This window comes from Pseudomonas flavescens (genome assembly GCF_013408425.1).
Taxonomy (GTDB): Bacteria; Pseudomonadota; Gammaproteobacteria; order Pseudomonadales; family Pseudomonadaceae; genus Aquipseudomonas; species Aquipseudomonas fulva_A.
In genome coordinates this window covers 3,779,374-3,890,548 of sequence record NZ_JACBYV010000001.1, presented here as the reverse complement: position 1 = coordinate 3,890,548, position 111,175 = coordinate 3,779,374, and the positions used below count along the sequence as shown (strand labels likewise).

At 61.7% G+C, this 111,175-nt stretch carries 117 protein-coding genes, 4 tRNA genes and 1 riboswitch (1 of these 122 cut by a window edge); of the genes, 98 read left to right on the top strand and 23 right to left on the bottom strand.

Going from position 1 to position 111,175, the window contains the following annotated elements; all coding sequences use genetic code 11:
- Positions 1 to 510 precede the first annotated feature (510 nt).
- From birA to bfr, 50 genes are all read left to right on the top strand, one after another.
- Entirely contained in the window at positions 511 to 1,464 is a 954-nt protein-coding gene (birA, locus tag FHR27_RS17490) for a bifunctional biotin--[acetyl-CoA-carboxylase] ligase/biotin operon repressor BirA (RefSeq protein ID WP_179540113.1), read from the top strand.
- Positions 1,454 to 2,212, top strand: a complete 759-nt coding sequence (locus FHR27_RS17485) for a pantothenate kinase (RefSeq protein ID WP_179539154.1) — start codon at positions 1,454 to 1,456, stop codon at positions 2,210 to 2,212. Before birA ends, FHR27_RS17485 begins: the two co-directional genes overlap by 11 nt.
- Before the next feature lie 3 nt (positions 2,213 to 2,215).
- Entirely contained in the window at positions 2,216 to 2,896 is a 681-nt protein-coding gene (locus tag FHR27_RS17480; protein WP_179539153.1) for an SPOR domain-containing protein, read from the top strand.
- Between the two features lie 146 nt (positions 2,897 to 3,042).
- Positions 3,043 to 3,127, top strand: a tRNA-Tyr gene (locus tag FHR27_RS17475).
- A 25-nt stretch (positions 3,128 to 3,152) separates the two neighbouring features.
- A tRNA-Gly gene (locus FHR27_RS17470) sits at positions 3,153 to 3,226 on the top strand.
- Positions 3,227 to 3,251: 25 nt separating this feature from the next.
- A tRNA-Thr gene (locus FHR27_RS17465) sits at positions 3,252 to 3,327 on the top strand.
- Between the two features lie 84 nt (positions 3,328 to 3,411).
- Positions 3,412 to 4,605: an elongation factor Tu gene (gene tuf / locus FHR27_RS17460; protein ID WP_084307122.1), complete on the top strand. Its 1,194-nt coding sequence runs from the start codon at positions 3,412 to 3,414 to the stop codon at positions 4,603 to 4,605.
- A 51-nt stretch (positions 4,606 to 4,656) separates the two neighbouring features.
- A tRNA-Trp gene (locus tag FHR27_RS17455) sits at positions 4,657 to 4,732 on the top strand.
- 44 nt (positions 4,733 to 4,776) lie between these two features.
- The gene (gene secE, locus FHR27_RS17450; protein ID WP_042553192.1) at positions 4,777 to 5,145 is read left to right on the top strand and encodes a preprotein translocase subunit SecE; all 369 of its coding nucleotides are present in this window, start codon (positions 4,777 to 4,779) and stop codon (positions 5,143 to 5,145) included.
- A gap of 13 nt (positions 5,146 to 5,158) precedes the next feature.
- The gene (nusG, locus tag FHR27_RS17445) at positions 5,159 to 5,692 is read left to right on the top strand and encodes a transcription termination/antitermination protein NusG (RefSeq protein WP_042553193.1); all 534 of its coding nucleotides are present in this window, start codon (positions 5,159 to 5,161) and stop codon (positions 5,690 to 5,692) included.
- A gap of 116 nt (positions 5,693 to 5,808) precedes the next feature.
- Complete coding sequence (gene rplK, locus FHR27_RS17440; protein WP_025167734.1) at positions 5,809 to 6,240, top strand: 50S ribosomal protein L11; 432 nt, start codon at positions 5,809 to 5,811, stop codon at positions 6,238 to 6,240.
- Complete coding sequence (rplA, locus tag FHR27_RS17435) at positions 6,240 to 6,935, top strand: 50S ribosomal protein L1 (RefSeq protein WP_042553194.1); 696 nt, start codon at positions 6,240 to 6,242, stop codon at positions 6,933 to 6,935. The genes rplK and rplA overlap by 1 nt, the downstream gene beginning before the upstream one ends.
- Positions 6,936 to 7,147: 212 nt before the next feature.
- A complete protein-coding gene (gene rplJ / locus FHR27_RS17430; RefSeq protein WP_042553195.1) occupies positions 7,148 to 7,648 on the top strand; it encodes a 50S ribosomal protein L10 in 501 nt (166 codons plus the stop codon).
- Positions 7,649 to 7,723: 75 nt separating this feature from the next.
- Positions 7,724 to 8,089 carry a 50S ribosomal protein L7/L12 gene (rplL, locus tag FHR27_RS17425; protein ID WP_042553196.1) on the top strand — a complete coding sequence of 122 codons (366 nt, stop codon included), beginning with the start codon at positions 7,724 to 7,726 and terminating at the stop codon, positions 8,087 to 8,089.
- A gap of 220 nt (positions 8,090 to 8,309) precedes the next feature.
- The gene (gene rpoB, locus FHR27_RS17420; RefSeq protein ID WP_042553197.1) at positions 8,310 to 12,383 is read left to right on the top strand and encodes a DNA-directed RNA polymerase subunit beta; all 4,074 of its coding nucleotides are present in this window, start codon (positions 8,310 to 8,312) and stop codon (positions 12,381 to 12,383) included.
- Between the two features lie 61 nt (positions 12,384 to 12,444).
- Positions 12,445 to 16,644, top strand: a complete 4,200-nt coding sequence (gene rpoC / locus FHR27_RS17415; RefSeq protein ID WP_042553198.1) for a DNA-directed RNA polymerase subunit beta' — start codon at positions 12,445 to 12,447, stop codon at positions 16,642 to 16,644.
- Positions 16,645 to 16,802: 158 nt separating this feature from the next.
- Complete coding sequence (gene rpsL, locus FHR27_RS17410; protein ID WP_003186084.1) at positions 16,803 to 17,174, top strand: 30S ribosomal protein S12; 372 nt, start codon at positions 16,803 to 16,805, stop codon at positions 17,172 to 17,174.
- Between the two features lie 117 nt (positions 17,175 to 17,291).
- Entirely contained in the window at positions 17,292 to 17,762 is a 471-nt protein-coding gene (gene rpsG, locus FHR27_RS17405; protein ID WP_010490886.1) for a 30S ribosomal protein S7, read from the top strand.
- 30 nt (positions 17,763 to 17,792) lie between these two features.
- A complete protein-coding gene (fusA, locus tag FHR27_RS17400; protein ID WP_042553199.1) occupies positions 17,793 to 19,898 on the top strand; it encodes an elongation factor G in 2,106 nt (701 codons plus the stop codon).
- A gap of 31 nt (positions 19,899 to 19,929) precedes the next feature.
- Entirely contained in the window at positions 19,930 to 21,123 is a 1,194-nt protein-coding gene (gene tuf / locus FHR27_RS17395; protein WP_084307122.1) for an elongation factor Tu, read from the top strand.
- A gap of 181 nt (positions 21,124 to 21,304) precedes the next feature.
- Positions 21,305 to 21,616 (top strand): 30S ribosomal protein S10, encoded by a 312-nt coding sequence (gene rpsJ / locus FHR27_RS17390; RefSeq protein ID WP_010486970.1) that lies wholly within the window; start codon positions 21,305 to 21,307, stop codon positions 21,614 to 21,616.
- Positions 21,617 to 21,698: 82 nt separating this feature from the next.
- Complete coding sequence (gene rplC, locus FHR27_RS17385) at positions 21,699 to 22,334, top strand: 50S ribosomal protein L3 (RefSeq protein ID WP_013789757.1); 636 nt, start codon at positions 21,699 to 21,701, stop codon at positions 22,332 to 22,334.
- Between the two features lie 12 nt (positions 22,335 to 22,346).
- The gene (rplD, locus tag FHR27_RS17380) at positions 22,347 to 22,949 is read left to right on the top strand and encodes a 50S ribosomal protein L4 (protein WP_042552942.1); all 603 of its coding nucleotides are present in this window, start codon (positions 22,347 to 22,349) and stop codon (positions 22,947 to 22,949) included.
- On the top strand, positions 22,946 to 23,248 hold the full coding sequence (gene rplW / locus FHR27_RS17375; RefSeq protein WP_013789759.1) for a 50S ribosomal protein L23: 303 nt from the start codon (positions 22,946 to 22,948) through the stop codon (positions 23,246 to 23,248). Before rplD ends, rplW begins: the two co-directional genes overlap by 4 nt.
- A 14-nt stretch (positions 23,249 to 23,262) precedes the next feature.
- Positions 23,263 to 24,087 (top strand): 50S ribosomal protein L2, encoded by an 825-nt coding sequence (gene rplB, locus FHR27_RS17370; protein ID WP_042552941.1) that lies wholly within the window; start codon positions 23,263 to 23,265, stop codon positions 24,085 to 24,087.
- A 16-nt stretch (positions 24,088 to 24,103) separates the two neighbouring features.
- Complete coding sequence (gene rpsS, locus FHR27_RS17365; protein ID WP_013789761.1) at positions 24,104 to 24,379, top strand: 30S ribosomal protein S19; 276 nt, start codon at positions 24,104 to 24,106, stop codon at positions 24,377 to 24,379.
- Between the two features lie 11 nt (positions 24,380 to 24,390).
- Positions 24,391 to 24,723, top strand: coding sequence for a 50S ribosomal protein L22 (gene rplV, locus FHR27_RS17360; RefSeq protein WP_003210077.1), 333 nt, complete (start codon positions 24,391 to 24,393; stop codon positions 24,721 to 24,723).
- Positions 24,724 to 24,736: 13 nt separating this feature from the next.
- The gene (gene rpsC / locus FHR27_RS17355) at positions 24,737 to 25,423 is read left to right on the top strand and encodes a 30S ribosomal protein S3 (protein ID WP_042552940.1); all 687 of its coding nucleotides are present in this window, start codon (positions 24,737 to 24,739) and stop codon (positions 25,421 to 25,423) included.
- Positions 25,424 to 25,435: 12 nt separating this feature from the next.
- Complete coding sequence (gene rplP, locus FHR27_RS17350; protein WP_042552939.1) at positions 25,436 to 25,849, top strand: 50S ribosomal protein L16; 414 nt, start codon at positions 25,436 to 25,438, stop codon at positions 25,847 to 25,849.
- Positions 25,849 to 26,040, top strand: coding sequence for a 50S ribosomal protein L29 (rpmC, locus tag FHR27_RS17345; protein ID WP_002555481.1), 192 nt, complete (start codon positions 25,849 to 25,851; stop codon positions 26,038 to 26,040). Before rplP ends, rpmC begins: the two co-directional genes overlap by 1 nt.
- A 2-nt stretch (positions 26,041 to 26,042) precedes the next feature.
- A complete protein-coding gene (rpsQ, locus tag FHR27_RS17340; protein ID WP_023534981.1) occupies positions 26,043 to 26,309 on the top strand; it encodes a 30S ribosomal protein S17 in 267 nt (88 codons plus the stop codon).
- 23 nt (positions 26,310 to 26,332) lie between these two features.
- Positions 26,333 to 26,701, top strand: coding sequence for a 50S ribosomal protein L14 (rplN, locus tag FHR27_RS17335; RefSeq protein WP_002555479.1), 369 nt, complete (start codon positions 26,333 to 26,335; stop codon positions 26,699 to 26,701).
- 11 nt (positions 26,702 to 26,712) lie between these two features.
- A complete protein-coding gene (rplX, locus tag FHR27_RS17330; RefSeq protein WP_042552938.1) occupies positions 26,713 to 27,027 on the top strand; it encodes a 50S ribosomal protein L24 in 315 nt (104 codons plus the stop codon).
- A gap of 19 nt (positions 27,028 to 27,046) precedes the next feature.
- Entirely contained in the window at positions 27,047 to 27,586 is a 540-nt protein-coding gene (rplE, locus tag FHR27_RS17325) for a 50S ribosomal protein L5 (RefSeq protein WP_042552937.1), read from the top strand.
- A gap of 13 nt (positions 27,587 to 27,599) precedes the next feature.
- Positions 27,600 to 27,905 (top strand): 30S ribosomal protein S14, encoded by a 306-nt coding sequence (gene rpsN / locus FHR27_RS17320; RefSeq protein WP_042552936.1) that lies wholly within the window; start codon positions 27,600 to 27,602, stop codon positions 27,903 to 27,905.
- Between the two features lie 184 nt (positions 27,906 to 28,089).
- Positions 28,090 to 28,482, top strand: coding sequence for a 30S ribosomal protein S8 (gene rpsH / locus FHR27_RS17315; RefSeq protein WP_013789766.1), 393 nt, complete (start codon positions 28,090 to 28,092; stop codon positions 28,480 to 28,482).
- A gap of 12 nt (positions 28,483 to 28,494) precedes the next feature.
- A complete protein-coding gene (gene rplF, locus FHR27_RS17310; RefSeq protein ID WP_042552935.1) occupies positions 28,495 to 29,028 on the top strand; it encodes a 50S ribosomal protein L6 in 534 nt (177 codons plus the stop codon).
- Positions 29,029 to 29,039: 11 nt separating this feature from the next.
- The gene (rplR, locus tag FHR27_RS17305; protein WP_042552934.1) at positions 29,040 to 29,390 is read left to right on the top strand and encodes a 50S ribosomal protein L18; all 351 of its coding nucleotides are present in this window, start codon (positions 29,040 to 29,042) and stop codon (positions 29,388 to 29,390) included.
- A 3-nt stretch (positions 29,391 to 29,393) separates the two neighbouring features.
- Complete coding sequence (gene rpsE / locus FHR27_RS17300) at positions 29,394 to 29,894, top strand: 30S ribosomal protein S5 (protein WP_013789768.1); 501 nt, start codon at positions 29,394 to 29,396, stop codon at positions 29,892 to 29,894.
- A 2-nt stretch (positions 29,895 to 29,896) separates the two neighbouring features.
- Positions 29,897 to 30,076 (top strand): 50S ribosomal protein L30, encoded by a 180-nt coding sequence (gene rpmD, locus FHR27_RS17295; protein WP_013789769.1) that lies wholly within the window; start codon positions 29,897 to 29,899, stop codon positions 30,074 to 30,076.
- Positions 30,077 to 30,079: 3 nt separating this feature from the next.
- Positions 30,080 to 30,514, top strand: a complete 435-nt coding sequence (gene rplO, locus FHR27_RS17290; RefSeq protein ID WP_013789770.1) for a 50S ribosomal protein L15 — start codon at positions 30,080 to 30,082, stop codon at positions 30,512 to 30,514.
- A complete protein-coding gene (gene secY, locus FHR27_RS17285) occupies positions 30,515 to 31,843 on the top strand; it encodes a preprotein translocase subunit SecY (protein WP_042552933.1) in 1,329 nt (442 codons plus the stop codon).
- A 28-nt stretch (positions 31,844 to 31,871) separates the two neighbouring features.
- Entirely contained in the window at positions 31,872 to 31,988 is a 117-nt protein-coding gene (gene rpmJ, locus FHR27_RS17280; protein ID WP_002555468.1) for a 50S ribosomal protein L36, read from the top strand.
- Positions 31,989 to 32,119: 131 nt separating this feature from the next.
- Positions 32,120 to 32,476, top strand: a complete 357-nt coding sequence (gene rpsM, locus FHR27_RS17275) for a 30S ribosomal protein S13 (protein ID WP_010487012.1) — start codon at positions 32,120 to 32,122, stop codon at positions 32,474 to 32,476.
- A 30-nt stretch (positions 32,477 to 32,506) separates the two neighbouring features.
- Positions 32,507 to 32,896: a 30S ribosomal protein S11 gene (gene rpsK / locus FHR27_RS17270; RefSeq protein ID WP_013789773.1), complete on the top strand. Its 390-nt coding sequence runs from the start codon at positions 32,507 to 32,509 to the stop codon at positions 32,894 to 32,896.
- A 17-nt stretch (positions 32,897 to 32,913) separates the two neighbouring features.
- The gene (gene rpsD, locus FHR27_RS17265; RefSeq protein WP_042552932.1) at positions 32,914 to 33,534 is read left to right on the top strand and encodes a 30S ribosomal protein S4; all 621 of its coding nucleotides are present in this window, start codon (positions 32,914 to 32,916) and stop codon (positions 33,532 to 33,534) included.
- Between the two features lie 22 nt (positions 33,535 to 33,556).
- Complete coding sequence (locus FHR27_RS17260; protein WP_042552931.1) at positions 33,557 to 34,558, top strand: DNA-directed RNA polymerase subunit alpha; 1,002 nt, start codon at positions 33,557 to 33,559, stop codon at positions 34,556 to 34,558.
- A 43-nt stretch (positions 34,559 to 34,601) separates the two neighbouring features.
- Complete coding sequence (gene rplQ / locus FHR27_RS17255; protein ID WP_042552930.1) at positions 34,602 to 34,988, top strand: 50S ribosomal protein L17; 387 nt, start codon at positions 34,602 to 34,604, stop codon at positions 34,986 to 34,988.
- A 169-nt stretch (positions 34,989 to 35,157) separates the two neighbouring features.
- On the top strand, positions 35,158 to 37,452 hold the full coding sequence (gene katG / locus FHR27_RS17250) for a catalase/peroxidase HPI (RefSeq protein WP_179539152.1): 2,295 nt from the start codon (positions 35,158 to 35,160) through the stop codon (positions 37,450 to 37,452).
- A gap of 144 nt (positions 37,453 to 37,596) precedes the next feature.
- Entirely contained in the window at positions 37,597 to 38,061 is a 465-nt protein-coding gene (gene bfr, locus FHR27_RS17245; RefSeq protein WP_042552928.1) for a bacterioferritin, read from the top strand.
- A gap of 58 nt (positions 38,062 to 38,119) precedes the next feature.
- On the opposite strand, the gene uvrA is transcribed toward bfr, so the two are convergent.
- Positions 38,120 to 40,954 (bottom strand): excinuclease ABC subunit UvrA, encoded by a 2,835-nt coding sequence (uvrA, locus tag FHR27_RS17240; protein ID WP_179539151.1) that lies wholly within the window; start codon positions 40,952 to 40,954, stop codon positions 38,120 to 38,122.
- A gap of 189 nt (positions 40,955 to 41,143) precedes the next feature.
- Here uvrA and FHR27_RS17235 point away from each other — a divergent pair, with 189 nt between their 5' ends.
- Positions 41,144 to 42,532 (top strand): MFS transporter, encoded by a 1,389-nt coding sequence (locus FHR27_RS17235; RefSeq protein ID WP_042553303.1) that lies wholly within the window; start codon positions 41,144 to 41,146, stop codon positions 42,530 to 42,532.
- 15 nt (positions 42,533 to 42,547) lie between these two features.
- Complete coding sequence (locus FHR27_RS17230; protein WP_042553302.1) at positions 42,548 to 43,048, top strand: single-stranded DNA-binding protein; 501 nt, start codon at positions 42,548 to 42,550, stop codon at positions 43,046 to 43,048.
- Between the two features lie 65 nt (positions 43,049 to 43,113).
- Here the strand turns inward: FHR27_RS17230 and FHR27_RS17225 are convergent, their stop codons facing one another.
- Entirely contained in the window at positions 43,114 to 43,461 is a 348-nt protein-coding gene (locus FHR27_RS17225; protein ID WP_156152684.1) for a VanZ family protein, read from the bottom strand.
- Between the two features lie 264 nt (positions 43,462 to 43,725).
- Here FHR27_RS17225 and FHR27_RS17220 point away from each other — a divergent pair, with 264 nt between their 5' ends.
- Entirely contained in the window at positions 43,726 to 44,610 is an 885-nt protein-coding gene (locus FHR27_RS17220) for a sugar nucleotide-binding protein (protein WP_042553300.1), read from the top strand.
- Positions 44,603 to 45,532 carry an NAD-dependent epimerase/dehydratase family protein gene (locus FHR27_RS17215; protein ID WP_042553299.1) on the top strand — a complete coding sequence of 310 codons (930 nt, stop codon included), beginning with the start codon at positions 44,603 to 44,605 and terminating at the stop codon, positions 45,530 to 45,532. Before FHR27_RS17220 ends, FHR27_RS17215 begins: the two co-directional genes overlap by 8 nt.
- A 208-nt stretch (positions 45,533 to 45,740) precedes the next feature.
- Here FHR27_RS17215 and FHR27_RS17210 read toward each other — a convergent pair whose 3' ends face one another.
- From FHR27_RS17210 to FHR27_RS17190, 5 genes are all read right to left on the bottom strand, one after another.
- Positions 45,741 to 46,433, bottom strand: coding sequence for an OmpW/AlkL family protein (locus FHR27_RS17210; protein WP_179539150.1), 693 nt, complete (start codon positions 46,431 to 46,433; stop codon positions 45,741 to 45,743).
- 121 nt (positions 46,434 to 46,554) lie between these two features.
- Positions 46,555 to 47,076 (bottom strand): DUF3299 domain-containing protein, encoded by a 522-nt coding sequence (locus FHR27_RS17205; RefSeq protein ID WP_042553297.1) that lies wholly within the window; start codon positions 47,074 to 47,076, stop codon positions 46,555 to 46,557.
- A 189-nt stretch (positions 47,077 to 47,265) separates the two neighbouring features.
- A complete protein-coding gene (locus FHR27_RS17200) occupies positions 47,266 to 48,528 on the bottom strand; it encodes an ABC transporter permease (RefSeq protein ID WP_179539149.1) in 1,263 nt (420 codons plus the stop codon).
- 1 nt (position 48,529) lies between these two features.
- Entirely contained in the window at positions 48,530 to 49,237 is a 708-nt protein-coding gene (locus tag FHR27_RS17195) for an ABC transporter ATP-binding protein (protein ID WP_179539148.1), read from the bottom strand.
- Positions 49,238 to 49,500: 263 nt separating this feature from the next.
- Positions 49,501 to 50,082 carry a DUF2796 domain-containing protein gene (locus FHR27_RS17190; RefSeq protein WP_179539147.1) on the bottom strand — a complete coding sequence of 194 codons (582 nt, stop codon included), beginning with the start codon at positions 50,080 to 50,082 and terminating at the stop codon, positions 49,501 to 49,503.
- A 121-nt stretch (positions 50,083 to 50,203) separates the two neighbouring features.
- On the opposite strand from FHR27_RS17190, the gene FHR27_RS17185 reads away from it, so the two are divergent.
- Positions 50,204 to 50,554: a hypothetical protein gene (locus FHR27_RS17185; protein ID WP_179539146.1), complete on the top strand. Its 351-nt coding sequence runs from the start codon at positions 50,204 to 50,206 to the stop codon at positions 50,552 to 50,554.
- Between the two features lie 143 nt (positions 50,555 to 50,697).
- On the opposite strand, the gene trxA is transcribed toward FHR27_RS17185, so the two are convergent.
- The 3 genes from trxA to FHR27_RS17170 all read right to left on the bottom strand — a co-directional run bounded on the left by trxA (position 50,698) and on the right by FHR27_RS17170 (position 52,735).
- Positions 50,698 to 51,570 carry a thioredoxin gene (trxA, locus tag FHR27_RS17180; protein ID WP_042553292.1) on the bottom strand — a complete coding sequence of 291 codons (873 nt, stop codon included), beginning with the start codon at positions 51,568 to 51,570 and terminating at the stop codon, positions 50,698 to 50,700.
- A 68-nt stretch (positions 51,571 to 51,638) separates the two neighbouring features.
- A complete protein-coding gene (locus FHR27_RS17175) occupies positions 51,639 to 52,301 on the bottom strand; it encodes a class I SAM-dependent methyltransferase (protein ID WP_042553291.1) in 663 nt (220 codons plus the stop codon).
- Complete coding sequence (locus FHR27_RS17170; protein WP_042553290.1) at positions 52,298 to 52,735, bottom strand: YbaY family lipoprotein; 438 nt, start codon at positions 52,733 to 52,735, stop codon at positions 52,298 to 52,300. The genes FHR27_RS17175 and FHR27_RS17170 overlap by 4 nt, the downstream gene beginning before the upstream one ends.
- A gap of 136 nt (positions 52,736 to 52,871) precedes the next feature.
- On the opposite strand from FHR27_RS17170, the gene nrdR reads away from it, so the two are divergent.
- The 11 genes from nrdR to FHR27_RS17115 all read left to right on the top strand — a co-directional run bounded on the left by nrdR (position 52,872) and on the right by FHR27_RS17115 (position 60,974).
- A complete protein-coding gene (gene nrdR / locus FHR27_RS17165; protein ID WP_042553289.1) occupies positions 52,872 to 53,336 on the top strand; it encodes a transcriptional regulator NrdR in 465 nt (154 codons plus the stop codon).
- Position 53,337: 1 nt separating this feature from the next.
- Positions 53,338 to 54,456, top strand: coding sequence for a bifunctional diaminohydroxyphosphoribosylaminopyrimidine deaminase/5-amino-6-(5-phosphoribosylamino)uracil reductase RibD (gene ribD / locus FHR27_RS17160; RefSeq protein ID WP_179539145.1), 1,119 nt, complete (start codon positions 53,338 to 53,340; stop codon positions 54,454 to 54,456).
- Positions 54,457 to 54,535: 79 nt separating this feature from the next.
- A riboswitch (FMN riboswitch) is annotated at positions 54,536 to 54,692 on the top strand.
- Between the two features lie 91 nt (positions 54,693 to 54,783).
- Positions 54,784 to 55,245, top strand: coding sequence for a 6,7-dimethyl-8-ribityllumazine synthase (locus tag FHR27_RS17155; RefSeq protein ID WP_042553287.1), 462 nt, complete (start codon positions 54,784 to 54,786; stop codon positions 55,243 to 55,245).
- Between the two features lie 12 nt (positions 55,246 to 55,257).
- A complete protein-coding gene (locus FHR27_RS17150; RefSeq protein WP_042553286.1) occupies positions 55,258 to 55,920 on the top strand; it encodes a riboflavin synthase in 663 nt (220 codons plus the stop codon).
- 13 nt (positions 55,921 to 55,933) lie between these two features.
- Positions 55,934 to 57,022, top strand: coding sequence for a bifunctional 3,4-dihydroxy-2-butanone-4-phosphate synthase/GTP cyclohydrolase II (gene ribBA, locus FHR27_RS17145; protein WP_042553285.1), 1,089 nt, complete (start codon positions 55,934 to 55,936; stop codon positions 57,020 to 57,022).
- Between the two features lie 100 nt (positions 57,023 to 57,122).
- Positions 57,123 to 57,599, top strand: coding sequence for a 6,7-dimethyl-8-ribityllumazine synthase (gene ribH / locus FHR27_RS17140; RefSeq protein ID WP_042553284.1), 477 nt, complete (start codon positions 57,123 to 57,125; stop codon positions 57,597 to 57,599).
- Positions 57,596 to 58,078, top strand: coding sequence for a transcription antitermination factor NusB (nusB, locus tag FHR27_RS17135; protein WP_042553283.1), 483 nt, complete (start codon positions 57,596 to 57,598; stop codon positions 58,076 to 58,078). The genes ribH and nusB overlap by 4 nt, the downstream gene beginning before the upstream one ends.
- Before the next feature lie 5 nt (positions 58,079 to 58,083).
- Complete coding sequence (gene thiL / locus FHR27_RS17130; protein ID WP_179540112.1) at positions 58,084 to 59,049, top strand: thiamine-phosphate kinase; 966 nt, start codon at positions 58,084 to 58,086, stop codon at positions 59,047 to 59,049.
- Entirely contained in the window at positions 59,042 to 59,575 is a 534-nt protein-coding gene (locus tag FHR27_RS17125; RefSeq protein ID WP_042553282.1) for a phosphatidylglycerophosphatase A family protein, read from the top strand. Before thiL ends, FHR27_RS17125 begins: the two co-directional genes overlap by 8 nt.
- A gap of 13 nt (positions 59,576 to 59,588) precedes the next feature.
- Positions 59,589 to 60,314 (top strand): ABC transporter substrate-binding protein, encoded by a 726-nt coding sequence (locus FHR27_RS17120; RefSeq protein WP_179539144.1) that lies wholly within the window; start codon positions 59,589 to 59,591, stop codon positions 60,312 to 60,314.
- Between the two features lie 15 nt (positions 60,315 to 60,329).
- Positions 60,330 to 60,974, top strand: coding sequence for a retropepsin-like aspartic protease family protein (locus FHR27_RS17115; protein ID WP_042553280.1), 645 nt, complete (start codon positions 60,330 to 60,332; stop codon positions 60,972 to 60,974).
- A gap of 38 nt (positions 60,975 to 61,012) precedes the next feature.
- Here the strand turns inward: FHR27_RS17115 and FHR27_RS17110 are convergent, their stop codons facing one another.
- Positions 61,013 to 62,287 (bottom strand): cation:proton antiporter, encoded by a 1,275-nt coding sequence (locus tag FHR27_RS17110; RefSeq protein WP_042553279.1) that lies wholly within the window; start codon positions 62,285 to 62,287, stop codon positions 61,013 to 61,015.
- A gap of 306 nt (positions 62,288 to 62,593) precedes the next feature.
- Here FHR27_RS17110 and FHR27_RS17105 point away from each other — a divergent pair, with 306 nt between their 5' ends.
- The 10 genes from FHR27_RS17105 to FHR27_RS17060 all read left to right on the top strand — a co-directional run bounded on the left by FHR27_RS17105 (position 62,594) and on the right by FHR27_RS17060 (position 73,379).
- Positions 62,594 to 63,307 (top strand): ABC transporter permease, encoded by a 714-nt coding sequence (locus FHR27_RS17105; protein ID WP_042553278.1) that lies wholly within the window; start codon positions 62,594 to 62,596, stop codon positions 63,305 to 63,307.
- A gap of 11 nt (positions 63,308 to 63,318) precedes the next feature.
- Entirely contained in the window at positions 63,319 to 64,209 is an 891-nt protein-coding gene (locus tag FHR27_RS17100; protein ID WP_042553277.1) for a glycine betaine ABC transporter substrate-binding protein, read from the top strand.
- A gap of 1 nt (position 64,210) precedes the next feature.
- Complete coding sequence (locus tag FHR27_RS17095) at positions 64,211 to 64,870, top strand: ABC transporter permease (RefSeq protein WP_042553276.1); 660 nt, start codon at positions 64,211 to 64,213, stop codon at positions 64,868 to 64,870.
- Between the two features lie 10 nt (positions 64,871 to 64,880).
- Complete coding sequence (locus FHR27_RS17090) at positions 64,881 to 66,035, top strand: ABC transporter ATP-binding protein (RefSeq protein ID WP_179539143.1); 1,155 nt, start codon at positions 64,881 to 64,883, stop codon at positions 66,033 to 66,035.
- A 319-nt stretch (positions 66,036 to 66,354) separates the two neighbouring features.
- A complete protein-coding gene (locus tag FHR27_RS17085) occupies positions 66,355 to 67,053 on the top strand; it encodes a response regulator transcription factor (RefSeq protein ID WP_042553274.1) in 699 nt (232 codons plus the stop codon).
- Positions 67,050 to 68,390 (top strand): sensor histidine kinase, encoded by a 1,341-nt coding sequence (locus FHR27_RS17080; RefSeq protein ID WP_179539142.1) that lies wholly within the window; start codon positions 67,050 to 67,052, stop codon positions 68,388 to 68,390. Before FHR27_RS17085 ends, FHR27_RS17080 begins: the two co-directional genes overlap by 4 nt.
- A 90-nt stretch (positions 68,391 to 68,480) precedes the next feature.
- Complete coding sequence (locus tag FHR27_RS17075; protein ID WP_179539141.1) at positions 68,481 to 70,436, top strand: TonB-dependent receptor domain-containing protein; 1,956 nt, start codon at positions 68,481 to 68,483, stop codon at positions 70,434 to 70,436.
- Positions 70,436 to 71,566, top strand: coding sequence for an ABC transporter substrate-binding protein (locus FHR27_RS17070; protein WP_257026935.1), 1,131 nt, complete (start codon positions 70,436 to 70,438; stop codon positions 71,564 to 71,566). Before FHR27_RS17075 ends, FHR27_RS17070 begins: the two co-directional genes overlap by 1 nt.
- On the top strand, positions 71,563 to 72,612 hold the full coding sequence (locus tag FHR27_RS17065) for a FecCD family ABC transporter permease (protein WP_264650065.1): 1,050 nt from the start codon (positions 71,563 to 71,565) through the stop codon (positions 72,610 to 72,612). Before FHR27_RS17070 ends, FHR27_RS17065 begins: the two co-directional genes overlap by 4 nt.
- On the top strand, positions 72,609 to 73,379 hold the full coding sequence (locus FHR27_RS17060) for an ABC transporter ATP-binding protein (RefSeq protein WP_042553269.1): 771 nt from the start codon (positions 72,609 to 72,611) through the stop codon (positions 73,377 to 73,379). The genes FHR27_RS17065 and FHR27_RS17060 overlap by 4 nt, the downstream gene beginning before the upstream one ends.
- 23 nt (positions 73,380 to 73,402) lie before the next feature.
- Here the strand turns inward: FHR27_RS17060 and FHR27_RS17055 are convergent, their stop codons facing one another.
- The gene (locus FHR27_RS17055) at positions 73,403 to 73,762 is read right to left on the bottom strand and encodes a cupin domain-containing protein (RefSeq protein WP_042553268.1); all 360 of its coding nucleotides are present in this window, start codon (positions 73,760 to 73,762) and stop codon (positions 73,403 to 73,405) included.
- Positions 73,763 to 74,034: 272 nt separating this feature from the next.
- Between FHR27_RS17055 and FHR27_RS17050 the strand changes: the two genes are divergently transcribed.
- Positions 74,035 to 75,528, top strand: coding sequence for an aldehyde dehydrogenase (locus FHR27_RS17050; RefSeq protein ID WP_179539140.1), 1,494 nt, complete (start codon positions 74,035 to 74,037; stop codon positions 75,526 to 75,528).
- 94 nt (positions 75,529 to 75,622) lie between these two features.
- A complete protein-coding gene (locus FHR27_RS17045) occupies positions 75,623 to 76,774 on the top strand; it encodes an MFS transporter (RefSeq protein WP_179539139.1) in 1,152 nt (383 codons plus the stop codon).
- A gap of 129 nt (positions 76,775 to 76,903) precedes the next feature.
- Here FHR27_RS17045 and FHR27_RS17040 read toward each other — a convergent pair whose 3' ends face one another.
- Positions 76,904 to 78,469: a phospholipase D family protein gene (locus FHR27_RS17040; RefSeq protein ID WP_179539138.1), complete on the bottom strand. Its 1,566-nt coding sequence runs from the start codon at positions 78,467 to 78,469 to the stop codon at positions 76,904 to 76,906.
- Between the two features lie 48 nt (positions 78,470 to 78,517).
- Positions 78,518 to 79,951, bottom strand: coding sequence for an aminotransferase-like domain-containing protein (locus FHR27_RS17035; RefSeq protein ID WP_179539137.1), 1,434 nt, complete (start codon positions 79,949 to 79,951; stop codon positions 78,518 to 78,520).
- Positions 79,952 to 80,129: 178 nt separating this feature from the next.
- Here FHR27_RS17035 and FHR27_RS17030 point away from each other — a divergent pair, with 178 nt between their 5' ends.
- The gene (locus FHR27_RS17030) at positions 80,130 to 80,372 is read left to right on the top strand and encodes a DUF1127 domain-containing protein (RefSeq protein WP_179540109.1); all 243 of its coding nucleotides are present in this window, start codon (positions 80,130 to 80,132) and stop codon (positions 80,370 to 80,372) included.
- 67 nt (positions 80,373 to 80,439) lie between these two features.
- On the opposite strand, the gene FHR27_RS17025 is transcribed toward FHR27_RS17030, so the two are convergent.
- The gene (locus FHR27_RS17025) at positions 80,440 to 81,753 is read right to left on the bottom strand and encodes an NAD(P)/FAD-dependent oxidoreductase (protein WP_179539136.1); all 1,314 of its coding nucleotides are present in this window, start codon (positions 81,751 to 81,753) and stop codon (positions 80,440 to 80,442) included.
- A gap of 163 nt (positions 81,754 to 81,916) precedes the next feature.
- Between FHR27_RS17025 and FHR27_RS17020 the strand changes: the two genes are divergently transcribed.
- Complete coding sequence (locus FHR27_RS17020; protein ID WP_179539135.1) at positions 81,917 to 82,270, top strand: YkgJ family cysteine cluster protein; 354 nt, start codon at positions 81,917 to 81,919, stop codon at positions 82,268 to 82,270.
- A 228-nt stretch (positions 82,271 to 82,498) separates the two neighbouring features.
- Here FHR27_RS17020 and dadR read toward each other — a convergent pair whose 3' ends face one another.
- Complete coding sequence (dadR, locus tag FHR27_RS17015; protein ID WP_013789818.1) at positions 82,499 to 82,987, bottom strand: transcriptional regulator DadR; 489 nt, start codon at positions 82,985 to 82,987, stop codon at positions 82,499 to 82,501.
- Positions 82,988 to 83,142: 155 nt separating this feature from the next.
- Between dadR and dadA the strand changes: the two genes are divergently transcribed.
- From dadA to FHR27_RS16985, 6 genes are all read left to right on the top strand, one after another.
- Positions 83,143 to 84,441 (top strand): D-amino acid dehydrogenase, encoded by a 1,299-nt coding sequence (gene dadA, locus FHR27_RS17010; RefSeq protein ID WP_179539134.1) that lies wholly within the window; start codon positions 83,143 to 83,145, stop codon positions 84,439 to 84,441.
- The gene (locus FHR27_RS17005) at positions 84,416 to 84,766 is read left to right on the top strand and encodes a RidA family protein (RefSeq protein ID WP_042553259.1); all 351 of its coding nucleotides are present in this window, start codon (positions 84,416 to 84,418) and stop codon (positions 84,764 to 84,766) included. Before dadA ends, FHR27_RS17005 begins: the two co-directional genes overlap by 26 nt.
- A 204-nt stretch (positions 84,767 to 84,970) precedes the next feature.
- Entirely contained in the window at positions 84,971 to 86,041 is a 1,071-nt protein-coding gene (alr, locus tag FHR27_RS17000) for an alanine racemase (RefSeq protein WP_179539133.1), read from the top strand.
- Between the two features lie 163 nt (positions 86,042 to 86,204).
- Complete coding sequence (locus FHR27_RS16995) at positions 86,205 to 86,753, top strand: cupin domain-containing protein (RefSeq protein WP_042553257.1); 549 nt, start codon at positions 86,205 to 86,207, stop codon at positions 86,751 to 86,753.
- A 167-nt stretch (positions 86,754 to 86,920) separates the two neighbouring features.
- On the top strand, positions 86,921 to 87,343 hold the full coding sequence (locus FHR27_RS16990; protein WP_179539132.1) for a c-type cytochrome: 423 nt from the start codon (positions 86,921 to 86,923) through the stop codon (positions 87,341 to 87,343).
- A gap of 131 nt (positions 87,344 to 87,474) precedes the next feature.
- Positions 87,475 to 89,613 (top strand): acetyl-CoA hydrolase/transferase family protein, encoded by a 2,139-nt coding sequence (locus tag FHR27_RS16985; protein WP_179539131.1) that lies wholly within the window; start codon positions 87,475 to 87,477, stop codon positions 89,611 to 89,613.
- Here FHR27_RS16985 and FHR27_RS16980 read toward each other — a convergent pair.
- Together FHR27_RS16980 and FHR27_RS16975 are read right to left on the bottom strand one after the other, a co-directional pair.
- A complete protein-coding gene (locus FHR27_RS16980; protein ID WP_042553254.1) occupies positions 89,597 to 90,169 on the bottom strand; it encodes a xanthine phosphoribosyltransferase in 573 nt (190 codons plus the stop codon). The genes FHR27_RS16985 and FHR27_RS16980 overlap by 17 nt on opposite strands.
- 196 nt (positions 90,170 to 90,365) lie before the next feature.
- Positions 90,366 to 91,256, bottom strand: coding sequence for a LysR family transcriptional regulator (locus tag FHR27_RS16975; protein WP_042553253.1), 891 nt, complete (start codon positions 91,254 to 91,256; stop codon positions 90,366 to 90,368).
- Positions 91,257 to 91,349: 93 nt separating this feature from the next.
- Between FHR27_RS16975 and FHR27_RS16970 the strand changes: the two genes are divergently transcribed.
- Positions 91,350 to 92,729 (top strand): MFS transporter, encoded by a 1,380-nt coding sequence (locus FHR27_RS16970; protein ID WP_257026934.1) that lies wholly within the window; start codon positions 91,350 to 91,352, stop codon positions 92,727 to 92,729.
- Positions 92,730 to 92,916: 187 nt separating this feature from the next.
- Here the strand turns inward: FHR27_RS16970 and FHR27_RS16965 are convergent, their stop codons facing one another.
- Both FHR27_RS16965 and rep read right to left on the bottom strand, forming a co-directional pair.
- Positions 92,917 to 93,399, bottom strand: coding sequence for a UPF0158 family protein (locus FHR27_RS16965; RefSeq protein WP_042553251.1), 483 nt, complete (start codon positions 93,397 to 93,399; stop codon positions 92,917 to 92,919).
- A 204-nt stretch (positions 93,400 to 93,603) separates the two neighbouring features.
- Positions 93,604 to 95,613, bottom strand: coding sequence for a DNA helicase Rep (gene rep, locus FHR27_RS16960; RefSeq protein WP_042553250.1), 2,010 nt, complete (start codon positions 95,611 to 95,613; stop codon positions 93,604 to 93,606).
- Between the two features lie 287 nt (positions 95,614 to 95,900).
- Between rep and FHR27_RS16955 the strand changes: the two genes are divergently transcribed.
- Positions 95,901 to 97,571, top strand: a complete 1,671-nt coding sequence (locus FHR27_RS16955) for a putative bifunctional diguanylate cyclase/phosphodiesterase (protein WP_179539130.1) — start codon at positions 95,901 to 95,903, stop codon at positions 97,569 to 97,571.
- A gap of 30 nt (positions 97,572 to 97,601) precedes the next feature.
- Here FHR27_RS16955 and FHR27_RS16950 read toward each other — a convergent pair whose 3' ends face one another.
- Entirely contained in the window at positions 97,602 to 98,978 is a 1,377-nt protein-coding gene (locus FHR27_RS16950) for a NorM family multidrug efflux MATE transporter (RefSeq protein WP_179539129.1), read from the bottom strand.
- A gap of 139 nt (positions 98,979 to 99,117) precedes the next feature.
- Here FHR27_RS16950 and FHR27_RS16945 point away from each other — a divergent pair, with 139 nt between their 5' ends.
- From FHR27_RS16945 to FHR27_RS16910, 8 genes are all read left to right on the top strand, one after another.
- The gene (locus tag FHR27_RS16945; protein WP_179539128.1) at positions 99,118 to 100,038 is read left to right on the top strand and encodes a LysR substrate-binding domain-containing protein; all 921 of its coding nucleotides are present in this window, start codon (positions 99,118 to 99,120) and stop codon (positions 100,036 to 100,038) included.
- 184 nt (positions 100,039 to 100,222) lie between these two features.
- Positions 100,223 to 102,199: a methyl-accepting chemotaxis protein gene (locus FHR27_RS27465; protein ID WP_042553246.1), complete on the top strand. Its 1,977-nt coding sequence runs from the start codon at positions 100,223 to 100,225 to the stop codon at positions 102,197 to 102,199.
- A 527-nt stretch (positions 102,200 to 102,726) separates the two neighbouring features.
- Complete coding sequence (locus tag FHR27_RS16935) at positions 102,727 to 103,890, top strand: type III PLP-dependent enzyme (RefSeq protein ID WP_179539127.1); 1,164 nt, start codon at positions 102,727 to 102,729, stop codon at positions 103,888 to 103,890.
- Positions 103,891 to 104,039: 149 nt separating this feature from the next.
- Entirely contained in the window at positions 104,040 to 106,511 is a 2,472-nt protein-coding gene (locus FHR27_RS16930) for a Lon protease family protein (RefSeq protein ID WP_042556297.1), read from the top strand.
- A gap of 183 nt (positions 106,512 to 106,694) precedes the next feature.
- Positions 106,695 to 107,036, top strand: a complete 342-nt coding sequence (locus tag FHR27_RS16925) for a PA4575 family protein (protein WP_042556298.1) — start codon at positions 106,695 to 106,697, stop codon at positions 107,034 to 107,036.
- Between the two features lie 193 nt (positions 107,037 to 107,229).
- Positions 107,230 to 107,718 carry a TIGR00645 family protein gene (locus tag FHR27_RS16920; RefSeq protein ID WP_042556299.1) on the top strand — a complete coding sequence of 163 codons (489 nt, stop codon included), beginning with the start codon at positions 107,230 to 107,232 and terminating at the stop codon, positions 107,716 to 107,718.
- 112 nt (positions 107,719 to 107,830) lie between these two features.
- Positions 107,831 to 108,136: a DUF6482 family protein gene (locus FHR27_RS16915; protein WP_042556300.1), complete on the top strand. Its 306-nt coding sequence runs from the start codon at positions 107,831 to 107,833 to the stop codon at positions 108,134 to 108,136.
- Between the two features lie 231 nt (positions 108,137 to 108,367).
- A complete protein-coding gene (locus FHR27_RS16910; RefSeq protein WP_042556301.1) occupies positions 108,368 to 108,985 on the top strand; it encodes an FKBP-type peptidyl-prolyl cis-trans isomerase in 618 nt (205 codons plus the stop codon).
- A 126-nt stretch (positions 108,986 to 109,111) separates the two neighbouring features.
- On the opposite strand, the gene FHR27_RS16905 is transcribed toward FHR27_RS16910, so the two are convergent.
- A complete protein-coding gene (locus FHR27_RS16905) occupies positions 109,112 to 109,339 on the bottom strand; it encodes a PA4570 family protein (protein ID WP_042556302.1) in 228 nt (75 codons plus the stop codon).
- Between the two features lie 201 nt (positions 109,340 to 109,540).
- On the bottom strand, positions 109,541 to 110,509 hold the full coding sequence (locus FHR27_RS16900) for a polyprenyl synthetase family protein (protein ID WP_042556303.1): 969 nt from the start codon (positions 110,507 to 110,509) through the stop codon (positions 109,541 to 109,543).
- 301 nt (positions 110,510 to 110,810) lie between these two features.
- Between FHR27_RS16900 and rplU the strand changes: the two genes are divergently transcribed.
- Both rplU and rpmA read left to right on the top strand, forming a co-directional pair.
- Positions 110,811 to 111,122, top strand: coding sequence for a 50S ribosomal protein L21 (gene rplU / locus FHR27_RS16895; RefSeq protein ID WP_042556304.1), 312 nt, complete (start codon positions 110,811 to 110,813; stop codon positions 111,120 to 111,122).
- A 38-nt stretch (positions 111,123 to 111,160) separates the two neighbouring features.
- On the top strand, positions 111,161 to 111,175 hold the beginning of the coding sequence (gene rpmA / locus FHR27_RS16890) for a 50S ribosomal protein L27 (RefSeq protein ID WP_042556305.1). It continues 243 nt past the right edge of the window; only the first 15 of its 258 coding nucleotides appear in the window; it begins with the start codon at positions 111,161 to 111,163; its stop codon lies off the right edge, out of view.

Here is a 111,175-nt window from a genome sequence, read left to right as displayed (position 1 = left end):
AAGGGTGGGGCGTCTTCCATCCTACGGATAGCGCCCCAGGTTTCGCGTCGCCAGCCCAGGCTACGGAGCACGTGTAGGAGCCAGCTTGCTGGCGAGCCGCGATCAAGAGCATCGCCGGCAAGCTGGCTCCTACAGCAGGTCGTCCTGCGCGTGGGGCAGTGGTGGAAGGGTGAAGCGTCTTCCACCCTACGGATAGCGCGCCAGGTTTCGCGTCGCCAGCCCAGGCTACGGAGCACGTGTAGGAGCCAGCTTGCTGGCGAGCCGCGATCAAGAGCATCGCCGGCAAGCCGGCTCCTACAGCAGGCCGTCCTGCGCGTGGGGCGTGGTGGAGGGGTGGCGTCTTACGCCCTGCGCAGGCTTTGTAGCCCGGGGCGGCTTGCGTTCACGGGGCATTCAGCCAACTGCCCGGGCATGACTTGCAAATACGTCGAGGTAATTGCGTTCCGGCCTCGGTAGGCAGCGGCGGAACGCATCGCTATCATGCGCACCTTATTGCACGGCAGGTTCGGCATGCAGCCTTTATTGCGACTTTTACAAGATGGCCAGTTCCATTCGGGCGAAGAGCTTGGCGCCGCCATTGGTGTAAGCCGCGCAGCCATATGGAAGCGGCTGCAGGCGCTCGAGGCTGAGTTCGATCTCAGCATTCACAAGGTCCGCGGCCGCGGCTATCGTCTCGAGATGCCCCTGTCCCTATTGGCCAGCGATGCGCTTACCCCCATAGGCTGGCCGGTGAGGCTTCTGCAGCAGGTCGACTCTACCAATGCGGAGGCGCTGCGCCACCTGGTGTCCGGAGCCATACCGCCTTTTCTGGTCATTGCCGAGCAGCAGACGGCAGGTCGGGGGCGTCGTGGTCGCAACTGGGTCAGCCCGTTCGGTGAGAACCTCTACTACAGCCTGGTGCTGCGTATCACCGGGGGCATGCGTCAGATTGAGGGTCTCAGCCTGGTGGTTGGCCTCGCTTTGCTGCATGCCATCCGCGAGGCGGGTGTTGCCGATGTCGGCCTCAAGTGGCCCAATGATCTGTTGGTGGGGGGGCGCAAGATCGCCGGCATTCTGCTGGAGCTATCTGGCGACCCCGCTGACGTTTGCCATGTGATTATCGGAATTGGCGTGAATATCAATATGCGGGCAGTGCCCGGGGACGCGATCGACCAGCCCTGGACCTCTATCAGGCAAGTTCTTGGAGCGCAAATCGATCGCAACCGGTTCGTAGCTGGCTTGAGTGACCATCTTGCCCGCTATCTGGAGTTGCATCGTCTTCATGGTTTTTCCGCCTTGCGCGAGCAGTGGGAAGCCAGTCACCTGTGGCAGGGGCGAGCGGTTTCGCTTGCGGCGGGTGTGCAGTCCATAGAAGGACGAGTGCTGGGCGTCGACGATACTGGCGCGCTACGCCTCGAGGTTGATGGCGGTGAGCGTGTGTTCAGCGGTGGTGAGCTCAGTTTGAGGTTGCGTGATGATTCTTGAGCTTGATTGCGGCAACAGCTTTATCAAGTGGCGTGTCCTGCCCAGACAGGGGGGCGCTCAGGTGGTCGCTGGTGGTGTAGTCGGCAGCGACGAGGAACTGCTCGTGGCTTTGGCATCTCGCTTTCCCGGCGAGTTGTTCATGTGCAGGCTGGTGAGTGTGCGCAGCGAAGACGAAACACGGCTGCTGGTCGACGCGTTGAAAAATCGTTTCGGCATCGATTGCAGGGTGGCCGCGTCAGCGCAGAGCCTTGCCGGTGTGAGCAATGGCTATGATGAATACCGGCGGCTGGGTCTCGATCGGTGGCTGGCGGTGGTTGGGGCATACAGTCTGGAGCGTCGTGCTTGTCTGATTCTTGATCTGGGGACTGCCATCACTTCCGACTTCATCGATTCTGCCGGGAGCCATCTTGGCGGTTTCATTTGCCCGGGGATGCCGTTGATGCGCAATCAGTTGCGTACTCACACGCGCCGCATCCGTTATGACGACGCTGTCGCTGAGCAGGCGCAGCATAGTCTTGTGCCTGGGCGTTCCACCGCGGAGGCAGTGGAGCGTGGTTGTTTGTTAATGTTGCGCGGGTTCGTCGACACCCAGCTCGAGCTGGCACGCCAGCAATGCGGCGACGATGTCACTGTGTTTCTTACCGGCGGCGACGCCGTGCTGGCCGCGCAGTGGGTGCCTGCCGCCCGGGTGGTGCCGGATTTGGTATTCATCGGTCTGGCGATCGCCTGTCCACTGGCTGGGGAGTAGGGTATGCGCTGGATTTTCATGCTCCTGGTCGTGCTGAATGCCTTTTACTATGTCTGGCATCAGCAACAGACACCCATGCATGCCAAGGAGGTCGCGCCGCTTTCGCTTTACCAGGAGAGTCGCCGCGATATCCAGTTGCTGAGTGAGTCAGAGCCTCAGCAGCGCCGTAGCGCTGCGGTGAAGGAGGCTCCTCCTGAGGAGGAGGCTGTGTGTCTGTTCCTGGGGAGCTTCGAGGATAATGTCGAGGCAGAGCAGGTCGAGCAGCGTCTTCTCAGTCTGGATATTCGCTCGCAGGTGCAGGTGGTCGAGTCCGCCGGTGCTGTCGACTATTGGGTCTACCTGCCACCGCTCGCATCCCGGCAGGCATCTTTGAGGCAGTTGCGTGAATTGCAGGCACGCAAGATCGACAGCTACATCATCAGTCAGGGGGATCTGTCGAATGGCATTTCCCTTGGTATCTTTCCTCGTCATGACTCTGCCGATAGCGTGATCTCGCGTCTGCGCAGAGCCGGCTATGAGCCGCTGCTGCGAGAGTTGCCGCGAGCCAACCGTCGCCACTGGGTGCGTATTGCCCCGGCAAGCCGGCGTTTGGTCGATGATTCTCTGCTCGAACGATTGTCTTTGGACTTCAAAGGCTTACAACATCAATTAATGCCGTGCGAAGGGGTTGCAAGCCCTCGATAGAATGCATAGAATGGCGCCCGCTTCGCAGGGTGGACGCCTTAACCGGTGTGTATGTGAAGCTGCTGTTAGTGTCGCTAAGCTCAGGTTTTTAAATGAGAAAGTGCTTGACAGTAGGGTGGCAGATATTGAGAATGCCGCCTCCTTATGGAGGGATTCCCGAGCGGCCAAAGGGATCAGACTGTAAATCTGACGTCATCGACTTCGAAGGTTCGAATCCTTCTCCCTCCACCAGATTTAAGCGCGAGCTGTGAGCTCCGCGGGCATAGTTCAATGGTAGAACCTCAGCCTTCCAAGCTGATGATGCGGGTTCGATCCCCGCTGCCCGCTCCAGCTTTGCTGGTCGCGCAATATATTTGCTCATGTAGCTCAGTTGGTAGAGCACACCCTTGGTAAGGGTGAGGTCAGCGGTTCGAATCCGCTCATGAGCTCCATTTAATAAAGGCAGATATGAAAGTATCTGCCTTTGTTTTAATGGCGGTATCACTAGCTGAATTCTTCGTTCGGAGACGGTCAAAATGGCTAAAGAAAAGTTTGAACGTAACAAGCCGCACGTCAACGTTGGCACCATTGGCCACGTCGACCACGGTAAAACCACTCTGACCGCTGCTCTGACCCGCGTCTGCTCCGAAGTATTCGGTTCGGCCAAGGTCGACTTCGACAAGATCGACAGCGCGCCGGAAGAGAAAGCTCGTGGTATCACCATCAACACTGCGCACGTTGAGTACGATTCTTCCGTACGTCACTACGCGCACGTTGACTGCCCGGGTCACGCTGACTACGTCAAGAACATGATCACCGGTGCTGCCCAGATGGACGGCGCTATCCTGGTTTGTTCGGCTGCCGATGGTCCGATGCCTCAGACTCGCGAGCACATCCTGCTGTCGCGTCAGGTAGGCGTTCCGTACATCGTCGTGTTCCTGAACAAGGCTGACATGGTTGATGACGCCGAGCTGCTGGAGCTGGTGGAGATGGAAGTGCGCGATCTGCTGAGCACTTACGACTTCCCGGGCGACGACACGCCGATCATCATCGGTTCCGCTCTGATGGCTCTGAACGGCCAGGACGACAACGAGATGGGCACCACTGCCGTCAAGAAACTCGTCGAAACTCTGGACAGCTACATCCCGGAGCCGGTTCGTGCAATCGACCGTCCGTTCCTGATGCCGATCGAAGACGTATTCTCGATCTCCGGCCGCGGCACTGTAGTGACCGGTCGTGTAGAGCGCGGTATCGTCAAGATCCAGGAAGAAATCGAGATCGTTGGTCTGCGTGACACCACCAAGACCACCTGTACCGGTGTTGAGATGTTCCGCAAGCTGCTCGACGAAGGTCGTGCTGGTGAGAACTGCGGCGTTCTGCTGCGTGGCACCAAGCGTGATGACGTAGAGCGTGGTCAGGTACTGGCCAAGCCGGGCACCATCAAGCCGCACACCAAGTTCGAAGCTGAAGTGTACGTTCTGTCCAAAGAAGAAGGTGGTCGTCACACCCCGTTCTTCAAAGGCTACCGTCCTCAGTTCTACTTCCGTACCACTGACGTGACCGGTTCGTGCGAACTGCCGGAAGGCGTTGAGATGGTAATGCCGGGCGACAACATCAAAATGGTTGTCACCCTGATCAAGCCGATCGCCATGGAAGACGGCCTGCGCTTCGCAATTCGCGAAGGTGGTCGTACCGTTGGTGCTGGCGTGGTTGCCAAGATCGTCGAATAATCGATTGATCTGTCCCCCTCGGGCCGGCATAATGGTCGGCCTGATTTTTCAGGGTCAGTAGCTCAATTGGCAGAGCGGCGGTCTCCAAAACCGCAGGTTGGGGGTTCGATTCCCTCCTGGCCCGCCATTTTCATAGTGATTTTGGCGTGTCTTCCCACAGGATTCTAGTTCATGAATGCTAAGTCTGAAGCCAAAGACTCTCGCTTCGATCTGCTCAAGTGGATTGCAGCGGCCCTGCTCGTTGTTGCTGGGGTGGTCGGTAATCAGTACTTCTCTGGTGAGCCGATTCTGTACCGTGTCGTCGTGTTGCTGGTGCTCGCGGTGGTTGCCGCTGCCATTGCATTGCAGACGGCAAAGGGTCAGGCCTTCTTTGGTCTGGTGAAAGAAGCTCGCGTCGAGATTCGCAAGGTTGTCTGGCCTACTCGTCAGGAAACCACGCAAACCACGCTGATCGTCGTCTTGGTCGTGCTCGTCATGGCTCTGATGTTGTGGGGGCTTGATTCGCTCCTGGGTTGGCTTGTGTCGTTTATCGTAAGTTGAGATAGGGTGTCCCGTGGCTAAGCGTTGGTACGTTGTGCATGCTTACTCGGGTTACGAGAAGCATGTAATGCGTTCGCTCATCGAGCGCGTAAAATTCGCCGGAATGGAAGATGATTTCGGCGAAATTCTGGTCCCCACCGAAGAAGTGGTGGAAATGCGTAATGGCCAGAAGCGCAAGAGCGAGCGAAAGTTCTTTCCGGGCTATGTGTTGGTCCAGATGGAAATGAACGAGGCGACTTGGCACTTGATCAAGGATACGCCGCGTGTGATGGGCTTCATCGGCGGTACTGCCGACAAGCCTGCACCGATTACCGAGAAAGAGGCTGACGCCATTCTGCGTCGCGTTGCCGATAGCGGTGACAAGCCCAAGCCCAAGACGCTGTTCGAGCCGGGCGAGATGGTTCGTGTCACCGATGGTCCGTTCGCTGATTTCAGTGGCGTAGTCGAAGAAGTGAATTACGAGAAGAGCCGCATCCAGGTAGCGGTGACCATTTTCGGTCGCTCTACCCCGGTCGAGCTGGAGTTCAGTCAGGTCGAGAAGTCGTAACTGACAACCGCATCCCTTACCCCGCAGTCACAGGCTGCGGGGTTTTGTTGTCACTGGGATAAACAGGCAATAGTCGGGGAGCCGCAAGGCGCTAGAACCCGTAACTGGAGTAGCTAATGGCTAAGAAAATCACGGCTTATATCAAGCTGCAAGTAAAGGCCGCTCAGGCCAACCCGTCGCCACCCGTCGGCCCAGCTCTGGGTCAGCACGGCGTGAACATCATGGAATTCTGCAAGGCGTTCAACGCCAAGACTCAGGGCATGGAACCTGGTCTGCCGACTCCAGTGATCATCACTGTATACAGCGACCGTAGCTTCACCTTCGAAACCAAGAGCACCCCGGCCTCCGTGCTGCTGAAGAAAGCAGCCGGTCTGACCAGCGGTTCGGCTCGTCCGAACACCGTCAAGGTCGGCACCGTTACCCGTGCCCAGCTCGAAGAGATCGCCAAGACCAAACAGGCCGATCTGACTGCAGCTGATATGGATGCGGCCGTGCGTACCATCGCCGGTTCCGCTCGTAGCATGGGCCTCAACGTGGAGGGTGTGTAATGGCTAAGCTGACCAAGCGCCAAAAGGCTATCGCGGCCAAGATCGAGCCGGGCAAAGCCTACAGCTTCACCGACGCTGCTGCGTTGCTGGCTGAAATCTCCGCTGTCAAATTCTCCGAGTCCGTTGATATCGCTATCAACCTCGGCGTTGACCCGCGTAAATCCGACCAGGTCGTTCGTGGCGCTACCGTGCTGCCAAACGGCACTGGCAAGACCGTTCGCGTTGCCGTCTTCACCCAGGGCCCGGGCGCTGAAGCCGCTCTGGCTGCCGGTGCTGACCGCGTAGGTATGGACGATCTGGCTGCCGAAATGAAAGGCGGCGATCTGAACTATGACGTGGTCATCGCTTCTCCGGACGCCATGCGCGTCGTCGGCCAGCTGGGTCAGGTTCTCGGCCCGCGCGGTCTGATGCCAAACCCGAAAGTCGGTACCGTGACTCCGGACGTCGCTACTGCGGTCAAGAACGCCAAAGCTGGTCAAGTACGTTTCCGTACCGACAAGAACGGCATCATCCACAGTTCCGTCGGCAAGGTTGGCTTCGACGCCGACAAGCTGAAGCAGAACGTGGAAGCGCTGCTGTCTGATCTGAAGCGCCTGAAGCCTTCGACCTCGAAAGGCATCTACGTCAAGCGCGTGACGCTGAGCACCACCATGGGCCCAGGTCTGCTGATCGACCAAGGTTCGCTGGACGCTTAATGAATGACTGCAGGCGCACCTGGTGCGTCTGCAGCGATAAATTGGGGTCCCTGCCTGGCGGGGGCTATCCAAGACCGTAGGGGACGCAAGTCTCAAACCCGAAGAGCAATCTTCAACCCTACGCAGATGGTGCTCCCGATTCTTACCGAATCAGACACCAAAACGCCGTCCGGCTCAGGTCGGGCGAAACGGTAACATCCAGGAGTAAACCCGTGGCAATTAAGCTCGAAGACAAGAAGGCCATCGTCGCTGAAGTCAACGAGGCTGCCCAAGTAGCTCTGTCCGCTGTCGTGGCTGATGCCCGTGGTGTGACAGTAAGCGCTATGACCGGACTCCGTAAAGAGGCCCGCGAAGCTGGCGTATACGTACGTGTTGTACGTAACACCCTGCTCAAGCGCGCCGTTGAAGGCACCGAGTATTCGGTTCTCAACGACGTGTTCAAAGGCCCGACCCTGATTGCATTCTCCAAGGAACATCCGGGCGCTGCTGCTCGTATTTTCAAAGAGTTCGCCAAGGGTCAGGACAAGTTCGAGATCAAGGCAGCTGCGTTCGAGGGCAAGTTCCTCGCAGCAAACGAGATCGACGTGTTGGCTTCCCTGCCAACTCGCGACGAAGCTATTGCGAAACTGATGAGCGTGATTCAAGGCGCTACCAGCAAGCTGGCTCGTACTCTGGCGGCCATTCGCGACCAAAAAGAAGCCACCGCTGCCTAAGGCATCGTGGTTCCTTTTCAACGTCATTTATTTTGATGGCCGCGTAGGCTGCCATTCACATACAGGATTTAAGTCATGTCTCTGACTAACGAACAAATCATCGAAGCAATTGGCCAGAAAACCGTTCTGGAAGTTGTTGAACTGATCAAGGCAATGGAAGACACCTTCGGCGTTACCGCCGCTGTTGCTGCCGCTGGCCCAGCTGCTGCTGCCGCTGTTGTCGAAGAGCAAACCGAGTTCAACGTCATCCTGACCGAAGCTGGCGAGAAGAAAGTGAACGTCATCAAGGCCGTTCGCGAACTGACCGGCCTGGGTCTGAAAGAAGCTAAAGCAGTTGTTGACGGCGCTCCTGGCGTGGTCAAAGAAGGCGTGTCGAAAGACGAAGCCGAAGCTGCCAAGAAAGCTCTGGAAGAAGCAGGCGCCAAAGTCGAGCTCAAGTAAGCGACGACCTTGCGTCTACAGCCCGCGCGACTCGCATAAGGCTGACGGCTGGTGGCTCTTGCCACCGGCCTTTTTCCGTTCTGACTCGGCTGTTCACTGGCCCAGGCTTGGAACGTGAAAGACCCACCAACGAGGTGGAGCAAACCTAGGGTTTGCACGAGTTTCTGGCTGCTCCCGTCGGAGAAGCCAAATAAGCAGGTGACCAAGCTGGGGAACGCTGATGGCTTACTCATACACTGAGAAAAAACGTATCCGCAAGGACTTTAGCAAGTTGCCGGATGTCATGGATGTGCCTTACCTCCTGGCCATCCAGCTGGATTCGTACCGCGAATTCCTGCAGCAAGGCGCGAGCAAGGAACAGTTCCGCGACATCGGCCTGCATGCGGCCTTCAAATCTGTATTCCCGATCATCAGCTACTCCGGCAACGCTGCTCTGGAATACGTCGGTTATCGCCTGGGCGAGCCGGCGTTCGACGTCAAGGAGTGCGTGCTGCGTGGCGTGACCTTCGCCGTCCCGCTGCGCGTGAAAGTGCGCCTGATCATTTTCGACAAAGAATCGTCGAACAAAGCGATCAAGGACATCAAGGAGCAGGAAGTGTACATGGGCGAAATTCCGCTCATGACCGAGAACGGTACCTTCGTCATCAACGGTACCGAGCGAGTGATCGTTTCCCAGCTGCACCGTTCCCCAGGTGTGTTCTTCGACCACGACCGTGGCAAGACTCACAGCTCGGGCAAGCTGCTGTACTCCGCGCGCATCATCCCTTACCGCGGTTCGTGGTTGGACTTCGAGTTCGATCCGAAGGACGCCGTATTCGTACGTATCGACCGTCGCCGCAAACTGCCGGCCTCGGTACTGCTGCGCGCGCTGGGCTACAGCACTGAAGAAGTGCTCGATGCCTTCTACACCACCAACGTTTTCCACGTGAAAGGCGAAGGCCTGAGCCTGGAGCTCGTACCGCAGCGCCTGCGCGGCGAGATCGCCAGCCAGGACATCCTGGACGGCAACGGCAAGGTGATCGTCGAGCAGGGCCGTCGTATTACCGCTCGCCACATCAATCAGTTGGACAAGGCTGGCATCAAGGAACTGGACGTACCGTTCGACTACCTGATCGGCCGCACCACCGCCAAGGCGATCGTGCACCCGGCTACCGGTGAAATTCTCAGCGAGTGCAACACCGAGCTGTCGGTCGAGCTGCTGGCCAAGATCGCCAAGGCTCAGGTCGTCCGCATCGAGACGCTGTACACCAACGACATCGACTGTGGTCCGTTTATCAGCGACACGCTGAAGATCGACAGCACCACCAATCAGCTCGAAGCGCTGGTCGAAATCTACCGCATGATGCGTCCTGGCGAGCCACCTACCAAGGATGCTGCCGAGACGTTGTTCAACAACCTGTTCTTCAGTGCCGAGCGTTACGACCTGTCCGCCGTAGGCCGCATGAAGTTCAACCGTCGTATCGGTCGTACCGAGATCGAAGGTTCGGGTGTGTTGAGCCGCGAAGACATCGTCGAAGTTCTCAAGACGCTGGTCGACATCCGTAACGGCAAAGGTATCGTCGATGACATCGACCACCTGGGTAACCGCCGTGTACGTTGCGTCGGCGAGATGGCCGAGAACCAGTTCCGCGTTGGCCTGGTGCGCGTCGAGCGTGCGGTCAAGGAACGTCTGTCGATGGCCGAAAGCGAAGGCCTGATGCCGCAGGATCTGATCAACGCCAAGCCGGTCGCGGCTGCGGTGAAGGAGTTCTTCGGTTCCAGCCAGCTGTCGCAGTTCATGGACCAGAACAACCCGCTCTCCGAGATCACCCACAAGCGCCGTGTTTCCGCACTCGGCCCGGGCGGTCTGACCCGTGAGCGCGCAGGCTTCGAAGTCCGTGACGTACACCCGACCCACTACGGCCGTGTGTGCCCGATCGAAACGCCGGAAGGCCCGAACATCGGTCTGATCAACTCCCTGGCAGCCTATGCCCGCACCAACCAGTACGGCTTCCTGGAAAGCCCGTACCGCGTCGTGCAGGAAGGCAAGGTCACCGACGAGATCGTGTTCCTGTCTGCCATCGAAGAGGCCGATCACGTTATCGCCCAGGCATCCGCGACCCTGAACGACAAGGGTCAGCTGATCGACGAGCTGGTGGCCGTGCGTCACCTCAACGAGTTCACCGTGAAGGCGCCGGAAGACGTCACGCTGATGGACGTATCGCCGAAGCAGGTCGTTTCCGTCGCTGCCTCGCTGATCCCGTTCCTCGAGCACGACGATGCCAACCGTGCACTCATGGGCTCGAACATGCAGCGTCAGGCTGTTCCGACCCTGCGTTCGGACAAGCCGCTGGTCGGTACCGGCATGGAGCGCAACGTCGCCCGTGACTCCGGCGTCTGCGTCGTGGCGCGTCGCGGTGGTGTGATCGACTCCGTCGATGCCAGCCGTATCGTGGTCCGCGTTGCCAACGATGAAGTCGAAACCGGTGAAGCCGGTGTGGACATCTACAACCTGACCAAATACACCCGCTCCAACCAGAACACCTGCATCAACCAGCGTCCGCTGGTGCAGAAAGGTGATGTGGTCGCGCGTGGCGACATCATGGCCGACGGCCCGTCCACCGACATGGGTGAGCTGGCACTGGGTCAGAACATGCGCGTCGCGTTCATGCCCTGGAACGGTTACAACTTCGAAGACTCCATCCTGCTCTCCGAGCGCGTGGTTCAGGAAGACCGCTTCACCACGATCCACATCCAGGAACTGACCTGTGTGGCACGTGACACCAAGCTCGGCCCAGAGGAAATCTCTGCGGACATCCCGAACGTGGGTGAAGCTGCACTGAACAAGCTCGACGAAGCCGGTATCGTCTACGTGGGCGCTGAAGTCGGCCCTGGCGACATTCTGGTCGGCAAGGTCACGCCGAAGGGCGAAACCCAGCTGACGCCGGAAGAGAAGCTGCTGCGCGCGATCTTCGGCGAGAAGGCCAGCGACGTTAAGGACACCTCCCTGCGCGTGCCGACCGGTACCAAAGGTACTGTCATCGACGTACAGGTCTTCACCCGTGACGGCGTCGAGCGCGATGCGCGTGCGCTGTCGATCGAGAAGAGCCAGCTGGACGAGATCCGCAAGGACCTGAACGAAGAGTTCCGCATCGTCGAAGGCGCGACCTTCGAGCGTCTGCGTGCCGCTCTGGTTGGCAAGGTCGCCGAAGGCGGCGCCGGCCTGAAGAAAGGTGCTGCGATCACTGACGAAGTGCTCGACGGTCTGGAGCGTGGCCAGTGGTTCAAGCTGCGCATGGCTGAAGACGCACTGAACGAGCAGTTGGAAAAGGCTCAGGCCTACATCTCCGACCGCCGTCAGCTGCTCGACGACAAGTTCGAAGACAAGAAGCGCAAGCTGCAGCAGGGCGATGACCTGGCTCCGGGCGTACTGAAGATCGTCAAGGTCTACCTGGCCATCCGCCGTCGCATCCAGCCGGGTGACAAGATGGCGGGTCGTCACGGTAACAAGGGTGTGGTCTCGGTGATCATGCCGGTCGAAGACATGCCGCATGACGTGCATGGCACGCCGGTCGACATCGTCCTCAACCCGCTCGGCGTACCGTCTCGTATGAACGTCGGTCAGATCCTCGAAACTCACCTCGGCCTCGCGGCCAAGGGCCTGGGCGAGAAGATCAACCTGATGCTCGAAGAGCAGCGCAAGATCGCTGATCTGCGCAAGTTCCTCAACGAGATCTACAACGAGATCGGTGGGCGTCAGGAGAACCTCGACGAGCTGAGCGATCAGGAAGTGCTGGCCCTGGCCAACAACCTGCGCAAAGGCGTGCCGATGGCTACCCCGGTGTTCGACGGTGCCAAGGAAAGCGAAATCAAGGCCATGCTGAAGCTGGCAGATCTGCCGGAAAGCGGCCAGATGCGCCTGATCGACGGCCGTACCGGCAACCAGTTCGAGCGCCCGACCACGGTCGGTTACATGTACATGCTGAAACTGAACCACCTGGTGGACGACAAGATGCACGCTCGTTCTACCGGTTCCTACAGCCTGGTTACCCAGCAGCCGCTGGGTGGTAAGGCGCAGTTCGGTGGTCAGCGCTTCGGGGAGATGGAGGTCTGGGCTCTGGAAGCTTACGGCGCCGCCTACACCCTGCAGGAAATGTTGACCGTCAAGTCGGACGACGTGAACGGCCGTACCAAGATGTACAAGAACATCGTGGATGGCGATCACCGCATGGAGCCGGGCATGCCCGAGTCCTTCAACGTGTTGATCAAAGAGATCCGTTCGCTCGGTATCGATATCGATCTGGAAACCGAATAACACGACGTGAATCGGCAGCGGGGCAATATGCCCGCTGCCTGCTCCGCCAGGAGGAAAGGCCTTGAAAGACCTACTGAATTTGCTGAAAAACCAGGGTCAAGTCGAAGAGTTCGATGCCATTCGCATCGGCCTTGCTTCGCCTGAGATGATCCGTTCGTGGTCGTTCGGTGAAGTTAAAAAGCCGGAAACCATCAACTACCGTACGTTCAAGCCTGAGCGTGACGGCCTGTTCTGCGCCAAGATCTTTGGCCCGGTAAAGGATTACGAGTGCCTGTGCGGTAAGTACAAGCGCCTCAAGCATCGTGGTGTGATCTGCGAGAAGTGCGGTGTTGAAGTCGCTCTGGCCAAGGTTCGTCGTGAGCGCATGGCGCACATCGAACTGGCATCTCCAGTTGCCCACATCTGGTTCCTGAAGTCCCTGCCGAGCCGTATCGGCCTGCTGATGGACATGACCCTGCGTGATATCGAGCGCGTTCTCTATTTCGAGAGCTACGTCGTTATCGATCCGGGCATGACCACCCTCGAGAAGGGGCAGCTGCTCAATGACGAGCAGTACTTCGAAGCGCTGGAAGAGTTCGGTGACGACTTCGACGCCCGTATGGGCGCAGAGGCCGTTCGCGAGCTGCTGCACGCTATCGACCTGGAGCACGAGATCGGCCGCCTGCGCGAAGAAATTCCGCAGACCAACTCGGAAACCAAGATCAAGAAGCTGTCCAAGCGTCTGAAGTTGATGGAAGCCTTCCAGGGTTCCGGCAACCTGCCAGAGTGGATGGTGCTGACCGTTCTGCCGGTTCTGCCGCCAGACCTGCGTCCGCTCGTTCCTCTGGATGGTGGTCGTTTCGCCACCTCCGACCTGAACGACCTGTATCGCCGTGTCATCAACCGTAACAACCGTCTGAAGCGTCTGCTCGACCTCTCGGCTCCCGACATCATCGTGCGCAACGAAAAGCGCATGCTGCAGGAAGCTGTCGACGCACTGCTCGACAACGGTCGTCGCGGTCGCGCCATCACCGGTTCGAACAAGCGTCCTCTGAAATCCCTGGCTGACATGATCAAGGGTAAGCAGGGTCGTTTCCGTCAGAACTTGCTCGGCAAGCGCGTCGACTACTCCGGCCGTTCGGTAATTACCGTTGGCCCGGCACTGCGTCTGCACCAGTGCGGTCTGCCGAAGAAGATGGCCCTTGAGCTGTTCAAGCCGTTCATTTTCGGCAAGCTGGAAATGCGTGGTCTGGCGACCACCATCAAGGCCGCCAAGAAGATGGTCGAGCGCGAGCTGCCAGAGGTGTGGGACGTTCTCGCCGAAGTGATTCGCGAACACCCCGTACTGCTCAACCGTGCACCGACTCTCCACCGTCTGGGCATTCAGGCGTTCGAGCCGGTACTGATCGAAGGTAAGGCCATCCAGCTGCACCCGCTGGTCTGCGCCGCGTACAACGCCGACTTCGACGGTGACCAGATGGCCGTTCACGTGCCGCTGACGCTGGAAGCCCAGCTCGAAGCGCGCGCGCTGATGATGTCGACCAACAACATCCTTTCGCCCGCCAACGGTGAGCCGATCATCGTTCCGTCCCAGGACGTTGTACTGGGTCTGTACTACATGACCCGTGAGGCCATCAACGCCAAAGGCGAAGGTCGCGTGTTCGCCGACCTGCAGGAAGTCGACCGCGTATTCCGCGCCGGCGAAGCGTCCCTGCACGCCCGTGTGAAAGTGCGTATCAACGAAGTCATCAAAGACCGTGACGGCACCATCACCAAGAACACCCGTATCGTCGACACCACTGTCGGCCGTGCGCTGCTGTTCCAGGTTGTGCCTGCTGGCCTGTCGTACGACGTGGTCAACCAGTCGATGAAGAAGAAGGCGATCTCCCGTCTGATCAACCAGTGCTACCGCACCGTTGGTCTGAAGGACACCGTGATCTTCGCTGACCAGCTGATGTACACCGGTTTCGCCTATTCGACCATTTCTGGTGTGTCGATCGGCGTGAACGACTTCGTCATTCCGGACGAGAAGGCGCGCATCATCGACGCCGCTACCGAGGAAGTGAAGGAAATCGAATCGCAGTACGCCTCCGGCCTGGTAACCCAGGGCGAGAAGTACAACAAGGTGATCGACCTCTGGTCGAAGGCCAACGATGAAGTCTCCAAGGCGATGATGTCGAACCTCTCGAAAGAGAAGGTCATCGACCGCGACGGCAACGAAGTCGATCAGGAGTCCTTCAACTCCATGTACATGATGGCCGACTCCGGTGCTCGTGGTTCCGCCGCGCAGATCCGTCAGCTGGCTGGTATGCGTGGTCTGATGGCCAAGCCGGACGGCTCGATCATCGAGACGCCGATCACCGCGAACTTCCGTGAAGGTCTGTCGGTACTGCAGTACTTCATCTCCACTCACGGTGCACGTAAAGGTCTGGCGGATACCGCACTGAAGACCGCGAACTCCGGTTACCTGACTCGTCGTCTCGTCGACGTAGCACAGGATCTGGTAGTGACCGAGATCGATTGCGGCACCGAGCAGGGTCTGTACATGACTCCGCACATCGAAGGCGGCGACGTGGTCGAGCCGCTCGGTGAGCGCGTTCTGGGTCGTGTCATTGCCCGTGACGTGTTCAAGCCTGGCACCGAAGAAGTCATCGTTCCGGCCGGTACCTTGGTCGACGAGCAGTGGGTCGAGTTCATCGAGCTGAACAGCATCGACGAAGTGGTCGTGCGTTCGCCGATCAGCTGTGAAACCCGCTACGGCATCTGCGCCAAGTGCTACGGTCGTGACCTGGCTCGTGGTCATCAGATCAACATCGGTGAAGCCGTCGGCGTCATCGCTGCACAGTCGATCGGTGAGCCGGGTACCCAGCTGACCATGCGTACGTTCCACATCGGTGGTGCGGCAAGCCGGACCTCGGCTGCCGACAGCGTCCAGGTGAAAAACGGCGGTGCGGTTCGTCTGCACAACCTGAAGCACGTCGAGCGTCTGGACGGCAACCTGATCGCGGTATCGCGTTCCGGTGAGCTGGCTATCGCCGACGAGTTCGGTCGTGAGCGCGAGCGCTACAAGCTGCCTTACGGTGCGGTCATCTCCGTCAAGGAAGGTGACAAGGTCGACGCTGGCGCCATCGTCGCCAAGTGGGACCCGCACACCCACCCGATCGTTACCGAGATGAAAGGTACCGTCACCTTCGTGGGTATGGAGGAAGGTATCACCATCAAGCGTCAGACCGACGAACTGACCGGTCTGACCAACATCGAAGTGCTCGATGCCAAGGACCGTCCGGCTGCCGGCAAGGACATCCGTCCGGCCGTTAAACTGGTCGATGCAAGTGGCAAGGATCTGATGCTGCCAGGTACTGACGTGCCGGCGCAGTACTTCCTGCCCGCCAACGCCCTGGTCGGTGTTGCCGACGGTGCGCAGGTTGCGGTCGGTGACGTTATCGCCCGTATCCCGCAGGAAACGTCGAAGACCCGTGACATCACCGGTGGTCTGCCGCGCGTTGCCGACCTGTTCGAAGCGCGTCGTCCGAAAGAAGCCTCGATTCTGGCTGAAATCAGCGGCACCATCGCGTTCGGTAAGGAGACCAAGGGCAAGCGCCGTCTGGTCATCACGCCGACCGATGGCAGCGATCCGTACGAAGAGCTGATCCCGAAATGGCGCCACCTGAACGTGTTCGAAGGTGAGCAGGTCAACAAGGGTGAAGTCATCTCCGACGGTCCGAGCGATCCGCACGACATCCTGCGTCTGCTGGGTGTGAGCGCGCTGGCCAAGTACATCGTCAACGAAATCCAGGACGTTTACCGTCTGCAAGGCGTGAAGATCAACGACAAGCACATCGAAACCATCCTGCGCCAGATGCTGCGCAAGGTCGAGATCGCCGAGTCGGGTGATTCCACCTTCATCAAAGGCGACCAGATGGAACTCACTCAGGTTCTGGGTGAGAACGAGCGCCTGGCCGAAGAAGACAAGTTCATCGCCAAGTACACTCGCGTTCTGCTGGGTATCACCAAGGCGTCGCTGTCCACCGAGTCGTTCATCTCGGCGGCATCCTTCCAGGAAACCACTCGCGTTCTCACCGAGGCAGCGGTTACTGGCAAGCGCGACTTCCTGCGTGGCCTGAAGGAAAACGTGGTCGTGGGTCGTCTGATCCCGGCTGGTACTGGCCTTGCTTACCACAGCGAGCGCAAACGTCGTCGCGAGGCTGACAAGCCTGTGCGTGTGAGCGCGAGCGAAGTGGAAGCAGCGCTGACCGAAGCGTTGAACTCCAGCGAAAATTGAGAACGTGCCCCGGCCGCCTGGCGGTTGGGGCTCGTGTCTTGACTGGGGGGGCTAGTCTCTTTAGACTCATGCACCCCTAAATATGGCAGGGCATAAGCCCTGCCATTTATTTATGGTGTAAATAAATAGCGTCGAAAGACGGACAGTGGAGCTAGTAGATGGCAACTATCAACCAGCTGGTGCGTCAGCCGCGCAAGCGTATCGTCGAGAAATCCGACGTACCTGCGCTGCAGAACTGCCCCCAGCGTCGTGGCGTATGCACTCGCGTGTATACCACCACGCCGAAAAAACCTAACTCGGCACTGCGTAAAGTTTGCCGTGTTCGCCTGACCAACGGTTTCGAGGTTTCCTCGTACATCGGTGGTGAAGGCCACAACCTGCAAGAGCACAGCGTCGTGCTGATCCGTGGCGGTCGTGTAAAAGACTTGCCAGGTGTGCGTTATCACACCGTTCGCGGCTCGCTGGACACCTCGGGTGTCAAAGGCCGTAACCAGGGTCGTTCGAAGTACGGTACCAAGCGTCCGAAGTGATCGGCCGTCGGTACTGAATGCAGTTTCTAATTTTATTGAGTCGATAAGAGTAAGGTCGGGCGTAACCAGATGGTTACAGTTCCGGGCTAACCTGAAGACCGTTTGAGGGCTTATCAAATGCCAAGACGTCGTGTAGCAGCCAAGCGCGAAGTGCTTGACGATCCAAAATACGGAAGCCAAATCCTGGCCAAGTTCATGAACCACGTGATGGAAAGCGGCAAGAAAGCCGTTGCCGAGCGTATCGTTTATGGCGCCCTGGACAAGGTTAAAGAGCGTAAGAACAGCGATCCCCTGGAAATCTTCGAGAAAGCTCTCGACGCCATCGCTCCGCTGGTCGAAGTGAAGTCGCGCCGTGTAGGCGGTGCTACTTACCAGGTTCCGGTCGAAGTTCGTCCGTCCCGTCGTAACGCCCTGGCCATGCGCTGGTTGGTGGATTTCGCCCGTAAGCGCGGCGAGAAATCCATGGCCCTGCGCTTGGCAGGTGAACTGTTGGATGCTGCAGAAGGCAAAGGTGCTGCAGTTAAGAAGCGTGAAGACGTGCACCGTATGGCTGAAGCCAACAAGGCTTTCTCGCACTACCGCTTCTAATTTTAGCGTCACTCAATTTGCGAGGGCTTTATGGCTCGTACTACACCGATTAATCGCTACCGTAACATCGGTATCGTGGCTCACGTGGATGCTGGTAAAACCACTACCACCGAGCGCGTCCTTTTTTACACCGGCAAAAGCCACAAAATGGGCGAGGTGCATGATGGCGCCGCGACCACAGACTGGATGGTGCAGGAGCAGGAGCGTGGTATTACCATCACTTCCGCTGCTATCACCGCCTTCTGGAAAGGCTCCGAGAAGCAGTACAAGGACGAGCACCGTTTCAACGTCATCGACACCCCGGGGCACGTAGACTTCACCATTGAAGTTGAGCGTTCCCTGCGCGTACTCGACGGCGCGGTCGTTGTGTTCTGCGGTACCTCGGGCGTTGAGCCTCAGTCGGAAACCGTATGGCGCCAAGCCAACAAGTACGGCGTTCCGCGTCTTGTTTACGTAAACAAGATGGACCGTGCCGGTGCTGACTTCCTGCGTGTCATCGGTCAGATCAAGCAGCGTCTGGGTCACACTCCGGTGCCGATCCAGCTGGCTATCGGTTCGGAAGACAACTTCCAGGGCCAGATCGACCTGATCAACATGCAAGCTGTGTACTGGAACGATTCCGACAAGGGTATGGTTCCTGTTCGCAAGGAAATCCCTGCCGAGTTGCTGGCAGACGCCGAAAAATGGCGCGGCAACATGGTCGAGGCTGCGGCCGAAGCCAACGAAGAGCTGATGAACAAGTACCTCGAAGGTGAAGAACTCACCAACGACGAAATCAAGCTCGCTCTGCGTCAGCGCACCATCGCTGGTGAGATCGTTCTGGCCGTTTGCGGTTCTTCCTTCAAGAACAAGGGCGTTCCCCTGGTTCTCGACGCCGTCATCGACTTCCTGCCGGCTCCTACCGACATTCCTGCTATCAAGGGCTCCAACCCTGATAACGAGGAAGAGGAAATGGAGCGTCACGCCGATGACAGCGAGCCGTTCTCGGCTCTGGCGTTCAAGATCGCTACCGACCCATTCGTGGGTACTCTGACCTTCGTCCGCGTTTACTCGGGCGTGTTGGCCTCCGGCGACGGCGTGATCAACTCGGTCAAGGGCAAGAAAGAGCGTGTGGGTCGTATGGTGCAGATGCACGCAAACGCCCGCGAAGAGATCAAAGAAGTGCGCGCTGGCGACATCGCTGCTCTGATCGGCATGAAGGACGTCACCACTGGTGAGACTCTGTGCAACGCTGACAAGCCAATCATCCTCGTTCGTATGGACTTCCCGGAGCCGGTTATTTCGGTTGCCGTAGAGCCCAAGACCAAGGACGACCAGGAAAAAATGGGTATCGCTCTGGGCAAGCTCGCTCAGGAAGACCCATCTTTCCGCGTCAAGACCGACGAAGAGACTGGTCAGACGATCATCTCCGGCATGGGCGAGTTGCACCTGGACATCCTGGTCGACCGTATGCGCCGCGAGTTCAACGTCGAAGCCAACATCGGCAAGCCTCAGGTTTCCTATCGTGAGCGCATCACGAAGAATTGCGAAATCGAAGGCAAGTTCGTGCGTCAGTCCGGTGGTCGTGGCCAGTTCGGCCATTGCTGGATCCGTTTTGCTCCTGCTGACGAAGGTCAGGAAGGTCTGCAATTCGTGAACGAGGTTGTGGGTGGTGTGGTTCCGAAGGAATACATCCCGGCTATCCAGAAAGGTATCGAAGAGCAGATGAAGAACGGCGTTGTCGCCGGCTATCCGCTGATCGGCCTGAAGGCTACCGTGTTCGATGGTTCCTACCACGACGTCGACTCCAACGAGATGGCGTTCAAGGTGGCGGCTTCCATGGCGACCAAGCAGCTGGCCCAGAAGGGCGGTGGTGAGTTGCTCGAGCCGATCATGGCGGTAGAAGTTGTTACCCCTGAAGATTACATGGGTGACGTGATGGGCGACCTCAACCGCCGTCGCGGCATGATCCTGGGTATGGAAGACACGATCTCCGGTAAGGTGATCCGTGCTGAAGTTCCGCTGGGTGAGATGTTCGGTTACGCAACCGACGTCCGTTCCATGTCTCAGGGTCGCGCAAGCTACTCCATGGAATTCAAGAAATACAACACAGCTCCGTCGCATATCGTCGAGTCTGTAACCAAAAAACAAGGCTGATTCAGCCCCTTTAAGCTAGGAGTTAATTGTCGTGGCTAAAGAAAAATTCGAACGTAACAAACCGCACGTCAACGTTGGCACCATCGGTCACGTTGACCACGGTAAAACCACTCTGACCGCTGCTCTGACCCGCGTCTGCTCCGAAGTATTCGGTTCGGCCAAGGTCGACTTCGACAAGATCGACAGCGCGCCGGAAGAGAAAGCTCGTGGTATCACCATCAACACTGCGCACGTTGAGTACGATTCCTCCGTACGTCACTACGCGCACGTTGACTGCCCGGGTCACGCTGACTACGTCAAGAACATGATCACCGGTGCTGCCCAGATGGACGGCGCTATCCTGGTTTGTTCGGCTGCCGATGGTCCGATGCCTCAGACTCGCGAGCACATCCTGCTGTCGCGTCAGGTAGGCGTTCCGTACATCGTCGTGTTCCTGAACAAGGCTGACATGGTTGATGACGCCGAGCTGCTGGAGCTGGTGGAAATGGAAGTGCGCGATCTGCTGAGCACTTACGACTTCCCGGGCGACGACACGCCGATCATCATCGGTTCCGCTCTGATGGCTCTGAACGGCCAGGACGACAACGAGATGGGCACCACTGCCGTCAAGAAGCTCGTCGAAACTCTGGACAGCTACATCCCGGAGCCGGTTCGTGCAATCGACCGTCCGTTCCTGATGCCGATCGAAGACGTATTCTCGATCTCCGGCCGTGGCACTGTAGTGACCGGTCGTGTAGAGCGCGGTATCGTCAAGATCCAGGAAGAAATCGAGATCGTTGGTCTGCGTGACACCACCAAGACCACCTGTACCGGTGTTGAGATGTTCCGCAAGCTGCTCGACGAAGGTCGTGCTGGTGAGAACTGCGGCGTTCTGCTGCGTGGCACCAAGCGTGATGACGTAGAGCGTGGTCAGGTACTGGCCAAGCCGGGCACCATCAAGCCGCACACCAAGTTCGAAGCTGAAGTGTACGTTCTGTCCAAAGAAGAAGGTGGCCGTCACACCCCGTTCTTCAAAGGCTACCGTCCTCAGTTCTACTTCCGTACCACTGACGTGACCGGTTCGTGCGAACTGCCGGAAGGCGTTGAGATGGTAATGCCGGGCGACAACATCAAAATGGTTGTCACCCTGATCAAGCCGATCGCCATGGAAGATGGCCTGCGCTTCGCAATTCGCGAAGGTGGTCGTACCGTTGGTGCTGGCGTGGTTGCCAAGATCGTCGAGTAATCGTCTGATCTGATTCAAAAAGAGCCCCCGCAATGCGGGGGCTTTTTTATGGGCGCTATCTTCATTGGTTATTTTCTAACCGGGTTGACACCCTCTAGGGTCGTCTATAGAATCACGCCTCCTTTTAACGGGCGTATTGCGCCCGTTGACAGGGACTCGCAGCTTGGAATCTGAGGTCAAAATGCAAAACCAACAAATCCGTATACGGTTGAAGGCTTTTGACCATCGCCTGATCGATCAATCAACCCAGGAAATCGTGGAAACCGCGAAACGTACTGGTGCTCAGGTGCGTGGTCCGATTCCTCTGCCAACTCGCAAAGAGCGGTTCACCGTTCTGACTTCGCCACACGTCAACAAAGACGCGCGCGATCAGTTCGAAATCCGTACTCATAAGCGCGTACTGGACATCGTCCAGCCAACGGATAAAACCGTTGATGCTCTTATGAAGCTCGATCTTGCGGCTGGCGTGGAAGTGCAGATCAGCCTCGGCTAAAACCTGGCGGTTTTAGTCGTGTAACGCTCTGAAATGGGCGGCCATAGCGGGTGAAAGCCCCGTACACTCATGAGGTTACAACATGACTATTGGTGTAGTCGGTCGTAAATGCGGCATGACCCGTATTTTCACCGAAGAAGGTGTCTCCATTCCGGTTACGGTCATCGAGATCGAACCGAATCGCGTCACCCAGTTTAAAACTGAAGAGTCCGATGGCTATCGCGCAGTGCAAGTCACTGTGGGTGAGCGTCGCGTTTCTCGTGTCAGCAAGGCTCAAGCCGGTCACTTCGCCAAGGCGAACGTCGCGGCAGGTCGTACCGTTCTGGAATTCCGTCTTGAAGAAGGCGACTACCAGGCTGGCGATCTGATCAACGCTGAAATCTTCCAAGCTGGTCAACTGGTCGACGTGACCGGTCAGTCCAAAGGTAAAGGCTTTGCCGGTACCATCAAGCGTTGGAACTTCCGCGGCCAAGACAATACCCACGGTAACTCCGTGTCCCACCGCGTTCCGGGTTCGATTGGCCAGTGCCAGACTCCGGGTCGTGTCTTCAAGGGCAAGAAAATGTCCGGTCACATGGGTGCTGAGCGCGTGACTGTGCAGTCCCTGGAAGTAGTGCGCGTGGATGCTGAACGCAACCTGCTGCTGGTCAAGGGTGCCGTTCCTGGCGCTACTGGCGGCAACCTGGTTGTACGTCCGGCTGCCAAGGCTCGCGGTTAAGGGGAAGCTGACATGCAATTAAATGTAAATGGCGCTCAAGCGATCGAAGTCTCTGATGCGACTTTCGGTGGCGACTACAACGAGACCCTGGTTCACCAAGCAGTCGTAGCCTACATGGCTGGCGGCCGTCAGGGCAGCAAACAGCAGAAGACTCGTTCCGACGTTTCCGGTGGCGGCAAGCGCCCGTGGCGTCAGAAGGGTACTGGCCGTGCGCGTGCTGGTACCACTCGTGGCCCGATCTGGCGTGGCGGTGGTGTGACCTTCGCAGCTCGTCCGCAGAACCATGATCAGAAGCTGAACAAGAAGATGTATCGCGCAGCGATCCGTTCGATTCTTGCTGAGCTGGTCCGTAGCGACCGTCTGGTAGTGGTCGAAGACTTCGCTGTCGAAGCTCCGAAAACCAAAGAACTGCTGGGCAAGCTGAACGACATGGGTCTGACTGACGTTCTGATCGTGTCCGATGCCGTTGATCAAAATCTGTACCTGGCTGCTCGCAACCTGCCACACGTCGACGTTCGTGACGTGCAGGGTTCCGATCCGGTCAGTCTGATCGCGTATGAAAAGGTGCTGGTCACCGTTTCTGCCGTGAAGAAATTCGAGGAGCTGCTGGGATGAACCAGGAACGCGTATTCAAAGTGCTGCTTGGCCCGCACATCTCCGAGAAGGCCACGACTCTGGCAGACAAGAAAAGCCAGTTCGTTTTCAAGGTTGCAACTGACGCAACCAAGCTGGAAATCAAGAAGGCCGTCGAAAGCCTGTTCAGCGTGAAGGTTCAGCATGTCACTACTCAGAACGTTCTGGGTAAGAGCAAGCGCACCGCTCGCGGTCTGGGCAAGCGTAACGACTGGAAGAAGGCGATCATCTCCCTTCAGCCAGGCCAGGATCTCGATTTCGCCACCAGCAGTGCTGAGTAAGGAAGGGGTGCATCATGGCAATCGTTAAATGCAAACCGACTTCCCCGGGCCGCCGTTTTGTGGTCAAGGTGGTCAATCAGGAGCTGCACAAAGGCGCTCCTCATGCTCCACTGCTCGAGAAGAAGTCGAAGACTGGCGGTCGTAACAACAACGGCCGTATCACTACCCGTCATATCGGTGGTGGTCACAAGCAGCACTATCGTCTGGTCGATTTCCGTCGCAACGACAAAGATGGCATTCCAGCCACTGTCGAGCGCGTTGAATATGACCCGAACCGTACCGCGCACATCGCTCTGCTGAAATATGCAGATGGTGAGCGTCGTTACATCATCGCACCGAAAGGTGTGAGCGCCGGCGATCAGCTGGTTGCTGGTTCGATGGCGCCGATCAAGGCTGGTAACAGCCTGCCGCTGCGTAACATTCCGGTTGGTTCGACCGTTCACGGTATCGAGCTGAAGCCGGGCAAAGGTGCTCAAATCGCTCGTTCCGCTGGTGCTTCGGCTCAGCTGATCGCTCGTGAAGGCGTCTACGTCACCCTGCGTCTGCGCAGCGGTGAAATGCGTAAAGTGCTGGCCGAATGCCGCGCGACCCTGGGTGAAGTCTCGAACTCCGAGCACAGCCTGCGTTCGCTGGGTAAAGCTGGTGCCAAACGCTGGCGTGGCGTTCGCCCGACCGTTCGTGGTGTTGCCATGAACCCGGTCGACCACCCACACGGTGGTGGTGAAGGTCGTACCTCTGGTGGTCGTCATCCGGTGTCTCCATGGGGCTTCCCGACTAAGGGCGCGAAGACTCGTGGTAACAAACGCACCGACAACATGATCGTCCGTCGTCGCAAGTAACTAGAGGGATACGACAGTGCCACGTTCTCTGAAAAAAGGTCCTTTTATCGATCTTCACCTACTGAAGAAGGTCGAAGTGGCAGCAGAAAAGAACGATCGCAAGCCGGTGAAAACCTGGTCGCGCCGTTCGATGATTCTGCCGCAGATGGTCGGTCTGACCATCGCCGTGCATAACGGTCGTCAACACGTCCCAGTTCTCGTGAACGAAGACATGGTCGGCCACAAACTGGGCGAATTTGCCGGCACCCGTACCTATCGTGGGCACGTGGCTGACAAGAAAGCCAAGCGTTAAGGGGTAAGGAAATGGAAGTAGCCGCTAAGTTGTCGGGCGCTCGCATCTCCGCCCAGAAAGCCCGCTTGGTCGCCGACCAGATTCGCGGGAAGAAGGTGGGCGAAGCGCTCAACCTGCTGGCTTTCAGCAGTAAGAAAGCCGCTGAAATCATCAAGAAAGTGCTGGAGTCGGCTGTAGCCAACGCCGAGCACAACGAAGGCGCAGACGTTGATGACCTGAAGGTCAGCACCGTTTTCGTCAACGAGGGGCGTTCGCTTAAGCGCATCATGCCGCGTGCCAAAGGCCGCGCTGATCGCATCGTCAAGCGGTCTTGCCATATCACTGTCAAGGTTGCGGACAAGTAACGGAGTCGATCAGATGGGTCAGAAAGTACATCCCACTGGCATACGCCTGGGAATCGTCAAGGAACACACCTCCGTCTGGTATGCAGACGGCCGGACTTATGCGGACTACCTGTTCGCTGATCTGAAGGTGCGTGCATATCTCCTCGACAAACTAAAAAGCGCGTCCGTAAGCCGTGTCGACATCGCTCGCCCGGCCCAAACCGCACGCATCACCATCCACACCGCTCGTCCAGGTATCGTTATCGGGAAGAAAGGTGAGGATGTTGAGAAGCTGCGTCAGGACCTGACCAAGCAAATGGGTGTGCCTGTGCACATCAATATCGAAGAGATCCGTAAACCGGAGCTCGACGGTATGCTGGTTGCGCAGAGCGTAGCTCAGCAGCTGGAGCGTCGTGTGATGTTCCGTCGCGCCATGAAGCGCGCTGTACAGAACGCCATGCGTATTGGTGCCAAGGGCATCAAAATCCAGGTGAGCGGTCGTCTTGGTGGTGCGGAAATCGCACGTACCGAATGGTATCGCGAAGGTCGTGTGCCGTTGCACACCCTGCGTGCCGATATCGACTATGCCACGTACGAAGCGCACACCACTTATGGTGTGATCGGTGTCAAGGTTTGGATCTTCAAAGGTGAGGTCATCGGTGGCCTCAAGGAAGAACTGAAACCGCAAGCACCTGCGCCTCGTAAAAAAGCTGCTAAGTAAGGGGTACGCCACATGTTGCAACCAAAGCGTACGAAGTTCCGCAAGCAGATGACCGGCCACAACCGTGGCTTGGCTCAACGCGGTAGCAAAGTCAGCTTCGGCGAGTTCGCGCTGAAGTCTGTTGCCCGCGGTCGTCTCACCGCCCGTCAGATCGAGTCCGCTCGTCGTGCTCTGACTCGTCACGTCAAGCGTGGCGGGAAGATCTGGATTCGCGTGTTCCCTGACAAGCCTGTTACCAAGAAGCCTCTCGAAGTGCGGATGGGTAAAGGGAAGGGTAGCGTCGAGTATTGGGTAGCCCAGATCCAGCCAGGCAAAGTCCTGTATGAGATCGAAGGCGTTTCCGAAGAGTTGGCGCGTGAGGCTTTCGCCCTGGCTGCTGCAAAGCTGCCGCTCGCCACCACTTTTGTTAAGCGGACGGTGATGTGATGAAAGCGAATGAACTTCGTGAAAAATCAGCACAGCAGCTGAACGAGCAACTGCTCGGCCTGCTGCGCGACCAGTTCAATCTGCGTATGCAGAAAGCAACTGGCCAGTTGGGGCAGTCTCACCTGCTCTCGCAAGTTAAACGCGACATCGCTCGTGTGAAAACTGTGCTCAACCAGCAGGCAGGTAAGTGATCATGGCTGAAGCCGAAAAAACAGTCCGTACGCTGACCGGCCGTGTTGTCAGCGACAAGATGGACAAGACCATCACCGTTCTGATCGAGCGTCGCGTTAAGCACCCGATCTACGGTAAATATGTCAAGCGTTCGACCAAGCTGCACGCTCACGACGAAACCAATCAGTGCAAGATCGGCGACAAAGTTTCGATTACCGAAACGCGTCCGCTGGCCAAGACCAAGTCTTGGGCGCTGGTTGAAGTTCTCGAACGCGCAGTGGAAGTCTAAGGGCTAGGGGTCGGAGAAATTATATGATTCAGACTCAATCCATGCTCGATGTGGCCGACAACAGTGGTGCACGCCGCGTCATGTGCATCAAGGTGCTGGGTGGCTCGCATCGCCGCTACGCTGGCATCGGCGACATCATCAAGGTCACCGTCAAAGAAGCAATTCCGCGCGGTAAAGTGAAGAAAGGTCAGGTCATGACCGCAGTGGTCGTTCGTACCCGTCACGGCGTTCGCCGTGCCGATGGTTCGATCATCCGCTTCGACGGCAACGCTGCTGTTCTGCTGAACAACAAGCAGGAGCCGATCGGTACCCGTATCTTCGGGCCAGTGACCCGTGAACTTCGTACTGAGAAGTTCATGAAGATCGTCTCGCTCGCCCCTGAAGTGCTTTAAGGAGATCCGACATGCAAAAGATTCGTCGTGACGACGAGATCATCGTGATCGCCGGCAAAGACAAAGGTAAGCGCGGTAAGGTGCTCAAGGTTCTCGCTGACGACCGTCTGGTCGTCGGTGGCATCAACCTGGTGAAGCGTCATACCAAGCCGAACCCGATGTCGGGCGTTCAAGGCGGTATCGTCGAGAAAGAAGCGCCACTGCACGCTTCCAACGTTGCCATTTTCAATGGCGAAACCAACAAGGCTGATCGCGTTGGTTTCAAAGTTGAAGACGGCAAGAAAATTCGTGTCTTCAAGTCCACCCAGAAGCCGGTTGGCGCTTGAGAATCATAGGTAAAACACCATGGCACGACTGAAAGAGATTTACCGGAAGGAAATCGCCCCCAAGCTGAAGGATGAACTGAAGCTTGGTAACGTGATGGAAGTTCCGCGCATCACCAAGATCACCCTGAACATGGGCCTGGGCGAAGCGATCGGTGACAAGAAAATCATCGAACACGCAGTTGCCGACCTCGAGAAGATCACCGGTCAGAAAGTCGTCGTGACTTATGCCCGCAAGTCGATCGCTGGTTTCAAGGTTCGTGAAGGCTGGCCGATCGGCGTCAAGGTCACTCTGCGTCGCGAGCGTATGTACGAGTTCCTGGATCGTCTGCTGTCCATCTCCCTGCCGCGCGTGCGTGACTTCCGCGGCCTGAATGCCAAGTCCTTCGATGGCCGTGGCAACTACAGCATGGGCGTGAAAGAGCAGATCATCTTCCCGGAAATCGATTACGACAAGATCGATGCGCTGCGTGGTCTGGACATCACTCTGACCACTACTGCCCGTACGGATGACGAAGGCCGCGCACTGCTGCGTGCTTTCAAATTCCCGTTCCGCAACTGATTGGAGTAGGAACATGGCCAAGACGAGCATGAAAAACCGCGAGCTGAAGCGTCAGCGCACGGTTGCCAAGTACGCCAAAAAGCGTGCTGAGCTGAAAGCTACCATCGTCAATCCGGAAACCTCTCCGGAAGCGCGTTGGGAAGCCCAGGTCGCACTGCAGAAGCAACCCCGTGATGCCAGCGCCTCGCGCCTGCGCAACCGCTGCCGTATCACTGGCCGCCCGCACGGTGTCTTCCGCAAGTTCGGTCTGTCGCGCATCAAGCTGCGTGAAGCAGCCATGCGTGGCGACGTACCAGGTCTGGTCAAGGCCAGCTGGTAAACCGCTGCGGCGAACGCCGGAGTTAGCTCCGGCGTACAAGCAATATGAATCAAGCCCCTTTTGGGGCTTGATTCATTTTTGATCAGTCTCTAGAATGCCCGGCTCGCCCGAGTCCGGATTTCCGTGAGTTCTGGTGATTCTTAGCCGAGAGGCTAATTCTTTTTGTATCAGGAGCGTCTAGCCCATGAGTATGCAGGACCCGTTAGCGGACATGCTAACTCGTATCCGTAATGCCCAGATGGCTGAAAAGTCCGTCGTAAGCATGCCTTCTTCTACCCTGAAGGTGGCTGTAGCCAAAGTTCTGAAAGACGAAGGTTATATTGCGGGTTATCAGATCAGCGGCGAAGCAAAGCCGCAGCTGTCCATCGAGCTGAAGTACTTCGAAGGCCGTCCGGTTATCGAAGAAGTCAAGCGCGTCAGCCGTCCCGGCCTTCGCCAGTACAAATCCGTCGATGATCTGCCGAAAGTTCGCGGCGGTCTCGGTGTTTCCATCGTCTCCACCAACAAAGGTGTGATGACGGACCGCGCTGCGCGCGCTGCCGGTGTCGGCGGCGAAGTGCTTTGCACTGTGTTCTAAGGGGGGATAAGCATGTCTCGCGTTGCTAAGAACCCCGTCAAGCTGCCTGCTGGTGTAGAGATCAAACTCGCCGGTCAGCAGCTTTCGGTGAAGGGTGCCAAGGGCACTCTGGAACTGAACGTTCACTCGTCCGTTGAAGTTCTGCAGGAATCCGGTGAGCTGCGTTTCGCTGCTCGCAACGGCGACCAGCAGACTCGTGCGATGGCTGGTACTACCCGTGCACTGGTTAACAACATGGTCATCGGCGTAAGCCAAGGCTTCGAGCGCAAGCTCCAGCTGGTCGGTGTTGGTTACAAGGCACAGGCCAAGGGCCAGGTCCTCAATCTGGCGTTGGGCTTCTCTCACCCTATCGACTATCAACTGCCGGAAGGCGTTGTGGCCGAAACCCCGAACCAGACCGAGATCCTTATCAAGGGTGTCGACAAGCAGCTGGTTGGTCAGGTTGCCGCGGAGATTCGTGACTTCCGCCGTCCTGAACCTTACAAGGGCAAAGGTGTTCGTTACGCTGACGAAGTCGTCCGCCGTAAAGAAGCCAAGAAGAAGTAAGGGGCTAGGAAATGACCGACAAAAAAGTTACTCGTCTGCGTCGCGCTCGCAAAGCACGCCTGAAAATGCACGAACTCGAAGCCGTGCGTCTCTGCGTGTATCGCTCTTCGCAGCACATCTATGCCCAGGTCATCTCGGCCGACGGCAGCAAGGTTCTGGCCAGCGCCTCTACCTTGGACAAAGCACTGCGTGACAGCGCCACTGGCAACGTCGACGCGGCCAAGAAAGTTGGTGAGCTGGTTGCCGAGCGCGCGAAAGCCGCTGGTGTGACTCAGGTTGCATTCGACCGTTCTGGCTTCAAGTACCACGGCCGCGTCAAGGCGCTGGCTGATGCTGCTCGTGAAGGCGGGCTGGAGTTCTAAGTTATGGCAAATAACGACCAAAAGCGCGACGAAGGCTATATCGAGAAGCTGGTTCAGGTGAACCGCGTTGCCAAGACCGTTAAAGGCGGCCGTATCTTCACCTTCACCGCGTTGACCGTGGTTGGTGATGGTAAGGGTCGTGTAGGTTTCGGCCGTGGCAAGTCCCGTGAAGTGCCGGCTGCTATCCAGAAGGCTATGGAAGCTGCTCGTCGCAACATGATCCAAGTTGATCTGAACGGCACCACTCTGCAGTACGCAATGAAGTCCGCCCATGGCGCTTCCAAGGTGTACATGCAGCCTGCTTCCGAAGGTACCGGCATCATCGCTGGTGGCGCCATGCGTGCCGTCCTGGAAGTCGCTGGTGTTCAGAACGTTCTGGCCAAGTGCTACGGCTCTACCAACCCTGTGAACGTGGTTCATGCCACTTTCAAAGGTCTGAAGGCTATGCAGTCTCCGGATTCGGTTGCAGCCAAGCGTGGCAAGAGTGTCGAGGAGATTCTCTAACCATGGCTAACACTGTCAAAGTGACTCTGATCAAGAGCACCAATGGCCGTCTGGCCAATCATAAAGCCTGCGTCAAGGGTCTCGGCCTGCGTCGCATCAATCATACCGTCGAAGTTCTGGATACTCCGGAAAACCGCGGCATGATCAACAAGGCTTATTACCTTCTCCGTGTGGAGGGTTGATCCATGTACCTGAACGATTTGAGTCCAGCGCCGGGTTCCCGCCGCGAGAAGCACCGTCCGGGCCGTGGTATCGGTAGTGGTTTGGGCAAGACCGGTGGCCGTGGCCACAAAGGTCAGACCTCCCGCTCCGGTGGCACCATTGCTCCGGGTTTCGAAGGCGGCCAGCAGCCTCTGCACCGTCGTCTTCCCAAGTTCGGTTTCGTGTCTCTGAAAGCTATGGATCGCGCAGAAGTGCGTACTTCCGAGCTGAACAAGATCGAAGGCGACGTAGTTACTCTGCAAGCGCTGAAGGATGCCAACCTGATTAATCAAAACGTACAGCGTGTGAAAGTCATGCTGTCCGGTGAGATTACTCGTGCGGTCACCCTTAAAGGTATCGCCGCCACCAAAGGTGCGCGCGCGGCTATCGAAGCAGCTGGCGGTAAGTTCGAGGAATAAATGGCTAAGCAAGGTGCTCTCTCTGCGCTGGCTGGTGGCGGGTTGTCCGAGCTCTGGGCTCGTCTGCGCTTTCTGTTCATGGCGATCATCGTCTATCGAATCGGTGCGCATATCCCAGTTCCAGGCATTAACCCGGATCGTCTAGCTGATCTGTTCCGACAGAATGAGGGGACCATTCTTAGCTTGTTCAACATGTTTTCCGGCGGCGCGCTGGAGCGGATGAGCATCTTTGCATTGGGGATCATGCCGTACATCTCGGCATCGATCATCATGCAGCTGATGACCGCCGTCAGCCCGCAGCTGGAGCAGTTGAAGAAGGAAGGTGAGGCTGGTCGTCGCAAGATCAGTCAATACACCCGCTACGGCACCTTGATCCTGGCGTTCGTCCAAGCTATCGGCATGTCCGTTGGCCTGGCGAGCCAGGGTGTAGCGTTTTCGGTCGATTTCGGCTTCCACTTCGTTGCAGTCACCACCTTCGTGGCCGGTGCGATGTTCATGATGTGGTTGGGCGAGCAAATCACCGAGCGCGGTGTTGGCAACGGTATTTCGATGCTGATTTTTGCGGGCATCGTAGCCGGTCTGCCGTCGGCGATCGGGCAGTCTTTCGAGTCTGCTCGTCAGGGCGATATCAATATCTTCGCCCTCATCGCCATCGGTTTGCTGGCAGTAGCGATTATCGGTTTCGTGGTGTTCATTGAGCGTGGCCAGCGTCGCATTGCGGTGCACTACGCCAAGCGTCAGCAGGGCCGCAAGGTCTTCGCTGCGCAGACCAGCCACTTGCCGTTGAAGGTGAACATGGCGGGCGTAATCCCGGCCATCTTCGCCAGCAGCCTTCTGTTGTTCCCGGCCTCGCTGGGTGCCTGGTTTGGTCAGTCCGAAGGTATGGGCTGGCTGCAGGATATTTCGCAGGCTATCGCTCCTGGTCAGCCGTTGAACATTTTGCTGTTTAGTGCAGGGATCGTTTTCTTCTGCTTCTTCTACACAGCGCTGATGTTCAACCCGAAAGACGTAGCGGAAAACCTGAAGAAGTCCGGTGCCTTTATTCCGGGTATCCGTCCCGGTGAGCAGTCCGCACGCTATATCGATGGCGTTCTGACTCGCTTGACCATGTTCGGTGCTCTGTACATGACGGCCGTATGCTTGTTGCCCCAGTTCCTGGTGGTGGCGGCCAACGTACCGTTCTACCTTGGCGGGACCTCGTTGCTGATCGTGGTAGTGGTTGTGATGGACTTCATGTCGCAAGTACAATCGCACCTCGTTTCGCACCAGTACGAATCCCTGATGAAGAAAGCCAACCTGAAGGGCTACGGCAGCGGCATGCTCCGCTGAAGTGTCCATAAGGTTCGAGGAGTTGGTGATGAAAGTTCGTGCATCGGTGAAAAAGCTGTGCCGTAACTGCAAAATTATTCGCCGTGAAGGTGTTGTGCGAGTGATTTGCAGCGCGGAACCGCGTCACAAACAGCGCCAAGGCTGAGTGTGATCGAAGCTATAAGCCCGGCAGCTAGTGCGCTGCCGGGTTGATTATTTGTTTCTACAGCGATAATATCTCGCGCCCCATTTCTTGGCTTCCGGGGCGTAGGTAGCTGTCAATTGGAGTTCCACTGAATGGCCCGTATTGCAGGCGTTAACATTCCGGATAACAAGCACACTGTTATCTCGCTGACCTACATCTTTGGTGTCGGTCGCACTACTGCACAGAAAATCTGTGCTGCTACCGGTGTAAACCCGGCAGCAAAGATCAAGGATCTCTCTGACGAGCAGATCGAGCAGCTGCGTGGTGAAGTCGCCAAGGTTAATACCGAGGGTGATCTGCGCCGTGAAGTGAACATGAAAATCAAGCGCTTGATGGATCTGGGCTGCTACCGCGGTCTGCGTCATCGTCGCGGCCTCCCGGTTCGCGGTCAGCGTACCAAGACCAACGCGCGTACCCGTAAGGGCCCGCGTAAGCCGATCCGCAAGTAATCGCGTTCGCGAATCGACAGGAATTTAGTCATGGCAAAACCTGCTGCTCGTACTCGTAAGAAAGTCAAGAAGACGGTGGTTGATGGCATCGCCCACATCCACGCTTCTTTCAACAACACCATCGTGACCATTACCGACCGTCAAGGTAACGCCCTGTCCTGGGCTACCTCCGGTGGTTCGGGTTTCCGCGGTTCTCGCAAGTCCACCCCGTTCGCTGCCCAGGTGGCTGCTGAGCGTGCTGGTCAAGCTGCGCTGGAATACGGCCTGAAGAACCTCGACGTAAACGTCAAGGGCCCAGGTCCGGGTCGTGAGTCCGCAGTCCGTGCTCTTAACGGTTGCGGTTACAAGATCGCCAGCATCACCGATGTGACGCCCATCCCGCATAACGGGTGCCGTCCTTCGAAGAAGCGTCGCGTGTAATCAGGAGACAGTGAGAAATGGCTCGTTACATTGGTCCCAAATGCAAACTGTCTCGTCGTGAAGGCACAGATCTTTTCCTGAAAAGCGGCGTTCGCGCTCTGGAATCGAAGTGCAACATCGAAGCAGCCCCAGGTATCCACGGCCAGCGCCGTGGCCGTCAGTCCGACTACGGCACCCAGCTGCGCGAGAAGCAAAAAGTTCGTCGTATCTATGGCGTCCTCGAGCGTCAATTCAGCGGTTATTACAAAGAAGCTGCCGGCAAGAAAGGCGCTACTGGTGAGAACCTGCTGCAACTGCTCGAATGCCGTCTGGATAACGTTGTTTACCGTATGGGCTACGGTGCTACCCGCGCCGAATCCCGTCAGCTGGTTTCGCACAAAGCGATCAGCGTCAACGGTAAGACTGTAAACGTACCGTCGTTCCAGGTTAAAGCTGGCGACGTGGTTGCAGTTCGTGAGAAATCGAAGAATCAGCTGCGCATCGTTCAAGCTCTCGAGCTGTGTGCCCAGCGTGGCCGCGTTGAATGGGTAGATGTAGATACCGAGAAGAAGTCTGGCGTTTTCAAAAGCGTCCCGGCTCGCGGTGATCTCTCCGCTGACATCAACGAAAGCCTGATTGTCGAGCTCTACTCCAAGTAAGGGCTAGAAAATAGGTGCATCCATGCAGATTTCGGTAAATGAGTTCCTGACCCCCCGCCACATCGATGTGCAGGTGGTCAGTCCGACCCGCGCCAAGATCACTCTCGAGCCTCTCGAGCGTGGTTTCGGCCATACCCTGGGCAACGCGCTGCGTCGCATCCTGTTGTCCTCCATGCCTGGCTGTGCAGTAGTCGAGGCCGAGATTGACGGTGTACTCCATGAGTACAGCGCCATCGAAGGTGTTCAGGAAGACGTAATTGAAATCCTGCTCAACCTTAAAGGTCTGGCAATCAAGCTGCACGGTCGAGACGAAGTTACACTGACTCTGGCGAAGAAGGGCTCTGGCGTCGTAACCGCTGCCGATATTCAGCTGGATCATGATGTTGAAATCGTCAACGGCGACCACGTTATCGCCAACCTGGCCTCCAATGGCGCGCTGAACATGAAGCTCGTAGTAGCTCGTGGTCGCGGCTATGAGCCAGCTGATTCGCGCCAGAGTGATGAAGACGAGAGCCGCAGCATTGGTCGCTTGCAGCTCGACTCTTCCTTCAGCCCGGTGCGTCGCGTGTCCTACGTGGTGGAAAACGCTCGTGTTGAGCAGCGTACCAATCTGGACAAACTGGTTATCGACCTCGAAACCAACGGTACCCTGGATCCTGAAGAGGCCATCCGTCGTGCTGCAACCATCCTGCAACAGCAGTTGGCTGCATTCGTCGACCTCAAAGGTGACAGCGAGCCTGTTGTAATCGAACAGGAAGACGAGATCGACCCGATCCTGCTTCGTCCGGTTGATGACCTGGAACTGACCGTTCGTTCGGCCAACTGCCTCAAGGCAGAAAACATCTACTACATCGGTGACCTGATCCAGCGCACCGAAGTAGAGCTGTTGAAAACGCCGAACCTGGGCAAGAAATCCCTGACTGAAATCAAGGACGTTCTGGCTTCCCGTGGTCTGTCCCTCGGTATGCGCCTCGACAACTGGCCGCCGGCAAGTCTGAAGAAAGACGATAAGGCGACTGCCTGATCGTCATCATCACCGAACGTGAAGTTTGGTAAGGAATTGAACCATGCGTCATCGTAAAAGTGGCCGTCACCTCAGCCGCACCAGCGCTCACCGCAAGGCCATGTTTCAAAACATGGCGGTATCGCTGTTCGAGCATGAGCTGATCAAAACTACTCTGCCGAAAGCCAAGGAACTGCGTCGCGTTGCCGAGCCGCTGATCACCCTGGCTAAAGAAGACAGCGTTGCCAACCGTCGTCTGGCTTTCGACCGTACTCGTTCGAAAGCCATCGTTGGCAAACTGTTCAACGATCTGGGCAAGCGCTACGCCACCCGTCAGGGCGGTTACCTGCGTATCCTCAAGTGCGGTTTCCGTGCTGGTGACAATGCCCCGATGGCTTATGTTGAGCTGGTTGACCGTCCGGTCGGCGGCGCAGTAGAAGCTGCCGAGTAAGGCATCGTTGCAAGAAAAACCGGGCTCAGGCCCGGTTTTTTTATGCCTAATTTTTAGTTAAAAACTATCGGTCTGTAAGGTCTTATTCATTTGAGAGTTCGCTACCGCTCGTCGATACTCAATGCCAATCCCGCTCAGTCGGGAACGATCAGGCCTGGTAAGGAGATAGATGATGAGTGAGAAGACCGAAGGTAAATGCCCTTTCTCGGGAGGCGCTTCCGATACAACGCCGAAGCATACCGCTGGCGGTGGTACCGGTAATCGCGACTGGTGGCCGAACCAACTGCGTGTCGACCTGCTGCACCAGCATTCCTCCAAGTCAAACCCGTTGGGTGAGACGTTCAACTATGCCGAAGCCTTCCAATCGCTGGATTACGAAGCGCTGAAAAAAGATCTGCGCGCGTTGATGACCGACTCCCAGGACTGGTGGCCAGCTGACTTCGGCCACTATGGTCCGCAATTCATCCGTATGGCCTGGCACGCTGCCGGTACCTACCGTACTGGCGACGGCCGCGGCGGCGCCGGGCGTGGACAGCAGCGTTTCGCACCGCTCAACAGCTGGCCGGATAACGTCAACATCGACAAGTCGCGCCGTCTTCTGTGGCCGATCAAGCAGAAATATGGTCAGAAGATTTCCTGGGCCGACCTGTTGGTGCTCACCGGCAACGTCGCTCTGGAGACCATGGGCTTCCGTACGTTCGGCTTCGCTGGTGGGCGGCAGGACACCTGGGAGCCGGATCAGGACGTCTATTGGGGTACCGAGAAGACCTGGCTGGGCGGCGATAACCGCTACGGCAAGGGCGCTGCAGGCCGTGATGACGATACCGGCGTGGTCGTGGCCGATGAAGAGCTGCATGGCCAGGAGCACGATCGCACCGACAGTCAGGGCCGCAATCTCGAGAATCCGCTCGCTGCCGTGCAGATGGGGCTGATCTACGTCAACCCGGAGGGCCCGGAGGGTAACCCCGATCCGCTCGCGGCAGCCCATGACATCCGCGAGACGTTCGCGCGCATGGCCATGAATGATGAAGAGACCGTCGCGCTGATCGCTGGCGGTCACACCTTCGGCAAGACCCATGGTGCTGGGCCTGCGGACAACGTTGGTGCCGAGCCCGAGGCCGCCGGTCTCGAAGAGCAGGGTCTGGGTTGGGCCAGCTCGTTCGGTAGCGGGAAAGCCGGTGATGCGATCACCAGCGGTCTGGAAGTGACCTGGACGACCACGCCTGCGCAGTGGAGCAACAACTTCTTCGAGAACCTGTTCAAGTTCGAGTGGGAGCTGACCAAGAGCCCGGCGGGCGCCCACCAGTGGGTGGCCAAAGGCGCCGATGCGATCATTCCCGACGCTCACGATCCCTCGAAGAAGCGTCTGCCGACCATGTTGACCACCGACCTGTCGCTGCGCGTCGACCCAGCTTACGAGAAGATTTCGCGGCGTTTCCTGGATAACCCGCAGGCATTCGCCGAAGCCTTCGCTCGCGCATGGTTCAAGCTGACCCACCGTGACCTCGGTCCGAAATCGCGTTATCTGGGGCCGGAAGTGCCGAAGGAAGACCTGCTCTGGCAAGATCCTCTGCCGACTGTTCACCACCCGCTGATCGATGAGGTGGACGTCGCCGCGCTGAAGGCCCGCGTGCTGGCCTCCGGTCTGTCGGTCTCCGAACTGGTCGGCACGGCCTGGGCTTCGGCGTCCACCTTCCGTGGATCCGACAAGCGCGGCGGTGCCAACGGTGCACGCCTGCGCCTCGCACCGCAGAAGGATTGGGCTGCCAATCAGCCCGAGCAACTGGCCGGGGTTCTGGCGACGCTCGAGGGTATCCGTGGCGAGTTCAACCGCACCGCCACCGGCGGCAAGCAGGTCAGCCTGGCCGATCTGATCGTGCTGGCCGGTAATGCCGGTATCGAGCAGGCCGCCAGCCAGGCCGGTCACGCCGTCAATGTGCCGTTCTCGGCCGGGCGGGCGGATGCCTCGCAGGAGCAGACCGATGTCGAATCCTTCGCCGTGCTCGAGCCGATCGCCGACGGTTTCCGCAACTACCTCAAGGGGCGCTACAGCGTACCCGCCGAAGCGTTGCTGATCGACAAGGCGCAGCTGTTGACCTTGACCGCGCCTGAGTTGACCGTGCTGATCGGTGGCCTGCGCTCGATCAATATCAACGTGGGTGGTGCTGGCCACGGTGTGCTCACCGACAGGCCGGGGGCGCTGAGCAATGACTTCTTCGTCAACCTGCTCGACATGGGTACGGCGTGGAAGGCAGTGCCAGGCGACGCCAATCTGTACGAAGGGCGCGATCGCAAAAGCGGTGAGGTGAAGTGGACCGGCACGCGTGTCGATCTGGTGTTCGGCTCCAACGCCATCCTGCGCGCCCAGGCCGAAGTCTATGCCAGTGCCGATGCCCGCTTCATCGAAGACTTCGTGGCTGCCTGGACCAAGGTCATGAACCTCGACCGTTTCGACCTCGCCTGATTCCCGTCCGGGCGCTTGCGTCCGGCCTGGTGAGCCGCTGTAACCAACGCCTCCTCACGGGGGCGTTGTGCTTTTTACTTGACCGCGACGGATGATGGGTCGAGCATTCACCCATTCCATCCGCTGCACCAAGGATTTCCCCCCATGAAGGGCCACATCGAAGTCATCGATTACCTCAAAACCCTGTTGAAAGGCGAGCTGGCCGCGCGCGATCAGTACTTCATCCACTCGCGTCTATACGAGGACTGGGGTTTTACCAAACTCTACGAGCGCATCAATCACGAGATGGAAGAAGAGACTCAGCACGCCGACGCGCTGCTCAAGCGCATCATCTTCCTGGAAGGCGTGCCGGACATGGTTCCCGATGCCTTCACCTTCGGCCAGACAGTGCCCGATGCGCTGAAGCTGGACCTGGCCCTCGAGTATCAGGTGCGTGCAGCGTTGAGCAAGGGCATCGAGCTGTGCGAGCGCCATCAGGATTATCAGAGCCGCGACATCCTGCTGCTGCAGCTCAAGGACACCGAGGAAGATCACGCCTACTGGCTGGAGATTCAGCTGCAACTGATCGGCAAGCTGGGCTTGGAAAAGTACCTGCAAAGCCAGATGTAAGAATCGCGGCAAAAAAACGCCCCGCATCTGCGGGGCGTTTTCGTTTCAGGCCGCTGGGTCAGGCCCGATCACGCTCCAGCAGCGGCTTGAGGAAGTGCCCGGTATGCGATTGCGGCATTTCGGCGACTTCTTCGGGCGTGCCGACGGCAATGATCTGGCCACCCTTGGAACCGCCTTCCGGGCCGAGATCCACCAGCCAGTCGGCGGTCTTGATCACGTCGAGGTTGTGCTCGATCACCACCACGGTGTTGCCGTGATCGCGCAGGCGGTGCAGCACGTCCAGCAACTGCTGGATATCGGCGAAGTGCAGGCCGGTGGTCGGCTCGTCGAGGATGTACAGGGTCTTGCCGGTATCACGCTTGGACAGCTCGCGTGACAACTTGACCCGCTGCGCCTCGCCTCCGGACAGAGTAGTCGCCGACTGCCCCAGCTTGATGTACGAAAGGCCCACGTCCATCAGCGTCTGCAGCTTGCGCGCCAGTGCCGGTACTGCATCGAAGAAATCGCGGGCGTCCTCGATGGTCATCTCCAGCACTTCGTGGATGCTCTTGCCCTTGTACTTGATCTCCAGCGTCTCGCGGTTGTAACGCTTGCTCTTGCACACGTCGCAGGGCACGTAGATATCCGGCAGGAAGTGCATCTCCACCTTGATCAGGCCATCGCCCTGGCAGGCTTCGCAGCGCCCACCCTTGACGTTGAACGAGAAGCGCCCCGGGCCGTAACCCCGCGAGCGCGATTCGGGAACACCGGCGAACAGCTCGCGGATCGGCGTGAACAGCCCGGTATAGGTGGCCGGGTTGGAGCGCGGCGTACGACCGATGGGGCTTTGGTCGATGTCCACCACCTTGTCCAGATGCTGCAGGCCGTCGATGCTGTCGTGGGCCGCCGCTTCCAGCGTGGTGGCGCCGTTCAGTGCGGTGGCGCTGAGCGGGAACAGGGTGTTGTTGATCAGCGTCGACTTGCCCGAGCCCGATACACCGGTCACGCAGGTCAGCAGGCCGATGGGGATATCCAGGTTGACGTTCTGCAGGTTGTTGCCGCGGGCGCCCTTGATCTTCAGCGACAGCTTCTTGTTGCGCGGTGTGCGTTTGGCCGGCACGGCGATCTTGACCCGGCCGGACAGGTACTTGCCGGTTACCGAGTCCGGATGGGCCATGACTTCTTCTGCCGTGCCTTCGGCGACGATCCGGCCGCCGTGCACCCCTGCGCCCGGGCCGATGTCGACCACGTAGTCGGCCATGCGGATGGCGTCCTCATCGTGCTCGACCACGATCACCGTATTGCCGATATCGCGCAGGTGGCGAAGGGTGCCGAGCAGGCGCTCATTGTCGCGCTGGTGCAGGCCGATGGAGGGCTCGTCGAGGATGTACATGACGCCCACCAGGCCAGCGCCGATCTGGCTGGCCAGGCGAATGCGCTGCGCCTCACCACCGGACAGGGTGTCAGCGCTGCGATCCAGAGTCAGGTAGTCGAGGCCGACGTTGACCAGGAACTGCAGGCGTTCGCAGATTTCCTTGAGAATCTTGCTGGCGATCTCGCCACGTCGACCTTCCAGGGTCAGGTCACCGAAGTAGTCGCTGGCCGAACCGATCGGCATGCCGGTCACCGCCGGCAGGGTCTTCTCGCCGACCCAGACGTGACGCGCTTCGCGACGCAGGCGAGTGCCACGGCAGTCGGGGCAGGGCTGGGTGCTGAGGAACTTGGCCAGTTCTTCGCGCACGCTGGTCGACTCGGTCTCGCGATAGCGGCGCTCTAGGTTGGGCACGATGCCTTCGAACGGATGCGAGCGCTTGACGATGTCGCCCCGGTCGTTGAGGTACTTGAAGTCGACGTTCTGCGAGCCGCTACCACCGAGAATCACTTTCTGGTGGTCGTTGTCCAGCTCGCCGAAAGGCGTGTCCAGGCTGAAGCCGTAATGCGAGGCCAGCGAGCCGAGCATCTGGAAGTAGTAAACGTTGCGTCTGTCCCAGCCGCGTATCGCGCCTTCGGCCAGGGTCAGCTCGGCGTTGACCAGGCGCTTGGCATCGAAGAACTGCTTCACGCCCAGGCCATCGCAGGTCGGGCAGGCACCGGCCGGGTTGTTGAAGGAGAACAGCTTGGGTTCCAGCTCGCTGATCGAGTGGCCGCACACCGGGCAGGCGAAGCGCGCGGAGAAGATGATCTCCTCACCGTCTTCGCCTTCCATGGGCGCGATCAGGGCAAGACCATCGGCCAGCTTGAGTGCCGTCTCGAACGACTCGGCCAGGCGCTGCTGCAGATCGCCACGCGCCTTGAAGCGGTCGACCACGGCATCGATGCTGTGCTTCTTCTGCTTGTCGAGCTTCGGCAACTCATCCAGCTCATAGAGCTTGCCGTTGACCCGTACACGCACGAAGCCCTGGGCGCGCAGCTCGTCGAACACGGCCAAGTGCTCGCCCTTGCGCTCGCGAATCACCGGAGCCAGCAGCATCAGCTTGCTGCCTTCGGGCAGGGCGAGCACCTGGTCGACCATCTGGCTGACGGTTTGCGCTTCCAGTGGCAGATCGTGATCCGGGCAGCGCGGTTGGCCAGCGCGTGCATAGAGCAGGCGCAGGTAATCGTAGATCTCGGTGATGGTGCCGACCGTCGAGCGCGGGTTATGCGAGGTGGACTTCTGCTCGATGGAGATGGCCGGCGACAAGCCTTCGATGGTGTCGACGTCGGGCTTTTCCATCATCGATAGGAACTGCCGGGCATAGGCCGACAGCGACTCGACGTAACGGCGCTGACCCTCGGCATACAGAGTGTCGAACGCCAGGGATGACTTGCCCGAGCCGGACAGGCCGGTGATCACGATCAGCTTGTCGCGTGGCAGGGTCAGGTCGATGTTCTTCAGGTTGTGGGTGCGAGCACCCCGGATCAAAATCTTGTCCACAAGGAACCTCTAAAAGCTGCCTACGTTGTCATCGCTTCGTAAAAGAAAGGCTCTGGTCGCAGCCTCGCGTGGCGGGCGGATAAACCGCCGAGTATACGGGGGGCGACAGCCGTGCGGCAAAGCGCCGCTGCTGTGCCAGTAGGGTTTCGACTGGTAGAATCGCCGGCTTGTTTCAACAGGTTATCGACGATGCGCGATTCGCACAGCGAACGCATGAGTGGCGCGGAGACTCGGGCAGCCGGTGGGCTGGCACTGGTATTCGCATTCCGCATGCTGGGCATGTTCATGGTACTGCCGGTATTGGCTACCTATGGGCAAGAGCTCGCCGGTTCAACCCCGGCTCTGATCGGCCTGGCCATCGGCGCCTACGGCCTGACCCAGGCCTTTCTGCAGATTCCCTTCGGCGTGCTGTCCGATCGCATCGGTCGGCGACCGGTTATCTACTTCGGCCTCGTGGTGTTTGCCGCAGGCAGTCTGCTGGCGGCTAACGCCGACTCCATCTGGGGGGTGATCGCCGGTCGCGTGCTGCAGGGCGCCGGGGCGATTTCCGCGGCGGTGATGGCGCTACTGTCCGATCTGACCCGCGAACAGCACCGCACCAAGGCGATGGCCATGATCGGCATGAGCATCGGTCTGTCCTTCGCCGTTGCCATGGTGGTCGGGCCGCTGCTGACCCGGGCGTTCGGGTTGTCCGGCCTGTTCCTGGCCACTGGCGCCATGGCGCTGCTGGGGATAGTGATTGTCGCCGGCCTGGTGCCATCCAGCGCCGGGCCGCTGCAGCACCGTGAATCCGGGGTCGCCAAACAGGCGCTGTGGCCGACCCTCAAGCATCCTGACCTGCTGCGTCTGGACTTCGCCATCTTCGCATTGCACGCCATCCTGATGGCCAGCTTCATCGCTCTGCCGCTGGCTCTGGTGGAGCAGGGCGGCTTGCCCAAGGAGCAGCACTGGTGGGTGTACCTGACCGCACTGCTCGGTGGTTTTTTCCTGATGGTGCCATTCATCATCTACGGCGAGAAGAAGCGTCAGATGCGCCGTGTGCTGATCGGCTCGGTGATCGTCCTGCTTTGCTGTGAGCTGTATTTCTGGGCGTTCGGCCATGGTTTGCGCAATCTGGTGCTTGGCATCGTGGTGTTCTTCACTGCGTTCAACCTGTTGGAGGCCTCGCTGCCATCGCTGATCAGCAAGGTGGCGCCAGCAGGTGGCAAAGGCACCGCGATGGGGGTCTATTCGACCAGCCAGTTCCTCGGCTCGGCCCTGGGCGGCATCATGGGTGGCTGGCTGTATCAGCATCATGGTCTGCCCGGCGTGTTCGGTGGCTGTGCGCTGTTGACGCTTCTTTGGCTGGCCTTTGCTGTTACTATGCGCGAACCGCCGTATGTAACCAGCCTGCGTTTGCCGCTATCGACTGCGGCGTTACAGGAAGCAGGTCTGGCCGAGCGAATTCAGGCAGTGCCCGGAGTGGCGGATGCCGTCGTGGTGGCCGAAGAAGCCGCCATTTATGTGAAAGTGGATACCCAACAATTGGATCGCACGTCGCTGCAGCGCTTGATCGAAGCGGCGCCGGTGACGTGCTGAAAGTAGGAGAGCGTTATGGCCCGTGGGGTTAACAAAGTCATTCTGGTCGGTACCTGCGGACAGGATCCGGAAACGCGCTATCTGCCCAGCGGCAACGCCGTGACCAACCTGAGTCTGGCTACCAGCGAGCAGTGGACGGACAAGCAGACCGGGCAGAAGGTCGAAAAGACCGAGTGGCACCGTGTTTCGCTGTTCGGCAAGGTTGCGGAAATTGCCGGTGAGTATCTGCGCAAGGGTTCTCAGGTCTACATCGAGGGCAAGCTGCAGACCCGCGAGTGGGAAAAGGACGGTGTGAAGCGTTACACCACTGAAATCATCGTCGACATGCAGGGCACCATGCAGCTGCTTGGTGGCCGTCCGGACAACGCTGGCGGTGGCGACTCCGCCCCGCGTCAGTCGCGCCCGGCACCGCAGCGCGAGCCGCAGCAACAGGCTCCGCGCCAGTCCGCTCCGCAACAGCAGAAGCCGCAGCCGGCTCAGGACTACGACAGTTTCGATGACGATATTCCGTTCTGATCGTCAGCCGTGACAGCAAGAGGCCCCGCAATGCGGGGCCTTTTTCGTTTCGCTTGCTGCCAACTTCAGGCTGGGCTGAAGAAGCGTTTGCGCAGCAGGCCCTGGCAGATCCACAGCACCAGCGCGATGCTGATGCCGCACAGGTTGGCAAGAACGTCCAGCTGGCTGAATTCGCGACTAGGCTGGAAGTAGTGCTGCAGCCATTCCAGCAGCGGCGCCTGAATGTAGAGCAGGCTCCAGAGCGCCCAGCCTGGCACGGTCGGGAAGGCGATACGGCTGACCAGCGACAGGCCGGCAAAGGCCAGCAGGTGGAGGAATTTGTCCGATTCGTCGAACAGGTCCGGCGGCGGCTCCGGTCGGAACAGGCCGTAGGCGAGTACCGCGCAGCAGGCCAGGAACATCAGCTTTCTCAAATTTTCTGTCCTTTCATCTCTTCTTCGCTTGGCACTATGACCACCGCATCCGGCTGCGGTTGCCGGGGATGCCGATTCAGTGACCAGGTGTCCTTGATCCATCGACGTGCGTCAAGGTAGTTCGTGGTTGATGACGCCGCGGGGTAAAAACAGCAAAATGCAGGCCATAGGGCTGAACCGTCCGGGATCTGCCGAGAATTCAGCGGCTGGCGCGCCATTGCGCGGTGCACGCTCAAACCTGATTGTGGAGCCTCTAGTTTCGTTATGCGCATGCGCCTGTTGTTACTGGGTGGCGGCAGTACGCTGGGTCGGGCGTTGATTCGCCTGGGAGCCGAAGAAGACATCGGTTTCCTCGCACCCCGCCCGCCGGCCCAGGGTTGGGATGCCGCCAGCCTGACCCAGTTGGTCGACGATACCCGCCCCGATGCGGTGATCAACCTTGCCTATTATTTCGACTGGTTCCAGGCTTCGCAGGTCAGCGAGGAGCGTTTCGTCGCGCAGGAACGCGCCGTGGAACGCCTGGCCGAGCTCTGTCAGCATCACGATATTCGTCTGCTGCAACCGTCCAGCTACCGTGTGTTCGACGGCGCTCGCGCCACCGCATACAACGAAAAGGACGAGGCGCAGCCGCTCGGCTTGCGGGGGCAGGTGCTGGCCCGCATGGAGCAGAGTGTCCGAGCCCTGTGCCCGCGGCATGTGCTGCTGCGCTTCGGCTGGTTGCTCGATGACAGCCCGGATGGGCTGCTGGCGCGTTTTCTGGTGCGCGCCGAGCGCGAAGAAGCGCTGTTCCTGGCCGATGATCGGCGAGGCAACCCGACGCCGGTAGACGATGCCGCCCGAGTCATTCTGGCCGTGCTCAAGCAGCTCGATTGCGCTGCGCCGCTGTGGGGCACTTACCACTACGGCGGGCATGAGGCGACTACATCGCTGGCACTCGGTCAGGCGATCCTGGGCGAGGCACGGCACATGCGCCAGAACCTCCTCGAGGAGATATCCGGCCAGGCCCACGCCCTGCGGGGCGACGCTGCCGAAGAGCCGCAGCACGGCGTGATGTCGTGCAAGAAAATCCTTCACACCTTCGGCGTCAAGCCGCGCGCCTGGCGTGCCGGCCTGCCGAGCCTGCTGGAGCAGTACTATCGTCATGTCTGATCGACCCATTCTCGTTACCGGCGGTGCCGGTTTCATCGGCTCCAACCTGATCGACGCCCTGCTGGCGCGCGGCCACAGCGTTCGTGTGCTGGACAACCTGTCCATGGGCAAGCTGGCCAATCTGCCGGTGAACGATCCGCGGCTGACCTTCATCGAGGGCGATGTGGCAGACGCCGGGCTCGTCAGTCGGGCCGTGGCCGGCTGTGGCGCGGTGGTGCATCTCGCCGCCGTGGCGTCGGTGCAGGCGTCGGTGGACGATCCGGTCAGTACTCACCAGAGCAATTTCATCGGCACCCTGAACATCTGCGAGGCCATGCGCGAGCACGGCGTGCGACGTGTGGTGTTCGCCTCCAGCGCCGCGGTCTACGGCAACAACGGGGAGGGGCTGGCGATCGATGAAAACACCGCCAAGGCACCGCTGACGCCCTATGCAGCCGACAAGCTGGCCAGCGAACATTACCTGGAGTTCTACGCGCGCCAGCATGGCCTGGAGCCGGCGATCTTCCGCTTCTTCAACGTCTTCGGCCCGCGTCAGGATCCGTCCTCGCCGTATTCCGGGGTGATCAGCATCTTCACTCAGCGCGCCCAGCAGGGGCTGCCGATCAGTGTGTTCGGCGACGGTGAGCAGACCCGCGATTTCTTCTATGTCGCCGATCTGGTCGAGTTGCTGCAGCAGGCGCTGGACGCCGAGCAAGTAGCGCAAGGCGCGGTGAACGTCGGTTGGAACCAGACCGTAAGCCTCAAGCAACTGCTGGCGCAGATCGGCGAGCTGCTTGGCGGCCTGCCGGCAGTCACCCACCTCGATCCACGGGCGGGCGACATCCGTCATTCCCGCGCAGACAATGGTCGCCTGGCCACGCATTATCAGTTGCCCGCGCAGACCACATTGCGCGATGGGCTGGCCGCGTTGCTCAATAGCTGAGCTGCCATGTTCCTGAAACGCAGAAAGCCGGCAATGCCGGCTTTCTGCGTTATCGGGCTTTGACAAGGCGCCAGCTTCGTCATTGTGGGAGCGCGCCATGCGCGCGAATCGCGGGCGCGGCCCGCTCCCACTGCGAACTGCAGGCGGCGCCCACCAAGGCGCCGCGTCACGGCGCCATAACGATGTCCGCTGTCGCCTTGTCGCGCGCTTAGAACTTGTAGCCCAGGCCAACCATGTACACGAACGGATCGACGTCGACGTCGACCTTGGCGCGCACGCCGAGGCCGGGATGGTCGACATAGGCGGTGGTGTCGATGTCGATGTAGCGCGCCTGGGCGTTGATCAGCAGGTTGTCGGTGAGCATGTAGTCGGCACCGATCTGCCAGGCCAGGCCCCAGGAATTCTTCGCCCGGAAATTGTCGAAGCCGGCCGAGGTGGCGCGGCTGCCCACGTGCTCGTCGTAGATCCAGGTGTAGTTGATGCCGGCGCCGATATAGGGTTGGAACAGCGATTTCGAGTCGAGCGGGTAGTAGACCACGCTCAGGGTCGGCGGCAGGTGTTTCAAGGTGCCGAGTTTACCGTTGGCGGCATCCAGCGCGGTTCCCTTGATTTTCACGTCGTGTTCGAACGGTGTTGCGGCAAGCAGCTCGAGGCCGATGTTGTCGGTGAGCATGTAGGCGAAGTTGAGGCCCAGCTGCGTGTCACTGCTCATGGTCGCCTTGCCGCCCAGGTCGGTACCGGCGAGGCCGCCACGGTCGACCTTGACCGTGGAACTGTCGGCCTTCGGATTGACCGTGATGGCGCCCGCGCGCACGAGGATATCTCCGGCCTGGTGCGCCTGCGCCGCAGGGGCAGCCAGCGCCAGGGCGATCAGAGAGGCAGAGAACAGCGACTTGTACATGGTGAGCTCCTAACGGGTCATACGATAATCTCGGATGACGTCAGGTTAGGGCGCCTGGCGAAGCGTCCTTTGACTCAGCTCAATGCTCATGGCCGGCAGGGTGCGACTTTTTGCCATGATGTCAGTTGGCCGGCAGCTCGTACGGGTAGATCTTGTCCGCTGCCATCTGATAACCGACTTCGGCCAGCTCGCTGCTGCTGTGCTCGACCTTCAGTGGGCCCTCGATCCAGAACGGCTGGTACAGCGCGTCGAGCAGCACGCCCAGTTCGGCGGTGACATGGATGATCTGGTTGGAGGGTGGTGGCGGTACGTGGATGCAGGCGCCGAAGTAGGGCACCAGCAGGAACTCGGTAACGCGGCCTTCCTCGGTCACGTCCAGCGGCACGATGTAGCCCGGAATCTTGACCTGCTGGCCTTCCATCTCCTTGACCACCGGCGCGGACGGAAACTGCTGCAGAGAAGCGGCGCCCCCTTCGGACAGCGCGTCACCCAACTGCGACATGTCATGCATGGGCGTCATCTGGGCGATCTGCGGCGGTGCATCCTTGGGGATCAGCTCCTGCCAGTTCAGCGTACGCAGTTCGGCTGCCCATAGCGGAGCCGCCAGGGTCATGAGAAGGGCGATGAGCAGAGCGCGAAACATGACACTACCTCTTGATTGAAAACGGAGCCGCTGCCGGCTCCGAATATTCAGAACCTATTCACGATTGTGCGAGCTAGAGCCCTGCAAGGCGAAAATAAGCGAGGAAGCGGAGTTTACTGATGTAAATGAGCTTTCCGAGCTTGTTTTCAACGCCGCAGGGCCGACGCGCAGCCGATCGTGAGTAGGTTCTCAGAGGCGGATGGACAGACCATCTGCTAATGACTGCCGATAGGCCCGCCAGGCCGGTACGCAGCCCATCAGCAGAGCGGCCGCCAGAATAGCGCCGAGCAGCGTCCACTCATAGGGTGTCGGTGCACTCAATGGCAGATACAGCCCGTAGTTGGCCTGCACATAGCCCTGTGCACCGGCGATGCCGCCGTACAGCAGGGCGACACCGGCGACGACGCCAGCCGCCGCCAGGGAGAAGGCTTCGAGGATCAGCAAACTGGCGACGTGCCACGGCCGTGCGCCCACCGAACGCAGGATGGCCATCTCCCGGCGCCGCTCGTTGAGGCTGGTGAGGATGGCCGTGAGCATGCCGATCAACCCAGTCAGTACGACGAACAGCGACACCACGAACAGCGCCTTCTCCGCCGTGCCCATCAGGCTCCACAATTCCTGCAGGGCAACGCCAGGGAGAATCGCCAGCAGCGGTTCGCCGCGGTACTCGTTGACCTCGCGCTGGACTGCGAAAGTGGCGATCTTGCTCTTCAGGCCGAGCATCACCGCGGTGATGGCCTTGGGCTGCAGATTCATCTCACGGGCCTGTTCAGCGCTTATCTTGCCAGCACCGCGGGCGGGGACACCGTTCTGCCAGTCGACATGCAGCGCTTCCATGCCCTCCAGGGAAATATGCAGGGTGCGATCCACGGGCGTGCCGGTGCGGGCGAGGATGCCGCTGACCACGAACGGCTTGTCATCGTGTTGCTGCAGGCTGATGGCCGCCACGCCATGGGACAGCACCAGTTTGTCGCCGAGCTTGTAGTTCAGGGCCTGGGCCACTTCGGCGCCAAGCACCACGTCGAACAGATCGTGAAAGCGTTCGCCCTGGGCAACCTGCAATGCCTGGCCACGACCATAGTGGTAATGGTCGAAATAACCCGTGTCGGTGCCCATCACCCGGTAGCCCCGGTGCGAGTCGCCCAGGGAAATCGGGATGGCCCAGTCGACCTGGCGGTGCGCGGCGAGCTTCTCGAAACTGTCCCAGCGGATGTTGTTGGTGGCGTTGCCGATGCGGAACACCGAGTACAGCAGCAGATTCACGCTGCCGGAACGGGCGCCGACGATCAGGTCGGTACCACTGATGGTATTGGCGAAGCTGGCGCGGGCTTCGGTGCGCACCCGCTCCACGGCGAGCAGCAGACACACCGACAGTGCGATGGCGAAGACCGTGAGCAGAGCGGTGAAGCGGCGGTTGGCCAGGCTGGCCAAGGCGAGTCGTAACAGGAACACCTCAGACCTCCTGGGGTTTGCTGGCGCGGTTCAGTTCGGCCAGCGACAGGCTGCGGTCGAACAGCGGGGCCAGGCTCTGGTCGTGGCTGACGAACAGCAGGCTGGCGCCGACATCACGGCATTCGCCGAACAGCAGCTCGAGGAACGCCTGACGCGCATCGGCGTCCAGCGCCGAAGTCGGTTCGTCGGCAATCACCAGTTCCGGCTGGCCGATCAGTGCGCGAGCCGCGGCTACGCGTTGTTGCTGGCCGATGGACAGCGAATCCGCACGCCGTTCGAGCAACTCCGGGCGCAGGCCGAGGTGTTCCAACAGTTTCGCCGCCGCCTGATCCACGCTGCCATAGCGCTGCGCTGCACGTTGTGCGCGAAGGCTGGAGAAGCGGCAGGGCAGCTCGACGTTGGCGCGAACGCTGAGAAAGGGCAGCAGGTTGAATTGCTGGAAGATGTAGCCGGTGTGGTCGACACGGAAACGATCCCGGCGGGCGGCCGAGAGGGCGGCGAGATCCTCGCCGAGCAGACGAATCTTGCCTCGGCCAGGTTTCTGCACACCGCCGAGCAATCCGAGCAGGGTGGTCTTGCCACTGCCGCTGGGGCCCTTGAGAAACAGGGTCTCGCCGCGCTGCAGATGAAAGTTCGGAATATCCAGAAGCTCGTCCTGGCCGGGCCAGGCGAAGCCGAGGTCGGTGAGTTCGATCAGTGCTGAGGTCATGGGGGCTGCTGGCGATTGAGGTGACGGGGGCAAGTGTGCCAGTCATGGGCACCTCTAAAAACTACCTGCGTTGTCATCGTGACGTTAAAAACAGGCTCGAATGCGAGTCCAATCAAAATACTCGTTTGCCTGTTTTGCCTCGCGCTGACTGCCTCGCCTACGTTTTTACAGGTGCCCCTATGGGCGCGAAATGCTGCCCCGAGGGGTGTTGCAGGACATGTGCGAATGCAAACGCCTCCAGCTGGAGGCGTCCGCGAGGCCGATCAGAACTTCAATTGTGCATTGGCTGGCGTCGACTCGACACCTTGCTGGCCGCTTGGGCCGATCAGTTGCACGTTGATCTTCTGGGTCGCCGGGAACTGCTTGTAGAAGGCCGACAGGTCGAGCGTCTTCAGGGCGTCCGGCTGCTTGCAGGTGAAGCTGTAGTCGGCATCGATGTCGCTGTGCTCATGGTCGTGATCGTGGCCAGCGGCAGCTTCATCGTGATCATGGTCATCGTTGCCGAACAGTGGGCTTTTCAGTTCATGCTCGGTGAGGCTGCAACCGGCAGCAGCGGGCAGGCTGAACAGGGCGAGTGGTTTTTCCAGCAAGGCGCGAGCGGCAGCGACGGTTTTCTTGTCGGCCTCGCTGGTTGCCGCGTGCTCGAAACCGACGATGTTCATGGCCGGGCTTTCCAGTTCGATCTCCAGCTCGTTGCCCTCGAGCGCGACGTTCAGCGTGGCGACGCCGTGCTCATGCTTGCCGAGGCTACCGTGTTCATGGTCGTGATCGTGGTCATGATTCTGCGCGTGAGCAGCGGCCAGGGGAAGCAGGGCGAAGGGCAGGGCGAGCAGTAGGCGGCGCATGAGAGGGCTCCGGTGCGTGAAAGTTGTTGATACGTTATAACAAATTTATGGGCGGAGATAGAGGGGATGCTTGGTTTGCCTGCCTGTGGGAGCATGGCATCCGGAAAGTTCGGAGGTGGTGATGGTGCGTATACGTGGACGGATCGGTGACTGGCCGGTGGATTTGACGGTGGAGCTCGACCCCCAGGACTGGGCGCAGCTGGCGGCCGCCGTGCCGGGGTCGCTGCAGAGCCCGGCCGCTGTTAGCCCTCAGGCCGTTCAGCCCGATCAGGACGGGCAATGGCAAACGGTGCTCGAGTTGTTGCGCCGGGCCGGACGCATCGAGGGGCCGCAGTTGCTGGCGCAACTGGCCGCACTGGCTGGCGGTGAGGTGGCGGGCAAGCGGTTGTTGGTGCGCCTGCGTCATTGCGAGCAGGTGCGCATGGAAACCGGCCCGGATGCGCCGGTTTATTGCTGGGTAGAGCAGCCGTAGCCGGCAGGTATCGGTGGGAGCCGGCTTGCCGGCGATAGCGATGTCGAAATCAACGTTGCATCGCCCGCAAGCGGGCTCCTACCAGGCCGCATGATCGAGCGCAGTAGTTTTCACACAGTCGGCTACGGGACAGGTTCTCGGAATCAATAGAGCGCCTGATACACCCGGCGGCGGTAGGTGGTTACCAGCGGGTGGTCGTTGCCGAGCAGGTCGAACACCTGCAGCAACGTCTTGTGCGGCAGGCCGTCGGCGTAGTTGCGGTTGCGCACGAAGAGTTTCAGCAGGGCGTCCAGAGCCGGCTCATACTGCTGGCGGGCGAGCTGCTGAATGGCCAGTTGATAGGCGGCTTCGTCGTCCTCGGCGTTCTGCGCCAGACGGCTCTTCAGGGTGGCGGCATCCGGCAGATCGGCCGCTTCACGCAGGAAGGTCAGTTGCGCGCGGGCTCCGGCCAGGGCCTGTTTGTGTTCATCACCCTGGACGGCATCGAGTACCTGTTGCGCCTCACCCAGTTCGCCGCGCTCTGCCAGGCAGCGTGCATACAGAATCAGTGCGGCAGCGTTGCTGTTGTCCTCGCCGAGCTTTTGCTTGAGCAGGGCTTCGGCTTCGCCGATGCGGCCATCGGCGAAGGCTTCCTGGGCGACGTCCAGCAGATCGGCCTCGGGCGCCTGAGGTTCTGGAACATGGGGCTGGAGCAGGGCGCGGATCGCCGACTCGGGTTGCGCCCCCTGAAAACCGTCGACCGGCTGGCCATTCTTGAACAGCACCACGGTCGGCAGGCTGCGGATGCCGAAGCGCGCGACGATTTCCTGTTCGATATCGCAGTTGACCTTGGCCAGCAGCAGTTCGCCCTGATAGCCCTCGGTGATCTGCGTCAGCAGGGGCATCAACGCCTTGCACGGCGCACACCAGTCGGCCCAGAAGTCCACCAGTACCGGTTTGCTGAACGAGTTCTCGATCACCAGCTGTTCAAACTGGACGGCGCCATTGATATCGAAGATGTACGGGGTGTCGCTCATGGTCGGTCTCTGTCCGGGCGGAAAGTGGTTAATTGGAGATGACTATAAATGTGGGCGCCGGTGCGCGGCTACAAGGGGCCGCCGTCGGCATGATAGAGGCTGACGTGGCGGAAGGTTTCGGGCTCAGCCAGGTCCGGCCAGGTACAGCCCTCCAGGCCGCCGATGCGGCGGTAGGCCGGGTGGCTGAAGTCGCGCACTCTCGAGTCGGCCACCAGCACCTGTCGGGCATGTTCGAGAACGCGGTCGAGCAGGGGCAGGTTGGCGCGGTCGTAGAGCACGTCGGCGACTATCGCCAGGTCGTAGTCGCGCCGCTCGGCGAACAGGTCGCTGGAATACTCCAGCTGCACGCCATTGAGTTCGGCGTTGGCCTTGCAGGCCGCCAGCGCAAGCGGGTCCAGATCGCAGGCCACCACCTGCGCCGCGCCTGCTCGCATGGCGGCAATGGCTGCCACGCCGGAGCCAGCACCGACATCCAGTACTCGTTTGCCGCGTACCCATTGCGGGTGCTGGGCCAGCCAGTCCACCAGCACCAGGCCGCTGGCCCAGCAGAAGCACCAGTAAGGCGGCTCCTCGAGAATACGCCGGGTTTCCTCGGGGCTGAAGCAGCGATCCATGTTCGCCGGGTCGATCAACCACAGGCGCAGGTCGCTACCCGGCAGGGCGGTCGCGCTCAGGTGGGCATCGCCGAGCAGCTCACTCAGGGCCGCCTGCAGGTGGCGCGGTGGTGTCACAGCGCGGGCGTTACGCGTACTTCGCCGAGCGCCTGGCTTTGTGGCTGGCGGATCAACTGGCTAGGCATGTGCAGCACCAGCTTGCCGGACTGATGAACCCGGCCACGCAGTTCCACGCGGATGCCCTGGTCGAAGTTCTCGGGGTTGAACTGCAGGCGAAACGGCAGCGGCGCGCCGGTTCCGCGCAGCTGGATGTTACCCAGCAGCTTGTTAGGCAGACCGCGTTCGTTGATGGTCAGCAGGGCCAGCTCCACATCGGCGCCCGCTGGCACGTCGAGTAGCGTGCCGGTGAGGTCACGCAGGTGTGCCGGCGTTGCCGCTGGCTCCTGTTTCGGCGCAGGCGCTGCGGGTGGTGCGGCGGGTGGCGGTGTTTCGCTGGCGCAGGCGGCGAGCAAGGCGGCGAGACTGAGCAGGGCGAGCGGGCGCAATGGCATGGGGAATTCCTCGGGGCAGTGGCTGGATTCTCCCCATAGCCAACGGCGAATGCAAAGGAAAGTGGCCCTGCGTCGCTTGGCACCGGGCCGGGGGGATGCGCTACCATGCTGGCTTTCCCGCCTGGCTTTCCCGACCATGCATTGCCCCTTTTGCTCCGCCAACGACACCAAAGTCATCGATTCCCGTCTGGTCGCCGAGGGCGATCAGGTGCGTCGCCGCCGAGAGTGCCTGGCCTGCGGTGAACGCTTTACCACGTTCGAGACCGCCGAACTGGTGATGCCGCGTCTGATCAAGCAGGACGGCAGCCGCCAGCCCTTCGACGAAGACAAGCTGCGAGCAGGCATGCAGCGCGCACTGGAGAAACGTCCGGTGAGCATCGAGCGGCTGGAGGCGGCCATCGCCCATATCAAGCACCGCCTGCGGGCCACCGGCGAGCGCGAGATCAAGTCGCTGGTGCTGGGCGAACTGGTGATGACCGAACTGCAGAAGCTCGACGAAGTGGCCTACATTCGTTTCGCCTCGGTGTACCGGCGCTTCCAGGATCTCAACGAATTCCGCGAGGAAATCGACCGTCTTTCCCGCGAGCCCAATCAGGACTGAGATGAGCACCAGCGATCAGGCATTCATGGCGCGCGCGCTCGAGCTGGCGCGCAAGGGGCTGTATTCCACCCATCCCAATCCCCGTGTCGGTTGCGTGATCGTGCGCGACGGCAAGATCGTCGGTGAGGGCTGGCACGCCAAGGCTGGCGAGCCCCATGCCGAGGTTCATGCGCTGCGCCAGGCCGGTGACAAGGCGCGTGGTGCTACCGCCTACGTCACCCTCGAACCCTGCAGCCACCACGGACGTACGCCGCCTTGCGCCGATGCCTTGGTCGAGGCAGGCGTCGCGAGGGTCGTCGCGGCCATGCAGGATCCCAATCCGCAGGTGGCCGGTCGTGGCCTGCTGAGGCTGATGAACGCCGGCATCTCGGTGCAGAGCGGCGTGCTGGAAAGCGAGGCGCGGGCGCTCAATGCCGGCTTCGTCAAACGCATGGAAAAGGGCTTGCCGCTGGTGCGGGTCAAGCTGGCCATGAGCCTGGACGGGCGCACCGCCATGGCCAGCGGCGAAAGCCAGTGGATCACCGGGCCAGCCGCTCGCGCAGCGGTGCAGCGGTTGCGGGCGCGCTCCAGCGTGGTACTGACTGGGGCCGATACGTTGCTGGCCGATGCGGCGCGTCTGACGGTGCGTCCCGACGAACTGGGCCTGGGCGCCGAGCTCACGGCGCTGGCTCAGGCTCGCCCGCCATTGCGCGTGCTGATCGACGGGCGCTTGCGGGTACCGCTGAGTGCACCGTTCTTCCAGGTGGGGCCGGCACTGGTGGCGACCTGCGCGGCGGCGACGTCGCGCGACCGTTATCTCGACGATGGCCACGAACTCCTGGCGATGCCCGGCAACAACGGCCATGTCGACTTGCGCAAATTGCTGCAGGAGCTGGCAGGCCGTGGTGCCAACGAGGTATTGGTCGAGGCCGGGCCGAAACTCGCCGGTGCGTTCGCCCGTCTGGGGCTGGTCGATGAGTACCAGTTGTTCGTCGCGCCCAAGTTCCTCGGCTCCAGTGCCAGGCCGTTACTCGATCTGCCCCTGGCGCGGATGGCCGAGGCCAAAGCGTTGAAGATCGTCGATATGCGCGCCGTGGGTGACGATTGGCGCATCATCGCGGTGCCCGATTCCGGCGACTGAGCGTTGCCGCTGGGGCACGCCCTCCGTGCACCGCCACGGCAACTATGGTAAAACGCCTGTCGGCCGCACAGCGTGGCCACAACGTTCTCAGGGCGGGGTGCGATTCCCCACCGGCGGTAATGGTGCGCAACGCATCTAGCCCGCGAGCGCCCGGTACGGCACCAGCCGCCCGGGGTCCAGCAGATCCGGTGCGATTCCGGAGCCGACGGTATAGTCCGGATGAAGAGAGAGCGGGATTGCCTGACAAGGCGCCCTTGCGGCTGCCGACGTCCGTAATGTCCCTATCGATCCAAGCTGCCCTGTTTTAACCATAAACAGGAGTTGAACATGTCCATTGCTTCTCACGTGCGCCGGGTTGCCTTCGTGCAAGCCTGCTGGCACCGCGAAATCGTCGATCAGTCCCGTAACGCCTTCCTCGAAGAAATGCAGCGCCAGGGCTATGCAGCGAGCGAGATCGACTGCTTCGAAGTCGGCGGCGCCTTCGAAATTCCCCTGCATGCCAAGCGCCTGGCCAAGAGCGGTCGTTATGCTGGCATCGTCGCTGCCGGGCTGGTGGTCGATGGCGGTATCTACCGTCACGAGTTCGTCGCCCAGGCGGTGATCGAGGGCCTGATGCAGGTGCAGCTGGAAACCGACGTGCCGGTGTTCTCGGCGGTTCTCACGCCCCATCATTTCCATGCCGGTGAAGAGCACCAGACGTTCTTCCGCGAGCACTTCCTGGTCAAGGGCGCCGAGGCCGCGCGCACCTGTGCCGATACGCTGCGCAAGCTCAAAGAACTGCCGGTCTGACGAGGAGCACTTATGTTCACCGGAATCATCGCGTCCATCGGCAGCATCGCCGCCATCACCCCCAAGGGCGGCGACGTGCGTGTCTACGTCAAGACCGCCAAACTCGATCTGGGCGATGTGGCCCTGGGCGACAGCATCGCCGTCAACGGCGTGTGCCTGACCGCCGTGGAGTTGCCGGGTGACGGCTTCTGGGCCGACGTCAGCCGGGAAACCCTGGCGCGTACCGCCTTCATCGACCTCAAGAGCGGCAGCCGGGTCAATCTGGAAAAGGCGCTGACGCCTACCACCCGCCTGGGTGGTCACCTGGTCAGCGGCCATGTCGATGGCGTCGGCGAGATCGTCTCCCGTGAGGAGAACGCCCGCGCCATCCAGTTCAGGGTGCGTGCCCCGCGTGAGCTGGCCAAGTACATCGCCCACAAGGGCTCGATCACCGTCGACGGTACCAGCCTCACGGTGAACGCCGTGGATGGCGCCGAGTTCGAGCTGACCATCGTGCCGCACACCCTGGCCGAGACCATCATGGCCGACTACCGCCCCGGGCGTCGGGTGAATCTGGAGGTCGACCTGCTGGCCCGTTACCTGGAGCGCCTGCTGCTCGGTGACAAGGCGGCAGAACCCAGCAGCGCAGGGCTCACCGAAGGCTTTCTCGCCGAACACGGCTACCTGAAGAATTAAGGACACCGCCACCATGGCACTCAACAGTATCGAAGAGCTGGTCGAAGACATTCGCGCCGGCAAGATGGTCATCCTCATGGATGATGAAGACCGTGAGAACGAAGGCGACCTGATCATCGCCTCGGAATGCGTGACCGCCGAGCACATCAACTTCATGGCGCGCTTCGCCCGCGGCCTGATCTGCATGCCGATGACCCGCGAGCGCTGCGAAACCCTCAAGCTGCCCCTCATGGCACCGCGCAATGGCTCGGGTTTCGGCACCAAGTTCACCGTTTCCATCGAAGCCGCCGAGGGCGTCACCACCGGTATCTCCGCCGCTGACCGCGCTCGCACCGTGCAGGCTGCGGCGGCGAAGAACGCGGTTGCCGAAGACATCGTCAGCCCCGGCCACATCTTTCCGTTGATGGCCCAGCCCGGCGGCACCCTGGCCCGCGCCGGGCACACCGAAGCGGCCTGCGACCTGGCTCGGATGGGCGGCTACGAGCCGAGCGGAGTGATCTGCGAGATCATGAACGACGACGGCACCATGGCCCGTCGCCCCGAGCTGGAAGTGTTCGCCGAGCAGCACGGCATTAAGATCGGCACCATCGCCGACCTGATCCACTACCGGCTGATCCACGAACGTACCGTGACCCGCATCGCCGAGCAGCCGCTGGACAGTGAAGTGGGCCAGTTCAATCTGGTGACCTTCCGGGATTCGGTGGAAGGCGACGTGCACATGGCCCTGACCCTGGGCACCATCTGTCCGGAAGAGCCAACCCTGGTACGCGTGCACAACATGGACCCGATGCGCGACCTGCTGATGGTGCGTCAACCCGGTCGCTGGAGCCTGCGTGCGGCAATGACCGAAGTGGCCAACGCCGGCAGTGGCGTGGTACTGCTGCTGGGCCATTCGCTGGATGGCGACGAGGTGCTGGCACATATTCGCGAGGCGGATGGTGCTGCCAGCAAGGCACCGAGCACCTACAGTACGGTCGGTGCCGGTTCGCAGATCCTGCGCGACCTCGGTGTGCGCAAGATGCGCCTGATGAGTGCGCCGATGAAGTTCAATGCGATATCCGGTTTCGATCTGGAAGTTGTAGAATACCTGCCCCCGAAATAACGGGTGACCGTCACGGTGAGCTACGGTTAGCTCACCGACACTATTTTCAGGGCCTGCCACGGCATGCCCTGGCTCTTTAAAGACAGCTCGAGAACTCGCTATGACACTGAAGACCATCGAAGGTACTTTCATCGCTCCCGAGGGCCGCTTCGCCCTGGTGGTCGGCCGCTTCAACAGCTTCGTGGTCGAAAGCCTGGTCAGCGGCGCCGTCGACGCCCTGGTACGCCATGGCATCAGCGAAAGCGACATCACCATCATCCGTGCTCCTGGCGCCTTCGAAATTCCGCTGGTTGCCCAGAAAGTCGCCCAGCGCGGCGAGTACAGCGCGATCATCGCCCTTGGCGCAGTGATCCGTGGCGGCACGCCGCACTTCGAATACGTAGCAGGCGAATGCACCAAGGGCCTGGCCCAGGTATCCATGGAATTCGGCGTACCGGTCGCTTTCGGCGTGCTGACCGTCGACTCCATCGAGCAGGCCATCGAGCGCTCCGGCACCAAGGCTGGCAACAAGGGTGCCGAAGCTGCCCTGTCCGCTCTGGAAATGGTCAGCCTGCTGGCGCAGTTGGAGGCCAAGTGAGCCAGAACGACAACAAGCCGGTCAAAAAGGGCCCAAGCGCCAAGGTACTGGCTCGCCGTCAGGCGCGTACGCTGGCCATGCAGGCGCTGTACTCCTGGCATATCGCCGGGCAGGCGCTCAACGAGATCGAGGCCCAGTTCCGTGTCGACAACGACTTCAGCGCGGTCGACGGGGCTTACTTCCACGAGATCCTGCACGGCGTGCCGCGTCAGAAGACCGAGATCGACAGTTCCTTCGAGCCCTTGCTCGATCGTCCGCTGGAAGAGATCGATCCGGTCGAGCTGTCCATCCTGCGTCTGTCCACCTACGAGCTGCGTAACCGCATCGACGTGCCGTACCGCGTGGTGATCAACGAAGGCATCGAGCTGGCCAAGGTGTTCGGCGCCACCGACGGGCACAAGTTCGTCAACGGCGTGCTGGACAAGCTGGCGCCGAAGCTGCGTGCCGACGAAGTCCGCGATTTCAACAGCAAGCGCTGAGTGTGTTGGGCGAGTTCGAGCTGATCCGTCATTACTTCGCTGCTGCCGCCTGCGCGCAGGCGGCAGATGGTGTGGTGCTGGGGATCGGCGACGACTGCGCCCTGCTGGAAGTGCCCGTCGATGAACAACTGGCGGTTTCCACCGACACCCTGGTTGCCGGTGTGCACTTTCCCGCCGATGCGGCGGGCCTGTTACTCGGCCAGCGTGCCCTGGCCGTTTCGGTCAGTGACCTGGCCGCCATGGGAGCGGCACCTCTTGCCTTCACCCTGGCCCTGACGCTCCCCGACGCTGCCCCTGACTGGCTGGCCGATTTCACCGCCGGGCTGGAAAGCATGGCGCGCCATTGCGGTGTGCACCTGATCGGTGGCGATACCACCCGTGGGCCGTTGAGCCTGACCCTGACCGTATTCGGCCGTGTGCCCAAGGGCCTGGCGCTGACCCGTGCCGGGGCGCGCGCAGGCGATCTGCTGTGTGTCGGCGGTTCGCTTGGTGACGCCGCAGGTGCCTTGCCCTTCGTTCTCGGCGAGCAGCCGCTGCGCGAGGACGCCAACGCGTTGCTGGCCCACTACTGGTCGCCGTCACCGCAGTTGGCACTGGGGCAGGCGTTGCGCGGGCTGGCCACGGCGGCGCTGGACATCTCCGATGGCCTGCTCGCCGACTGCGGGCATATCGCCCGGGCATCCGGCGTGGCACTGATCGTCGAACAGCAACGCCTGCCTCTGTCAGCAGCCCTGCGAGCCTGTGCGGGCGACGAAACGGCACGCCAGCTGGCGCTTGCCGGTGGCGATGACTACGTGCTTGCCTTTACTCTGCCTGCCGAGAAGCTGGACGGGCTGCGCGCCATGGGGCAGCCTGTGCACGTGATCGGTCGCGTCGAGGCCGGACAGGGCGTACACCTGCAGGACGCCGAAGGCCGAGCCATCCAGCCGCTGCAGCGTGGCTACCAACATTTCGGATCGCAACGTGACTGATCATCCCAAGCAAGTCCCCGCCGAATTCGTGCCGCCCTCCGTGTGGCGCAACCCCTGGCATTTCATCGCCTTTGGTTTCGGCTCCGGCACGTTGCCCAAAGCGCCAGGCACCTGGGGCTCGATGGTTGCAGTGCCGTTCATCCCGTTGTGGCAGATGTTGCCAGACTGGGGCTACTGGCTGATGCTGGGCGTCACCATGCTGTTCGGTGTCTGGCTGTGCGGCAAAGTGGCCGAGGACCTGCGCGTACACGACCATGAGGGTATCGTCTGGGACGAGATGGTCGGCATGTGGATCACCCTGTGGCTGGTGCCGGAAGGGTGGGGCTGGGTGTTGGTGGGTTTTCTGGTATTTCGCTTCTTCGATATTCTCAAGCCGTGGCCGATCCGCTGGATCGACCGGCACGTGCACGGTGGCTTCGGCATCATGCTCGACGATGTGCTGGCCGGTGTGTTCGCCTGGCTGGCCATGCAGGTCCTGGTGTGGGGCTGGAGCAACGGCCTGGCGGCCAACCTGGGCTTCGCCTAATCCTGGAGGTGCGATGATTCGCGGTTTCTGGCTGGCTCTGCTGTTATCGCTCGGCGCCTGCGTTCAGGCGAGCGACGACGTGCCCGCGAACATTCGCATGGCCAGCGATGTCTGGGTGGATCGAATCAATGCCGACGGTACGGGCCTGTCCTGGGACATCCTGCGCCTGGTATTCGAGCCCGCCGGGGTCAAGCTGGACATGCAGATCGTGCCCTACACCCGATCCGTCGGCCTGGTGAAGCGTGGTGAGGCGGATGCCTGGGTGGCGTCCTATCAGAACGAGGTCAGCGGTGGCGTGGTGTACCCCACCTGGCACTACGATTCGGACCTGATCAGCGCCCTGAGCCTGGCCAGCAAGCCGCTGCCGGACCAGAAGACGCTCTCCGCTTCGCGCCTGGTATGGATGCGCGGTTACGAGTACCAGCGCTACATCCCCGGTCTCACCCATTATAACGAATTGCTGCGCCGTGGCGGCATCCTGCCGATGCTCGATTACGACCATGCCGACTACTACATCGATGCCCAACCGGAGGTTCAGGAAGTGCTCGCGGGCGCTGCCGACACCTCCAGGTACCGGGTCACCGATCTGATACGCCTGCCCCTGTACATCGGCTTCGCCGACACGCCGCGTGGGCGGGCATTGGCGAAACTGTACGACCAGCGTATGGCCCAACTCGTCGAGCAGGACGCGCTGCGTCCGGTCTTCGAGCGCTGGGGCCAGCACTACCCCTTCGATTAGCCGAGAGAGGCAGGGATGCGTCGATTGATCTTTGGCATGGCCGGCCTGCTGGCTGCTCAACTGAGTCTGGCTGCGCCGCAGGTACAGGTCGTCGGCCTGTTTCCGGGGGCTGCGGTGATTTCCGTCGATGGCCAGCGCAAGCTGGTGCGTGTCGGCCAGAGTGGTCCGGGTGGCGTGCAGGTGGTGAGTGCCGACAGCCGCAGCGCCGTGTTGCGAGTCGACGGCGTGGAGCGCAGTTACAGCCTCAGCCGCGAGTACAACGTCAGCGGTTTCGTCGAACCGCAGAAACAGACCTTGAGCATCGCCCGCAGCAATGGTGGTCATTACTGGGCCGAAGGCGCGATCAATGGCCGCGCGCAGCAGTTTCTGGTCGATACCGGTGCCACTTCGGTGGCGCTCAACGAAAATCAGGCCCGCCGCCTTGGCATCGACTACCGTACCCGGGGGCAGCCGACCCAGGTCAGCACCGCCAGCGGTACTGCCCGTGGCTGGCGCGTGACGCTGGACAAGGTCAGCGTCGGTGCGCTGCAGGTGCTGGGTGTCGAGGCGGTTGTTCTGGAAGGCGCCTCGCCGGCCGAAGCGCTGCTCGGCATGAGCTTTCTCAATCGGATCGGCTGGCGGGTGGAGAACAACCTGCTGGTGCTCGAGTCCCGTCTTTGAGTCACGGCTGGCGATAGCGTCATCGCCAGCGCGCCCGGTCAGTGGCGATCGTCGACAGCCGCTTGCGGCATGTCGCGGTACAAGCGGCTGACCAGCGGACCGATGGACAACCCCTGCAGCAGGATCGAGGTGAGCACGACGATGTAGGTCAGGCTCAGCAGCAGATCACGCTCCTCGCCGAGTGGCAGCGACAGTGCCAGGGCCACCGACACGCCACCGCGCAAGCCGCCCCAGGTGAGGATGCGGATCGCACCGTGGGACACCTGGCGGCGCCCACCCGCGCTGCGGCGCATGATCAGGATGGCCGGCGCCACGGTCAGCAGGCGGGCCACCAGTACCGCGCCGCCAAGCACGAACGCCGCGATGATGTGCAGCCAGGAGAATGGCAGGAGCAGCAGCTCCAGGCCGATCAGGGCGAACAGCAGGGCATTGAGGATTTCGTCGATCAGTTCCCAGAAACCGTCCACGTAACGCCGCGACTCATCCGACATCGCATGCTTGCGGCCCATGTTGCCGATGATCAGACCGGCCACCACCATGGCGATCGGTCCGGAAACGTGCAGGCGCGAAGCCAGTGCCGCACCGCCGAATACCAGCGCCAGGGTCAGCATCACTTCTACCTGATACTGGTCGATGCTGCGCAGCATCAGCAGCACGCCATAGCCCAGCGCAGCGCCGAACAGCAGCCCGCCAACCGCTTCATGGATGAACAGCCAGCTCACCGTGCCCAGCGTTGGGGTACTGCCCAGTTGCAGGATGCCGAGCAGGATGGTGAACACCACCACCGCCGTGCCGTCGTTGAACAGCGACTCACCGACGATGGTGGTCGCCAGCGGCTTCGGTGCACCCGACGACTTGAGAATGCCCATCACCGCGATCGGGTCGGTGGGCGAAATCAGCGCGCCGAACAGCAGGCAGTAGATGAAATCCACGTGCCAGCCGAACAGGGCGAAGATGTAGTAGGCCAGGGTACCGATCACGCTGGTGGCGATCAGCACGCCGACGGTGGCCAGCAGGCCGATGGGCCACTTGTAGCTGCGCAGGTCGCTGAGGTCCACGTGCAGCGCTCCGGCGAACAGCAGTGCCGGCAGGAACCAGGTCATGAGGATGTCGGAGAAATCGATGCGGCGAATGATTTCCTGCGCTTCGAGCTCGATCAGCGGGTAGCCGAGCTGGCTCAGGCCCTGGGCGATCAGCGAGAAGATCAGCGCGGTGGCCATCACGCCAATGGTCGGTGGCAGGCGTATGAAACGGTAGTTGACGTAGGTGAGCAGGGTGGTGAGGACGATGAAAGCGGCTACGAGGTCGAGCACAGGGTCTCCTTTGAGGGCTGGTGTTCGCCATCCCGGCGAACACCCTGGAGGCCCGATGATACCTGCGTTGTAACCGGATGTGTGGTGCTGCTGGCCTTTTGGTACATGGCAGAACGATGGCAAGAAGGTTGAACCGGAGCCGTTCGTGAGGGTCGAGTAACCATGGGCCGGAAGGCTGCGAGGCGCATTTGCAGAGGCATGCAGAACGTCTGGCGAGCGATGTTCCCTTCCGGTGTTTGACGGCTGACGCGCAACGCGTCCGGCCAGCTCGACGGGCTTTTGCCCGTCGCTGATTGGAGTCGAAACATGTTGAAAAGCTTGGGCAAGGTGCTGCTGGGCGCTGCGGCGCTGGTTGCGGTACTGGCCTTGCTGATCCACTGGATCACCCCCGCAGTGCTCGCTTCGCACCGCGAAGACCTCATCTTCTACCTGCAGGCGCATCTGTATCTGGTGTTCCTGTCGATGTTCGCAGCGTTGGCGGTGGGAATCCCCGCGGGCATCCTGCTCAGTCGACCGGGGCGCGAGCACAGTGCCGAGCGCATCATGCAGGTGTTCAACGTGGGCAACACCGTGCCGCCGCTGGCGGTGCTGGCGATTGCCCTGTCCATCGTCGGTATCGGCAATGGCCCGGCGGTGCTCGCCCTGTTTCTCGCCTCACTGCTGCCCATCGTGCGTAACACCTATGAAGGTCTGCGCAACGTGCCGGGTTCGCTGAAGGAAGCGGCCACCGGTATCGGCATGACACCCGGCCAGGTGCTCTGGCAGGTCGAGTTGCCCAACGCCGTACCGATCATCGTTGGCGGCGTGCGCGTCGCGCTGGCGCTGAACGTCGGCACTGCACCGCTGGTTTTTCTGATCGGCGCCAACAGCCTCGGCAGTCTGATCTTTCCGGCCATCGCTCTGGAAGATCAGCCATTGCTGATTCTGGGCGCGGCAGCCACAGCCCTGCTGGCACTGCTGCTCGACGGCCTGGTGGCCGCGGTCAGCCGTTTCTGGTTCGAGCGAGGCCTGGCCCGCTAATGGAGACCTTGATGAAGTCATTTGTTCTTGGCCTCGGCATGCTGCTGGCCGCTACCAGCCAGGCGGCGGAAATTCGCATCGGCGCCAAGGTATTTACCGAGCAGGCGATCCTCTCGGAACTCACCGCGCAGTACCTGCAGCCCCACGGCTATCAGTCGCGCATCGTCGGCAATCTGGGCAGCACCATTGCCTGGAATGCCATGAAGAACGGCCAGCTGGATCTGACCTGGGAATACACCGGCACCTCGCTGGTGGCCTACAACAAGGTGACCGAGCGCCTCGACAAGGACGCGGCCTACGCGCGGGTCAAGGAGCTGGATGCCAAGACCGGCGCGATCTGGCTGGCGCCGACCCGCTTCAACAACACCTATGCACTGGCGCTGCCGGAAAAGGTCGCCGAGGAACACCCGGATATCAAGAGCATCAGCGACCTGGCGGAGGCTCTGCAGCAGCCGGGCAAGGGCAATCGCCTGCTGGCGCTGGATATCGAATTCGCCAACCGCTCCGACGGTCTCGACGGGCTGGTCAAGGAATACGGTCTGAGCTTCACCCGCAACGAGATCCGCCAGATGGACCCGGGCCTGGTCTACACCGCGCTGCGCAACGGCCAGGTGTTCGTCGGCCTGGTGTACACCACCGATGGCCGTCTGGACTCCTTTGGCCTGCGCCTGCTCGAGGACGACAAGGGCTACTTCCCTGACTACACCGCAGCCCCTGTGGTGAATGCCGACTACCTGAAGGAGCACCCTGATCTGGAAGCCCTGCTCAAACCCCTGGCCGAGCGCCTGGACGACGCCACCATGCGTCGCCTCAACGCCCGCGTCGACGTCGAGCGCGAGACACCCGCTGCGGTGGCCGCCGACTTCCTTCGTGAACAGAAATTGATCGAGGGGGATCGTTGATATGGATTTCATGACCGCTTTTCAGCACATCGACTGGGCACAGGTCGTCAGCCTGACCGGTGAACACATCGCCCTGGTCGGCATCGCCGTCGGCCTGGCGATCGTCATCGGCGTGCCGCTGGGCATTCTGATGACCCGCTTCCCGTGGATTGCCGGACCGCTGCAGGGCGCCGCCACGGTCGTGCTGACGCTGCCGGCCATCGCGCTGTTCGGCCTGCTGTTGCCGTTCTACTCGCAGTTCGGGCAGGGCCTCGGGCCGCTGCCGGCCGTCACCGCCGTGTTCCTCTATTCACTGCTGCCGATCCTGCGCAACACCTACCTGGCATTGAGCAGCGTCGAGCCGGGCATCCGCGAGGCGGGTAAGGGCATTGGCATGAGTTTCTGGCAGCGCCTGCGCATGGTCGAGCTGCCGATCGCCGTGCCGGTCATTCTGGCTGGCGTGCGCACTGCCGTGGTGATGAACATCGGCGTGATGACCATCGCCGCCACCATCGGCGCCGGCGGCCTTGGCGTGCTGATTCTCACGGCCATCAGTCGCAGCGACATGGCCACCCTTCTCGTCGGCGCGGTGCTGGTGAGCCTGCTCGCCATCGTCGCCGACCTGTTTTTGCAGTGGCTGCAGAAAACGCTCACTCCCCGTGGCCTGAAAGCCGCCCACTGAGGACTCGAACATGATTCAACTCGATAAGCTGACCAAGAAATTCCACCAGAAAGGCAAGGACGTCGTAGCCGTCAACGAAGTCAGTCTGACCGTCGACGAAGGGCAGATCTGCGTGTTCCTCGGCCCGTCCGGCTGCGGCAAGAGCACCACCCTGAAGATGATCAACCGGCTGATCGAACCGACCTCCGGGCGGGTGCTGATCAACGGCGAGGACACCACCGGCATCGACGAGGTGACCCTGCGCCGCAACATCGGCTATGTGATCCAGCAGATCGGTCTGTTCCCCAACATGACCATCGAGGAAAACATCACCGTGGTGCCCAAGCTGCTCGGCTGGGACAAGAAGCGCTGCCACGAGCGGGCGGTCGAGCTGATGAGCATGGTGCAACTGGAGCCCAAACAATACCTGTCGCGCTATCCCCGTGAGCTGTCCGGTGGCCAGCAACAGCGTATCGGCGTTATCCGCGCCCTGGCAGCCGATGCGCCGGTGCTGCTGATGGATGAGCCCTTCGGCGCGGTCGACCCGGTCAACCGCGACGCCATCCAGAACGAGTTCTTCCAGATGCAGCGGGCGCTCAACAAGACCGTGATCATGGTCAGCCACGACATCGACGAAGCCATCAAGCTGGGCGACAAGATCGCCATCTTCAAGGACGGCACGCTGCTCCAGTTCGACCACCCTGACACCTTGCTGGCGCACCCCGCAGACGACTTCGTCAGTGGCTTCGTCGGCCAGGACAGCACCCTCAAGCGTCTGCTGCTGATCCGCGCCGAAGACGCGGCCGACGATGCCCCGTCGGTGTTGTCGGAAACCTCGGTAGCCGATGCCGTGGAATTGATGGAGGAGCACGACCGCCGTCACCTGGTGGTGACCGATGCGCAGAAAAAGGGCCTGGGCTACATCCGCCGCCGCGACCTGCGCGGGCAGGGCGGTTCGGTGCAGCCATTCCTGCAGCCGTTCAACGCCACCGCCTCCCACGACGAACACCTGCGCATCCTGCTGTCGCGCATGTACGAGTTCAATCGCTCCTGGCTGCCGGTACTCAGCGCCGACAACGACTTCCTCGGCGAAGTCACCCAGGAATCCATCGCCGACTACCTCAGCTCCGGGCGCTCGCGTGGCAAGAGCAGCATCGTCTCGCCGGCGGAGCAGGTGGCGGTCTAAACAGGATGGTGGCGCCCTGCCTTGGGGCGCACTGACCGTGGCCGCTCCGCGAAACCACGGTATGCCCATCATTCGCCGCGGGGTCGCGGCTCCTACCGGATCTTGAGCATCCGCAACTCCGTAGGAGCCTCGACCTCGGGGCGAAGCGCCTGACGATGCTCGGCGAAACTCAAAGCACGCCTGCCATCGTTGCGCAGAGAGGCGTAGCTGCAATGGCTTGGTCTCCTGACGATGCCATTACCTCGTGACCGCAACTCGCGTAATCTATCTGAGAATTATTATCTTTGATGGGTGCCGCTCCCGGCCCCTGGGAGGGGCCATGCCGGCCAGCCTGGCACGCATTCTGATCATCGAGGACGACCGAACCCTGTGCGCCCAGCTTGGCGAGCTGTTGCGCGGCCAGGGCTATGCCACCAGCTCGAGTCACTTGGGCGAAGCGGGGCTCGGCATGGCGATCAGCGATGCGCCGGATCTGGTGCTGCTGGACGTGCTGCTGCCGGATCTCAATGGCTTTTCCGTTCTGCGCCGCCTGCGTGAGCAACAGCAGACGCCAGTGATCATGCTGACCGCCTGTGGCGCCGAGGAGGAACGCATTCGCGGCCTGCGCCACGGTGCCGATGACTACCTGCCCAAGCCATTCAACATCACCGAACTGCAACTGCGCATCGATGCCGTGTTGCGGCGTACCCGGGTGACCGACAGCGTGCGCCCGGTAGACGTGCAGCAACTGCAGGCCAACGAGTTGCGCCTCGAGCGTCACGCCCAGCGGGTCACGGTCAACGAGCGCGAGGTCAGCCTCACGCCGATCCAGTTTCGTGTGCTCTGGCACCTGGTCAGCCACCGTGGCGAAGCGCTCAGCAAGCCCTACCTGTATCGCACGGTGCTGGAACGCGACTACAGCAGCTACGACCGTAGCCTGGACATGCACATCAGCCGCATACGCCGATTGCTGGGAGAGGCGGGCTTGGCGACGGATCGCCTGCAGACCCTGCATGGCCGGGGTTACGTATTCCAATGAACCGGCGCCTGTTCTGGAAGCTGTGCATCGTCATCGCCGTGGGCAGCGTCGGGCTGTTCTGGATCATCGCCCGGGTCGCCTGGCAGACCGAAGAGCGCATGAGTTTCATCGACGCCGAGCACCAGCGCACCCTTCGTCATTACGGCGAGCAGGCCGAGTCGCTGTATCGTGGTGGCGATCACCAGGCGCTTGAGCGCTGGCTCAATACGTTGCAGCAGCAGGAGCGGACCTGGGCCGCCGTGGTACGAGCCGAGGTGCGCCCGCTGGCCGGCGAGCTGTCGGAACGCTTTCAGGAAGGTTTCGGCCTGGGCCGCGATGTCAGCTGGAAGATCCACCTGTACTTCGCGGAAAACCCGATCATGGATATTCCCTTCAGTGATCGCAGCGCCAGTTTTCTGATCCAGCTGCCCCAGCGCATGCGCCCCGGCCTCAACTGGCACTACGCCAAACTGCTGCTGCAACTGGTGGTGCCGCTGGTGCTGCTACTGATCGTCTGCCTGGTGCTGTACCGCCATTTGATGCAGCCGCTACGGCGGCTCGAACAGGCCACGCGGCAGTTCAGCGATGGCCGCTACGACGTACGGGTGCGCTCGCTGCTCGGCTCGCGCAACGACGAGCTGGCCAGTCTGGCGGATACCTTCGACGCCATGGCCGAACGCACTGGGCAACTGATCATCGACCAGCGCCAGCGTCTGGCGGACATGTCTCACGAATTGCGCACGCCGCTGACCCGCATCGAAATGGCGGTCAGCCTGGCCGAGCAGGGCGCCGACAGTCGCGTGCTGCTCGAACGCATCCGTGACGATTGCAACGGCATGCGCCAACTGGTCGAGGATGCCCTGACCCTCAGTTGGCTGGAAAACGAGCGCCCGCAGTTGCGTGACGAAACCCTCGACCTCACCGAACTGCTCGACAGCATTCTCGATGATGCCCGCTTCGAGTACCCGGATCGCCAGTTGCTGGCGCAACTGCCGGAAGAGGCGGTGCTGGCCGGCAGCAGCCATCGTGCGTTGGGCCAGGCCATCGAGAACGTGGTGCGCAATGCCCTCGACCACACGCCGCCAGGTGGGGTGGTCGAGGTCGACCTGCAGGCCGATGAACAGGCCTGGCAGTTGCAGATTCGTGATCAGGGCCCGGGCGTCGACGAACAGTGGCTGGAGCGGATCTTCCAGCCGTTCTTCCGGGTGGGCGGCGAGCGTGCCGGCTACGGCCTGGGCTTGGCACTGGCGCAGCGGCAGGTTCGCGCTACCGGCGGCAGCATCCGGGCGAGCAATCGTGAGGGCGGTGGGCTGCAGCTGACCATCTGCCTGCCGCAGCAGGCAAGCGGGCAGTCGTAACAGTTGTAAAAGTTGTACGTGCCCTCGGCTGGATTCGATAAGAATTTGCGAATACGAAATATTTGCATCTTTCTTGGGGAGGGATCAGTCATGCACCGTTGTCCGTATCGTCTGTCACTGCTGGGCGCCATGGTCGCTGGCAGCTTCATGGGCCAGGTTCAGGCGCAGAGCGCTGCTTCCTCGCTCGAGCTGGCGCCCAGTTCGGTGACGGCGGTGGCCAGCGAGCGCGCTGAAACCGTCGAGGCCGAGCAGATCCAGCGTCTGCAGGCCAACGATCTGCAGGACGTGTTCGAGAGCAACCCGCAAGTCACCGTCGGCGGCGGTGCAGGGATCGCCCAGAAACTCTACCTGCGCGGCTTCGAAGACACCCAGCTGAACATCACCATCGACGGTGCCAGCCAGGCTGGGCAGACCTTCCACCACACTGGGCGTATCGGCATCGAGCCCGAGTTGCTCAAGCGCGTCGAGGTACAGGCCGGAACCGGCGACGCCACCGCGGGCCCTGGAGCCCTGGGCGGGGCCATCCGGTTCGTGACCAAGGACCCGGACGATCTGCTGCGCGAGGGCGAGTCCTTCGGTGCATTGGTCAAGGGCGGTTACTTCAGCAATGCCGAGGGCTACAAGAGCAGCACCAGCCTGTATGGCCGCTTCAACGAGAACTGGTCGGCGCTGGCAGTGGCCAGCTATCAGGATCAGAACGATTACGAGGACGGCAACAACGACGACGTACTGGGCACCGGGGCGCGGCAAAAGCTCGGCTTCACCAAGCTGGTGGGCAAGCTCAGCGAATCCCAGACCCTGCGCCTGAGCTACGAGCAGCGCACCGACGACGGCGAGCGCAGCCAGCGCCCGCAGTGGATTCCCAGCGGCTTCAACCGCCTGTATCCGATGCGCAGCGAGCGGGAAACCTGGACGCTCAATTACGCTTTCAAACCGCTGGACAACGACCTTGTCGATGTCGAGCTGACCGCCTTCCACAATGAGGTGGAGCTGCAGCAGGACGGGCGTTTCGGCCTGTACTTCGGTGGCACGCGCAGCAGCGGTTTCGACCTGCGCAACACCAGCCACCTGGGGCGTCATACGCTCACCTACGGCGTCGATTATCGCGACGACCGCGGCACCCTCGGCCCAGAAGGCAATCGTGAAGAGACCAGCGAAGACGGCAGCATCCTCGGCCTCTACGTGCAGGACAGCCTGCAACTGACCGAGCGCCTGCAGATCGGCGCCGGCCTGCGCTACGACCGTTACAAACTCGATGATCGTGACGACCAGCGCTTCCGTGAAGACGGCGTCAGCCCCAACCTCAGCGCCCGCTATGCGCTGACGCCCGAGCTGACCCTGCTCGCGGGGCATACCCGTGCCCTGCGCGGGCCGCAAGTGCGTGATGCCTTCAAGATGGACTCCTCGCGCAACGACCCTAACACCAAGGCCGAGCGTGCTCGCACCAGCGAGGTCGGTTTCGAGTACCGGCTGGCCAGCTGGGAGCTGTCCGGCAAGCTCTACGAGACGCGCATCGAGGACGCCGTCGCCGACCCCATCGGCGCGCCCAACGTTTACGGCAACATCGGTGACCTGAAGAGCGAAGGCGTGCTGCTGCAGACCGCCTACCACTGGCAGCGCGTGAGTGCCGGCCTGAGCTATCACCACAACAACGCCCGGCTCGATGGGCGCCGCCTGAACGTCTACGAACACAACGGTCAGGGCACCAGCCTCGGCGATACCTGGACGACCTTCGCCGACTACCGTGCCACCGATGACCTGACGGTTGGCTGGCAGGGCCGTTTCGTGGAAAGCATCGACTCGGTGCATACCGGGCAGGGCACGGTGAGCAAGCCCGGTTACGGCGTGCATGACCTGTACGCCGAATGGCTGCCGCTGGCGGCCGACCGCCTGACCTTGACCCTGACCCTGAAGAACCTGTTCGACAAGCAGTACTTGGATCACGCCAGCAACGAGGACTTCACCCACATTCCCGGCTTCGAGGGGGTGCGGGGTTCCTACGAACCAGGCCGCGAGCTGCGCCTCGGCGTGGCGCTGCGTATCTGATGGCGTGGTCGACGCGTACGCCCGGTGTGATGCCGGGCATCTTGCTCGTCTGGCTGGCGCTGCAGTCCGGCCTGGCTGCCGCTGGGCAGGTGCTCACCGATATCGCCGGGCGGCAGGTCGAGGTACCCAGGCAGGTGCAGCGCATCGTTCTCGGCGAAGGGCGCCTGTTGCCGGTGCTGGGGATTCTCGAGGGCCAGCAGGTGCTCGACCGCCTGGTGGGCATGCCGGCGGATCTGGCGCTGATCGACCCCGGCACCGAGCGGCAGTACCGCGAAGCCTTTCCAGCGTTGCAGCAGGTGCCACGCATCGGCCAGGGCTCGGCCGATACTTTCAGCCTGGAGCAGGTGCTGAGCCTGGCGCCGGACCTGGCGATCTTCAGCCTGTCCGGTCACGGTCCCGGCAGCCATCAGCAGCGTCTGACCGAGCAGCTGCAGCGCGCTGGTATCGCCGTGCTGTTCGTCGATTTCCGCGAGCAGCCGCTGATCAATACGCCACGCAGCATTCGCCTGCTCGGCCAAGCCCTGGGGCGCGAGGCGCGTGCCGAGGCATTCGTCGCTGCCCACGCCAGGGCACTTGCCGCTGTCAGCGATGCGTTGCCCGGCCCGCCCGGCCCTCAGGTATTTCTGCATAGCCGGGCCGGGCTGGGCGATGGCTGCTGCGAGAGCATGGCGCGCGGCATGCTCGCCGGCCTGCTGGAAGCGGCGGGTGGCCGTAGCCTGGCAACGGACTATCTGCCGGGGCATGCCGGTGTGTTGAGCCTGGAACTGTTGCTCAGCCAGCCGGTGGATCATTACGTGGCCAGTGCCGTGGGCTCGGCGAACAGCCTGGCCGAGGGTGCGCCTTACATTGCCCTGGGGCCTGGCGTGCAAGCCGAGCCGGCCCGCCAGTCGTTGCAGCGCTTGGTCAGCACGGGCGGTATCCGCCACCTGGCGGCGATCCGCAATGGGCAGACCCATGCCATCTGGCACGGTTTCTACAACAGCCCGTTCAATGTGGTGGCGGTGCAGGTATTCGCCCGCTGGCTGTACCCCGACGTTTTCGCCGATCTCGACCCCCAGGCCACGCTCGCGCAGTTGTATGGCGAGTTTCAGCCGGTGCCGCTGCAGGGCACCTACTGGATCAGCCTGTGAGCGCGAGCGAACTGCGCCGAGGTTATCGGCGATTGGCCTGGCGCCGGGTGATCTGCCTGGGGATTCTGACCCTGCTGCTCGGCGCGTCCTTCGTCAGCGACCTGGCCACCGGCCCGGCGGGCCTCGGCTGGTGGCAGGTGCTGCAGGGACTGCTGCAGCCGCAAAGCCTGGCGCCTGCGCAGTGGGTGATCATTCACGAAGTGCGCGTACCGTACGCGCTGATGGCGCTGGTGGTCGGCGCCAGCCTCGGGCTGGCCGGTGCGGAAATGCAGACCGCCTTGAACAACTCCCTGGCCAGCCCCTTCACCTTGGGTGTTGGCGCCGCCGCGACACTGGGCGCATCGCTGGTCATCGTGTTCAGCCCGTCGCTTGGCAGCCTGGGCCAGCAGGTGCTGCTGCCGCTGGCGGCGTTCGTCTGCGCCTTGCTCGCCTGCCTGCTGTTGCTGCTGATGGCGCGCTTGCTCGGCCCGGCGCTGCACACCCTGGTGCTGTTCGGAATCGCCCTGCTGTTCGGGCTCAATGCGCTGGTCGGCATGTTGCAGTTCCTGGCCAGCGCCGACGCCTTGCAGCAGATCGTCTTCTGGACCCTGGGCAGCCTGGCCCGTGCCGACCTGCAGCGGGTCGCACTGGTCGCCGGGGTACTGTCGCTGTGCCTTTTTGGGGCCATGAGTCAGGCCTGGGCGATGACCACCTTGCGTGCGGGGGAGGAGCAGGCACGCAGCCTGGGCATTCGTGTCGAGCGCCTGCGCGCACTGGCGCTGCTGCGGGTCAGCCTGCTGACCGGCGTGGCGACGGCCTTCGTCGGTGAGGTGGGCTTCGTCGGCCTGGTCGGCCCCCATGTGGCGCGCCTGCTGCTGGGCGAGGATCACCGCTTCTTCCTGCCCGGCAGCGCCCTGGCTGGCGCCTTGCTGCTGTCGCTGGCATCGCTGGCCAGCCGCGCCTTGCTGCCCGGCGTCATCTTGCCGTTCGGCCTGGTGACCGCAGTGGTCGGCGTGCCGCTGTTCGTGGCGTTGATCCTGGCACGTGGGCGGAGTGTGAGTGGATGAGCCTGCTGATTCGCGATCTGCGCCTGGCCCACGGCAAGTGGCTGGTGCTGGAGAACCTGAGCCTTGAGCCTATCGAGCCCGGCGCTATGGTGGCCGTGCTGGGGCCCAACGGGGTGGGCAAGTCGACGCTGATCCGCGCGTTGGCGGGCATGCACACGGCGACGGGGGAGGCGCTACTGGGCGATCAGCCGCTGCTCGGCATTGCGCCCTGGCGACAGCGCGCGCGGGTCGGCTACCTGCCGCAACACCTGCCACAGGCGACTTCCCTGCTGGCGTATGAGCTGCTGCAGGGCGCTTGCCGGGCACGCGGCGGCGCAGCAGGGGATGCCGACGTTCGCATCGCCGCCGTGCTGTCACGGCTGGGTATCGAGGGGCTGGCGTTGCGCCGGCTCAGTGAGTTGTCCGGTGGGCAGCGCCAACTGGTCGGCCTGGCCCAGGTGCTGGTCAGCGAGCCACGCCTGCTATTGCTCGACGAGCCGACCAGCGCCTTGGATCTGCGCTGGCAGCTACGGGTGTTGCAGGTGGTGCGCGAGCTCACCCAGGAGCGAGGCTGTATCGCCCTGGTCGCCTGTCACGATCTCAACCTGGCGCTGCGCCATTGCGATCGCCTGCTCTTGCTGGCGCCCGGCGGCCACTATCGGCTGGGCACGGCGGATCAGGTGCTGGATGCCGACTGGCTACGGCTGGCCTATGGCGTCGAGGCGCGCATCGAGCGCTGCTCCGCCGGTTGGCCTCTGGTGCTGGCGGATCGAGCGGTGACCCTTTAAATCGCCGCTCTTCCCGATGATGTTCAGGCCTGCTCGAAGATCACGTAGACCTTGCGGCACGGCTCGAGCACTTCCCAGGTGCCGACGAAGCCGGCCGGGATCACGAAGCGGTCGCCGACACGCACGGTCTTGGCGTTGCCTTCGCCGTCGCGCAGCACGGAAACCCCCTGAAGGATTTCGCAGTATTCGTGCTCGGTGTAGCTCACCGTCCACTGGCCGATGTCGCCCTCCCAGACACCGGCATTGAACTGGCCGCAGGGGCTGGCGTAGTGGTTGCGTACCTGCTGCAGCGGGTCGCCCTTGAGGATTTTTTCAGGGGCTGGGCGGTACTCTTCGGCGCTGCTGCCGCCTTGGGCGAAATCGACAATCTGCTGGATATTCATATTCGCTTCCGTGGTCAATCCGAGAACGTGCAGCGATCATCCCATGCCCATCGACGGCTTGGGACGGCAGGGCGTTACAGGCTGTTGAAAGCACCTGCGTTTTTCAACGGACCCTAACGATTCGCTCGAGTCTATGTTTAATAAATTGAACGCAGCAAGGGCATTTCCCGACAAAGTGTCAAGAATATTGAAAATCCTGCGGACGCTGGTTTAGTGTGGTTCGCAGTTTCCGAGGCGCCAGGCGCCTTCACCTACTAGAAGAGGATGATCAGATGAGCCGTTTGACTCGTGCCGACTGGGAACAGCGTGCCAAGGATCTGAAGATCGAGACCCGTGCCTTCGTGCAGGGTGAATACCAGGCCGCCCAGAGCGGCGAAACCTTCGATTGCATCAGCCCGGTCGATGGTCGGGTGCTGGGCCAGGTTGCCAGTTGCGACCTGGCCGACGCGGAGCTGGCGGTCAAGTCGGCGCGCGCAGCCTTCGACTCCGGCGCCTGGTCGCGCCTCGCGCCGGCCAAGCGCAAGGCCAAGATGATCCGTTTCTCGGAGCTGTTGCTGGCCAACGCCGAGGAGCTGGCGCTGCTGGAAACCCTCGACATGGGCAAGCCGATCAGCGATTCGCTGAGCATCGACATTCCGGCGGCTGCCAATGCCATCCGCTGGAGCGCCGAGGCCATCGACAAGGTCTACGACGAAGTCGCGCCGACGCCCCACGACCAGCTCGGCCTGGTCACCCGCGAGCCGGTTGGGGTGGTGGCGGCCATCGTGCCGTGGAATTTCCCGCTGACGATGGCTTCCTGGAAGCTCGGCCCGGCGCTGGCTACCGGTAACTCGGTGATCCTCAAACCGTCCGAGAAATCGCCGCTGACCGCCATTCGCGTCGCCGCCCTGGCCGTGGAGGCCGGTATTCCGGCTGGTGTTTTCAACGTCCTGCCGGGTCATGGCCATACCGTGGGCAAGGCCCTGGCCCTGCACATGGACGTCGATACCATCGTGTTCACCGGCTCCACCAAGATCGCCAAGCAACTGATGATCTATGCCGGCGAATCGAACATGAAGCGCGTATGGCTGGAGGCGGGTGGCAAGAGCCCGAACATCGTCTTCGCCGATGCGCCGGATCTGCAGGCCGCGGCCGAGTCCGCGGCCAGCGCCATCGCCTTCAACCAGGGCGAAGTGTGCACCGCGGGCTCGCGCCTGCTGGTGGAAAACTCCATCAAGGAGCGTTTCCTGCCCATGGTGGTCGAGGCCCTGAAAGGCTGGAAGGCCGGCAACCCGCTGGATCCGGAAACCAACGTCGGTGCTCTGGTCGATACCCAGCAGATGAACACCGTGCTCGGCTACATCGAGGCCGGTCACAAGGACGGCGCCACGCTGCTGCTCGGTGGCAAGCGCACCCTGCAGGAGAGCGGCGGCACCTATGTCGAGCCGACCATCTTCGACGGTGTGACCAATGCGATGACCATCGCCCGCGAGGAGATCTTCGGGCCGGTGCTCTCGGTGATCGGTTTCGACAGCGCCGAGCAGGCCGTGCAGATCGCCAACGACACCGTTTACGGCCTGGCCGCAGCCGTATGGACGGCGGATATCTCCAAGGCCCACCTGACCGCTCGTGCGCTGCGTGCTGGCAGCGTGTGGGTCAACCAGTACGATGGCGGCGACATGACCGCACCGTTCGGTGGCTTCAAGCAGTCGGGCAACGGCCGTGACAAGTCGCTGCACGCCTTCGACAAGTACACCGAACTGAAAGCCACCTGGATCAAACTCTGATCCAGCACGGTTAAGCTCGCCAGCGGGCGGGCTCATCAACCCGGCGGCCGGGCTCCATGGAGCCCGGCCGCTGTGCTTTGTCTCTGGAGTCGCAATGCGTTGGGGAACCTACTTCGCCGTTTGCGCGGCGGTGATCAGTATCGGCCTGGCGATGGGCACCACCATGCCGCTGGTGTCCTTGCGTCTGGAGAGCTGGGGTTATGGCTCGTTCGCCATCGGCATCATGGCGGCGACACCGGCCATCGGCGTGCTGCTCGGCGCTTCGCTGGCCGGGCGGCTGGCCTCGCGCTGCCCCACGCCGCGGCTGATGCAACTGTGCCTACTGGTCGGTGCGCTGTCGGTCGCCGGGCTGGCGTTGATGCAGAGCTACGCCGTGTGGCTGCTGTTGCGTCTGCTGCTGGGCGTGACCCTGACCGTGGTGTTCATCCTCGGTGAAAGCTGGATCAACCAGTTGGCCGTGGAAAAATGGCGTGGCCGCCTGGTCGCGCTGTATGGCACCGGTTATGCGTTGAGCCAACTCTGCGGGCCGTTGTTGCTGAGCGTGCTCGGCACCGATACGGATCTGGGCTTCTGGTTCGGTATCACCTTGCTGATCGGCGGGTCGCTGCTGTTGATCGGGCGCACCGGTGCGCCGGTGGTCGATGCCCATAGCGCCTCTGGGCGCGGTTTGCTGGTGTTCTGCCAGCGCATGCCGGCGATCGCCTGGGCGGTGATGCTGTTCGCCGCATTCGAGGCAATGATGCTCACCCTGTTGCCGATCTACGGCCTGCGTCAGGGCTTCACCCAGGAAGTCGCGCTGTTCATGGCCAGCGTGGTGGTGGTCGGTGATGCGGCGCTGCAACTGCCCATCGGCCTGCTCGCCGATCGCATCTCGCGGGTCACGCTGTTCCGTGGCTGTGGGGTGGTGTTGCTGTTCTCCAGCCTGGGCATTCCGCTGCTCCTGCATACGCCGATCATCTGGCCGGTGCTGGTGCTGTTCGGCGCCAGTGCTGGCGGCTTGTTCACCCTGTCGCTGATTCTGATTGGCGAGCGCTTCCGGGATGATCAGCTGGTGCGCGCCAATTCCCACGTGGCTCAGCTATGGGGCATCGGCTGTCTGATCGGCCCGCTGGCGACCGGGGCGGTCAGCCAGTGGGTCAGTGGGCATGCCTTGCCAATCCTCATGGCGCTCGGTGCGGCAGGCTTCGTGTGGTTGGCTTGGCGGCCTGATGCATTCGACGAGCGCGTCACGCTAGCAGGCCGTTGAAAAACTACCTGCGTTGGCAATACTGCGTTAAAAACGGCCTCAAAATGCTCATTTACAACGCGTAAACTGCGCTTTTTCGGCCGTTTTTGCCTTGTCTTACCTGCCTCGCCTACGTTTTTCAACGGCCTGCTATAGCATCTTCTCCAGCCCGATGGCCCGCGAGAACCAGGCGTTGAAATGCCGCCAGCGGTTGCCGGGCTCTTCGTGCAGCTCGAACGCCTTGCCGTCGTCCTCACCGACCCAGACCATGCGCGTGCCGTTGCCGTCAGGCTGCAGGCGCACTTCATAGCTGACCGAGGGTTTCATGCCCTGCAGGGCCAGTTCGCGCAGGTAGGCAGCCAGCTTGGGGCTGTCCACCAGCACGCCCACTTCGGTGTTCCAGAGCACCGAGCGCGGGTCGACGTTGAAGGAGCCGACGAAGGATTTCTGCCGGTCGATCACCAGTGCCTTGCTGTGCAGGCTGGAATCGGAGCCACCACTGAAACTGTAGGCCGGTGGCGAGTCGGCACCCGGTTGGCGGCGCAACTCGAACAGGCGAATGCCGTGTTCGAGCATTTCCTGTCGGTAGGGTGCGTAGCCACCGTGTACGGCGGGTACGTCGGTGGCCTCCAGGGCATTGGTCAACAAGCGGATATCCACGTCCCGGTCGGCCAGGCCGGTGAGAAATTCGAGGCCCGCCTGGGCCGGCACGAAGTAGGCGGAAACCATCACCAGATCACTCTTGGTGGCCTGCAGATGGGGCCCCAATTGGGTGGTCAGCAGCAGGTGCGGGTCCGGTTCGCCACTGGCCAGCACCTTGCTCGGCGCATCCCACAGGGCGGTGCCGGGGGCCCAGATCAGCTCTCCCAGCCATTTCTGCAACTGTGGCTCCTGTTGGTAGGCGAGCAGGCGCTTGTAGAGCGTCGGTTGCTCCACGCGGGCGGTGTCCAGGTAATCGCGCAGCCCCTTGCGTGCCTTGCCCAGGTCCTTTTGCGAAGGTCGCTGCCAGACGAACTGCTCGATGGGTTTGCTCAGGGAGCTGTTCCAGTACTGGTCGAAACTCTGCGACAGATCCCGTGCCACCGGGCCTACGGCCAGCATGTCGATGTCGGTGAAGTTCATGTTCGGCTCGGCGTCGAAGTATTCGTCGCCCAGGTTGCGGCCACCGACGATGGCCGCGGCACTGTCGGCCAGCCACAGCTTGTTGTGCATGCGCCGGTGCTGCTGCGACAGGTTCAGGCCACGGCCGAGCATACGCGTGACGCCGGTCATGCGGCCGAGGTGCAGCGGGTTGAACACGCGGATCTGGATGTTCGGGTGAGCCGCCAGCAGGGCGATCTGATAATCCTTGCCGTCGCTGGTGGTGTCGTCGAGCAGAAAACGAATCCGTACGCCACGATCCGCCGCTTGCAGCAATTCCTTGACCAGCGCCCGGGTGCTCAAGCCGTCATGCACGATGTAGTACTGCAGATCGAGGCTGTGCTGCGCCGCGCGGATCAGTTCGGCACGGGCCGCGAAGGCTTCATTGCTCGCCGGCAGCAGGCGAAACCCCGAGTGGCCCTGATGCTCGGCGGCACGTGCTTCAAGCGCCGCACCGAACGAGGAATCGGCCGCGGGAATCGCCTGGCTGGGCACGATGGGCACCTGATTGGCGCAGCCAGCGAGGCTCAGCAGAAGAATAAAGAGCAAGCGCAAGGGCACAGTCGCAGCCTCCATCGGCTGTCTGGGGAAGTGCTGATAGGACGCCGCTGCGCTTGAAAAGATTCAGTCTCTAGACTGCGGGGATTCTTCCAGCATGGCCGCCACGGTTTCGCCGACCTTGCGCACGGCCGCCTCGATGCTCGCGGTATGCCGTGAGGCGAAGTTCATGCGCAGGCAGTTGCGGTATTTGCCCGCTGCGGAAAAGATACTGCCCGGCGCGATCTGCACCTTGTGCACCGCCAGTTCGCGGTTCAGGCGCTGGCTGTCGAAGCCCTCCGGCATTTCCACCCAGATCATGAAGCCGCCCTGGGGCCGGCTGACCCGTACCGAAGGGGGAAAGTAACGGCTCACCCAGTCGCTCATCTGATCCAGGCCACGGGCGTACTGCGCGCGCATGCGGCGCAGATGGGGCTCGTAATGGCCGTCCTCGATGTACTCGGCCAGGGCCAGTTGCGGTAACTGGGCGGTGGCGCCGGTGCCCATGTACTTCATGTGCAGTACCTGATCGAGATAACGCCCCGGTGCTATCCAGCCAACCCGGAAGCCCGGTGCCAGGGTCTTGGAGAACGAACTGCAGAGCAGTACCCGGCCGTCGTCGTCATAGGATTTGATGGTGCGCGGGCGCGGGTAGTGGAAGGCCAGCTCGCCATATACATCGTCTTCGATGATCGCCACGTCGTGGCGCTGGGCGAGGGCCAGCAGGGCGCGCTTGTTGGCCTCCGGCATGATGTAGCCCAGCGGGTTGTTGCAGGTCGGGGTGAGCTGTATGGCCTTGATCGGCCATTGCTCCAGGGCCAGCTCCAGGGCTTCCAGGCTGATGCCGGTGAGCGGGTCGGTCGGCAGCTCCAGAGCTTTCATGCCGAAGCCTTTGAGCGCCTGCATCACGCCATGGAAACTGGGCGAGTCGACGGCGACGATATCGCCCGGTTCGCAGATCGCGCGGATCGCTGCCGATAGTGCCTCGTGGCAGCCGGTGGTGATGACGATGTCTTCATGGCTCAGCTGGCAGCCCGAATCCAGCGTCAGGCGGGCGATCTGCTCGCGCAGGCGCTGGTCACCGTGAATGCTGCCGTAGGTCAGGGTCTGCAGATCCTGCTTGCGACTCAGGCGCGACAGTGAGCGCAGTAGCGGCTTGAGGGTCGGGCTGTCGATGTCCGGTCGGCCGCGACCAAGCTGGATGAAATCGTTGCGCGGTGCAAAGGCGATCTGCTCCAGCACCTGATCCCACTGCGACACCTCGACTGGTCGCTGGGGGGCCCGACTGATCTTCGGCAGCGCTGGTTTGGCACGGCCCTGGGGGACGAAATAGCCGGATTTTGGCTTCGGCAGGGCGAGGCCGCGATCTTCCAGGTGCCGATAAGCCTGCTGCACGGTACTCAGGCTGACCCCGTGTTCCTGGCTGAGGGCGCGCACCGACGGCAGGCGATCCCCCGGGCGATACAGGCCCTGTTCGATGCGCTCGCCAATCAGCTCGGCCAGGTTGGTATAGAGGGTCATGGTCGGCGCCTGTATGCAGGAATTGAATGAAAAACCGATACAGATAGCTGCGTAACCAACCATTCAGTTGGGTTTCGCCGATATCTGTATGGATTTAATTCCGTTTTTTTGGATCTGTCATGTCTTTTCATCGCTTGCCATCATGATCTCCCATGACCACCCGGTGCAGGAGAGCGAGATGAACGGATTAAGCGATGTGCGATTGACCCTCAAGAGCAGCGAACTCAATGGTGCGGCGCGCCAGCGTGTGGCGGAGCTGATGCCGGCGCGCGAGGCACTGGCCCATCGCTGGAAGCTGTTCATCCGCCGCCTGATGACTCGCCGCGCGTTGCTCGAGCTGAGCGATGCGCAGCTTCACGACATCGGCCTGACTCGGGATCAAGCCCGCAGAGAAGCCTCGCTGCCGTTCTGGAAACTCTAGAGGCGGGCATGCAGCGCAGCGGTACCCGGAGTGTTCCGTCCTGAGTATCGCTGCGCTGCAGGCTGCGTCAGGCCAGCTCTTTGAGCCGGTGCCAGAGCATACCCAGTGCCAGAAGCGGTGAACGCAGGTAGCGGCCGCCGGGGAAGGTCATGTGCGGCACCTTGGCGAACAGCTCGAAGCCGCCACCAGCCTGCCCGGTGATGGCCTCGGCGAGCAGCTTGCCGGCCAGGTGCGTGGCGTTCACGCCGTGGCCTGCGTAGGCCTGGGCATAAAAGACGTTGGGCTGATCCTTCAGTTGACCAATCTGCGGCAGGCGATTCGCGCCTATGCCGATCATCCCGCCCCATTGGTAGTCGATACGCACATCGTCCAGCTGCGGAAAGACGGCCAGCATCTTGGGCCGCATGTAAGCGGCAATATCCGCAGGGTCGCTGCCGGAATAGTGGCAGGCGCCGCCGAACAGCAAGCGACGGTCGGCGGACAGGCGGTAATAATCGACCGCCACCCGTTGGTCACAGAGCGCCATGTTCTGCGGGATCAGCGCGCTGGCCTGCTCCTCGCTCAACGGCTCGGTGGCGATGATGTAACTGCCGGCCGGCAGCACCTTGCCGCCCAGGGTCGGGTTCAGGTCGCGGATGTAGGCGTTGCAGCCCAGCACCAGTTGCCCGGCGCGCACCACGCCCTGAGCCGTGTGCACGCGGATTTCACTGCCGTAGTCGATGCGTGTGGCGGCTGAATGCTCGTACAGGCGTACACCCAGGCTGTGTGCCGCAGCGGCTTCGCCCAAGGCCAGGTTGAGCGGGTGCAGGTGCCCCGAGCCCATGTCGATAAGGCCGCCGACATAGCGGTTGGAACCGACCACTTCGTGCATCTGTTCCGGTTGCAGCATGCGCAGTTCGTGGCGATAGCCGAGGCTCTGCAGCTCGGCGGCGTCCTCGGCGAAACCGGCGAGGTCGCGGGGCTTGTTGGCCAGGTCGCAATAACCCCAGGTCAGGTCACAGGCGATGCCGAACTGTTCGACCCGGCGGCGCACGATCTCCACCGCTTCGAGGCCCATCAGTTTCAGCTCGCGTACGCCGCTGGCGCCGATCACCGACTCGAACTGCTCGACGCCGTGGCCGACGCCGCGAATCAGTTGCCCGCCGTTACGTCCGCTGGCGCCCCAACCGATCCGATGGGCCTCCAGCAACACCACCGACAGGCCCTTCTGGGCAAGCTCGATGGCCGTGTTCAGGCCGGAGAAGCCCCCGCCAACGATGCACACGTCGGCACGCTGCTCACCTTGCAGCGGCGGATAATCGACCTGCAGGTTGGCGCTCGCGGCGTAGTAGGACGGGGCATGCTCGGCGCTATGAACCGGCGGGTGGGCACGGGCGGTCATGTGCGAAATCCTGAGTTTCGTGTTTGTAAAAATTGACGAAGCATAAGCGCTGACTTTGCCCTGCGCCAACCCGCGATGGCGCGCAGAGGATGCTGCCGTCGCATCCTTTGCGGCGGGCGGGCTCGCCTGTACCATGCGCGCCATCCATTTCCGAGCCGTGACCATGAGCTGCACCAGCCGCAAGATAGACCTGCTGCGCCGACAGATCCCGCGCTTCGAGTGCGTGCCCGGCTGTCACGACTGCTGCGGCCCGGTGACCGCTTCGTCGGAAGAAATGTCGCGCCTGCCGCGCAAGACCGCCGCCGAGCAGGACGCCGCGCTGGCCGAGTACAACTGCGTCCACCTCGGCCCTCAGGGTTGTCAGGTCTACGACCAGCGCCCGCTGATCTGCCGCCTTTTCGGTACCACACCGAACCTGCCATGTCCGCATGGACGTGCGCCCGAGCAGCCAATCGAGGCAGGCGTCGAGCGCCAGGTGCATCAGCTCATCGCCAGCACGCGGCAGGTGCTGGTCTAGGCATTTGGCGGGGGCTGATGGTATCCACGCTCCCGTGTGAGAACGTTAACCGGGGCGTTGCGTCGGGCAGCAAGTAGGGTGGATAACGCGAAGCTTATCCACCAATCACGGCACAAGGCTGGGCCGGCGTTGAACCAACCGGTGGAAAACGCTTCGCGGTTTTCCACCCTACGGTCAGTTGCCGTTCGCCTAGCAACTTACCGCTCGAAACGCGCAGCTTGCCGCTGCTTACTCCGGCACCGGCAGTGCCAGGCTCTCCTTCACCTCTTCCATCACGATATAGCTCTTCGACTCGCGCACATGGGGCAGCTTGAGGAGGATGTCGCCGAGCAGTTTGCGGTAGCTGGCCATTTCGTTGATGCGCGCCTTCACCAGGTAGTCGAAATCGCCGGATACCAGGTGGCATTCCAGTACGTGGGGCAGCTTGAGCACGGCGCGGCGGAAATCCTCGAAGGTGTCGCCGGATTTGTAGTCCAGGCTGATCTCCACGAAGACCAGCAGGCTGGCCTTGAGGTTCTGCGGATTGAGGCGGGCGTGGTAGCCCATGATGATGCCTTCGCGCTCCAGGCGACGTACCCGCTCCGTGCAGGGCGTGGTGGACAGGCCGACCCGTTCGCCCAGCTCGGTGAAGGAGATGCGGCCGTCCTCCTGGAGGATGCGCAGGATGTTGCGATCGATCTTGTCCAGCTCGCGGCGGCTCTGATGTTGCGTACGCATGGTCGGCGCCCCTCCATGAAAGGCTGTTAAACCCAGAATTCCCTTCAAATATAGGTGTGTATACAGTGAAAAGCACTGCTATTCACTTTCTATACTGTACGCATCGACTTCTCGGAACGTAATACGCCAGTGCATCGTCGCGGCGGGGAGAACATATGCGGGTTCTGGTGCTTGGTAGTGGTGTGATCGGTACGGCCAGTGCGTATTACCTGGCCCGTCAGGGTTTCGAGGTGGTGGTCGTGGATCGCCAGAACGGCCCGGCCATGGAAACCAGCTTCGCCAACGCTGGCCAGGTCTCGCCAGGCTATGCCTCGCCCTGGGCGGCGCCAGGTGTGCCGCTCAAAGCCATCAAGTGGCTGCTGCAGAAGCATGCGCCACTGGCGATCAAGATGACCGGCGATATCGACCAGTACCTGTGGATGGCGCAGATGCTGCGCAACTGCACGGCCAGCCGCTATGCGGTGAACAAGGAACGCATGGTGCGCCTGTCCGAGTACAGCCGCGACTGCCTCGACGAGCTGCGTGCGGAAACCGGTCTGGCCTATGAAGGGCGCCAACTGGGCACCACGCAGATCTTCCGCACCCAGGCCCAGCTGGACAACGCTGCCAAGGACATCGCCGTGCTGCAGCAGTCCGGCGTGCCCTACGAGTTGCTCGACCGGGCTGGCATCGCCAAGGTCGAGCCGGCGCTGGCGGGCGTCACCGACAAGCTCGCCGGTGCCCTGCGCCTGCCTAACGACCAGACTGGCGATTGCCAGATGTTCACCCGCAAGCTGGCCGACATGGCCGCCGCGCTGGGTGTGCAGTTCCGGTTCGGGCAGAACATCCAGCGCCTGGATTTCGCCGGTGATCGCATCAACGGCGTGTGGATCGACGGCCAGCTGGAAACCGCCGACCGCTACGTGCTGGCGTTGGGCAGCTACAGCCCGCAATTGCTCAAGCCGCTGGGCGTGCGCGCGCCGGTGTATCCGCTCAAGGGCTATTCGCTGACCGTGCCGATCACCAAGCCGGCCATGGCGCCGACTTCGACCATCCTCGACGAGACCTACAAGGTGGCGATCACCCGTTTCGACCAGCGCATCCGCGTGGGCGGCATGGCCGAAATCGCCGGCTTCGATCTCAGCCTCGATCCGCGCCGCCGGGAAACCCTGGAGATGATCGTCGGTGACCTGTATCCGCAGGGCGGTGATCTGAGCCAGGCCGATTTCTGGACGGGCCTGCGCCCGGCAACCCCCGATGGCACGCCGATCGTTGGCGCAACACCCTATCGAAACCTGTTTCTGAACACCGGACACGGTACCCTAGGCTGGACCATGGCCTGTGGCTCTGGGCGCTTGCTCGCCGATATCATCGCCAGAAAGCGCCCGCAGATCAGCAGCGAAGGCCTGGATATTTCCCGTTATGGCACAACCAAGGAGTCGAACACCCATGTCCATACAGCGCCTGCGAACTGAGCCGCGTCTGAGCGAAATCGTCATTCACAATGGCACCGTCTATCTGGCCGGCCAGTTGGATGAAGACCACAGCGAAGGGATCGAGGCCCAGACCAAGGCGACCCTGGACAGCATCGATGCGTTCCTCGCCGAAGCCGGCACCGACAAGACGCGTATCCTGTCGATCACCATCTTCCTGAAGAACATCGATGATCGCGAAGGCCTGAACAAGGTCTGGGACGCCTGGGTACCGGCTGGCCAGTCTCCGGCCCGCGCCTGCGTCGAAGCCAAACTGTATTCGCCGGACGTGCTCGTGGAGATGACCGTGATTGCTGCTTTACCCTAAAGGCCGGCTCACGATCCAAACGAGATGTTCCGACTGCAATAAGGCGCTAGCAGCCGTTGCCGCTCCACTGTGGGAGGGCGCCATGCGCGCGAAAAATCGCGGGTATGGCCCGCTCCCACAGGCTGTAGGGTGGGCTTCAGCCCACCCAATCGAACGTCCGCACCCGCCTCAGTAGTATGTCTTCTTCCGTTATTCGAGATAACCATGCGTCCCGCCCGTGTCCTGATCGATCTGCAAGCCCTGCGTCACAACTATCAATTGGCCCGTGAACTGTCCGGCGCGCGCGCGCTGGCGGTGGTCAAGGCCGATGCCTACGGGCATGGCGCGGTGCGCTGCGCGCAGGCGCTACAGGGTGCAGATGGTTTCGCCGTGGCCTGTATCGAAGAAGCGTTGCAACTGCGCGAGGCGCGGATCAGCGGGCCCATCCTGCTGCTCGAGGGCTTTTTCGAAGCGGCGGAGCTGGAGCTGATCGACAGGCACGAGCTGTGGTGCGTGGTACACGCACAATGGCAACTCGAAGCCATCGAGCAGGCGTCGCTCGAGCGGCCGCTGAACGTCTGGCTGAAGCTCGACAGCGGTATGCACCGCGTCGGCTTTCATCCGGCCGACTATCAGGCCGCCTACCGGCGCCTGCTGGCCAGCGGCAAGGTGGCGAAGATCGTGCTGATGAGCCACTTCTCCCGCGCCGACGAGCTCGACAACGTGCGCAGCGACGAGCAGCTTGCGGTGTTCCTCGCGGCTCGCGAAGGGCTTGCCGCCGAGGTCAGCCTGCGCAACTCGCCAGCGCTGCTCGGTTGGCCGAGCATTCCCAGCGACTGGTCGCGCCCCGGCATCATGCTCTATGGCGCCACGCCTTTCGAGCAGGCTCACGATGTCGCGGCCCGGCTAAAGCCGGTGATGACTCTGGAGTCGCGGGTGATCAGCGTCCGCGACCTGCCCGCAGGCGAGCCGGTCGGCTACGGCGCGCGCTTCACCAGTGAGCGGGCCACCCGCGTGGGGGTGGTCGCCATGGGCTATGCCGACGGTTACCCGCGTCACGCACCGACTGGTACACCGGTGCTCATCGATGGCCAGCCATCGCGGATCATCGGCCGGGTGTCGATGGACATGCTGACCGTCGACCTCAGCGATCTGCCCGCTGCCGGGCTGGGCAGCCGTGTCGAGTTCTGGGGCTCCGGCGTGCTGGCCAGCGATGTCGCCATCGCGGCGGGTACCATTCCCTATCAACTGTTCTGCAACGTGCGACGCGTGCCGCTGATTTACAGCGAAAGCTAAGGGCGCTCGCCTGGCGGGTCTCCGTCCGGCATGGCAATCCCTCACGTTGAAACATCAACAGTCCTTGGCTCACGGGTGTTTCAAGGTGTTCAGACTGTTGTAAATACTGAACACTGTTGCCATGATACGGCCAATTCCATGTCTTCCCTGGGGGCATCCTGCATTGGACGTCGGTCTACGCCTGCAATCGATCCGTAAGCTCAAAGGGCTTTCCCAGCGCGAACTCGCCAAACGGGCGGGGGTCACCAACAGCACCATCTCGATGATCGAGAAGAACAGCGTCAGCCCCTCGATCAGTTCGTTGAAGAAGGTGCTGGCCGGCATTCCGATGTCGCTGGTGGAGTTCTTTTCCCTGGAGGCCGAGCAGGACAATCAGGTGCAGGTGGTCTATCGGGCAAGCGAGTTGACCGATATTCACAGTGGCGCGATCACCATGAAGCTGATCGGCAAGGCGCATCCGAGCCGCGCCATTTCCTTTCTCGACGAAACCTATCCGCCGCACAGCGACACCGGCCTGGAGATGTACGCCCATGAGGGCGAGGAGACCGGCATGCTGGTCGAAGGTCGTCTCGAGCTCACCGTCGGTGATGAAGTGTTCGTGCTCGAGAGCGGCGACAGCTATTACTTCGAGAGCAGCAAGCCCCATCGTTTTCGCAATCCCTTCGATCAACCCGCCCGGTTGATCAGTGCCACCACCCCGGCAAACTTCTAAAACCGTGAGCGGCAGCGTGGCAATTCACGCTGCCGTTGATCTGCGTCATGGGTTCAATAACCCTGCGACAAGTTGGGTCATTCCGGCCCCGTAGGGCAGTCGTTATAATTCTCGGGCTTGCGAAACCGTGGCCGCGAGCGTGACTAGCCACCCATGAGGGCGTACGTGTGAACCCAATCAGAAGCATGCTCGTAGTGCCGGCAATCGCCTTGGCGCTATGGGCCGTGAATGCCCAGGCTACTACAGACGAAGCGATTGCCGAGCGAATCAAGCCAGTAGGGCAAGTGTGCATTTCCGGGCAGGCGTGCAAAGGCGTCGAAGCTGTAGCGACTGTCTCCGGCGGTGCCGCACGTAGCGCCGACGACATCGTGGCCAGGCACTGCACGGCCTGCCACACGCCGGGATTGCTCGGTGCGCCGAAAATCGGTGATACCGCTGCTTGGAGAAACCGGGCAGACGAGCAGGGCGGTATGGATGGCATCCTTGCGAAGGCGATTGCCGGTATCAATGCGATGCCGCCGAGGGGCACCTGTGGCGACTGCTCAGACGACGAACTGCGCGCCGCCATCGAGAGGATGTCCGGGCTCTAGGGCCCGTCCACGCCGCATCAGAGCCGCCTTCGGGCGGCTTTGTCATTTCAGAGTGATGACAAAATTGCAGCAAAAGGCCCGATCGGGCAGTCCAACGCACACTGCCGAGACCATTCTGCCTGGAGAGCTGCATGCCCCAACAGTGTTCCATCGAGCAAGCCGTCGAGCGCATTCTTGACGAAATCGACGGCCCTATTCGTCTGGGCCTGCCACTGGGGCTGGGCAAACCCAATCGCTGGGTCAATGCCCTTTACGCGCGTCTGCGCGAATGTCCCGAACGCCAGCTGACCATCTACACCGCCCTGTGCCTGGGGCGGCCCCGTGCTGGCCAGGATTTGCAGCGGCGCTTTCTCGACCCCTTCGTCGAGCGTGTATATGGCGATTATCCGGAGCTGGACTTTCTCGCCGACTTGCAGGGCGACACGTTGCCAGCCAACGTGCGGGTCGAGCAGTTCTTTCTGCAGCCCGGCAGCCTGCTCGATAGCGACTCGGCTCAGCAGGATTACACCAGCAGCAATTACAGCCACGCTGCCCGCGACATCAACGCCAAGGGCGTCAACGTGGTAGCGCAACTGGTCGCTGAGGACAGCAGTCGGCCCGGCCATTTCAGTTTGAGCTGCAATCCGGATATCACCCTGGACCTGCTGCCCCTGCTACAGGCAAGGTGTGAGCGCGGCGAAACCATCCTCTGCCTCGCTCAGGTCCACGACCATCTGCCCTACATGCCGGGCGATGCCGAGTTGCCCCGTGAAACCTTCGATATTCAGCTACAGGAAAACGAAGCCAGCACCCTGTTCTCCACGCCGAACATGCCGGTGACGGTGCAGGACCACTGCATCGGCCTGCACGCCAGCACTCTGGTGCGTGATGGCGGCACCTTGCAGATCGGCATTGGCGCGATGGGCGATGCGGTCAGCGCAGCCTTGCTGGCGCGCCACGCCGATAACCCCAGCTACCGTGCGGTGCTGGCCGACTTGCACGACGGGCAGGCGCATCCGCTGACTGCGCTGCTCGGCGATCAGCAACCGTTCGACGTGGGGCTGTACGGTTGCAGCGAGATGTTCGTCAATGGCCTGCTGGCGTTGACCGACGCCGGTGTGATCCGCCGCGTCGTTTACCCCGACGTGCGGGTACAGCGTCTGGCCAGCGCCGGTGCGCTGGATGCCAATGGCCAGCCACGCGGCGTGCAGGCCATGCTCGACGCCGGGCTGCCGGAGCGCCTGGATGAAGCGACCCTGAACTGGATGCAGGAGGGCGGGCTGCTGGATGCCAACCTCAAGCTGCAGGGCGAGAACCTGCTACTGCCGACCGATCAGCAATGCTCCACCGAACTTTCCGACCCACTGAGTCAGGCGGCCCTGCGCGATTACCTGACGCCGGCCAAGCATGGCGTGTGGGTGCATGGCGGTTTCTTCCTGGGCCCGCAATCGTTCTATCAGCGTCTCGCCGATATGGATGCCGGGCAGCGCAGTCGCTTCGGCATGACCGGCATCGGCTTCATCAACGAGTTGTACGGCGAGGAGGCGCTCAAGCGCCTGCAGCGCGTCGAGGCGCGCTTCATCAACAGTGTGTTCACCGTCACCCTGCTTGGCGCGGCGGTGGCCGATCAGCTGGAAGATGGCCGCGTGCTCAGCGGCGTGGGCGGGCAGTACAACTTCGTCGCCCAGGGGCACGCATTGCCGGATGCGCGCTCGATTCTGCTGCTGCGCAGCTGGCGCGAATCCGCAGGCGAGGTGACATCCAACATCGTCTGGGAATATGGACACGTGACCATTCCGCGGCATCTGCGCGACGTGGTGATCACCGAATACGGCATCGCCGATCTGCGCGGCAAGACCGATGCGCAGGTGATCGAAGCCCTGTTGGGCGTCAGTGATTCACGCTTTCAGGCGCAACTGATGGAACAGGCCATCGAGGCCGGCAAGCTGCCGAAGGATTTTCAGCTAGATCCGCGCGTGACCAGCAACACCCCGGAGCGCCTGCAGGCGATTGCCGATCGGCATGGGGCGTCATTCGCGGAGTATCCACTGGGCAGTGATTTCAGCCCGGAGGAGCAGGACTTGTTGCGCGCCTTGACCTGGTTGAAGGGCAAGTTCCGACTGAGCGAAGTGCTGGAACTGGGCAAGGCGGCGCTCGATCCACCGCCTGCAGAAGACTTTCCCGCGCACCTGCAGCGCATGGGGCTGGAGCAGCCCGACGGCTTGCGCGAGGAGCTGTACCAAAGGCTGCTGTTGAGCGGGCTGAAGGCGACGACTATTCGAGGAACGTGACCTTGCCGCCGGCCAGGGACTGGATGCGTGCCAGGGACTCGATGCGATAGCCCTCGGCGTCCAGCGTTGCACGGCCGCTCTGGAACGACTTCTCGATGACCACGCCGATACCGGCGATGCTGGCGCCAGCCTGGCCGACCAGATCGATCAGCGCCTTGGCGGCGTGGCCGTTGGCCAGGAAGTCGTCGACCAGCAATACGTGGTCATTGGCATTCAGGTGCTTGGAGGAAATCGCCAGGGTGCTCTCGGTCTGCTTGGTGAACGAGAACACCTTGGAGATGTAGAGGTTGTCGGTGAGCGTCAGCGACTGGTACTTGCGCGCGAAAATCACCGGCACGCCCAGCTCCAGGCCAGCCATCACCGCCGGGGCGATACCGGAGGCCTCGATGGTGACGATCTTGGTGATGCCCTGACCCTTGAAGCGCTCGGCGAACTCGTGGCCGATCTGCTGCATCAGCTGTGGGTCGATCTGGTGATTGAGAAAGGCGTCGACCTTGAGCACCTGCTCGGACAGGACGGTACCTTCACTGCATATCTTCTGTTTCAACGACTCCACGATCGATCCTCTGGGCTCAAGAGCAAAGCGGCGGATTTTCCCTCAAATTGCCGATCATTTGTAGCGAAACCGCACCGCTCGCCACTTGGCGTCCGACGGCTGACCCGCAGGCAGTACCTGCGCAGCCAATATCGCGGCCAGGGTTTGTTGACGTTAGCAGCGCAAGCCGCGTTGCAGCGAGAAACCTCGACAGACCTTAGGCACGGCCCCAGCGCTCGAACAGGATCTGCGTGAATGCGGTGATCCGTGGCGAGCGTTGTCGTGATGGTGGGTAGACGATGGCGATTTCCCGCTGGCGCCCAGCGAAGGGCTGCAGCACTTCGATCAGGCGCCCGGCGGCAAGGTCATCGGCCACCGCGAAGTCCATCAGCTGGGCGACCCCCAGGCCAAGGCGAGCGGCTTCGAGCAGGGCGTCACCGTTATCGAAGATCAGCCGGCCGCTGGCCTCCACATCTCGTGGTCGACCGGTATCGATGAACTGCCAGGCGACCAGCTTTCCGTCCCGTGGATTACGTACTGCCAGGCAATCGTGACTGGCCAGGTCGTCGAGGTGCTGCGGTACGCCGCGACGAGCGAGGTAAGCGGGCGTGGCCACGCAAGTCCAGCGCGTGGCCCTGAGTGGGCGGGCGATCATGCGCTGATCGTCGATACGCCCGGTGCGCACGGCAAGGTCGAAGCCGTCCTCGACGATATCCACCACCCGGTCGCTCAGGGTGCTTTCGATGTGCAACTGTGGATAACGCTGGCTCAATTCGCCCAGCAGCGGCAGCAACACGATGCGCCCAAAGGCCGAAGGCGCGGTCAGGCGCAACACGCCGCTAGGCTCGCAGCGGCGGTCGAGCAACTCCCGTTCGGCATCCTCCAGGCCCGCGAGCAGGGGCGCGCACTGGTCGCGCAACAGGGTGCCGTCGGGCGTCAGGCTCACGCTGCGAGTATTGCGGTTGAGCAGGCGTGTGCCCAGTTCCCGCTCCAGGCGAGCGATGGCGCGTGACAGACCGGACTGAGTCAGGCCCGTGGCATGCGCGGCAAGGGTGAAACTGCGCAGCTCGGCCACCTTGAGCAGCAATTGCACGGCGTTCAGATCCATGATTTTTATCATCATTGAAAGGATTTGTAGCGTATTTATCATCTGTGACGCATGAATGAAACTGCAGAGCCGTCCATTAGCAGAGTTCTGTGCATGCCGTCTTCCCGTCCCCGCCTGATGCTGGCGCTACTCGCCTGCGCCCAACTGATCATCGCCCTGGATGCGACCATCCTTTTCGTCGCCCTGCCGAGCATCGGCGACGAGCTGAGGTTCTCCGCGCAGCAACTGCAGTGGGTGATCAGCGCCTACAGCGTGGCTTTCGGTGGTTGCCTGCTGCTCGGTGGGCGTTGCGCCGACCTGCTTGGTCGCCGCCGCATGTATCGCATCGGCCAGACCCTGTTCGCCGTGGCGTCTCTGGCCGGTGGTTGCACGGATTCGCCATGGCTGCTGGTACTGGCCCGGGCGCTGCAAGGGGTTGGCGCGGCGATGCTGTTCCCCGCCACGCTGGCACTGATCAATGGCAACTTCGCCGAAGGGGCCGCGCGTAATCGAGCGTTGGCGATCTGGAGTGCGGCATCGGCTGCCGGCCTGGCATTGGGGGCGTTACTGGGCGGTGTGTTGACCCAGGGCTTCGGCTGGGAGGCGGTATTTCTCGTCAATGTGCCGCTGGCAGGCGGCTGCGCCTGGGCGGCGGGGCGCTGGATCGGCGAAGACGCACCGCTCGACAAGGGTCGCAGCTTCGATCTGCCTGGGGCGTTTTGCGTCACCGCCGGGGGCAGCCTGCTGGTGCTGGCATTCATCCAGGGGCCGGAGTGGGGCTGGGCGACGCCTGAAGTTGTCGGTGCCTTCGGGCTGGCTGTGCTGTTGCTGGGGTTGTTCGTGTGGATCGAACGCAGGGCCGCCGATCCCCTGATGCATCTGCAACTGTTACGTCGCCGCAGCCTGTGGCTGGCGATGCTGATCACTGCGGTGTTCATGAGCAGTTTTGGGGTTCAGTACTACTTCCTGGCCATCTACTACGGGCAGGTGTACGGCTTCAATGTGCTGCAAACCGGCCTGGCGTTTCTACCGGCGACCCTGGTGTGCACGCTGGGTATCGCCCTGGCCGAACCGATGCTGGCCCGCTTCGGCCCGCGCGTGACGCTGCTCCTGGGGCTGCTGGCCGGCGCTTTGGGCATTGCCTGGCAGACGTTCGGCCTGGTTCGCGTCGACGGCTATCTGCAGTTGTTGCCGGCCATCACGCTGCTGAGCCTGGGTCAGGGCATGACCTGGACGGCGATGTGGGTGTGCGCGGGGCAGGGCATCCCCACCGGCCAGCAGGGCGTGGCGTCCGGCATGACATCTACCGTGCAGCAGATCGGTGGGGCGCTTGGCCTGGCCATTCTGGTGTCGGTTGCCAATGCCACCGAGGATCCGGTGCAGGGGTTGAACCGGGCCCTTTTCTTCAGTGCCCTGATTGCCGTGTTCGGCGCGTTGCTGGCCATGGGCTTGCGCCGGCCGGCGGTGCAGCCGGTGTATCAACCGCAACGTTAGGGTCTGTTGACGTTTCAGCGCGCGCCGCGTTGCCGCGAGAACTCTCGCCAAGCTAGGCGGAGGACGCAGGGAATGGCATTCCCTTTTCAAGTCCTCCAACGACGCATGGCGAGATTTCCCGCGCAACCCGTAGGGCTCCGGCGCGGCCGTGCGTGAAACGTCAACAGACCCTGGCAGGCTGTCCGGCTCAGGCGCTTTTGGTCAGCCGCCGCAGGATGTCCTTGGGAATGCCACGGGTGTCCAGTGGCAGTTTGTCCGGCGCCGGTTCCAGGCCCAGTTCGAACAGCCAGTTGAGGGCGTATTCGCGCAGTTGCTTCTGTTCGTAGTCTTGCCATTGCTGGCGTAGCACGGGGAAGTAGTCGATTTCGTAATCGAATGAGCGCAGCGGCTTGCGCCCGGTCAGTGCGGCGCTGAGCAGCGGGTGTGCGTTGAGATCGTTGAGGGTGAACAGAAAGGACTCACGCATGGCCACGCGCTGGACTACGTCGAGGTTGGGCACCGCGGCGTAGCGCTCGGGGTTCAGCTGGACCTGCTGATGTTCGTCGCTGCCCTGATCGTCCGGCGACAGGCTCAGAACCGTACCGGCCTCCAGGTCGAGCCAGTGCTCCAGGGTTTCGCGACCATTGATCAACGGGGTCAGGGTATCGAGGTCGAGAGTGAGCGTGCGCATGGTTCCGGGCCTCTTGCAAAGGTAGCTTGGCGATAACGAATGGCCGGCGGCAACTACCGGCCTCTCATTCTGACTACGAAATGTTACGCAGGTGCCCGTGAAGGTATTGGGCGCGGCGAAAACCTGACCTGGGTTGCGCGGCGCGACATCCGGAGCATTTCCCCGGCTGTCGTAGCGCTCGGCCGGGGCCACCGATTGCTCGTATCAGCGCTTGAGCATGGCGCGCATGCTGGCCAGGGCGTCGTTGCCGCGAGCGGCTTTGACCTCCACCGGCGCCTCTTCCATGCCTTCCCAGGTAAGGTCCTCGGGCGGCAGTTCGTTGAGAAAACGGCTCGGCGAACAGTCGATGATCTCGCCGTACTGCTTGCGCTTGGCGGCGAAGGTCAGTGCCAGGTTGCGCTTGGCGCGGGTGATGCCCACATAGGCCAGGCGCCGTTCTTCTTCGATGGTGTCGGCTTCGATGCTGGAACGGTGGGGAAGAATTTCCTCCTCGAAACCGATGATGTACACCGAAGGGAATTCCAGCCCCTTGGAGGCGTGCATGGTCATCATCTGCACACCGTCGGCGCCATCCTCTTCTTCCTGCTGCCGTTCGAGCATGTCGCGCAGTACCAGCTTGCCGATGGCGTCCTCGATGGTCATGTCGCCCTCTTCGTCCTTGTCGAGGGTGTTCTTCAGGGCATCGACCAGAAACCAGACGTTGCCCATGCGCGCGTCCGCGACCTTGTCGCTGGAGGCGTTCTGGCGCAGCCAGTTCTCGTAGTCGATGTCCATCACCATGCTGCGGATGGCGGCGATCGGCTCGTTGACCACGCATTGTTCGCGCACGCCGTCCATCCAGCGTTTGAAGCGTGCCAGGCGCTCGGTGTAGCGGCTGTCCAGGTGCTCGCCAAGGCCGATTTCGTCGCTGGCGGCGTACATGCTGATCTTGCGTTCGTTGGCGTAGTTGCCGAGCTTTTCCAGGGTCGTGGAGCCGATCTCCCGACGTGGCACGTTGATCACCCGCAGAAAGGCATTGTCGTCGTCCGGGTTGACCAGCAGGCGGAAGTAGCTCATCAGGTCCTTCACTTCCTGACGGGCGAAGAAGCTGGTGCCACCAGACAGGCGATAGGGGATCTGGTGGTGCTGCAGCTTCAGCTCCATCAGCTTGGCCTGGTAGTTGCCCCGATAAAGGATGGCGAAATCACTGTAGGGGCGCTGGGTGCGCAAGTGCTCGGTGAGAATCTCCAGCGCCACGCGCTCGCACTCGGCGTCTTCGTTGCGGGTGCGGATCACGCGGATCTCATCGCCCATGCCCATCTCGCTCCACAACTGCTTTTCGAACGCATGAGGGTTGTTGGCGATCAGCACGTTGGCGCATTTGAGGATGCGGCTGGTGGAGCGGTAGTTCTGCTCGAGCATCACCACCTTGAGCGACGGGTAGTCTTCCTTGAGCAGGTTGAGGTTCTCCGGCCGCGCACCGCGCCAGGCGTAGATCGACTGGTCGTCGTCGCCCACCACGGTGATCTGGTTGCGCATGCCCACCAGCAGCTTCACCAGCAGGTACTGGCTGGAGTTGGTGTCCTGGTACTCGTCGACGAGCAGGTAGCGGATGCGGTTCTGCCACTTCTCCAGAATGTCGGTGTGTTCCTGGAACAGCTTCACCGGCAGCAGGATCAGGTCGTTGAAGTCCACCGCGTTGTACGCCTTGAGCGTGCGCTGGTAGTGCAGGTAGACGATGGCGGCCGTCTGCTCCTTGGGGCCGCGAGCATTGGCCAGGGCCTCGTCAGGCAGGATCAGGTCGTTCTTCCAGCTGTCGATGTAGTTCTTGACCTCATCGGCACCGTCGTCGCCTGCGTACTCCTTCTGCATGATGTCCGTCAGCAGCGCCTTGATATCGCCGTCGTCGAAGATCGAGAAGCCGGGCTTGTAGCCCAGGCGCGCGTATTCCTTGCGGATGATGTTCATGCCCAGGTTGTGAAAGGTCGACACGGTCAGGCCGCGGGCCTCGGGGCCTTTGAGCAGGGTGCCGACACGCTCCTTCATCTCGCGAGCGGCCTTGTTGGTGAAGGTCATGGCGACGATGTGCTGGGCGCGAATTCCGCAGTTCTGTACCAGATGGGCGATCTTGCGGGTGATCACGCTGGTCTTGCCGGAGCCTGCGCCGGCGAGCACCAAAAGAGGGCCGCCGACGTAGTTCACGGCTTCCTGTTGCCGGGGATTGAGTCGGGACATCGTGTTTATCGCGAAGGGAAATGGCCACGCATTTTAGCTGAAAGTCGACTGTCATTCGTTGCTTTGATGAAGGAAGTTAGCCTCCACCAACAGCCGTGCTCTGACCATGGCCAATGCCTTGCCGTTATGTGACGGGGTTGGCGGCGAGTTTCGCCTGTGGGGTTGTAGGCGTGGCGCGTTTGTCGCAGGATGTCCCGCGTTTCACACGGAAGTGCTTGATTTGACGTCGGATATGGCGCACTCAGGGGCATTTTTCAGCCCGCACTTTCTTGTATCGGGGAGTTTTCTTGAGCGCATTCGTCGAGCCATTGCGCCTGATACTGCTGGCTGAAACGCCGCAGTGGAGCGAGTTGCTGCACGAACGCCTGGAGGCCCTTGGCGGTCCGGCGCCCTTGACCTGCGCCTCCAGCTGGCCAGCCGCCGAAGCGTTGCTGGGCGATAGCCCCGATGGGGTTCTGCTGACCACGCCGGCTCATCTGCCCAGCCCTGAACAATGCCGCGCACCGATCATCCTGTTGCTGGATAACGAACCCGAGCAGGCGCCGGCGCAAGCCTGTGACTGGCTGGTGCGCGACCAGTTGAGCGATGACGTGGTGCGCCGCTGCCTGCGCTATGTCCGCGAACAGGGGCGTTTGCAGGCCACGCTGCAGCGCCTTACTGAGCAGGACGCGCTGACCGGCATCGCCAACCGCCAGGGCTTTCAGACCCTGCTGGCCGCTCGCCTTGGCGATCACAGCCAGCGTGGCCTGGCCCTAGTGCATCTGGATCTCGACAACTTCCACCAGGCCAACGATGCTCTCGGGCACCAGGCTGGCGATCAACTCATCCAGCAGGTGGTGGCGCGTCTCAAGCAGCACCTGGGGCGCGGTGACCAGCTGGCACGGCTGGGCGGTGACGAATTCGCCCTGCTGCTCGACACCCGTGGCGATCTTCGGCGCGCCCGGTCCTGGGTTCGGCGTATCGCCGATGCCCTCGGCGAACCTTACTGGATCGACGGCGAGAGCCTGCTGCTCGGGTGCAGCCTTGGCGTGGCCGAGGCCAAGCCGGCAAGCAATGCCGATACGCTGATGTGGCATGCCCATGTCGCCATGCAGCAGGCCAAGAGTCGCCAGGGTTGCACCTATCACCTGTATGACGAACACCTGGATCGCAACCTGCGCAGTCAGGCCGATCTGCAGCGGGAAATGCGCCGGGCGCTGCGCCGTGAAGAGTTGCAGCTGCACTATCAGCCGAGGCTGTGCCTGCACAGTGGCGAAATCGTCGGGCTGGAAGCATTGGTGCGCTGGAAACACGAGGAGCATGGCCTGCTGATGCCCGGCTCGTTCGTGCCGCTGGCCGAGGAATGCGGGCTGATCGTGCCGCTCGGTTACTGGGTGATCGATCGCGCGCTGCGTGACATGCAGGGGTTGGCCGGGCGCGGCCACCCGGCGCTGCACATGGCGGTCAACCTGTCGTTCCGCCAGTTCCAGGACAGCCAGTTGTTGCCGACCCTGGAGCGCTTGATCGAAAGCTGCGGTATCGACAGCAGCTGGCTGGAGTTCGAACTCACCGAAACCGCCGTGATGCGCCGTAGCGAATACGTTCTGCAGACCATGCGGCGCCTCGGCCACCTGGGGGTGCGCTTTTCTCTCGACGACTTCGGCACGGGCTTCTCGTCATTCGAGCACCTCAGCAATCTGCCCATCGCCCTGTTGAAGATCGACCGCAGTTTCGTCACGGGCATGGAGTTGCGTCCGCAGAGCCAGCAACTGGTACAGGCGATGATCAATCTGGCCCATAACCTGGATCTGCAGGTGGTGGCCGAAGGCGTGGAGAATGTCGATCAGTTGCAGCTGCTGCGCGAGTTCGGCTGCGACCAGGTGCAAGGTTATCTGGTCAGCAAGGCGATGCCGTTGGCCGAGCTGGCGCGCTTTCTGTCGGCGGGCGAGCACCAGTCGCTGCTCAGCGGTCGACCCTAGCCGCTGCAATCCGGACTCGCAGGCAGCCGCTTATGACAGGTAGGCCTGCATGGCGTTCGGCCGCTGCAGGCGCGCAGTCTTCCAGCGAAAGCCCAGCACCAGGCCGCTCGCCGTCACCGCCAGGCCCGCAGCCAAGCCCCACCACACGCCGTGGGCGCCCCAGCCGGCCGGGAAGGCCAGCAGCCAGGCCAGCGGTGCGCCAATGCACCAGTAGCCGGTCAGACCAATCACCAGGGTCAGACGGCCGTCGTTAAGGCCGCGTATCGCGCCCATGGCGATGCTTTGCAGGCCGTCGAACAGCTCGAACCAGGCGGCGATCGCCAGCAGGCTCACCGCCAGGGTGACGATATCGGCGAACGCCGGATCGTGGCGGTCGAGGAACAGGCCGATGATCCACTCTGGCAGTAGCCAGAACGCCAGGGCGAACAGCAGCATTAACGCGGCGCCCATACCCATGCCCAGGTAGCCGGCCAGGCGCGACATGTGCAGGCGGTCGGCGCCGTAATGCATGCCGACCCGAAAGGTCACCGCATAAGAAAGACCATGGGGCACGATAAAGGCCAGGGCGACCGACTGCATGGCGATCTGGTGCGCCGCCAACTGCACGCTGCCCAGGGCGCCCATGCACAGGGTGGCAAAGGTGAACAGGCCTTGCTCCGCGGCATAGGTGCCGCCAATCGGCAGGCCGAGGCGCAGTAGGGCGCGGATTTCGGCGCGCTGCGGGCGACCCAGGCCGCCGCGCAGCTTGTAACGCTGGTAGTTCGGCGACATCAGGATGTACAGCCCCAGGGCCAGCGCCATGGCGCTGCTGACCAGCGCGGTGGTCAGACCGATACCGCTCAGGCCCAGGTCTACGCCCAGCCAGCCTTTGATCAACGCATAGTTGATGACAAAGTTGGCAAGGGTGCCGACGATGCTGATGGTCATCACCGGGCCGGGACGGCCGATGGCGCTGGTGAAGCCGCGCAGGGCCATAAAGCACAGGTAAGCGGGCAGGCCCAGCGACAGCGGGCGCAGGAAATTCATGGCCTGACTGGCGGCGTCGGGATCCTGACCCAGGTGCGGCAGCAGCGGGCCAAGGCCATTGAGACACAGCGCGCTGATGACGCCCAGCAGCAGGGCCAGCCACAGGCCGTTGCGCAGCAGGCGAGTGACGCCCTCCGGGTCGCCAGCGCCGTGGCGAATGGCGATCATGCTGCCCACGGCGGCGATCACCCCCGTGCAGAAGATCGAGAAAATGAAGTAGCAGGTCGCGCCCAGCGCGCCGCCGGCCAACTGCCCAGGGCCGAGCATGGCCATCATCAATGTGTCGGTGAAGATCATCAGCGCATGGGCCAGCTGCGCGGAAATCAGCGGGCCTGCCAGGCGCAGCAGCGCACGCAGCTCGTGACCAAGGGGATTTTTCATGATGAGTAAAACTTCGGTAGGGTGAGCATCCCCAGACTGTCGGGAGATGAGCAATGACGGCTATTCTCCGGTTTGTAGCCAGTGCCCACAAAAGGAAAATAGCGATGCAAGGCATGATTAAAACTCATGGTTCAATGCAGTGACGCGGCGCCTGCCACCGCTCTATGCCCTGCGCGCCTTCGAGGCCGCCGCGCGGCATTGCTCTTTCACCCGTGCCGCTGATGAGCTGGCGATCACCCAGAGCGCGGTGAGCCGGCACATTCGCAGCCTGGAGGATTACTTCGCCTGTCGGCTGTTCGAGCGCCGCGGCCGGGCGGTGCACCTGACCGAGCCGGCGAGTCTGCTGCTGCCGGGCGTGCACGAAGGTTTCGAGTCCCTGGAGCGAGCATGCGCGACCCTGCTCGTGGAGGACGGCACCTTGCGTCTGAAGGCGCCTTCGACCCTGACCATGCGCTGGCTGCTGGCGCGCCTGTCGCTGTTTCGCGCCCGGCATGCAGGCCTTGAGGTGCAGCTCACCAGCGCATGGATGGATCTCGATCGTGTGGATTTTCTCCATGAGCCTTTTGACTGCGCCGTGTTACTCAGCGCAGGCACCTTCAGCAACGAATGGCATAGCGTGCGGCTGTTCGACGAATGGCTGATCCCGGTGTGCGCGCCTGCTGTGCTCGGCGAGCAGCCGTGGGACGTCAGCCGCCTGCAGCAGGCCGAGCTGGTGCATCCGACTCCCGATCGGCGTGACTGGCGCCGCTGGCTGCAGGCCATGGGCCTGACCGACCAGGTGTCGCTCAAGGGCGGCCAGGTGTTCGACACCCTGGAGCTGGGCATCGTCGCCGCCGCCCGCGGTTACGGCGTGTCGATCGGCGATCTGGCCATGGTCGCCGAGGATGTGCTGCTGGGCCACCTGGCGCTACCCTGGTCGACCGCCGTGTCCAGCGGCGAAAGCTATTATCTGGTGTGGCCCAAGGCCCGCCGTGGGCAGGAGCGTTTCGGGCGGTTAGCCGAATTTCTGCTTGCCGAAGTGGCGGCCATGCAGTTGCCCGAGGTCGAGCTGCGCCGTTAGAAGAGCGCTGAAAACGTTCATCGACGAGACGTTTTTATTACTCCACGCAAAAAATGTGGTGATAGCGTCATGATGGCCATTGACGCACTAAAACTCTCAAGTATTCTCCGCGCTCGCCGACTTACAGGCTGATCACAATTTATTCAATTACTCCATACAGGGACGATGGAGCTCGGAGATTTTCATGAACCAACCCCGTTCCCGTATCGCCTGGCAACTGGCGACGGCCCTTGCCGCCATGCTGGTGCTGCTGATCAGCGTCAGCACGCTGTTCGCCCTGCGCTCGCTGAGCAGCGCCAACCTCGTGACCCGTGAAGAGCACCTGGGCAGCGAAGCGCGTCTGCTGGCTGACCAACTGAGCACCTTTCACGACAGCCTGCGCGAGAGCACGCAGCGGTTGGCCGGGTTGTTCGAGCGGCGCTTCAGCAGCGGCTTGACCGTCAGCCCGGACGAGCGCGTTGCGGTGGGTTCATTGCAGGCTCCTGCCCTGTATCTGGGCTCCACGCGGTTGAACAACGAATTCGCCGAAGTCGACGAGTTCCGCCAGCTCACTGCTGGTGTGGCGACCATCTTCGTGCGTGACGGCGATGATTTCGTCCGCGTGACCACCTCGCTGACCAAGCAGGACGGCGGCCGTGCCATCGGCACCGTGCTCGATCGCAATCATCCTGCCTACGCACGACTGCTGGCCGGCAACAACTACGTTGGCCGGGCGCTGCTGTTCGAGCGCTTCTACATGACCCAGTACACCCCAGTGCGTGACAGCGCGGGTCGAGTGATTGCCGTGCTGTTCGTTGGCTTCGATTACACCGATGCGCAGAACGCCCAGTTCGCCAACCTGCAGCGTTTCCGCATTGGCAGCACGGGCTCTCTTGCGTTGCTCGACGATCAGAGCAAGTGGCTGGTGCCTCCTTATGCCGCGCAGCGCCCCGAGCAACTGACCGCCAACATGGCCAGCGTGCTGGGCAAACCGGGCAAAGGTGGTTTCTGGAGCGATGGCGAGCAGCAGTTCTATAGCGTCGCCGTGCCGTTCCCTGGCGGTCCGTGGACGGTCGTGGCGAGCATGCCGGAAGAGGAAATCCAGGCGGTGACCTGGCGCGTCGGCAGCCAGCTGGCGATCGGCAGCCTGGTGACGCTGGTGCTTGCCGTGCTCGCGGTGATCTGGCTGCTGCGCCGCAAGCTGCGCCCACTCGGCGACCTGGTGCGTCAGGCTCAGGCGCTGGGCGCCGGTGACCTGAGCGTACGCCTGGAAGTCACCAGTAACGACGAGATCGGCGAACTGTCGCGCAATTTCAATCAGATGGGGGCTGCGCTATCGACCATGGTCGAGCGCGTCCGCGCCGCTGCCGGTAACGTAAACCAGCGCGCCGAAGCACTGTCCGGTCTGTCACGCGGTGCCTACGAGGGGATCGAGCAGCAGTCCGGTGAGATCAGCAGCATGGCCGGTGCGGTGGAAGAGTTCAGCGCCACCTCGCTGAACATCGCCGACAACATGCGCAGCACCGAACGCATGGCCAGCGATAACGCCAGCCAGACCCGCATCGGCCGTACCTCCATGGAAGAGGCCTCCAATGCACTGGAGCAGATCTCCTCGTCGCTGAACAGCGCCGCCAAGGTCATCGACAGCCTTGGCCAGCGCTCCCAGGAGATCGGCGGCATCCTCAGCGTGATCACCTCGATCGCCGACCAGACCAACCTGCTGGCGCTCAACGCGGCCATCGAGGCCGCCCGCGCCGGTGAGCAGGGCCGTGGTTTCGCCGTGGTCGCCGACGAAGTGCGCAGCCTGGCAGGGCGTACCCGTGAAGCGACCACCGAAATCTCCAGCATGATCGGTAGCATCCAGGGCGAAACCAGCAGCGCCATCAGCAGCATGGAGCAGGGCCGTCAGTTGATGCAGAACGGTTTGCAGCTCAATGCCAAGGTCGCCGCGGCGTTGACCCACATTGCCGAGCAGACCAGCGCCGCTGGTGATCAGTTCGCCGCCATCACCACCGCGACCAGCGAGCAGAGCAGCACCGCGACGGTGCTCAGCAGCAACCTGCAAAGCATCGCCCAGGCCAACGGCGAGCAGCGCGAAGTGATTGCCAACCTGGCCCATACCTCCAAGGAACTGGAGACCCTGGCCGCCGATCTGCACCGCGAAGTCGAGCGCTTCCGCTAAGCCCTCTCTACGGCAGGCGCAACTGACTGACAGTTGCGCCACCGCCGCCTGGCTGACCCGCCCGGGTCAACCGAAAGCCCCCTGTCATCGTCATGAAAGCTCCCTGTGCCAGGCTCGACGCCGGGCACCGGGTTTTCCCGTGGGGCCGCGGCTGTGCAGCATTTCGCCGCGTTTCGTGTGGAATCCAAAACGCTCGGCAAGCGAGAGTGCCCTCGAGGGCAATTTTTGATTGATCTGAGCGGGGCATGGTCTTAAAGTCCGCGGCCGAACGTCCATGCTGGCAACGATCCATCCGGCTCAAGTACTGACGACGAGAGGTTGTGGCGCCTGATTCCAGGCACGACAATTCTCGGCGACATGCCTTGGGAAGTAGGCGAACCAAAGTGGGGAAACTGATCAGACGTTCCAGGCCTGGCAGCAGGCTTTCCGGCCGATTGTCGATGGCCGCCCCCGACACCCGGTTGAACCTGTGCCCGGTTCAACTGCCCGAATCATAGTGTTCATGGTTTAGCCATTTGGAGCCCCGCATGTCGATCAAGGTCGAAGATTACTACCCACGCGAAACCTTCAACCGCATGAAGAACTTCGCTGACCAGCATGAAACCCCGTTCGTGGTGATCGACACCGCGATCATCAGCCAGGCCTACGATGACCTGCGCGCCGGTTTCGAATTCGCCAAGGTCTACTACGCCGTCAAGGCCAACCCGGCGATCGAGATCATCGAGCTGCTGCGCGACAAGGGCTCGAACTTCGACATCGCCTCGATCTACGAGCTGGACAAGGTGCTGTCGGCTGGCGTCAGCCCGGACCGCATGAGCTACGGCAACACCATCAAGAAAGCCCGCGACGTTCGCTATTTCTACGAGAAGGGCGTGCGCCTGTTCGCCACCGACTCGGAAGCCGACCTGCGCAACATCGCCAAGGCCGCACCGGGCTCGAAGATCTACGTACGTATCCTCACCGAAGGCTCGACTTCTGCCGATTGGCCGCTGTCGCGCAAGTTCGGCTGCCAGACCGACATGGCCATGGACCTGCTGATCCTCGCCAAGCAACTGGGCCTGGTGCCTTACGGCATTTCCTTCCACGTGGGCTCGCAGCAGCGCGACATCGACGTGTGGGATGCCGCCATCGCCAAGGTCAAGGTGATCTTCGAGCGTCTGAAGGAAGAAGACGGCATCGTGCTGCAGATGATCAACATGGGTGGCGGCTTCCCGGCCAACTACATCACCCGTACCAACAGCCTGGAAACCTACGCCGAAGAAATCATCCGCTTCCTCAAGGACGATTTCGGCGACGAGCTGCCGGAAATCATCCTCGAGCCAGGCCGTTCGTTGATCGCCAACGCCGGCATCCTGGTCAGCGAAGTGGTACTGGTCGCACGCAAGTCGCGTACCGCCGTGGAGCGCTGGGTGTACACCGATGTGGGCAAGTTCAGCGGCCTGATCGAAACCATGGACGAAGCCATCAAATTCCCGGTCTGGACCGAGAAGAAGGGCGAGATGGAAGAAGTGGTCATCGCCGGGCCGACCTGCGACAGCGCCGATATCATGTACGAGCACTACAAGTACGGCCTGCCGCTGAACCTGGCCAGTGGTGATCGCCTGTACTGGTTCTCCACCGGCGCCTACACCACCAGCTACAGCGCGGTGGAATTCAACGGCTTCCCGCCGCTGAAATCCTTCTACCTGTAAGCCTTGCGGTGACACCAGACGCCCGCACCTGCTGCGGGCGTTTTGCTTTCTGCGGGGCAGGTCGATACCGGTTGGCATCGGTGCCTTGCCAGGGGGAAGCGGGCGGCGCGAGAATGCAGACACTTCTCTGCGGTATTTAAGGATCTCCGATGCCCGATCCCGTTGCAGCCGGCCTGCGCCTGGCGCCCGATGCACTCACTCGTCCCTTCTCGCCTCAGCAGTTCGCCTTCACCACCACCGATGACCTGGAGCCTTTCCGTGGCGTGCTTGGCCAGGAACGTGCCGTCCAGGCGCTGCAGTTCGGCGTGGCCATGCCGCGCCCCGGTTACAACGTATTCGTCATGGGGGAGCCGGGCACCGGGCGGTTCTCTTTCGTCAAACGTTACCTGCGCGCCGAAGGCAAGCGCCTGGAAACCCCGCCGGACCGCGTCTACGTCAATCACTTCGACGAGCCCCGCGAGCCCCGCGCCGTGGAACTGGCTGCCGGCACCGCTGGCGAGTTCATCGCCGATATCAACGCACTGATCGACAACCTGCTGGCGACCTTTCCGGCGGTTTTCGAGCACCCGTCGTTCCAGCAGAAGAAGAGCGCCATCGACCGCGCCTTCAACAAACGCTACGACCAGGCGCTGGACGTCATCGAAAAGCTGTCTCTGGAGCGCGGCATCGCCCTGTACCGTGACAGCACCAACATCGCCTTCACGCCGATGCTCGAAGGCAAGTCCGTGGACGAGACCGAATTCGCCCAGTTGCCGGAAGCGGAGCGCGAACGGTTCCATGCTGATATCGCCACGCTGGAAGAGCGCCTCAACGAGGAGCTGGCCAGCCTGCCGCAGTGGAAGCGCGAGTCGAGCAACCAGCTGCGTCAGCTCAACGAGGAAACCATCACCGTCGCCCTGCAGCCGCTGCTGGCGCCGCTCTCGGAGAAATACGCCGAGAACGCGGGCGTTTGCGCCTACCTGCAGGCGATGCAGGTGGACCTGCTGAAAAGCGTGGTCGACCTGCTCATCGAGGTGGAGAAGGCCGACGCCCAGACCCGTAAGCTGCTCGAAGAACTGTACGCCCCCAGCCTGATCGTCGGTCATCATGCCGACGGCGGCGCGCCGGTGGTGTTCGAGCCGCATCCGACCTACGACAACCTGTTCGGCCGTATCGAGTACAACACCGACCAGGGCGCGCTCTACACGAGCTATCGCCAGTTGCGCCCGGGTGCCTTGCACCGTGCCAACGGCGGCTTCCTGATTCTCGAAGCGGAGAAGTTCCTCAGCGAGCCATTCGTCTGGGAGGCCCTGAAGCGGGCCCTGCAGTCACGCAAGCTGAAGATGGAGTCGCCGCTGGCCGATCTGGGCCGTATCGCCACGGTCACTCTCAACCCGGAAACCATCCCGCTGCAGCTCAAAGTGGTGATCATCGGCTCGCGCCAGCTCTATTACGCGCTGCAGGACGCCGATCCTGACTTTCAGGAGATGTTCCGGGTGCTGGTCGATTTCGACGAGGACATTCCGCTTGCCGACGACAGCCTGGAGCAGTTCGCCCAGTTGATGAAAACCCGTACCAACGAAGAAGGCATGGCACCGCTGAGCGCTGCGGCAGTCGCGCGGCTGGCGACCTACAGCGCCCGCCTGGCGGAGCACCAGGGGCGGCTGTCGGCGCGCATCGGCGATCTGTTCCAGCTGGTCAGCGAGGCGGACTTCATCCGCAACCTGGCGGGTGAAACGGTTACCGACGCCGACCATATCGAGCGTGCGCTAAAGGCCAAGGCCACGCGCACCGGGCGGGTCTCCGCGCGGATCATCGACGACATGCTGGCCGGTATCATCCTCATCGACACCGCCGGTGCGGCCATCGGCAAATGCAACGGCCTGACCGTGCTCGAGGTCGGTGACTCGGCGTTCGGCGTACCGGCGCGAATTTCCGCGACCGTCTATCCAGGCGGCTCGGGCATCGTCGACATCGAGCGTGAGGTCAATCTCGGTCAGCCGATCCACTCCAAGGGGGTGATGATCCTCACCGGCTTTCTCGGCAGCCGTTACGCTCAGGAATTCCCGCTGGAGATCTCCGCCAGTATCGCGCTGGAACAGTCCTACGGGTACGTGGACGGCGACAGCGCCTCGCTCGGCGAAGTCTGCACGCTGATCTCGGCCCTGTCGCGCACGCCGCTCAAGCAGTGTTTCGCGATTACCGGTTCGATCAACCAGTTCGGTGAAGTGCAGGCCGTCGGTGGGGTCAACGAGAAGATCGAAGGCTTCTTCCGCCTGTGCGAGGCACGCGGGCTGACGGGCGAGCAAGGGGCAATCATCCCGCATTCGAACGTCTCCACCCTGATGCTCGACGAGCGTGTGCTGCAGGCCGTGCGTGCCGGTCAATTCCATGTCTATTCGGTGCGCCATGTCGACGAGGCGCTGAGCCTGCTGGTCGGCGAAGACGCCGGTACCCCGGACGACAAGGGCGTCTTCCCGAAAGGCAGCGTCAATGCGCGAGTGGTCGAGCGCCTGCGCGAGATCGCCGAGATCGGCATGGGTGAGGAAGACAAACCCGAGCAGGCCAAGGAAGCGCTGACCGCTGCGCTGCCAGAGAAGGCGCCCAAGAAGCCGCGGGTGAAAAAACCGTTGGTCGAGTGAGGTAGGCGCGGGCGAGCTGATCAATTCATGAACGTCTCGCCCGCGGCTATTCAGCATGCTGGATGGCCGCGCTTGCGCACCTGTCATGCACAGAGTTATCCACAGGTTCTGTGAATAAGCCTGCCTTTGCCAATAGAGGTTACAGGTGTAGGCTGCAAGTCTGTTTCCGCGAGGATTGCCGCCGTGTCGCGTAGCCTCTGCCTGACTCGTGAATACCTGGGCGTGACCACGCGCATCGAGTGCGCGGTACTGCCGCTGGCGGGTGATCGAGGTCTTTGGACATTGATCTGCATCGCCGGCATGTCCGCCAGGCAACCCTCCGCCGTCAAGGCACAAGGCCCATTCCACGGCCCTTTGGTGGTTGAAGAGCTGCTCGATGAAATCGCCGAGAGCCTGGCCGTTCAGGGGTATGGTGCCTGCAGTGAACCGCCGATCTGGCGCCTGCATGCCCAGGCCGAGTTGCGGCGCATCAACGGTGACAATCGCCACTCGACTGCTGCCCATCCGTTGTTGCCTGACAGCTGAGCGAGGAGCCTCTCGGATGTTTTTTCGAGGGGCTGAGCGGTGCACTGCGGCTATGCGTCGCAGTTCTTATCCACAATGTGCATTGCTGCTATCGATTGCGTTATATAGGCCCCTTTCAGGCTGCCGGCCTTGGCTTGCCTGCGCCTCGCTGCTGGGTATACTCGCCCGCTGTTTCAATCATTTGTGAGAGTCCATGGAACGCTTTATCGAAAACGCGATGTACGCATCGCGCTGGCTGCTGGCCCCCATCTATCTAGGTCTGTCGCTTGGCCTGCTGGCGCTGGCACTGAAGTTCTTCCAGGAAGTCTTTCATGTCCTGCCCAACGTTTTCGCCATTGCCGAAGCGGATCTGATTCTGGTGCTGCTGTCGCTGGTCGACATGGCCCTGGTCGGTGGTCTGCTGGTGATGGTGATGATGTCCGGCTACGAGAACTTCGTTTCGCAACTGGATATCGATGAAGGCAAGGAAAAGCTCAGCTGGCTGGGCAAGATGGACTCCAGCTCGCTGAAGATGAAGGTCGCGGCCTCCATCGTGGCCATTTCCTCGATTCACCTGCTGCGGGTATTCATGGACGCACGTAATCACGAAGCCGATCACCTCATGTGGTACGTGATCATCCACATGACGTTCGTCGTTTCAGCCTTCGCCATGGGCTACCTGGACAAGCTGACCAAGCACTGATCGGTACGCCGATGCAGCCAGGAACGCCCGGCTTTGCACTGCAAGGCCGGGCGTTTTGTTATCTGCGTGACGGCGAACGTATAGTGACGGTTCCAGCTCTCGAGGATATGCCATGACTCTGCCCGAATTGCTGCGCGCGGCTCGCGATGGTGCGGTAAGCGAACTCGAACTGATTTCTCTGGAAGGGGGGATCTACCTGTTGCAGATCGTCGCTAGCCAGCGGCGCTGTCATCTCCTCGATGACGCCGGCCGCAACCTGCGCTTGCGCTCCGTGGAACACGCCAGGGACCTGCTGCAGGAACTGCCCGAGGTGCCGCTTTTTCTGGTGCATGCCTCGGCGTACGACGAGATGTGTGGCCTGCCAGGCGGAACCCGTGACGCGCTGCGTGTGCCTGTCAGCCTGCGCAGCCGCTGGTGAGCCGTCATCGGGTCTGTTGACGTTTCAGCAGGACCGCGCCGGCGCGGCACTGTGGGTTGCGCGGGAAATCTCGCCATGCGTCGCTGGATGACTTGAAAAGGGAATACCACTCCCTGCGTTCTTCGCCTCGCCGCCCGGCCTTGCGAGATTTCTCGCTGCAACGCGGCTTGCGTTGAAGCGCCAACAGCCCATAGGCTAGTCAGCCTTTTTTCCAGCTTGCGGAGCGGCGACATGCCCGAACTCAATCTTTCCACTGACGAAGCACGCGTCAGCTACGGCATCGGCCGCCAACTTGGTGGCCAACTGCGTGACAATCCGCCGCCGGGCGTCAGCCTCGAAGCCGTTCTGGCAGGGCTGGCCGATGCATTCGCTGGTCAGGAAAGCCGTGTCAGCGAAGCCGAGCTGTCGGCCAGCTTCAAGGTAATCCGTGATGTCATGCAGGCCGAAGCCAAGGCCAAGGCCGACGCTGCTGCTGGTGCCGGCCTGGCTTTCCTGGCCGAGAACGCCAAGCGCCAGGGCATCACCGTGCTGGAATCCGGTCTGCAGTACGAAGTACTGACCGCAGGCGAGGGCGCCAAGCCATCGCGTGATGACAGCGTGCGCACTCACTATCACGGCACCCTGATCGACGGCAGCGTATTCGACAGCTCCTACGAGCGCGGCCAGCCGGCCGAATTCCCGGTCGGTGGCGTGATCGCCGGTTGGACTGAGGCCCTGCAACTGATGGGTACCGGCAGCAAATGGCGCCTCTACGTGCCGAGCGAGCTGGCCTATGGCGCCCAGGGCGTTGGCAGCATCCCACCACACAGCGTGCTGGTATTCGATGTCGAGCTGCTCGACATTCTGTAATCGCGGCACAGGGTGGATGGTGCGCCTGCGGTCGCGCTATTCATCCAGCATTGCGGTCCAGTGGTGGTGGGCGGTGCAGCGCTGCCCACCCTACAGCTGGCTCGCGAGCCTTCGCATACGCCAACTTCACGGGCGCAAGGCCCGGGCGTAGCAGTACAGGAACAAACTGCGGACCAGTTCCTTGAGCACCAGTGGCTCGCTGGAATTCAGCTCGTGCAGATCCAGATCACCCTGTTTACGCAGTTCATCCAGCGCTTCTTCTTCGAGAACGGCGCAGACTTCGCCCGTTTCCCGGTGCAGGATGCGCAGATAGGGGTGAGGGCGATCCAGCCAGGCGTCTATCAAGTAAGTCATGCTCATCATCTCCCTGAGTCAATGGTAGATATGAGAATAATTCTTATTACGATAATAGCAAGCGTTAATCGCAGCCTTTCGTCGATCCAGTCGTCAGCGCTGATTTCCAGTCCCTGCCGATGAGCGGGGAGCGGGCAACCCGCAGCGCGTGCCACAAAAAAGCCCGTCACATGGACGGGCCTCGGTACGCTGTTCTCGCAGTCAGTGCGTGCGGGCTACGGCAAAGTGGCTCAGTTCCACCAGCGCGTCGCGATACGGGCTTGGCGGCAGCACTTCCAGGCAGGCGATGGCGCGTTCGGCGTAGTCGCGGGCCAGGTTGGCGGTGTAATCCAGGGCACCGGCCGCTTCCACGGCATTGCGGATGCTTTCCAGGTCTTCCAGGCCACCCTTCTGAATCGCCTTGCGTACCAGTGCCGCCTGCTCCGGCTGGCCTTCGCGCATGGTGTAGATGAGCGGCAGGGTGGGCTTGCCTTCGGCCAGGTCGTCACCGACGTTCTTGCCCAGGGTGGCTGCATCGCCCTTGTAGTCGAGCAGGTCGTCGACCAATTGGAAGGCCACGCCCAGGTGATCACCGAACGTGCGCAGTGCTTCGTTCTGCTCTGGCGTGGCTTCGGCCAGCGCTGCGGCACTCTGGGTCGAGGCCTCGAACAGCATGGCCGTCTTGCCGCGGATGACTTCCATGTAGGTTTCTTCGGTGGTGCTGGCGTCGCGGATCTTGGTCAGCTGCAGCACCTCGCCTTCGGCGATCACGCGAGTGGCCTTGGCAAGGATCTTCATGACCGGCATCGAGCCCAGTTCGACCATCATTTCGAACGAGCGCGAATAGAGGAAGTCGCCGACCAGCACGCTTGGCGCATTGCCCCACTGTGCGTTGGCGGTGCTGCGGCCGCGGCGCATGTCCGACATGTCGACCACATCGTCATGCAGCAGGGTGGCGGTGTGCAGGAACTCGATGGTGGCGGCCAGCAGGCGCAGACGGTCGTCGCTCATGCCCAGTGCCTTGCCGCTGAGCAGCACGAGCAGCGGGCGCAGGCGTTTGCCACCGGCGGAAATGATGTAGTCGCCGATCTTCTCGACCAGCGGGACGCGGGAAACCAGCTGTTGACGGATAATGCCGTCCACGGCGGTAAAGTCATCCGCTACCACACTGTAAAAAGCCTGGGGTTGCATCAGCGACACGTGCTCCTTCTAGGTTGCGCGGCATGTTAGGGGCTCTTGACGTTTCAGTGCAAGCCGAAGGGCGCGCTTAAAAGGCTGCGACCCGGCCTGCCGTGGCAGAGCGGTCGTGGCGAGCGCTCATGGTGCTTGCGCAGCTCCGGGGGCTTGCGTACAATCGCGCACCCTGAACTTCCCCCTGGGTATTTCCCTGCCTTACGCAATTGCAAGGGTGTCCTTCCGGCCCCAAGCAGCCATGCCAGCCGACACTTATTCCTATAAAGCGCTGGGTGAGCAGGATTAACGGAGATTTACCATGTACGCAGTAATTGTTACTGGTGGCAAGCAATACAAAGTCACCGAAGGCGAATACCTCAAGGTCGAGAAACTGGAAATCGCCACTGGCGAAGCCGTTACTTTCGACCGCGTGTTGCTGATCGGCAACGGTGACGACGTGACCATCGGTGGTCCGGTCATCGAAGGCGCCAAGGTGTCGGCTGAAGTCGTTTCGCAAGGTCGTCACGATAAAGTCACCATCATCAAGTTCCGCCGTCGTAAGCACCACATGAAGCGTCAGGGCCACCGTCAGTGGTTCACTGAGATCAAAATCACCGGTATTCAGGCCTGATTCGTTTCGCCTGAACCCTTTATAGGAGTATTGAACTCATGGCACACAAAAAA

Excerpts from the sequence above, each read along its gene's own strand:
- FHR27_RS17090 (WP_179539143.1), top strand. The coding sequence starts at position 64,881 with ATGATTCAACTCGATAAGCTGACCAAGAAATTCCACCAGAAAGGCAAG.
- FHR27_RS16930 (WP_042556297.1), top strand. The coding sequence starts at position 104,040 with ATGCCCGATCCCGTTGCAGCCGGCCTGCGCCTGGCGCCCGATGCACTC.
- rplC (WP_013789757.1), top strand. The coding sequence starts at position 21,699 with ATGACTATTGGTGTAGTCGGTCGTAAATGCGGCATGACCCGTATTTTC.
- FHR27_RS17185 (WP_179539146.1), top strand. The coding sequence starts at position 50,204 with ATGGTGCGTATACGTGGACGGATCGGTGACTGGCCGGTGGATTTGACG.
- FHR27_RS17095 (WP_042553276.1), top strand. The coding sequence starts at position 64,211 with ATGGATTTCATGACCGCTTTTCAGCACATCGACTGGGCACAGGTCGTC.
- FHR27_RS16950 (WP_179539129.1), bottom strand. The coding sequence starts at position 98,978 with ATGAAAAATCCCCTTGGTCACGAGCTGCGTGCGCTGCTGCGCCTGGCA.
- FHR27_RS17190 (WP_179539147.1), bottom strand. The coding sequence starts at position 50,082 with ATGCGCCGCCTACTGCTCGCCCTGCCCTTCGCCCTGCTTCCCCTGGCC.
- rplB (WP_042552941.1), top strand. The coding sequence starts at position 23,263 with ATGGCAATCGTTAAATGCAAACCGACTTCCCCGGGCCGCCGTTTTGTG.
- rep (WP_042553250.1), bottom strand. The coding sequence starts at position 95,613 with ATGTCCCGACTCAATCCCCGGCAACAGGAAGCCGTGAACTACGTCGGC.
- FHR27_RS16985 (WP_179539131.1), top strand. The coding sequence starts at position 87,475 with ATGCCCCAACAGTGTTCCATCGAGCAAGCCGTCGAGCGCATTCTTGAC.
- rpsQ (WP_023534981.1), top strand. The coding sequence starts at position 26,043 with ATGGCTGAAGCCGAAAAAACAGTCCGTACGCTGACCGGCCGTGTTGTC.
- FHR27_RS16975 (WP_042553253.1), bottom strand. The coding sequence starts at position 91,256 with ATGGATCTGAACGCCGTGCAATTGCTGCTCAAGGTGGCCGAGCTGCGC.
- FHR27_RS16920 (WP_042556299.1), top strand. The coding sequence starts at position 107,230 with ATGGAACGCTTTATCGAAAACGCGATGTACGCATCGCGCTGGCTGCTG.
- FHR27_RS17260 (WP_042552931.1), top strand. The coding sequence starts at position 33,557 with ATGCAGATTTCGGTAAATGAGTTCCTGACCCCCCGCCACATCGATGTG.
- nrdR (WP_042553289.1), top strand. The coding sequence starts at position 52,872 with ATGCATTGCCCCTTTTGCTCCGCCAACGACACCAAAGTCATCGATTCC.
- rplU (WP_042556304.1), top strand. The coding sequence starts at position 110,811 with ATGTACGCAGTAATTGTTACTGGTGGCAAGCAATACAAAGTCACCGAA.
- FHR27_RS17205 (WP_042553297.1), bottom strand. The coding sequence starts at position 47,076 with ATGTTTCGCGCTCTGCTCATCGCCCTTCTCATGACCCTGGCGGCTCCG.
- rpsK (WP_013789773.1), top strand. The coding sequence starts at position 32,507 with ATGGCAAAACCTGCTGCTCGTACTCGTAAGAAAGTCAAGAAGACGGTG.
- FHR27_RS17045 (WP_179539139.1), top strand. The coding sequence starts at position 75,623 with ATGCGTTGGGGAACCTACTTCGCCGTTTGCGCGGCGGTGATCAGTATC.
- FHR27_RS16965 (WP_042553251.1), bottom strand. The coding sequence starts at position 93,399 with ATGCGCACGCTCACTCTCGACCTCGATACCCTGACCCCGTTGATCAAT.
- rpsD (WP_042552932.1), top strand. The coding sequence starts at position 32,914 with ATGGCTCGTTACATTGGTCCCAAATGCAAACTGTCTCGTCGTGAAGGC.
- FHR27_RS16910 (WP_042556301.1), top strand. The coding sequence starts at position 108,368 with ATGCCCGAACTCAATCTTTCCACTGACGAAGCACGCGTCAGCTACGGC.
- FHR27_RS17155 (WP_042553287.1), top strand. The coding sequence starts at position 54,784 with ATGTCCATTGCTTCTCACGTGCGCCGGGTTGCCTTCGTGCAAGCCTGC.
- rplF (WP_042552935.1), top strand. The coding sequence starts at position 28,495 with ATGTCTCGCGTTGCTAAGAACCCCGTCAAGCTGCCTGCTGGTGTAGAG.
- FHR27_RS16970 (WP_257026934.1), top strand. The coding sequence starts at position 91,350 with ATGCCGTCTTCCCGTCCCCGCCTGATGCTGGCGCTACTCGCCTGCGCC.
- rpsE (WP_013789768.1), top strand. The coding sequence starts at position 29,394 with ATGGCAAATAACGACCAAAAGCGCGACGAAGGCTATATCGAGAAGCTG.
- rplE (WP_042552937.1), top strand. The coding sequence starts at position 27,047 with ATGGCACGACTGAAAGAGATTTACCGGAAGGAAATCGCCCCCAAGCTG.
- rplR (WP_042552934.1), top strand. The coding sequence starts at position 29,040 with ATGACCGACAAAAAAGTTACTCGTCTGCGTCGCGCTCGCAAAGCACGC.
- FHR27_RS17115 (WP_042553280.1), top strand. The coding sequence starts at position 60,330 with ATGCGTCGATTGATCTTTGGCATGGCCGGCCTGCTGGCTGCTCAACTG.
- FHR27_RS17075 (WP_179539141.1), top strand. The coding sequence starts at position 68,481 with ATGCACCGTTGTCCGTATCGTCTGTCACTGCTGGGCGCCATGGTCGCT.
- ribBA (WP_042553285.1), top strand. The coding sequence starts at position 55,934 with ATGGCACTCAACAGTATCGAAGAGCTGGTCGAAGACATTCGCGCCGGC.
- rpmD (WP_013789769.1), top strand. The coding sequence starts at position 29,897 with ATGGCTAACACTGTCAAAGTGACTCTGATCAAGAGCACCAATGGCCGT.
- rpmJ (WP_002555468.1), top strand. The coding sequence starts at position 31,872 with ATGAAAGTTCGTGCATCGGTGAAAAAGCTGTGCCGTAACTGCAAAATT.
- rplQ (WP_042552930.1), top strand. The coding sequence starts at position 34,602 with ATGCGTCATCGTAAAAGTGGCCGTCACCTCAGCCGCACCAGCGCTCAC.
- FHR27_RS17235 (WP_042553303.1), top strand. The coding sequence starts at position 41,144 with ATGCGCGATTCGCACAGCGAACGCATGAGTGGCGCGGAGACTCGGGCA.
- trxA (WP_042553292.1), bottom strand. The coding sequence starts at position 51,570 with ATGAGCGACACCCCGTACATCTTCGATATCAATGGCGCCGTCCAGTTT.
- FHR27_RS16900 (WP_042556303.1), bottom strand. The coding sequence starts at position 110,509 with ATGCAACCCCAGGCTTTTTACAGTGTGGTAGCGGATGACTTTACCGCC.
- fusA (WP_042553199.1), top strand. The coding sequence starts at position 17,793 with ATGGCTCGTACTACACCGATTAATCGCTACCGTAACATCGGTATCGTG.
- FHR27_RS17020 (WP_179539135.1), top strand. The coding sequence starts at position 81,917 with ATGAGCTGCACCAGCCGCAAGATAGACCTGCTGCGCCGACAGATCCCG.
- birA (WP_179540113.1), top strand. The coding sequence starts at position 511 with ATGCAGCCTTTATTGCGACTTTTACAAGATGGCCAGTTCCATTCGGGC.
- FHR27_RS17050 (WP_179539140.1), top strand. The coding sequence starts at position 74,035 with ATGAGCCGTTTGACTCGTGCCGACTGGGAACAGCGTGCCAAGGATCTG.
- tuf (WP_084307122.1), top strand. The coding sequence starts at position 3,412 with ATGGCTAAAGAAAAGTTTGAACGTAACAAGCCGCACGTCAACGTTGGC.
- ribH (WP_042553284.1), top strand. The coding sequence starts at position 57,123 with ATGACACTGAAGACCATCGAAGGTACTTTCATCGCTCCCGAGGGCCGC.
- alr (WP_179539133.1), top strand. The coding sequence starts at position 84,971 with ATGCGTCCCGCCCGTGTCCTGATCGATCTGCAAGCCCTGCGTCACAAC.
- FHR27_RS17005 (WP_042553259.1), top strand. The coding sequence starts at position 84,416 with ATGTCCATACAGCGCCTGCGAACTGAGCCGCGTCTGAGCGAAATCGTC.
- FHR27_RS17220 (WP_042553300.1), top strand. The coding sequence starts at position 43,726 with ATGCGCATGCGCCTGTTGTTACTGGGTGGCGGCAGTACGCTGGGTCGG.
- FHR27_RS27465 (WP_042553246.1), top strand. The coding sequence starts at position 100,223 with ATGAACCAACCCCGTTCCCGTATCGCCTGGCAACTGGCGACGGCCCTT.
- ribD (WP_179539145.1), top strand. The coding sequence starts at position 53,338 with ATGAGCACCAGCGATCAGGCATTCATGGCGCGCGCGCTCGAGCTGGCG.
- FHR27_RS16915 (WP_042556300.1), top strand. The coding sequence starts at position 107,831 with ATGACTCTGCCCGAATTGCTGCGCGCGGCTCGCGATGGTGCGGTAAGC.
- rplO (WP_013789770.1), top strand. The coding sequence starts at position 30,080 with ATGTACCTGAACGATTTGAGTCCAGCGCCGGGTTCCCGCCGCGAGAAG.
- FHR27_RS17485 (WP_179539154.1), top strand. The coding sequence starts at position 1,454 with ATGATTCTTGAGCTTGATTGCGGCAACAGCTTTATCAAGTGGCGTGTC.
- FHR27_RS17480 (WP_179539153.1), top strand. The coding sequence starts at position 2,216 with ATGCGCTGGATTTTCATGCTCCTGGTCGTGCTGAATGCCTTTTACTAT.
- rpsG (WP_010490886.1), top strand. The coding sequence starts at position 17,292 with ATGCCAAGACGTCGTGTAGCAGCCAAGCGCGAAGTGCTTGACGATCCA.
- FHR27_RS17030 (WP_179540109.1), top strand. The coding sequence starts at position 80,130 with ATGAACGGATTAAGCGATGTGCGATTGACCCTCAAGAGCAGCGAACTC.
- rpsC (WP_042552940.1), top strand. The coding sequence starts at position 24,737 with ATGGGTCAGAAAGTACATCCCACTGGCATACGCCTGGGAATCGTCAAG.
- rplN (WP_002555479.1), top strand. The coding sequence starts at position 26,333 with ATGATTCAGACTCAATCCATGCTCGATGTGGCCGACAACAGTGGTGCA.
- FHR27_RS16905 (WP_042556302.1), bottom strand. The coding sequence starts at position 109,339 with ATGACTTACTTGATAGACGCCTGGCTGGATCGCCCTCACCCCTATCTG.
- FHR27_RS17120 (WP_179539144.1), top strand. The coding sequence starts at position 59,589 with ATGATTCGCGGTTTCTGGCTGGCTCTGCTGTTATCGCTCGGCGCCTGC.
- rpsJ (WP_010486970.1), top strand. The coding sequence starts at position 21,305 with ATGCAAAACCAACAAATCCGTATACGGTTGAAGGCTTTTGACCATCGC.
- FHR27_RS17195 (WP_179539148.1), bottom strand. The coding sequence starts at position 49,237 with ATGACCTCAGCACTGATCGAACTCACCGACCTCGGCTTCGCCTGGCCC.
- rpoB (WP_042553197.1), top strand. The coding sequence starts at position 8,310 with ATGGCTTACTCATACACTGAGAAAAAACGTATCCGCAAGGACTTTAGC.
- FHR27_RS17035 (WP_179539137.1), bottom strand. The coding sequence starts at position 79,951 with ATGACCCTCTATACCAACCTGGCCGAGCTGATTGGCGAGCGCATCGAA.
- FHR27_RS17100 (WP_042553277.1), top strand. The coding sequence starts at position 63,319 with ATGAAGTCATTTGTTCTTGGCCTCGGCATGCTGCTGGCCGCTACCAGC.
- secY (WP_042552933.1), top strand. The coding sequence starts at position 30,515 with ATGGCTAAGCAAGGTGCTCTCTCTGCGCTGGCTGGTGGCGGGTTGTCC.
- FHR27_RS17210 (WP_179539150.1), bottom strand. The coding sequence starts at position 46,433 with ATGTACAAGTCGCTGTTCTCTGCCTCTCTGATCGCCCTGGCGCTGGCT.
- FHR27_RS17060 (WP_042553269.1), top strand. The coding sequence starts at position 72,609 with ATGAGCCTGCTGATTCGCGATCTGCGCCTGGCCCACGGCAAGTGGCTG.
- FHR27_RS17230 (WP_042553302.1), top strand. The coding sequence starts at position 42,548 with ATGGCCCGTGGGGTTAACAAAGTCATTCTGGTCGGTACCTGCGGACAG.
- rplP (WP_042552939.1), top strand. The coding sequence starts at position 25,436 with ATGTTGCAACCAAAGCGTACGAAGTTCCGCAAGCAGATGACCGGCCAC.
- FHR27_RS17040 (WP_179539138.1), bottom strand. The coding sequence starts at position 78,469 with ATGGAGGCTGCGACTGTGCCCTTGCGCTTGCTCTTTATTCTTCTGCTG.
- rplX (WP_042552938.1), top strand. The coding sequence starts at position 26,713 with ATGCAAAAGATTCGTCGTGACGACGAGATCATCGTGATCGCCGGCAAA.
- FHR27_RS17215 (WP_042553299.1), top strand. The coding sequence starts at position 44,603 with ATGTCTGATCGACCCATTCTCGTTACCGGCGGTGCCGGTTTCATCGGC.
- FHR27_RS17070 (WP_257026935.1), top strand. The coding sequence starts at position 70,436 with ATGGCGTGGTCGACGCGTACGCCCGGTGTGATGCCGGGCATCTTGCTC.
- FHR27_RS17080 (WP_179539142.1), top strand. The coding sequence starts at position 67,050 with ATGAACCGGCGCCTGTTCTGGAAGCTGTGCATCGTCATCGCCGTGGGC.
- FHR27_RS17025 (WP_179539136.1), bottom strand. The coding sequence starts at position 81,753 with ATGACCGCCCGTGCCCACCCGCCGGTTCATAGCGCCGAGCATGCCCCG.
- rpsL (WP_003186084.1), top strand. The coding sequence starts at position 16,803 with ATGGCAACTATCAACCAGCTGGTGCGTCAGCCGCGCAAGCGTATCGTC.
- secE (WP_042553192.1), top strand. The coding sequence starts at position 4,777 with ATGAATGCTAAGTCTGAAGCCAAAGACTCTCGCTTCGATCTGCTCAAG.
- rpmC (WP_002555481.1), top strand. The coding sequence starts at position 25,849 with ATGAAAGCGAATGAACTTCGTGAAAAATCAGCACAGCAGCTGAACGAG.
- FHR27_RS17105 (WP_042553278.1), top strand. The coding sequence starts at position 62,594 with ATGTTGAAAAGCTTGGGCAAGGTGCTGCTGGGCGCTGCGGCGCTGGTT.
- FHR27_RS16935 (WP_179539127.1), top strand. The coding sequence starts at position 102,727 with ATGTCGATCAAGGTCGAAGATTACTACCCACGCGAAACCTTCAACCGC.
- FHR27_RS17085 (WP_042553274.1), top strand. The coding sequence starts at position 66,355 with ATGCCGGCCAGCCTGGCACGCATTCTGATCATCGAGGACGACCGAACC.
- rplA (WP_042553194.1), top strand. The coding sequence starts at position 6,240 with ATGGCTAAGCTGACCAAGCGCCAAAAGGCTATCGCGGCCAAGATCGAG.
- FHR27_RS17055 (WP_042553268.1), bottom strand. The coding sequence starts at position 73,762 with ATGAATATCCAGCAGATTGTCGATTTCGCCCAAGGCGGCAGCAGCGCC.
- dadA (WP_179539134.1), top strand. The coding sequence starts at position 83,143 with ATGCGGGTTCTGGTGCTTGGTAGTGGTGTGATCGGTACGGCCAGTGCG.
- dadR (WP_013789818.1), bottom strand. The coding sequence starts at position 82,987 with ATGCGTACGCAACATCAGAGCCGCCGCGAGCTGGACAAGATCGATCGC.
- rpsH (WP_013789766.1), top strand. The coding sequence starts at position 28,090 with ATGAGTATGCAGGACCCGTTAGCGGACATGCTAACTCGTATCCGTAAT.
- FHR27_RS17150 (WP_042553286.1), top strand. The coding sequence starts at position 55,258 with ATGTTCACCGGAATCATCGCGTCCATCGGCAGCATCGCCGCCATCACC.
- rplV (WP_003210077.1), top strand. The coding sequence starts at position 24,391 with ATGGAAGTAGCCGCTAAGTTGTCGGGCGCTCGCATCTCCGCCCAGAAA.
- rpsM (WP_010487012.1), top strand. The coding sequence starts at position 32,120 with ATGGCCCGTATTGCAGGCGTTAACATTCCGGATAACAAGCACACTGTT.
- rplL (WP_042553196.1), top strand. The coding sequence starts at position 7,724 with ATGTCTCTGACTAACGAACAAATCATCGAAGCAATTGGCCAGAAAACC.
- bfr (WP_042552928.1), top strand. The coding sequence starts at position 37,597 with ATGAAGGGCCACATCGAAGTCATCGATTACCTCAAAACCCTGTTGAAA.
- rplK (WP_025167734.1), top strand. The coding sequence starts at position 5,809 with ATGGCTAAGAAAATCACGGCTTATATCAAGCTGCAAGTAAAGGCCGCT.
- rplD (WP_042552942.1), top strand. The coding sequence starts at position 22,347 with ATGCAATTAAATGTAAATGGCGCTCAAGCGATCGAAGTCTCTGATGCG.
- rplW (WP_013789759.1), top strand. The coding sequence starts at position 22,946 with ATGAACCAGGAACGCGTATTCAAAGTGCTGCTTGGCCCGCACATCTCC.
- rpsN (WP_042552936.1), top strand. The coding sequence starts at position 27,600 with ATGGCCAAGACGAGCATGAAAAACCGCGAGCTGAAGCGTCAGCGCACG.
- katG (WP_179539152.1), top strand. The coding sequence starts at position 35,158 with ATGATGAGTGAGAAGACCGAAGGTAAATGCCCTTTCTCGGGAGGCGCT.
- FHR27_RS17170 (WP_042553290.1), bottom strand. The coding sequence starts at position 52,735 with ATGCCATTGCGCCCGCTCGCCCTGCTCAGTCTCGCCGCCTTGCTCGCC.